Source organism: Ensifer sp. YR511, assembly GCF_900103045.1.
GTDB lineage: Bacteria > Pseudomonadota > Alphaproteobacteria > Rhizobiales > Rhizobiaceae > Ensifer > Ensifer adhaerens.
The window spans coordinates 1-112,602 of the sequence record NZ_FNGR01000008.1; the positions used below are offsets into that span (position 1 = coordinate 1).

Annotated in this window: 102 protein-coding genes, 1 pseudogene and 1 riboswitch; of the genes and pseudogenes, 47 read left to right on the top strand and 56 right to left on the bottom strand. The window is 63.8% G+C overall.

Annotated elements, in window-relative coordinates; all coding sequences use genetic code 11:
- The first annotated feature begins 322 nt into the window (after positions 1 to 322).
- Positions 323 to 757: a GFA family protein gene (locus tag BLU15_RS15990; RefSeq protein WP_034798487.1), complete on the top strand. Its 435-nt coding sequence runs from the start codon at positions 323 to 325 to the stop codon at positions 755 to 757.
- Positions 758 to 815: 58 nt separating this feature from the next.
- Here BLU15_RS15990 and BLU15_RS15995 read toward each other — a convergent pair whose 3' ends face one another.
- Entirely contained in the window at positions 816 to 2,486 is a 1,671-nt protein-coding gene (locus tag BLU15_RS15995) for a SulP family inorganic anion transporter (RefSeq protein ID WP_090296447.1), read from the bottom strand.
- 307 nt (positions 2,487 to 2,793) lie between these two features.
- Here BLU15_RS15995 and BLU15_RS16000 point away from each other — a divergent pair, with 307 nt between their 5' ends.
- Positions 2,794 to 3,111, top strand: coding sequence for a potassium channel family protein (locus tag BLU15_RS16000; RefSeq protein ID WP_090296449.1), 318 nt, complete (start codon positions 2,794 to 2,796; stop codon positions 3,109 to 3,111).
- Between the two features lie 43 nt (positions 3,112 to 3,154).
- Here BLU15_RS16000 and BLU15_RS16005 read toward each other — a convergent pair whose 3' ends face one another.
- From BLU15_RS16005 to BLU15_RS16015, 3 genes are all read right to left on the bottom strand, one after another.
- Complete coding sequence (locus tag BLU15_RS16005) at positions 3,155 to 3,757, bottom strand: nitroreductase family protein (RefSeq protein ID WP_060521914.1); 603 nt, start codon at positions 3,755 to 3,757, stop codon at positions 3,155 to 3,157.
- Between the two features lie 61 nt (positions 3,758 to 3,818).
- Positions 3,819 to 4,031: a hypothetical protein gene (locus BLU15_RS16010; protein ID WP_370689606.1), complete on the bottom strand. Its 213-nt coding sequence runs from the start codon at positions 4,029 to 4,031 to the stop codon at positions 3,819 to 3,821.
- 216 nt (positions 4,032 to 4,247) lie between these two features.
- Positions 4,248 to 4,442, bottom strand: a complete 195-nt coding sequence (locus BLU15_RS16015) for a hypothetical protein (protein WP_034798505.1) — start codon at positions 4,440 to 4,442, stop codon at positions 4,248 to 4,250.
- Positions 4,443 to 4,548: 106 nt separating this feature from the next.
- On the opposite strand from BLU15_RS16015, the gene BLU15_RS16020 reads away from it, so the two are divergent.
- The 4 genes from BLU15_RS16020 (at position 4,549) to BLU15_RS16035 (ending at position 9,337) form a co-directional block, all read left to right on the top strand.
- Entirely contained in the window at positions 4,549 to 5,448 is a 900-nt protein-coding gene (locus BLU15_RS16020; protein ID WP_060521913.1) for a LysR substrate-binding domain-containing protein, read from the top strand.
- Positions 5,449 to 5,577: 129 nt separating this feature from the next.
- Positions 5,578 to 6,402, top strand: a complete 825-nt coding sequence (locus BLU15_RS16025; RefSeq protein WP_090296452.1) for an N-formylglutamate amidohydrolase — start codon at positions 5,578 to 5,580, stop codon at positions 6,400 to 6,402.
- Positions 6,399 to 8,282, top strand: coding sequence for a flavohemoglobin expression-modulating QEGLA motif protein (locus BLU15_RS16030; RefSeq protein ID WP_090296454.1), 1,884 nt, complete (start codon positions 6,399 to 6,401; stop codon positions 8,280 to 8,282). Before BLU15_RS16025 ends, BLU15_RS16030 begins: the two co-directional genes overlap by 4 nt.
- Positions 8,283 to 8,290: 8 nt before the next feature.
- On the top strand, positions 8,291 to 9,337 hold the full coding sequence (locus BLU15_RS16035; RefSeq protein WP_090296457.1) for a glutathione synthetase: 1,047 nt from the start codon (positions 8,291 to 8,293) through the stop codon (positions 9,335 to 9,337).
- Between the two features lie 18 nt (positions 9,338 to 9,355).
- Here the strand turns inward: BLU15_RS16035 and BLU15_RS16040 are convergent, their stop codons facing one another.
- The 4 genes from BLU15_RS16040 to BLU15_RS16055 form a co-directional block, all read right to left on the bottom strand.
- Entirely contained in the window at positions 9,356 to 9,832 is a 477-nt protein-coding gene (locus BLU15_RS16040; RefSeq protein WP_090296459.1) for an RbsD/FucU family protein, read from the bottom strand.
- 145 nt (positions 9,833 to 9,977) lie between these two features.
- The gene (locus tag BLU15_RS16045; protein WP_060601798.1) at positions 9,978 to 10,991 is read right to left on the bottom strand and encodes an ABC transporter permease; all 1,014 of its coding nucleotides are present in this window, start codon (positions 10,989 to 10,991) and stop codon (positions 9,978 to 9,980) included.
- Between the two features lies 1 nt (position 10,992).
- Complete coding sequence (locus BLU15_RS16050; RefSeq protein WP_090296650.1) at positions 10,993 to 12,555, bottom strand: sugar ABC transporter ATP-binding protein; 1,563 nt, start codon at positions 12,553 to 12,555, stop codon at positions 10,993 to 10,995.
- A 117-nt stretch (positions 12,556 to 12,672) separates the two neighbouring features.
- Positions 12,673 to 13,605, bottom strand: coding sequence for a sugar ABC transporter substrate-binding protein (locus BLU15_RS16055; protein WP_034798471.1), 933 nt, complete (start codon positions 13,603 to 13,605; stop codon positions 12,673 to 12,675).
- 297 nt (positions 13,606 to 13,902) lie between these two features.
- Between BLU15_RS16055 and BLU15_RS16060 the strand changes: the two genes are divergently transcribed.
- Positions 13,903 to 14,904 (top strand): LacI family DNA-binding transcriptional regulator, encoded by a 1,002-nt coding sequence (locus tag BLU15_RS16060; RefSeq protein ID WP_060521906.1) that lies wholly within the window; start codon positions 13,903 to 13,905, stop codon positions 14,902 to 14,904.
- Positions 14,905 to 14,955: 51 nt separating this feature from the next.
- Here BLU15_RS16060 and BLU15_RS16065 read toward each other — a convergent pair whose 3' ends face one another.
- The 5 genes from BLU15_RS16065 to bioB are packed head-to-tail and all read right to left on the bottom strand — an operon-like array spanning position 14,956 to position 20,000.
- Positions 14,956 to 15,945 carry a beta-ketoacyl-ACP synthase III gene (locus BLU15_RS16065; protein WP_090296462.1) on the bottom strand — a complete coding sequence of 330 codons (990 nt, stop codon included), beginning with the start codon at positions 15,943 to 15,945 and terminating at the stop codon, positions 14,956 to 14,958.
- The gene (locus BLU15_RS16070; protein ID WP_090296465.1) at positions 15,942 to 17,210 is read right to left on the bottom strand and encodes an adenosylmethionine--8-amino-7-oxononanoate transaminase; all 1,269 of its coding nucleotides are present in this window, start codon (positions 17,208 to 17,210) and stop codon (positions 15,942 to 15,944) included. Before BLU15_RS16070 ends, BLU15_RS16065 begins: the two co-directional genes overlap by 4 nt.
- Entirely contained in the window at positions 17,207 to 17,845 is a 639-nt protein-coding gene (gene bioD, locus BLU15_RS16075) for a dethiobiotin synthase (protein WP_090296469.1), read from the bottom strand. Before bioD ends, BLU15_RS16070 begins: the two co-directional genes overlap by 4 nt.
- Entirely contained in the window at positions 17,842 to 18,987 is a 1,146-nt protein-coding gene (locus BLU15_RS16080; RefSeq protein WP_090296472.1) for an 8-amino-7-oxononanoate synthase, read from the bottom strand. The genes bioD and BLU15_RS16080 overlap by 4 nt, the downstream gene beginning before the upstream one ends.
- Positions 18,984 to 20,000, bottom strand: coding sequence for a biotin synthase BioB (gene bioB, locus BLU15_RS16085; RefSeq protein WP_090296474.1), 1,017 nt, complete (start codon positions 19,998 to 20,000; stop codon positions 18,984 to 18,986). The genes BLU15_RS16080 and bioB overlap by 4 nt, the downstream gene beginning before the upstream one ends.
- A gap of 425 nt (positions 20,001 to 20,425) precedes the next feature.
- Positions 20,426 to 20,546, top strand: a riboswitch (TPP riboswitch).
- Between the two features lie 161 nt (positions 20,547 to 20,707).
- On the opposite strand from bioB, the gene thiO reads away from it, so the two are divergent.
- The 4 genes from thiO to BLU15_RS16105 are packed head-to-tail and all read left to right on the top strand — an operon-like array spanning position 20,708 to position 23,252.
- A complete protein-coding gene (gene thiO / locus BLU15_RS16090) occupies positions 20,708 to 21,679 on the top strand; it encodes a glycine oxidase ThiO (protein ID WP_060521900.1) in 972 nt (323 codons plus the stop codon).
- Positions 21,676 to 21,873, top strand: a complete 198-nt coding sequence (thiS, locus tag BLU15_RS16095) for a sulfur carrier protein ThiS (RefSeq protein ID WP_034798454.1) — start codon at positions 21,676 to 21,678, stop codon at positions 21,871 to 21,873. Before thiO ends, thiS begins: the two co-directional genes overlap by 4 nt.
- 3 nt (positions 21,874 to 21,876) lie before the next feature.
- Entirely contained in the window at positions 21,877 to 22,650 is a 774-nt protein-coding gene (locus BLU15_RS16100; protein ID WP_060521899.1) for a thiazole synthase, read from the top strand.
- Positions 22,647 to 23,252, top strand: coding sequence for a thiamine phosphate synthase (locus BLU15_RS16105; protein WP_090296477.1), 606 nt, complete (start codon positions 22,647 to 22,649; stop codon positions 23,250 to 23,252). The genes BLU15_RS16100 and BLU15_RS16105 overlap by 4 nt, the downstream gene beginning before the upstream one ends.
- Positions 23,253 to 23,286: 34 nt before the next feature.
- Here the strand turns inward: BLU15_RS16105 and BLU15_RS16110 are convergent, their stop codons facing one another.
- Positions 23,287 to 24,972 carry an amidohydrolase family protein gene (locus tag BLU15_RS16110; protein ID WP_162765871.1) on the bottom strand — a complete coding sequence of 562 codons (1,686 nt, stop codon included), beginning with the start codon at positions 24,970 to 24,972 and terminating at the stop codon, positions 23,287 to 23,289.
- Between the two features lie 171 nt (positions 24,973 to 25,143).
- Here BLU15_RS16110 and BLU15_RS16115 point away from each other — a divergent pair, with 171 nt between their 5' ends.
- The 3 genes from BLU15_RS16115 (at position 25,144) to BLU15_RS16125 (ending at position 32,046) form a co-directional block, all read left to right on the top strand.
- Entirely contained in the window at positions 25,144 to 29,259 is a 4,116-nt protein-coding gene (locus BLU15_RS16115) for an AAA family ATPase (protein ID WP_176960297.1), read from the top strand.
- Entirely contained in the window at positions 29,256 to 30,815 is a 1,560-nt protein-coding gene (locus BLU15_RS16120; protein ID WP_090296481.1) for a B12-binding domain-containing radical SAM protein, read from the top strand. The genes BLU15_RS16115 and BLU15_RS16120 overlap by 4 nt, the downstream gene beginning before the upstream one ends.
- 169 nt (positions 30,816 to 30,984) lie before the next feature.
- Complete coding sequence (locus BLU15_RS16125) at positions 30,985 to 32,046, top strand: glycoside hydrolase family 25 protein (RefSeq protein WP_034798446.1); 1,062 nt, start codon at positions 30,985 to 30,987, stop codon at positions 32,044 to 32,046.
- Positions 32,047 to 32,089: 43 nt separating this feature from the next.
- Here BLU15_RS16125 and BLU15_RS16130 read toward each other — a convergent pair whose 3' ends face one another.
- Entirely contained in the window at positions 32,090 to 33,568 is a 1,479-nt protein-coding gene (locus BLU15_RS16130) for a patatin-like phospholipase family protein (RefSeq protein ID WP_090296483.1), read from the bottom strand.
- Positions 33,569 to 33,793: 225 nt separating this feature from the next.
- On the opposite strand from BLU15_RS16130, the gene BLU15_RS16135 reads away from it, so the two are divergent.
- Together BLU15_RS16135 and BLU15_RS16140 are read left to right on the top strand one after the other, a co-directional pair.
- Entirely contained in the window at positions 33,794 to 34,468 is a 675-nt protein-coding gene (locus BLU15_RS16135) for a response regulator transcription factor (RefSeq protein WP_090296486.1), read from the top strand.
- Complete coding sequence (locus BLU15_RS16140; protein WP_090296488.1) at positions 34,465 to 35,835, top strand: sensor histidine kinase; 1,371 nt, start codon at positions 34,465 to 34,467, stop codon at positions 35,833 to 35,835. Before BLU15_RS16135 ends, BLU15_RS16140 begins: the two co-directional genes overlap by 4 nt.
- 114 nt (positions 35,836 to 35,949) lie before the next feature.
- Here BLU15_RS16140 and BLU15_RS16145 read toward each other — a convergent pair whose 3' ends face one another.
- From BLU15_RS16145 to BLU15_RS16170, 6 genes are all read right to left on the bottom strand, one after another.
- Positions 35,950 to 37,323 carry an alpha-glucosidase/alpha-galactosidase gene (locus tag BLU15_RS16145; protein ID WP_090296491.1) on the bottom strand — a complete coding sequence of 458 codons (1,374 nt, stop codon included), beginning with the start codon at positions 37,321 to 37,323 and terminating at the stop codon, positions 35,950 to 35,952.
- Positions 37,324 to 37,346: 23 nt separating this feature from the next.
- A complete protein-coding gene (locus BLU15_RS16150; protein WP_034798441.1) occupies positions 37,347 to 39,020 on the bottom strand; it encodes an ABC transporter ATP-binding protein in 1,674 nt (557 codons plus the stop codon).
- Between the two features lie 12 nt (positions 39,021 to 39,032).
- Positions 39,033 to 40,160, bottom strand: coding sequence for an ABC transporter permease (locus BLU15_RS16155; RefSeq protein ID WP_034798439.1), 1,128 nt, complete (start codon positions 40,158 to 40,160; stop codon positions 39,033 to 39,035).
- Positions 40,157 to 41,167 carry an ABC transporter permease gene (locus BLU15_RS16160; RefSeq protein ID WP_034798437.1) on the bottom strand — a complete coding sequence of 337 codons (1,011 nt, stop codon included), beginning with the start codon at positions 41,165 to 41,167 and terminating at the stop codon, positions 40,157 to 40,159. The genes BLU15_RS16155 and BLU15_RS16160 overlap by 4 nt, the downstream gene beginning before the upstream one ends.
- A gap of 69 nt (positions 41,168 to 41,236) precedes the next feature.
- Positions 41,237 to 43,321, bottom strand: a complete 2,085-nt coding sequence (locus BLU15_RS16165; protein ID WP_034798435.1) for an ABC transporter substrate-binding protein — start codon at positions 43,319 to 43,321, stop codon at positions 41,237 to 41,239.
- Positions 43,322 to 43,431: 110 nt separating this feature from the next.
- Positions 43,432 to 44,895: an alpha-glucosidase/alpha-galactosidase gene (locus BLU15_RS16170; RefSeq protein WP_034798433.1), complete on the bottom strand. Its 1,464-nt coding sequence runs from the start codon at positions 44,893 to 44,895 to the stop codon at positions 43,432 to 43,434.
- Between the two features lie 188 nt (positions 44,896 to 45,083).
- Between BLU15_RS16170 and BLU15_RS16175 the strand changes: the two genes are divergently transcribed.
- Positions 45,084 to 46,025, top strand: a complete 942-nt coding sequence (locus BLU15_RS16175; protein WP_034798432.1) for an AraC family transcriptional regulator — start codon at positions 45,084 to 45,086, stop codon at positions 46,023 to 46,025.
- 12 nt (positions 46,026 to 46,037) lie between these two features.
- On the opposite strand, the gene BLU15_RS16180 is transcribed toward BLU15_RS16175, so the two are convergent.
- The 3 genes from BLU15_RS16180 to BLU15_RS16190 all read right to left on the bottom strand — a co-directional run bounded on the left by BLU15_RS16180 (position 46,038) and on the right by BLU15_RS16190 (position 47,716).
- The gene (locus tag BLU15_RS16180; RefSeq protein WP_176960298.1) at positions 46,038 to 46,535 is read right to left on the bottom strand and encodes an EVE domain-containing protein; all 498 of its coding nucleotides are present in this window, start codon (positions 46,533 to 46,535) and stop codon (positions 46,038 to 46,040) included.
- 126 nt (positions 46,536 to 46,661) lie between these two features.
- Positions 46,662 to 47,381, bottom strand: coding sequence for a GNAT family N-acetyltransferase (locus BLU15_RS16185; protein WP_089042884.1), 720 nt, complete (start codon positions 47,379 to 47,381; stop codon positions 46,662 to 46,664).
- 188 nt (positions 47,382 to 47,569) lie between these two features.
- Positions 47,570 to 47,716, bottom strand: a complete 147-nt coding sequence (locus BLU15_RS16190; protein WP_064817045.1) for a DUF1127 domain-containing protein — start codon at positions 47,714 to 47,716, stop codon at positions 47,570 to 47,572.
- 260 nt (positions 47,717 to 47,976) lie between these two features.
- On the opposite strand from BLU15_RS16190, the gene BLU15_RS16195 reads away from it, so the two are divergent.
- Together BLU15_RS16195 and BLU15_RS16200 are read left to right on the top strand one after the other, a co-directional pair.
- On the top strand, positions 47,977 to 48,687 hold the full coding sequence (locus BLU15_RS16195; protein ID WP_034798498.1) for a GntR family transcriptional regulator: 711 nt from the start codon (positions 47,977 to 47,979) through the stop codon (positions 48,685 to 48,687).
- 113 nt (positions 48,688 to 48,800) lie between these two features.
- The gene (locus BLU15_RS16200) at positions 48,801 to 49,763 is read left to right on the top strand and encodes a dihydrodipicolinate synthase family protein (protein ID WP_034798428.1); all 963 of its coding nucleotides are present in this window, start codon (positions 48,801 to 48,803) and stop codon (positions 49,761 to 49,763) included.
- Between the two features lie 102 nt (positions 49,764 to 49,865).
- Here the strand turns inward: BLU15_RS16200 and BLU15_RS16205 are convergent, their stop codons facing one another.
- Positions 49,866 to 50,903 carry an Ldh family oxidoreductase gene (locus BLU15_RS16205; protein ID WP_089042885.1) on the bottom strand — a complete coding sequence of 346 codons (1,038 nt, stop codon included), beginning with the start codon at positions 50,901 to 50,903 and terminating at the stop codon, positions 49,866 to 49,868.
- Between the two features lie 156 nt (positions 50,904 to 51,059).
- Here BLU15_RS16205 and BLU15_RS16210 point away from each other — a divergent pair, with 156 nt between their 5' ends.
- The 12 genes from BLU15_RS16210 (at position 51,060) to BLU15_RS16260 (ending at position 65,092) form a co-directional block, all read left to right on the top strand.
- Entirely contained in the window at positions 51,060 to 52,577 is a 1,518-nt protein-coding gene (locus BLU15_RS16210; protein ID WP_089042886.1) for an aldehyde dehydrogenase (NADP(+)), read from the top strand.
- A 223-nt stretch (positions 52,578 to 52,800) separates the two neighbouring features.
- Positions 52,801 to 53,607, top strand: coding sequence for an ABC transporter substrate-binding protein (locus BLU15_RS16215; RefSeq protein WP_034798420.1), 807 nt, complete (start codon positions 52,801 to 52,803; stop codon positions 53,605 to 53,607).
- A gap of 71 nt (positions 53,608 to 53,678) precedes the next feature.
- A complete protein-coding gene (locus BLU15_RS16220) occupies positions 53,679 to 54,344 on the top strand; it encodes an amino acid ABC transporter permease (protein WP_034798417.1) in 666 nt (221 codons plus the stop codon).
- Between the two features lie 13 nt (positions 54,345 to 54,357).
- Positions 54,358 to 55,008, top strand: a complete 651-nt coding sequence (locus BLU15_RS16225; protein WP_034798414.1) for an amino acid ABC transporter permease — start codon at positions 54,358 to 54,360, stop codon at positions 55,006 to 55,008.
- Positions 55,001 to 55,723, top strand: a complete 723-nt coding sequence (locus tag BLU15_RS16230) for an amino acid ABC transporter ATP-binding protein (protein WP_034798411.1) — start codon at positions 55,001 to 55,003, stop codon at positions 55,721 to 55,723. The genes BLU15_RS16225 and BLU15_RS16230 overlap by 8 nt, the downstream gene beginning before the upstream one ends.
- 7 nt (positions 55,724 to 55,730) lie before the next feature.
- The gene (locus tag BLU15_RS16235; RefSeq protein ID WP_034798409.1) at positions 55,731 to 56,978 is read left to right on the top strand and encodes an NAD(P)/FAD-dependent oxidoreductase; all 1,248 of its coding nucleotides are present in this window, start codon (positions 55,731 to 55,733) and stop codon (positions 56,976 to 56,978) included.
- A 13-nt stretch (positions 56,979 to 56,991) separates the two neighbouring features.
- Entirely contained in the window at positions 56,992 to 57,993 is a 1,002-nt protein-coding gene (locus BLU15_RS16240; RefSeq protein ID WP_034798407.1) for a 4-hydroxyproline epimerase, read from the top strand.
- Positions 57,990 to 59,681 carry a cis-3-hydroxy-L-proline dehydratase gene (locus BLU15_RS16245; RefSeq protein WP_034798405.1) on the top strand — a complete coding sequence of 564 codons (1,692 nt, stop codon included), beginning with the start codon at positions 57,990 to 57,992 and terminating at the stop codon, positions 59,679 to 59,681. Before BLU15_RS16240 ends, BLU15_RS16245 begins: the two co-directional genes overlap by 4 nt.
- Positions 59,682 to 59,764: 83 nt before the next feature.
- Positions 59,765 to 59,968 carry a hypothetical protein gene (locus BLU15_RS38955; protein ID WP_034798404.1) on the top strand — a complete coding sequence of 68 codons (204 nt, stop codon included), beginning with the start codon at positions 59,765 to 59,767 and terminating at the stop codon, positions 59,966 to 59,968.
- Positions 59,969 to 60,237: 269 nt separating this feature from the next.
- Positions 60,238 to 62,187 (top strand): PrkA family serine protein kinase, encoded by a 1,950-nt coding sequence (locus BLU15_RS16250; protein ID WP_034798403.1) that lies wholly within the window; start codon positions 60,238 to 60,240, stop codon positions 62,185 to 62,187.
- Positions 62,188 to 62,212: 25 nt separating this feature from the next.
- Positions 62,213 to 63,532, top strand: coding sequence for a YeaH/YhbH family protein (locus tag BLU15_RS16255; RefSeq protein ID WP_060521878.1), 1,320 nt, complete (start codon positions 62,213 to 62,215; stop codon positions 63,530 to 63,532).
- A 12-nt stretch (positions 63,533 to 63,544) separates the two neighbouring features.
- Positions 63,545 to 65,092: a SpoVR family protein gene (locus tag BLU15_RS16260; RefSeq protein ID WP_034798401.1), complete on the top strand. Its 1,548-nt coding sequence runs from the start codon at positions 63,545 to 63,547 to the stop codon at positions 65,090 to 65,092.
- Positions 65,093 to 65,224: 132 nt separating this feature from the next.
- Here BLU15_RS16260 and BLU15_RS16265 read toward each other — a convergent pair whose 3' ends face one another.
- Positions 65,225 to 66,142 carry a LysR family transcriptional regulator gene (locus tag BLU15_RS16265; RefSeq protein WP_051659435.1) on the bottom strand — a complete coding sequence of 306 codons (918 nt, stop codon included), beginning with the start codon at positions 66,140 to 66,142 and terminating at the stop codon, positions 65,225 to 65,227.
- A 322-nt stretch (positions 66,143 to 66,464) separates the two neighbouring features.
- Between BLU15_RS16265 and BLU15_RS16270 the strand changes: the two genes are divergently transcribed.
- A complete protein-coding gene (locus BLU15_RS16270; RefSeq protein ID WP_060608053.1) occupies positions 66,465 to 68,921 on the top strand; it encodes a penicillin-binding protein 1A in 2,457 nt (818 codons plus the stop codon).
- A gap of 1 nt (position 68,922) precedes the next feature.
- Positions 68,923 to 70,659, top strand: a complete 1,737-nt coding sequence (locus BLU15_RS16275; protein WP_089042887.1) for a peptidoglycan D,D-transpeptidase FtsI family protein — start codon at positions 68,923 to 68,925, stop codon at positions 70,657 to 70,659.
- A 52-nt stretch (positions 70,660 to 70,711) separates the two neighbouring features.
- Here the strand turns inward: BLU15_RS16275 and BLU15_RS16280 are convergent, their stop codons facing one another.
- A complete protein-coding gene (locus tag BLU15_RS16280; protein ID WP_060608056.1) occupies positions 70,712 to 71,398 on the bottom strand; it encodes a TetR/AcrR family transcriptional regulator in 687 nt (228 codons plus the stop codon).
- A 143-nt stretch (positions 71,399 to 71,541) separates the two neighbouring features.
- Between BLU15_RS16280 and BLU15_RS16285 the strand changes: the two genes are divergently transcribed.
- The 3 genes from BLU15_RS16285 to BLU15_RS16295 are packed head-to-tail and all read left to right on the top strand — an operon-like array spanning position 71,542 to position 74,520.
- Positions 71,542 to 72,552, top strand: coding sequence for an efflux RND transporter periplasmic adaptor subunit (locus tag BLU15_RS16285; RefSeq protein ID WP_089043031.1), 1,011 nt, complete (start codon positions 71,542 to 71,544; stop codon positions 72,550 to 72,552).
- A 7-nt stretch (positions 72,553 to 72,559) separates the two neighbouring features.
- Entirely contained in the window at positions 72,560 to 73,801 is a 1,242-nt protein-coding gene (locus BLU15_RS16290; protein WP_090296496.1) for an ABC transporter permease, read from the top strand.
- Positions 73,798 to 74,520 carry an ABC transporter ATP-binding protein gene (locus BLU15_RS16295; protein WP_060608059.1) on the top strand — a complete coding sequence of 241 codons (723 nt, stop codon included), beginning with the start codon at positions 73,798 to 73,800 and terminating at the stop codon, positions 74,518 to 74,520. The genes BLU15_RS16290 and BLU15_RS16295 overlap by 4 nt, the downstream gene beginning before the upstream one ends.
- Before the next feature lie 11 nt (positions 74,521 to 74,531).
- Here BLU15_RS16295 and BLU15_RS16300 read toward each other — a convergent pair whose 3' ends face one another.
- The 4 genes from BLU15_RS16300 to BLU15_RS16320 all read right to left on the bottom strand — a co-directional run bounded on the left by BLU15_RS16300 (position 74,532) and on the right by BLU15_RS16320 (position 78,680).
- The gene (locus BLU15_RS16300; protein ID WP_060584807.1) at positions 74,532 to 76,580 is read right to left on the bottom strand and encodes a calcium-binding protein; all 2,049 of its coding nucleotides are present in this window, start codon (positions 76,578 to 76,580) and stop codon (positions 74,532 to 74,534) included.
- A gap of 318 nt (positions 76,581 to 76,898) precedes the next feature.
- Positions 76,899 to 77,294: a cupin domain-containing protein gene (locus BLU15_RS16305; protein ID WP_244546757.1), complete on the bottom strand. Its 396-nt coding sequence runs from the start codon at positions 77,292 to 77,294 to the stop codon at positions 76,899 to 76,901.
- A 187-nt stretch (positions 77,295 to 77,481) separates the two neighbouring features.
- A complete protein-coding gene (locus tag BLU15_RS16310) occupies positions 77,482 to 77,886 on the bottom strand; it encodes a DUF1236 domain-containing protein (RefSeq protein ID WP_060521874.1) in 405 nt (134 codons plus the stop codon).
- 608 nt (positions 77,887 to 78,494) lie between these two features.
- A complete protein-coding gene (locus BLU15_RS16320; RefSeq protein ID WP_090296662.1) occupies positions 78,495 to 78,680 on the bottom strand; it encodes a hypothetical protein in 186 nt (61 codons plus the stop codon).
- A 328-nt stretch (positions 78,681 to 79,008) separates the two neighbouring features.
- Between BLU15_RS16320 and minC the strand changes: the two genes are divergently transcribed.
- The 3 genes from minC to minE all read left to right on the top strand — a co-directional run bounded on the left by minC (position 79,009) and on the right by minE (position 80,949).
- Complete coding sequence (minC, locus tag BLU15_RS16325) at positions 79,009 to 79,761, top strand: septum site-determining protein MinC (RefSeq protein ID WP_060521873.1); 753 nt, start codon at positions 79,009 to 79,011, stop codon at positions 79,759 to 79,761.
- Between the two features lie 115 nt (positions 79,762 to 79,876).
- Positions 79,877 to 80,692 (top strand): septum site-determining protein MinD, encoded by an 816-nt coding sequence (gene minD, locus BLU15_RS16330; protein WP_034798389.1) that lies wholly within the window; start codon positions 79,877 to 79,879, stop codon positions 80,690 to 80,692.
- Positions 80,689 to 80,949, top strand: a complete 261-nt coding sequence (minE, locus tag BLU15_RS16335; protein ID WP_034798387.1) for a cell division topological specificity factor MinE — start codon at positions 80,689 to 80,691, stop codon at positions 80,947 to 80,949. The genes minD and minE overlap by 4 nt, the downstream gene beginning before the upstream one ends.
- 100 nt (positions 80,950 to 81,049) lie before the next feature.
- Here minE and BLU15_RS16340 read toward each other — a convergent pair whose 3' ends face one another.
- The 10 genes from BLU15_RS16340 to BLU15_RS16385 form a co-directional block, all read right to left on the bottom strand.
- Positions 81,050 to 81,901: a cupin domain-containing protein gene (locus BLU15_RS16340; RefSeq protein WP_090296498.1), complete on the bottom strand. Its 852-nt coding sequence runs from the start codon at positions 81,899 to 81,901 to the stop codon at positions 81,050 to 81,052.
- A 69-nt stretch (positions 81,902 to 81,970) separates the two neighbouring features.
- Entirely contained in the window at positions 81,971 to 82,537 is a 567-nt protein-coding gene (locus BLU15_RS16345) for a TetR/AcrR family transcriptional regulator (protein WP_043618747.1), read from the bottom strand.
- 34 nt (positions 82,538 to 82,571) lie between these two features.
- A complete protein-coding gene (locus tag BLU15_RS16350; protein ID WP_060521871.1) occupies positions 82,572 to 83,657 on the bottom strand; it encodes a Gfo/Idh/MocA family protein in 1,086 nt (361 codons plus the stop codon).
- Positions 83,658 to 83,691: 34 nt separating this feature from the next.
- On the bottom strand, positions 83,692 to 84,531 hold the full coding sequence (locus tag BLU15_RS16355) for a carbohydrate ABC transporter permease (protein ID WP_060521870.1): 840 nt from the start codon (positions 84,529 to 84,531) through the stop codon (positions 83,692 to 83,694).
- Between the two features lies 1 nt (position 84,532).
- On the bottom strand, positions 84,533 to 85,438 hold the full coding sequence (locus BLU15_RS16360) for a carbohydrate ABC transporter permease (RefSeq protein ID WP_090296665.1): 906 nt from the start codon (positions 85,436 to 85,438) through the stop codon (positions 84,533 to 84,535).
- A 7-nt stretch (positions 85,439 to 85,445) separates the two neighbouring features.
- Positions 85,446 to 86,519 carry an ABC transporter ATP-binding protein gene (locus tag BLU15_RS16365; protein WP_060521868.1) on the bottom strand — a complete coding sequence of 358 codons (1,074 nt, stop codon included), beginning with the start codon at positions 86,517 to 86,519 and terminating at the stop codon, positions 85,446 to 85,448.
- On the bottom strand, positions 86,516 to 87,442 hold the full coding sequence (locus BLU15_RS16370; protein WP_060521867.1) for an ROK family protein: 927 nt from the start codon (positions 87,440 to 87,442) through the stop codon (positions 86,516 to 86,518). The genes BLU15_RS16365 and BLU15_RS16370 overlap by 4 nt, the downstream gene beginning before the upstream one ends.
- Complete coding sequence (locus BLU15_RS16375) at positions 87,442 to 88,239, bottom strand: 6-phosphogluconolactonase (RefSeq protein ID WP_060521866.1); 798 nt, start codon at positions 88,237 to 88,239, stop codon at positions 87,442 to 87,444. The genes BLU15_RS16370 and BLU15_RS16375 overlap by 1 nt, the downstream gene beginning before the upstream one ends.
- On the bottom strand, positions 88,236 to 89,111 hold the full coding sequence (locus BLU15_RS16380; protein ID WP_162741116.1) for a sugar phosphate isomerase/epimerase family protein: 876 nt from the start codon (positions 89,109 to 89,111) through the stop codon (positions 88,236 to 88,238). Before BLU15_RS16380 ends, BLU15_RS16375 begins: the two co-directional genes overlap by 4 nt.
- 66 nt (positions 89,112 to 89,177) lie before the next feature.
- Positions 89,178 to 90,437: an ABC transporter substrate-binding protein gene (locus BLU15_RS16385; protein ID WP_371589958.1), complete on the bottom strand. Its 1,260-nt coding sequence runs from the start codon at positions 90,435 to 90,437 to the stop codon at positions 89,178 to 89,180.
- Positions 90,438 to 90,631: 194 nt separating this feature from the next.
- Between BLU15_RS16385 and BLU15_RS16390 the strand changes: the two genes are divergently transcribed.
- On the top strand, positions 90,632 to 90,967 hold the full coding sequence (locus tag BLU15_RS16390) for a MurR/RpiR family transcriptional regulator (protein ID WP_226020779.1): 336 nt from the start codon (positions 90,632 to 90,634) through the stop codon (positions 90,965 to 90,967).
- A 5-nt stretch (positions 90,968 to 90,972) separates the two neighbouring features.
- On the opposite strand, the gene BLU15_RS16395 is transcribed toward BLU15_RS16390, so the two are convergent.
- Positions 90,973 to 92,064, bottom strand: a complete 1,092-nt coding sequence (locus BLU15_RS16395) for a citrate synthase/methylcitrate synthase (RefSeq protein ID WP_060522061.1) — start codon at positions 92,062 to 92,064, stop codon at positions 90,973 to 90,975.
- A gap of 75 nt (positions 92,065 to 92,139) precedes the next feature.
- Here BLU15_RS16395 and BLU15_RS16400 point away from each other — a divergent pair, with 75 nt between their 5' ends.
- From BLU15_RS16400 to BLU15_RS16410, 3 genes and pseudogenes are all read left to right on the top strand, one after another.
- Entirely contained in the window at positions 92,140 to 93,270 is a 1,131-nt protein-coding gene (locus BLU15_RS16400) for a citrate synthase (RefSeq protein WP_176960299.1), read from the top strand.
- Positions 93,271 to 93,597: 327 nt separating this feature from the next.
- A complete protein-coding gene (locus BLU15_RS16405) occupies positions 93,598 to 94,044 on the top strand; it encodes a hypothetical protein (RefSeq protein ID WP_060521864.1) in 447 nt (148 codons plus the stop codon).
- Positions 94,045 to 94,239: 195 nt separating this feature from the next.
- Positions 94,240 to 95,418, top strand: a pseudogene (locus BLU15_RS16410) (Do family serine endopeptidase); the annotation flags it as partial.
- Between the two features lie 81 nt (positions 95,419 to 95,499).
- Here the strand turns inward: BLU15_RS16410 and BLU15_RS16415 are convergent.
- A complete protein-coding gene (locus tag BLU15_RS16415; RefSeq protein WP_090296667.1) occupies positions 95,500 to 96,531 on the bottom strand; it encodes a helix-turn-helix domain-containing protein in 1,032 nt (343 codons plus the stop codon).
- Between the two features lie 182 nt (positions 96,532 to 96,713).
- Between BLU15_RS16415 and BLU15_RS16420 the strand changes: the two genes are divergently transcribed.
- Positions 96,714 to 97,775, top strand: coding sequence for an alpha/beta hydrolase family protein (locus tag BLU15_RS16420; protein ID WP_089042894.1), 1,062 nt, complete (start codon positions 96,714 to 96,716; stop codon positions 97,773 to 97,775).
- Positions 97,776 to 97,901: 126 nt separating this feature from the next.
- Here BLU15_RS16420 and BLU15_RS16425 read toward each other — a convergent pair whose 3' ends face one another.
- Positions 97,902 to 98,543 (bottom strand): dihydrofolate reductase family protein, encoded by a 642-nt coding sequence (locus tag BLU15_RS16425; protein ID WP_090296502.1) that lies wholly within the window; start codon positions 98,541 to 98,543, stop codon positions 97,902 to 97,904.
- Positions 98,544 to 98,650: 107 nt separating this feature from the next.
- Here BLU15_RS16425 and BLU15_RS16430 point away from each other — a divergent pair, with 107 nt between their 5' ends.
- Together BLU15_RS16430 and BLU15_RS16435 are read left to right on the top strand one after the other, a co-directional pair.
- On the top strand, positions 98,651 to 98,974 hold the full coding sequence (locus BLU15_RS16430; RefSeq protein WP_060521861.1) for an ArsR/SmtB family transcription factor: 324 nt from the start codon (positions 98,651 to 98,653) through the stop codon (positions 98,972 to 98,974).
- 9 nt (positions 98,975 to 98,983) lie between these two features.
- Positions 98,984 to 99,463: an SRPBCC family protein gene (locus BLU15_RS16435; protein WP_034801716.1), complete on the top strand. Its 480-nt coding sequence runs from the start codon at positions 98,984 to 98,986 to the stop codon at positions 99,461 to 99,463.
- Between the two features lie 141 nt (positions 99,464 to 99,604).
- Here BLU15_RS16435 and pcaD read toward each other — a convergent pair whose 3' ends face one another.
- The 9 genes from pcaD to BLU15_RS16480 form a co-directional block, all read right to left on the bottom strand.
- The gene (gene pcaD / locus BLU15_RS16440) at positions 99,605 to 100,390 is read right to left on the bottom strand and encodes a 3-oxoadipate enol-lactonase (RefSeq protein WP_060584584.1); all 786 of its coding nucleotides are present in this window, start codon (positions 100,388 to 100,390) and stop codon (positions 99,605 to 99,607) included.
- Between the two features lie 165 nt (positions 100,391 to 100,555).
- Positions 100,556 to 101,890, bottom strand: a complete 1,335-nt coding sequence (locus BLU15_RS16445; protein WP_090296505.1) for an MFS transporter — start codon at positions 101,888 to 101,890, stop codon at positions 100,556 to 100,558.
- Positions 101,891 to 101,926: 36 nt separating this feature from the next.
- Positions 101,927 to 102,715 (bottom strand): benzoate diol dehydrogenase BenD, encoded by a 789-nt coding sequence (benD, locus tag BLU15_RS16450; protein WP_034801719.1) that lies wholly within the window; start codon positions 102,713 to 102,715, stop codon positions 101,927 to 101,929.
- Complete coding sequence (gene benC / locus BLU15_RS16455; protein WP_034801720.1) at positions 102,712 to 103,740, bottom strand: benzoate 1,2-dioxygenase electron transfer component BenC; 1,029 nt, start codon at positions 103,738 to 103,740, stop codon at positions 102,712 to 102,714. Before benC ends, benD begins: the two co-directional genes overlap by 4 nt.
- 34 nt (positions 103,741 to 103,774) lie before the next feature.
- The gene (benB, locus tag BLU15_RS16460) at positions 103,775 to 104,263 is read right to left on the bottom strand and encodes a benzoate 1,2-dioxygenase small subunit (RefSeq protein ID WP_034801721.1); all 489 of its coding nucleotides are present in this window, start codon (positions 104,261 to 104,263) and stop codon (positions 103,775 to 103,777) included.
- Positions 104,260 to 105,618: a Rieske 2Fe-2S domain-containing protein gene (locus BLU15_RS16465; RefSeq protein ID WP_060529334.1), complete on the bottom strand. Its 1,359-nt coding sequence runs from the start codon at positions 105,616 to 105,618 to the stop codon at positions 104,260 to 104,262. The genes benB and BLU15_RS16465 overlap by 4 nt, the downstream gene beginning before the upstream one ends.
- A 100-nt stretch (positions 105,619 to 105,718) precedes the next feature.
- Entirely contained in the window at positions 105,719 to 106,657 is a 939-nt protein-coding gene (gene catA, locus BLU15_RS16470; protein ID WP_034801723.1) for a catechol 1,2-dioxygenase, read from the bottom strand.
- A 75-nt stretch (positions 106,658 to 106,732) separates the two neighbouring features.
- Positions 106,733 to 107,023: a muconolactone Delta-isomerase gene (catC, locus tag BLU15_RS16475; RefSeq protein ID WP_034801725.1), complete on the bottom strand. Its 291-nt coding sequence runs from the start codon at positions 107,021 to 107,023 to the stop codon at positions 106,733 to 106,735.
- 10 nt (positions 107,024 to 107,033) lie between these two features.
- A complete protein-coding gene (locus BLU15_RS16480; RefSeq protein ID WP_060584588.1) occupies positions 107,034 to 108,215 on the bottom strand; it encodes a muconate/chloromuconate family cycloisomerase in 1,182 nt (393 codons plus the stop codon).
- Between the two features lie 152 nt (positions 108,216 to 108,367).
- On the opposite strand from BLU15_RS16480, the gene BLU15_RS16485 reads away from it, so the two are divergent.
- The gene (locus BLU15_RS16485) at positions 108,368 to 109,309 is read left to right on the top strand and encodes a LysR family transcriptional regulator (RefSeq protein ID WP_034801727.1); all 942 of its coding nucleotides are present in this window, start codon (positions 108,368 to 108,370) and stop codon (positions 109,307 to 109,309) included.
- Here the strand turns inward: BLU15_RS16485 and BLU15_RS16490 are convergent.
- The 3 genes from BLU15_RS16490 to BLU15_RS16500 all read right to left on the bottom strand — a co-directional run bounded on the left by BLU15_RS16490 (position 109,302) and on the right by BLU15_RS16500 (position 112,555).
- The gene (locus tag BLU15_RS16490) at positions 109,302 to 110,183 is read right to left on the bottom strand and encodes a xylose isomerase (RefSeq protein WP_089042900.1); all 882 of its coding nucleotides are present in this window, start codon (positions 110,181 to 110,183) and stop codon (positions 109,302 to 109,304) included. The genes BLU15_RS16485 and BLU15_RS16490 overlap by 8 nt on opposite strands.
- Positions 110,183 to 111,388 (bottom strand): NAD(P)/FAD-dependent oxidoreductase, encoded by a 1,206-nt coding sequence (locus BLU15_RS16495; protein ID WP_060529332.1) that lies wholly within the window; start codon positions 111,386 to 111,388, stop codon positions 110,183 to 110,185. The genes BLU15_RS16490 and BLU15_RS16495 overlap by 1 nt, the downstream gene beginning before the upstream one ends.
- Before the next feature lie 222 nt (positions 111,389 to 111,610).
- Positions 111,611 to 112,555: a substrate-binding domain-containing protein gene (locus tag BLU15_RS16500; RefSeq protein ID WP_060529331.1), complete on the bottom strand. Its 945-nt coding sequence runs from the start codon at positions 112,553 to 112,555 to the stop codon at positions 111,611 to 111,613.
- Positions 112,556 to 112,602 lie beyond the last annotated feature (47 nt).

The window sequence follows — 112,602 nt, forward strand, 5'->3', positions numbered from 1 at the left end:
GCCGCGCGGCGAAAGCATCATCACGGAAGGCGCGTCAATGAAATCCCGACTGTCCTGATGACTTTCTAGCGAGCCTAGCAGTGCCGGGCTGCGCTCCTCAAGGAGAATGGGAAGCCGGGAGCCGAACGCCACTCTGTGACCGAAGCCAAGGCATCAGGTCACGCATTGGAGAATGGTTCAGAACCGAAGGACGGCCCTGTCCAGCGGAACGAAGACCATTGAGCCGATCGGCAAAAAAAGGCCGGTCAGAACAAAACCGAACCCAAGGAAAGCCGCCAACTCAAGGCGTTCTGCCCCTTGCGTTCTTTCATTGGAGAAAGTCATGGCAGCGAACGGCAGCCTCAACGGAAAGTGCTTCTGCGGCGCAGTCGAGATCGAAGTGAGCGGCGATCCGGCCGCCATGGGTTATTGCCATTGCAGTTCCTGCCGAAGCTGGTCGGCAGGCCCGGTCAACGCCTTTACGCTCTGGCCACCGGAGAAGGTCAAGATCGTCAAGGGTGCGGACAATCTGGTTGGCTACCAGAAGACGGCAACGAGCGTGCGCAAATGGTGCAAGGCCTGCGGCGGGCATCTCATGACCGAACATCCGCTCTGGGGTGTCACCGACGTCTTTGCAGCGGCAATCCCGTCGCTTGCCTTCAAGCCGATGCTTCATGTCAACTATCAGGAGACGGTGCTGCCGATGAAGGACGGCCTGCCGAAGTATCGGGACTTCCCGCCGGCCTTCGGCGGAACGGGCGAGATGATGGCGGAATAGCTCATTTTCTGAGCACAATTCCGGACGGAAAACCGCTGTGCCCTTTCCTGGAATTGCTTTACGCCTGCGCGGCGCCAGCCAGATAGTGCTGGAGCGCCGTGCGGGTATTGACGAACAGGCGGTCAGGGCCGAGCTGATCGGCAAAGCCGGATGCGCGCACATAGGCAAGCACGTCCGGGTTCAGCTCGGCCAGCCAGACGGTGACGCCGTGTTCGCTGATGCGGCGCTCGCCCTCCATCATCATCTGCAGCGCCGAATATTCGATGTCGAAAACCCGGCTCATGTCGAGCACGACAACTCTGGGCTTCTGCTTTGCGACCAGCATCTGCGCCTGGTCGGCCACCTGCTGGGCATTGCCAAAAAAGAGCCGACCCTCCGGGCGTAGGATCAAAAGCCCCTCGAAGGTCTCGTCATCGGGGTGTGCGGACGAGAGCGGCCGCAGCCGATCGGTGCCGCGCTTGCGGCCGACGACATAGACCTTCGCCGAGGCCGCCTGGCGCGCGAGCCCGATGAACGACAGCACGATTGCAACGATGATGCCCTGCAGCGTGCCGAAAAACAGCACGCCGAGAAAGGCGGCCAACGCCCAGTGAAACTCCATCAGCCGGACCTTGCGGACGGAGAGGAAATCCGCGGGCTTGATGAGCCCGACCGAGTAGACGATGACGATCGCCGCAAGCACGGCCTGCGGCAGGAGACCGAGCAGCGGCGCGAGGACCAGCATGGTCGCTGCCGCTGCGGCCGCCGTGACCAGCGACGCCACTTGGCTGTGACCGCCGACCGCTCGCACCACGGCGGTTTGCGACGTGCCGCCGCCGGCACTCATGGCACCGAAAAAGGCGCCTCCGAAATTCGCGGCACCCGTCGCCAGCAACTCGCGGTTCGCCCGGATCGGCGGGTCGGACGGAGCGGCAAAGGCCCGGCCGGCGGCAATGGTCTCGGTGAAGCTCATCAACGCGATGCCGAGCGCGCCCGGCAAGAGTTCCTGAACAAGACCCAGGCTCGGAAGTGTCAGCGAAGGCAGCGATTGCGGGATGAAGCCGACGGTGGAAACGCCGAGCGCGGCGAGACCCGCGAACCAGGAAAGCGCGATGCCCGCGGCCACCGCCAGAAGCGGCGCCGGCGAATGCGGCCAGAGGCGCTCCATCGCAAGCAAAGCCACCAGAGCCGCGGCCGCAATCGCGAGCGTGAGCATCGAGGTCTCGGACAGGTGCCCGGCGATGCTGAGGATATCGCGGAAGAAGCCTTCCTTGGTGATGTGAATGCCGAGCAGCTTCGGCACCTGGTCGAGCACGATGACAAGGCCGATGCCGGCCTTGAAGCCGATCAGCACCGGCGACGATATGAAATTGGCGACAAAGCCGAAACGCAGCAGCGATGCCAGGAACAGTAGCGCGCCGGTGAGCGCCGTCAGCGTCGCGGTCGCCGTCAGCAGCTTGGCCGGATCGCCATCCGGGACGGCAAGGCCGAGCTGCGTGCCGGCGAGGATCGCAAGCGTGGTGGTCGACGAGACGCTGAGAACGCGCGACGTGCCGAGAAGCGCGTAGATGATCATCGGCACGAAGGCGGTGTAGAGGCCGACACTGACGGGCAGGCCGGCGACCGTGGCATAGGCCATCGCCTTGGGCAGGACCACGGCGGCGGCCGTAAGACCTGCGATCACGTCGAGCCGCAGGCCCGCGGAGAGAGAGCGGCCGTCGCCGGCAAGTGAATGCTCATGCGATGCCATCCGGGTTGTCCTTTGGCAGGAGCTTTCATGAGATTATTCTAAAGCGATAGCACTCGGCCAAAGCGGTTGCAAGAAATGCAACTGACGGCATCGCATCCCGTTTGCCGGCCGGAAAACAGGCGCTGGAAGCCGACCCGACTCAGGGCTATCTTCAGAGCGGCGGCGGTGCGTTTGCGAAGGGATTTCGACGGCGGCAAGCGAGCCTTGGGCCGATCGTCTTGGGGGCGCGGCTGGTTCGCCTTCCAGGCCTATCCGCGAGAGGGAGGATTGCGTGGCGGAATCTCAACGCCGGCGGCAGACGAAGAGAATGCGACGCCGGTTCTTCTCCAATCTCTACCAGCAGCTTCAGCTGCTCTGGCCGATCTTCTCAGCGATCCTGATCGTAATGGCAGGAACCGGCGTCGTCATCGGCCGCATCGAAGACTGGCGGCTCGACGAAGCGTTCTATTTCACCTTCGTCACGGGCCTGACCATCGGCTACGGCGACATCACGCCGAAGCATCTGAGCGCTCGGTTGCTGGCGCTGGTGATCGGTTTTTCCGGCATCGTACTGACCGGCCTCGTCGCTGCGGTCACCGTGCAGGCGCTGAATGAGACTAGCCGGGATGAGACCGACGACCACTGAGGGGGCAAGCCGGCAAGCCTTGCCCGCCCCCTCGTTTGACGGGTCAGCCGGCCACGAACCGGCCTTCGGATACGATCTCCGACAGCGCCTTGCGCGGGCTTGGCTGCTCGCGCTGCTGCAGCGCGTGCGGAAGCAGCGCCTTGTCGCCGAGACGCCCGATCGCGACGGCCGCTTCGATCCGATAGTTCTCGGGCACGCCGAGCTCCGTTCGCGCGCGCTCATAGTCGAGACCGGCCATACCATGCGCCTGCCAGCCGGAATGCGCTGCCTGCAGCGCAAGCGCACCCCAGGCGGCACCGGCATCGAAGGAATGGGTGTAGGACGCCACCTCTTCGCTACCGCCGGGCGGCAACAGTGAAGTCTTCGACAACACGAAGATCAGCGCCGATGCCTCCGCCGCCCAACTCCGGTTGAACTCGTTCAGGAGGCCGAGCAGCCTCTCCCAGCCTTCACTGCCGCGGCGCGCATAGACGAAATGCCAAGGCTGGGCATTGTAGGCGGACGGCGCCCAGCGAGCAGCCTCAAGAATCTCGAACAGCTCGGGCTCGGAAATCTCGGCACCCGAATAGGCGCGCGGAGACCAGCGCTCGAGAAAAAGCGGGTTGATCGCATAATCTGCGACGCGGGAATTTACATGCAATGTCATGGGGATTTCCATTCATCGACGGCGTGCCGTCGTCACTTCAGGTAATTGTTGGCGGATTTGGTCACTGACGGCCGAAGCTTTGATAGCGTCCGCAGCGGCTTTTCAAGGTCGAGATCTCATCGGAGAGTTCGGCAATGCGATCCTTAAGCTCATGGACCGTGCCATCCTCGATATCGTCGAAACCAAAACAATCGCGTGCCTCGTGCAGTTCCAGCCGGCCCTGCAGGACCTCGCGGATTGCACTCAAACGCTCGTATTGCCGCAACATGCTCATCAGGGACCTCATCTCAGGCGGCCGCCGCAAACTCGCGCCGGCCGACACCACCGAGATTATCCACTTAAACAGTAGATTAAAGGAATTCTGACCCAAAGAGCGGGCGGGACGTGGAAAACTGCTCCGCCCGGGCGACGACGCTGCGTCGCGGGCAAGAAAAGACCCGGGCGGTGGGAGGTCCGCCCGGGTCTGTCGAAATCAAGCGGTCGGACGAAATCATGCGGTCGGGAGGTCGTGCCCGTCGGGGCGGTTGCCGTCGAGAAAGCCCATATCCCGCTTCAGGTGATCCGACAGATCCCTGACGTCGACGACATCGGTCGTCCGGCTCTTCCTCGCGAACAGGAGCGCCAGCCAGGAACCGACGGAAAAATCGTTTGTCGACGAAAAACTACGTACTTGAATGGTTGTCATAGCCGTCATCCTCTTCATCAATCCGTCTAATGGACGGACCTTGAAAATGGTTGTGGACGGCATCAACTTCCAATCGAATATCGGTCACCATGCATAAGGCCATTTGATGCATAAGACACTTCCGCTTCCCCCATTGACGGCGATACGGGTCTTCGAGGCGGTCGCGCGCCATGGAAGTTTCACCAATGCCGCAAGCGAACTCGGCATGACGCAAGCTGCGGTGAGCTATCAGATCAAGGTGCTGGAAGATCGGATCGGCGCACCCCTGTTCCTCCGCCGCCCACGCCAGATCGCGCTCACCGAGGTCGGCCAGCGGCTTGCACCCGTGGTGACGCAGGTCTTCGAGCAGCTCAGCGAAGCCTATGTGAGCGCGCGCGGCGGCGCCCAGGGAACACTGGTCATCAGTACGATCGCAACCTTTGCCTCCAACTGGCTGGCGCGGCGCCTCGGCTCGTTTCAGATCACTCACCCCTCGCTTGCCGTGCGACTTCAAACCGAGCCGCATCTCGTCGACTTCAGTCGCGAGGAGGTCGATATCGGCATTCGCTCAGGCCGCGGCGAGTGGCCGGGACTTGCCGCCCACCGTCTGATCAACGCCGATTTTTCGCCGATGTTGAGCCCAGGCCTTGCGGCCAGCATCGGTGGCGTGAAGGAACCGGCCGACCTCCTGCGCCTGCCGCTTCTCGACCCCGGTGATCCCTGGTGGGCGCAGTGGTTTGCCGCCGCCAACGTGCCGGTGGAAGGGCTTGCGAGCCGGCCCGGCTCCAGCATGGGCGCCCAAGTCTATGAGGGAAATGCGGCCGCGGCCGGACAGGGCGTGGCGATCCTGACGCCGGCCTTCTTTGCCGCGGAACTCGCAGACGGGCGTCTGATCCAGCCCTTCGATCTGCTCTGCGACGAGAGCCAGGCCTTTTGGATGGTCTATCCGGAAAGCCGGCGAAACGCCCCGAAAATCAGCGCCTTCCGCCAGTGGATTCTCGGCGAGATCGGCCAGCAAAAACGTTGAGGGCGGCTGTCGGAGCGGGGTGGCCTTGCGTCCCGACCGCCCCGGAAATTTCTCCCGTTCTGGAACCCTTCGGGCCACCGGGGAGTTGCACCCCCGTAGCGACCAGAGCGAGGGAGTGCGGGAGCGAAGATGCAAAGCGAGCCGACGGAACAGTTCCGCTCAGCCAGCGAAACCACCTGGTGGACCGCACACCGCGGCGATGGGCCGATCGTCGGCACGGCGATCCACAACGGGCACGCGATGCGCAGCGACGCCCGCGCGCTCACCGCCCTGACGGACGAGGAACGGCTGCGCGAGGAGGATCCGTTCACCGAGTTCGTCATCCGCGATCTTGCCAACCGCATCGTCGTCCATAGGTCCCGCTTCGAGGTCGACCTCAACCGTGCCCGCACGGGCGCGGTCTATCTTCAGCCGGCGCAAGCCTGGGGCCTTTCCGTCTGGCGGGAACATCCGCCCGTCGAGATGATCGAGGCGTCCCTCGCCGTCCATGACGAGTACTATGCCATGCTGCATTCGATGCTGACGGCGATCGAGCGCCGCCACGGTCGCTTCATCGTGCTCGACATGCACAGCTACAACCACCGGCGACAGGGACCGGACGCCGCGCCTGCGGCTCCCGACGAAGCCCCGGAAATCAACATCGGGACCTCCTCGATGGATCGGCTCAGATGGGCCGGCGTCATCGATACGCTGATGTCGGCGCTCGGCACCGCCTCTATCGACGGCCGGCCGGTGGATGTGCGCGAGAACGTCGCCTTCCAGGGACGCGGAGAGCAGACGCGCTTCATCCACGAGCATTTTCCCGAGACCGGCTGCGCGATCGCGATCGAGTTCAAGAAGACCTTCATGGACGAATGGACCGGCAAGCCGGATATCCGGGCGCTTCGTTCTCTGCGGGCACTGGTCTCTTCCCTCGTCCCGATCCTGACCGAAACGTTGGCGAGGCAGCGATGACGGAGGAGAAAGCGACGCCCGTAAGTCGGGCCCCGGCCTGGCTCGACGAAGCGATCGGCCGGCTGACGGATGGCCGCGCCGTGCGGCGCGATTTCGGCGAGGGCGGACGGCTGCACATCGACCGCCTCGTTCCCTTCCTCTGTGTGCACATCGCCGCCGAGCACCAACAGCCGGTGGCGCGCGACATCGCCCAGGCGAACGCCGCCTATCTGCTGGCGCCCGATATTGATACCGCCGCCGCAATCATCGAACGTGTCGGGCGCGTAATCGAACAACGTCTCGGCCTTTTCATCGTGCTCGAATTCGGCGAGCTCGAAAGCGATGAACCGCCGGCCAAGGACGCGCCCTTCCTGCCGCCCTTTTTGATCGAGGTGGTCGCCGGCGCGCGTGCCGCCGAGCAGGTCGCCGCCAAGGCCCTGATCGAGACGGCGGCAACGATCGAAGGAAAATTCCGCACGCCGCATGTGACGCTCGTCGAGCGCCCAGCGGCGACAGCGACAGGCCGAAAGGCCCTTGCGCTCGACACCCCGCACCTGACGGTGCGCTTCGCGCCGATCTACTGCGAGCCGGGAACGCGCCGCATCTATCCGCAACTGCGCGAGCGGCTGGTCGCGAGCATCTTCGACGCGGGGCTAAGAGCCGTTGCTGCTTTCGCCCGCGCAAAATCGGACAGTTTTCGGCTGCCGACGCACCGCGCCTTCGGCCGAAAGGCCTTCGTCGATGCCGTCGTGCGCGCCGACCGCGGCATCGACGAGATTGCCTCCAGCTTCGACTTCCTTCTGGCCGTGACGCCGATCAACGCCGAAGCCGCTTGGGCGGAATTCGCTTCGGGCGGCTTCTCCAAGAGTCCGCGCCTCTACTACCGTCCGCTGACGCTGCAGATCGAGACGGCCAAGCGGAAGCTCTTTTCCCTCAACTTCGAACATCTCGAAGATCCGCTGCTCTACGCCCTCTACCGGGAAAAGCAGCAGGAGGTCGATCTGCAGCTGTCGATGATCTCGGCGCGGGAGACGCGCACCTTCGTCGAGTTCGGCCGCGCCCTCTATGGCCCGGTGGAAGCCACGCTTCATGACGCCGCCTCCGAAATCCTGGCGCGCACTGCACCCGACCGCGATGCACGGTCTTCGGCCGCAGACAGGCGCGATTGCGAGTACATAAGGGAGCGCGCCCAGGCGATGATATTGGCCTATCGGCGCCAGTCGGCCGATTTTTCCGCCTCCGTCGACATTCGCGACGACCTGCCGGCTGGCTTGCTCGTTTCGCGCGGCCAGCTTTTGATCGCCAGGAGTTCCGCGCTCGACGCCGATCGCGTCGAGGCGCTGCTCAACCACGAGATCGGCGTGCATCTGCTGACCTATTTCAACGGTTCGGCCCAGGGGTTGCGTATCCTTCGCTCCGGACTGGCCGGTTACGAAGGCATGCAGGAGGGGCTCGCGGTCTTTGCCGAATATCTGAGCGCCGGCATGACGATAGACCGGCTGCGCGTGCTGGCGGCACGGGTCGTCGGCTGCGCCGCCATGCTCGACGGCGCACCCTTTCCGCAGACCTACCGGCTGCTCGTCGACGGTCACGGCTTTGCGGCCACCGAGGCCTTCAACATCACGCTGCGCATCTATCGCGGCGGCGGGCTGGTCAAGGACGCGATCTACCTGCGCGGCCTCTTGCAGCTTCTCGATCACCTCGCCGGCGGCGGCACTCTCGAACCGTTCTGGATGGGCAAGATCGCCGCCTCGCATTTCGGCGCGATCCAGGAACTCAGCCTGCGCGGCCTCCTTGGTACCGCGGCGCTCCGCCCTATCTTTCTCGATGAGGTCAAAGCGCGCGACCGACTTCAGCGAGCCCAAAGGGGACTGTCCCCGCTCGACTTGATCTCAGAGTAGGAAACCGAATGCGCATTGCCTTTCTCGTCAACTCCATCGAGGGCGAAGAGACGTTCTATGCGACGACGTCGCTGGCACTCGCCGCCCTCGCCCGCGGCCATGAGATCGTCTACCTCACGCCAGGCGATTTCGTTCTAACACCCGACGGCCGCCTGATCGTCCATGCGCTTTCTCTCGGAACCGCAAAGCCGCGCAAGGCTGAAACCTTCATTGCGGCACTGCGGGGTGATGCGACGCGGCGCGAGGTCCTGGACATTACGGATATCCAGATCCTCTTTCTGCGCAACGACCCCTCGGAGGATGCCGCAACGCGTCCCTGGGCGACCCAGGCCGGCATCATCTTCGGGCGGCTCGCCGCCGAGCGCGGCGCGATCGTCGTCAACGACCCGGACGGATTGGCGGCAGCACAGAACAAGCTCTATCTGCAGGGTTTTCCCGAGGTCGTCCGTCCAACCACGCTGATCACGAAACACATGGAGGAGGTCCGGTCCTTCCTCGACGCCCATCCCGAAGGCGTTATCCTGAAGCCCCTGCAGGGCTCCGGCGGCAAGAACGTCTTCAAGGTCGGCTCCAGCCATGAGACGAACCTCAACCAGATCTTCGAGGCCGTCAGCGAGATGGGCTATGTGATCGCGCAGGAGTACCTGCCGGCGGCGACGGAGGGCGATGTCCGCCTGTTCCTGATGAACGGCCGACCGCTCAAGCGTGGCGACACCTATGCCGCCGTGCGGCGCGTTCCGGCGGAAGGCGAGTTGCGCTCCAACATGCATGTCAACGGCCGGCCCGCCGCGGCCGTCGTCACCCCAGCGATGCTTGCCGTCGCCGAAGAGATGCGCCCCAAACTGATGCGCGACGGCATGTTCCTGGTCGGCCTCGACGTCGTCGGCGACAAGCTGGTGGAGGTCAATGTCTTCACGCCCGGCGCCCTGCCCGAAATCGCCGAGCTGACCTCGATCGATTTCAGCGAAGACATCGTCGCCGAGCTCGAACGGAAGGTCGAGATAAGGCGGGCCAATGATGGCGTGCTTTCCAATCGAGAGCTTGCGACCCTTTGATGGCGGCCAAGGTGGCTCTCACCCGGCGACGGCCTCGTGCCAGTGGCTGGCCGGCGGCACCACGCCCTTGGTGAAGAGGAAGCTGCCGAAGCGGCGCGCCTCGCCCGTCAAGATGACACAATAGGCGCGCTTTGCTTCCTCGTGGAAGGCGAAACGCTCGATCGCATACATCTTCGAAAGAATACCATCCGCACGCACGAGCTCGGCCTGCACCTCGCGCTGGACCTCCGGCAGTTCGCCCGCCTCCCCGTCCGGCGTCAGCCGCGCCGCCGAAGGCTGCAGCGGCGTGTCGAGCGGCATGACGGAAAGAATGGCGCGCACGGCACGCGCGGCCGAGACATTCGCAATGTGCAACGGTAGGCCGAGCCGGGTGTGGCGGGCGATCGTGTCGGCGGGAAAATTCGCGTCAACGATCGCAATCCGGTCTCCATGTCCCATTGAGCGTAGTGCATGCAGCACGTCGGCGTTTAGCGCCGGATCGATGTTCTTGAGCATCGGCCTAACCTTCCCCATTTGCTTCTGCGTGAAAACCAGGCCGCAGAGATCCCCGCGGGCGGGTCTATCGACCCGACCACCTTGTCCTTCACCGCGTTTCGTCGGTTGCGGCGGGCTGCGATCCGTCCGCACGTGGCTCCCGGTCTTAGATGCCGGTCAGCCGCTCGCGATACTTGTCGATGATCACCGCGAGGATGATGACGACACCGGTGATCATCTGCCGCATGAAATCGCTGAGTCCGAACAGGATGAGGCCATTGGCAAGCACCCCGGTGATGCAGGCACCGAGCAGGGTGCCGATCACCGTGCCGCGGCCGCCGTTGAGGCTGGTGCCACCGATGATGACGGCGGCGATCGCGTTCAGCTCGAAGCCGATGCCGATGATCGGGCTCGCGATGTTAAGGCGGGCCATGTAGACCATGGCGGCGATGCCGACGAGCGCACCGGCAATCGTGAAGGCCGCCACTTTGTAGAACATCAGCGAATGGCCGGCGAGACGCACGGCCTCCTCGTTGTTGCCGATGCCATAGAGCAGCCGGCCGAACACCGTCTTTGACAGCACGAACCAGGCGATCGCGACGAGCAGCAGCGCGATCAGGAAGACGACGGGGATGCCGAAGATCATCTGCGAGCCGAAGGCGTTGAAGCTCGGCGGAAACGAATAGATCGTGCGTGCGTCCGTCACCTGCAGCGCGGCACCGCGGGCGATGTTCAGCATGCCAAGCGTGACGATGAAGGAGGGCAGCCCCCAGAAGGCGCTGATCCAGCCATTCAGGAAGCCGCAGACGACGCCGGTGCCGACAGCGGCGAGCGTTGCCAGCGCCACGGCCTGGAACACCGAGAGATCGGGGATCGTCAGCACCGTGCCGCCGACGACGGCGCAGAAGGCCAGCATCGAGCCGACGGAAAGATCAATGCCGCCGATCAGGATGACGAAGGTCATGCCGACGGCGAGGATCAGGTTGATGGTGATCTGCGTCAGGATGTTGGAGATGTTGTTGGCCGTCAGGAAGTGCTCGGTCGAGACCGAGAAGAAGAGGATCAAAAGCAGGAGCGCCAGGCCGATGCCGGCGTCGCGCAGGAGCACCTTTGGCGACCAGCCCGGCAGCTGGCGAGCATGGACGGTTTCGCCGGTTTGTGTCTTTTCGAGTGCTTGCATCTTACTGCCTCGCCTGTTGCTGCTCGCCCTGGTAGGCAAATTGCAGAATACGTTCTTCGGAGAATTCCGGCCGCGACAGCTCGCCGACGACACGGTGCTGCGACATCACGAGGATGCGGTCCGACAGGGTCATCAGTTCCGGCAGCTCCGACGAGACGATCAACAGCGCCAAGCCACGTTCAGCGAACTGGCGGATCAGGGCATAAATCTCGGCCTTGGCGCCGACGTCGACGCCGCGTGTCGGCTCGTCGAGCAGCAGTACCTTCGGATTGCGCGCCAGCCATTTGGCGAGCACCACCTTCTGCTGGTTGCCGCCCGAGAGCGTCGCGGCATTCTTGCCGGGTCCGCCATATTTCAGCTTGAGCTCGGCGCCGAGCCGTTCCGTCACCTCGATTTCCGCCTTCCTGTCAAGGATGCCGGCACGCGAGACGTCCGAGAGGGACGCGAGCGTGACATTGGCCGAAATCGGCATGTTGAGGATCAGGCCTTCCTCCTTCCGGTCCTCGGTCACGAAGCCGATACCGGCATTGATCGCCTCGCGCGGCGAGCGGAAGGAGGCGCGCTTCCCCTCAAGGAAGAGCTCACCGGAGAGCGGCCGTTGAGCGGCCGCGATCGCCCGCAGAAGCTCGGTGCGGCCGGAGCCGACAAGCCCGGCGATCCCCAGGATTTCACCCTTGTGCAGGTGCAGTGAAATGCCCTCGGCATGCGGCGATTGCGGTGGGCGAAACCGGGCAAGCGACAACGCCTGTGCCGGCCGAGCAAACGAGACCACTTCGCTCGCCATCTGCTGCTGCAGCTTGCGGCCCACCATGGCGCGCACAAGTTCGTCCTGATTGGTCTCGACGATCGGCCGCGAGAACACCGTCTCGCCGTTGCGCAGCACCGTCACCCGATCGCAGATGCGGAAGACCTCGTCGAGATGATGCGACACGAAAACGATCGAGACACCGCGACCGCGAAGGTCGCTGACGATCTTGAACAGCCGCTCGGTTTCGCGCGACGTCAGCGTCGCCGTCGGCTCGTCGAGGATGAGAATACGGCTTTCCGTCATCAGCGCGCGCGCCACCTCGACCAACTGTCGGTGGGCGATGCCGAGGCGCGCGACCGGCCAGCGCACGTCGATGTCGCTGAGGCCGATGGCGTCGAGTGCGGCCCGTGCGCCGGCATGCATCTCCTGCCGTCTGACGACGCCGAACGCATTGCGCGGCAGATGCTCGATGAAGATGTTCTCCGCCACCGACAGATGGGGCAGAAGGTTGAATTCCTGGTGCACCACCTGGAGACCGTTGGCCTTGGCCTCCCGGGGCGTGGCCGGCGCATAGGCCCGGCCTGCAAGATTGATTGCGCCCTCGTCCGGACGAACGATACCGCAGAGAACCTTGATCAAAGTCGATTTGCCGGCACCGTTCTCGCCGATGAGGCCGTGCACTTCGCCCGGCTGAATGGAGAGGCTGACGCCGTTCAGTGCCTTGGTACCCCCGAAGGCTTTCTTAACATCGTGCAGTTCCAGAACCGGCGGCATCGAAACGCCAGCCGCTTCCGCCTGCACGGTTTGCGTGTTCATCATGACCTGGCCCTTTTGAAATGCAGCAATTGCGCACGCAAACCATTGGCCTGCGGCGGATGCTGTCCTTGCCGAAGCGCACCGGGCAGCGCCCGGTGCGCACGCGCGGTCTCAGAGCTATTTCACGTTGTCCTTGGTCACGAGCTCGATGTCGGTCTTCACCCAACCTTCGAGCTTGGGCCCGCCGGCCACGACTTCGAGCGCCTTGTCGATTGCGTTCGCCGCCATCTGCGAACCGAACTGGTCGACCGTCGCCAAAAGCTTGCCGTCCTTCAGCATGGGGGCGACCGCCGGCACATTGTCGAAGCCAACGACCTTGATGTCGTTTCGGCCAGCCGCGTCGAGCGCCTTGACGACACCAATCGCCATGGAATCATTGGCGGCGAGCACACCCTGGATATCGGGATGCGCCGTCAGCATGGTCGAGAAGACGGAATTGGCCTCTTCCGTTTCCCAATGCGCCGTCCGAGAATCGAGAAGATCGAGCTTGCCCGCCGCGATCGCATCCTCGAAACCGAGCTTGCGCTGCGCCGCATTGTCGGCGCCCGGATTGCCCTCGAGGATCACGACCTTACCGCCGGCGCCGAGATCCTTGGCGAGCGCATCACCGACCATCTTGGCGCCGCCTCGATTGTCAGGGCCGACGAAGGCCAGATCGACGCCGGCATCCTTCTTTGCCTGCTCGTCGAGCGAAACGTCGAAATTGATGACGACAATGCCCGCATCCATCGCCTTCTTCAGCGGCGCGACCATGGCGCGGGAGTCGGCCGGCGCAATCACGATCGCATCGACGCCCTGGGTAATGAAGTTCTCGACGCCATTCAGCTGGCTCTCGAAATCGGTCTCGTTCTGCATGCCGATGGCTTTAAGCTCGTAGTCGCCACGCTTCTGCGCATGTGCTTCGGCGCCTTCCAGCATGTTCTTGAAGAAGTCGTTTGCAAGCGACTTCATGACGAGGCCGACGACGGGTTTATCGGCAGCCATGGCAAGTGTCGGCAATGCGGTGGCAACGGTAAGTGCGACGATAGACGCATACAGGGAAAATTTCATGGGTTCTCCTCCGGTGAAAAGATGGTCCTCCAACCATCAATGAAACGTTTCATCACATGAACATGCGTGGCTCGCTTCGACCTTTAGAAGATAGAAAGGCGGTATCGCTGTCAATATGAAACGTTTCATCGCTGAGAAATTTGTGCTGGAAGCCGCTACCGGTTCGCGGCATTCTCTGATCTAAGAGGAAGGCCAGCTGCCGTCGGGCGGACCCGCGGTCGCTGGCGTAAGACTTTGATCCGTTGCATGATTTTTCCCTCCTGATCGATGCAGCGAACGTGATAGGGAGCCGACCGTTTGAACCCGACGATCAAGGATGTTGCCCAGCGCGCCGGGGTGTCCGTCGGCACGGTTTCGCGTGTGCTTGCCAAGAACAAGACGGTGAGCGAGGACATCAGGGCAAAGGTCGAAGCAACGATCGACGCGATCGGCTACCGACCGAACATTCTCGGTCGCAGCCTCCGGCTCGCCAAGACCGACATTATCGGCCTGGTCGTGCCTGACATCACCAACCCCTTCTTTGCCGAGCTTGCCAAACAGGTGGAGATGTTGGCTTCCGCCGAGGGCTACTCGGTGCTGCTTGCCAACACCCATGACGACCCGGACGCCGAGAAGCAGCAGATTGAAACCCTGCTCGGACGGTTGCCGGCCGGGCTGATCCTCGTTCCCGTCAGCAACAGCCTCGCCGATGGATTGGCGTCGCGCACGCGCACGGTGACCGTCGACCGGCCCTTGAGCGGCCATGCGCTCGTCTCCGTCGACAACCGTCAGGGCGGTTATCTCGCCGCGGACCACCTGCTTTCGCTCGGCCATCGTCGGCTTGGCTATATCAGCGGTCCGGGCACGACCGAAGTCTCCGGCGAGCGCCGCGGCGGTTTCGTTCAACGGCTCGAGGAATTCCGAAAAAGCCACCCAGGCGACTACGTTCCGCCGCAGATCGTCGAGGGGCACTTCGACTACCGCTCAGGTGAAGAACTTGGTAAGCAGCTGCTGACGCAACCCGTAGCAAGTCGCCCGACGGCGATCGCCACCGCCAGCGACCAGCAGGCAATCGGCTTGCTGCGCGCCGCCGACGACATGGGGCTTCGGGTCCCGAACGACCTTTCGATCGTCGGCTTCGACGACATTCCTCTGGCTTCGCTGGTGCTGCCGCGGCTCACCACCATTCGCCAGCCGATCGACGAGATCGCCCGGCTGGCACTCGAAGGCGTGCTCGGCAGCCATGCGCTGCAGGAGGAATACAAGCTGCAGCCAATGCTGATGAAACGCGGCTCTTGCGCCGCGCCCTCAACACCCTGACATCACGGCGCGCGCGCCAGGTTACGCGGCGTGGCTGCCGTCGACGCGTCATCAGATCGCGAGCACTGCCGCCCCTCCCGCAAGCCCCGCGCCGGCCGCCGTCAGCAACAGCTTTTCGCCGGAGACGAAGGGTTTTTCTCGGTGCGCCAGCGATAGCGACAGCGGGATGGTCGCGGCCGACGAATTGCCGTAGTCCGAGATCGTGCGCACCGTTTTCGACGGCGCGATGCCGAGACGATCGCAGACGGCGTCGAAAATGCGGGCATTGGCCTGATGCGGCACGAAGCGGCTGATGTCCGGGGCCACGCAGCCGGCGGCGTCCATGGCGTTCACGGCACAGGCCGTCATCATCTCCACCGCCTGCGCGAACATCTCGCGCCCGTCGCGCATTGTCATCAACAGGTCCTCGGACCTGGTATCGGGAGAAAACGGCCTGTTGCTGCCGCCGGCGGCAATCGAGATCAGATCGTAGCGACTGCCGTCGGCGGCGAGGTCGGTGCCGACGAGGCCGGTTTGCGGGTCATCGGACGGCGCGACGACGACGGCGCCGGCCGCATCGGCAAAGAGCACGGCGCTCGCCCGCTCGGCCGGATTGATCCTGCGGCTCAAGATGTTGGCCGCCACCACCAGCACCGGCTTTCCCTGAGCCCGCGCGAAACCGTCGGCAAGCGTCAGGGCGTAGAGGAAGCCCGAGCAGGCGCCGGCAAGGTCGATCGCACCAGCGTTGGAAAGGCCGAGACGATGAGCGAGCAGGGGTGCTGAAGGCGGCAGCAGGTGATCGGGCGTCGAGGTCGCAAGCAGGACCAGCGCGATATTGCCGGGCGGGGTGCAGGCATCTTCGAGCGCCATTGCGCCCGCCTTTGCCGCAAGCCCCGACAGCGTGTCTTCAGGCGCGGCCCAGCGCCGCTCGCGAATGCCGGTGCGGCGCTCGATCCAGCCGGGCTCAAGCCCGAGCGTCGTCTCGATTTCGCCGTTGGCGACACGCCGCTCCGGCACCGCATGACCGAAACCGACGATCCGGGATGAGCGAACGAGCCTCATAGCTGCCCTGTCCCGAAGAGCGACGCCGCCTCGTCGATCGCGTCATAGGCCCGCCCGAGATCGGCATCGGTGACGCAATAGGGCGGCATCAGGTAGATGACGTTGCCGAGCGGACGGATCAGCAAACCACGCTTGCGGAAAAACGCCCTGAGCTGCGGGCCGACCTCGGCGAGATAGCCGCCGGACGGCACCGTGAGGTCGAGGGCTGTAATGGTGCCGATTTGGCGAACGTCGCCGAAGCGAGGATCATCGGCGAAGCGCGCCAGATGTCGACGCTGGCGCGCGACCAAGGTTTCGATACGCGCGCCCACCGGCTCCTGTCTCCAGACGGCGAGATTGGCAAGTGCCGCGGCACAGGCGATCGGGTTGGCCGTGTAGGAACTCGAATGGAAGAAGGTCTTGCGTCGGTCGACCGAAAGATGCGCCTCGAAGATCTCCGAGGTGCAAAGCGTCGCGGCCAGAGGAAGCGCGCCTCCAGTCAGCCCCTTCGAGGAGCAGAGAATATCGGGCGCGATCCCGGCCTGCTCGCAGGCAAACAGGCTGCCCGTCCGCCCCCAACCGGTCATCACCTCGTCGGCGATCAGCAGGCTGCCATGCCGTTCGGCAATGCGTTTCAGCTCGGACAGCACGGAAGCCGGATAGGTCTTCATGCCACCGGCGCCAAGCAGCAGGGGCTCGATCAACAGGGCGGCAACCTCGCCGGAAGCGCAAGCCTGTTCGAAGGCGTCGAGCGTTGCCTGCTCCCGGCCCGGCTCCGGAAAGGGCAGGCGATCGACGGCGAAGAGCAGCGGCGCGTATGCGGCATTGAAGACGCCTCTTTCGCCGGCCGACATCGTGCCGATCGTGTCGCCGTGATAGCCATGCTCCAGCACACAGATCCGGCTCCGCGGCTGGCCGCTGTTGTGGAAGAACCCGAGCGCCATCTTCAGCGCGACCTCGACCGCAGTCGAACCGCTATCGGAATAAAACACATGGGCGAGCCCGGGCGGTGCGATCTCGATCAGCCCGCGCGCCAGGTCTTCCGCCGGTGCGTGAGTATATTGGGCGAAGATGATCTGGTCGTAGGTCTCCGTAGCCCTGCGGATCGCCTCCATGATCGTGGGGTGACGGTGGCCGTGGGTGATAACCCACCAGGACGAAATCGCATCGAGGATCGACGTGCCATCTTCGTCGACGAGATAGGCACCCTCGGTGCCGACGATGCGGCGCATCGCCGGTTCGAGGGCATGCTGGGTGAAGGGATACCAGACGGTGGAGCTTTTCATGCCGGCATCCCTCGAAAATCGGCGATGTTGAAATTCTCGGCGAAGGCGTGGCGCAGGCTGTCGGGCGTCAGCGGGTCGAGCCGCGGCAGTCGGCCGAGCCGGCGCACCCCGCCAAGGCGCGCGATGATCGCTTCGCTGTCCTCCTGCGCGTCGCCAATGAAGGCGACGCCGAGAACGGGAATTGCGCGGCGGCGCAGCGCTTCGAGCGACAAGAGGGTGTGGTTGATCGTGCCGAGCCCGGTGCGAGCGCAGACAACCACCGGGATCAGCCAGCGCGCAAAGACATCCGCAAAGACCGTGTGCTCCGTCAGCGGCACCAGAAGCCCGCCTGCGCCTTCGATCACCAGCGGTCGTTCCACCGCCTGCGGGGAAAGATGCTCCGGCTCGATGGTGACGCCGTCGATCCGTGCTGACAGATGCGGCGATGCCGGTGTTGCGAGCCTGTAGGCTTCGGGCAGGACGCGGTCACACGACAACCGGCCGAGCCGGGCGACGGTCTCGCTGTCGGTTTCTTCGTCGAGCCCTGACTGCACAGGCTTCCAGTAGCAACCGTCGAGCGCATCGGTAAGCGCCGCGGAGAAGATGGTCTTGCCGATGCCGGTATCGGTACCGGTGACCACAATACGGGTTTTCATGGCCGCTCCTTCGCGATCGCGATCTTCAACTGCTGCAGCATCTGCACGATTGCGGCCCGGTCGGCGTTGAGGGTGATGGCGATCCGAAGACGCGCGGTGCCTTCCGGCACCGTCGGCGGGCGGATTGCCCTGACATCGTAACCCTCGGCCCGCATGCGGGCGGCGATGCAGACCGCTCGACCGTTATCACCGATCGGGATGGGCAGGATCTGCGAGCCGCTGCCTTCGATGCCGAGCACCTCGGTGAGCGCCCGGTTGGCGAAGGACCTGAGGCCGTCGAATGCGGCGCGGCGTTCCGGCTCGTCGACGAGGGTGGCGAGCGCTTCACGCACCGCGGCCGCGATGAGTGGCGAGGGCGCGGTCGAATAGATGAAATTGCGGGCGCGGTTGACGATATAATCGCAAAGCACGGCGCTTGCTCCGACCAGTGCGCCGGAAACACCGAGCGCCTTGCCGCAAGTATGCAGCATGACGACGTTCTCCCGGTCCTCCAGCTCAGCGGCGAGACCGCGACCTTCCGGCCCGAAGACGCCGGTCGCGTGCGCCTCGTCGATGACGAGAAAGCCGTCATGCTGCGCGGCAAGCGCTAAGAGGTCAGCGAGCGGCGCCCGATCGCCATCCATCGAATAGAGGCTTTCGACGGCAATCCACGGGCGCCCTGTGCCGCCGGCGCGGCGCCATTGGCCGATCGCATCGGCAAAGGCGTCGATATCGTTGTGCGCTGCCGCAACCGAATCGGCCTTGCTCGCAGCGATGCCTTCATGGGCGCTCGCATGGATCAGGGCATCGTGGACGATGAGGTCGTCGCGCTGCGGCAGCGTCGAAAACAGGGCAGCATTGGCGGCATAGCCGCTGCCGAAGAAGAGCATTCGTTCCGCGCCGAAGAAGGTGGCCGCTTCCGCCTCAAGCGCCTCGTGTTCTTCGTGATTGCCGCGCAACAGCCGTGAGCCGCCGGAGCCGACCGGCACGCCGCGCGCGATGGCACCCGTTATCGCCGCCTTCAGCCGCGTCGAAGCGGCGAGCGCCAGGTAGTCGTTCGAGGTAAAATCCAGGCCGCCAGCGGGGGCAAGTGCGCGCCGGCGGCCCTTGCGATCAAGGCCCTCCAGCGTCTTCTCATAGCGCGCAAACAGACCCAGGGTCATTCGGCCGCATCCTGCCTTGCCGCCGGAGCCATCGGCTTCAACCCCAGGCGTCGGAAGAGCGCCGCATCATGGTCCTCGCCGGGATTGTCGGCGGTCAGCAGGGTTTCGCCGACAAAGATCGAATTGGCGCCGGCGATGAAACAGAGCGCCTGCGTCTCGTCGCTCATGTCGGTCCGGCCGGCCGAAAGCCGGACATGCGATAGCGGCATCAGGATGCGGGCAAGTGCGATGGTGCGGACGAAATCGATCGGATCGACGGGCGCTGCATCGGCCAGCTTCGAGCCCGGGATCGGGATCAGCATGTTGATCGGCACGCTTTCGGGCGGCACCGGCAGATTGGCGAGCGTCACCAGCATGGAGATCCGATCGTCGGCGGTTTCGCCCATGCCGAGAATGCCACCGGCGCAGACCTTGATGCCGGCGTCGCGGACATTCGCGAGCGTCTCCAGCCGGTCGGCAAAGCTGCGGGTGGTGATAATCTCTCCGTAGAAGCGTTCGGAGGTATCGACATTGTGGTTGTAGTAGTCGAGCCCGGCCTCGGCGAGCCGTGCGGACTGGTCCGGCGTCAGCATCCCGAGCGTCATGCAGGTTTCCATGCCAAGCGCCCGCACACCGCCGATCATGGCGACGATCGCCTCCATGTCGCGATCCTTCGGGCTGCGCCAGGCGGCCCCCATGCAATAGCGCGTCGCACCGCCGTCGCGCGCCTTTCGCGCCTCGGCAAGCACACGCTCGACCTCCATCAGCTTCGATGCCTTGAGCCCGGTCGGATAGTGGGCGGACTGGCTGCAATAGCCGCAATCCTCGGCGCAGCCTCCGGTCTTGATCGAGAGCAGCCGGCTCATCTGGATGGCGTTGGGATCGAACTGCGCACGATGGACCGTGTGTGCGCGGTAGAGCAAATCGTTGAACGGCATATTATAGATTTTTTCAGCTTCCGCTTGGGTCCAGCGGGATTCGCCCGCGTCGCCCGGGGTAAAATTAGCGCCAGTTGATAGGGTTCCGTCCAGCATTTCGGCTCGTCCTCCAGGTCATTGCAAATGCGAAATAGATAGAATCTGATATTATCTATAATTTTATCGACCAGCAAAGTTCGCAAGCACCCAAATGGAGAGTTTCTGTTATCGCATACCCTTATGGTTGCATTTTTGACCGTGAACGAATCTGGAAACCGCCGAGACGGGGCACCAATTACCAATCAATCGGTCGCAGCTCCCATTTCCGAAATCGGGCGTAACGCACCCGAGAAACGAGGACGAGCCCGGGCTTCTCCGGTATTTTTCGACCCGCTCTGCCCGCCTGACACTCCTCCCTTCAGCACGCCGCCAACGCTTCCGCTTTCTCGTCGCAAAATTATAGATAATTTTTTCGGCAGATGAGATCACATCGCACACGAATGCTGGCTCTTGACAAAAACCGCCCCGAACGGTCAGCTTGGAGCATTCACCAGGGGTGTCCCGCTAAGGGGCTGAGATTCTGCTATGCGATTTGCGCGGCGCAGTGACCCGTTGAACCTGATCCAGTTCATACTGGCGTAGGGACGGTGCAGACATCGCTGCCGCAAACGTCGCCTTCACGCGACCATTCTACGGCAAGGCGTCCTTCCCCTTCCTTCGCTCGTGAACTGGGTCTCCACAATCGGAGCCTCGGCATGCACACCGCCAACACCATCCCGCTTCCCTCACGACGGCCCGCCCACGCCTCGCGGGAACACTGAGCCATGCGGATCCTCGTCAAAGGTGCCGGCGTCGCAGGGCTCTGTCTGGCGCATGAACTTAGCGCCCGCGGTGTCGCGGTGACGGTTGTCGAGCAAAAGCCAGGCTTTGCCGGCGCGGCCTCCTGGTTTGCCGGCGGCATGCTGGCACCCTGGTGCGAACGCGAAAGCGCCGAAGAGGTGGTGCTGACGAAGGGCATCGGCGCCATTGACTGGTGGGACGACGCCCTGCCAGGCGAGGTTTCCCGAAACGGCACGCTTGTCGTCGCCCCGCCACGGGATGCGGGCGAACTCAAGCGCTTTGCCTCACGCACCTCCGGCTTCGAATGGCTCGACGCCGCCGCGATCGAACGGCTGGAACCGGCGCTTGCCGGACGTTTCCGCGAGGCGCTGTTTTTTCCCGGTGAGGCGCATCTCGACCCGCGCCGGGCGCTGAGCCGGTTGCGGCAGAAGCTTGTCGATCACGGCGTCACCTTCCTCGATGAGACGAGCGACGATGGCCACCACGATCTCGTCGCCGACTGCGCCGGCGCGGCACGCATCGGCGAAACGCGGGGCCTGCGGGGCGTGCGCGGTGAAATGCTCTACCTGCAGACAAGCGACGTGGAACTGTCGCGGCCGGTCAGGCTCATTCATCCCCGCATCCCGCTCTACATCGTGCCGCGCGGCGGCGGCCTCTTCATGTGCGGGGCGACGATGATCGAGACGGATGACGGCGGACCGATCACCGCCCGCTCCCTCATGGAACTGCTGAACGCCGCCTATGCGCTGCATCCGGCCTTCGGCGAAGCGCGCCTCGTCGAAACCGGCGCCGGCGTCCGCCCCGCCTTCGCCAACAACCTGCCGCGCGCCCTGCGCACCGGGCAGACCATCACGATCAACGGACTTTACCGCCATGGCTTCCTGCTTTCGCCGGCCCTGGCGGCGGAAGCAGCCGACCTCGCGCTTGCGCAGGACCTGAAGGGAGATGCCGCATGAGACTGACCGTCAATGGCGAGGATCACGACCTCGCCGTCACCACCCTCACCGAGCTTCTGGCCGCCCTTGATTTCGAAGGCGACTGGCTCGCCACCGCCGTCAACGGCGAACTGGTGCACCGGGCCGACCGTTCGGGTCATGCGCTCAGCGACCGGGACCGGATCGAAATTCTCTCGCCGATGAAAGGAGGCTGAGACATGCTGACGCTTTATGGACAGGACCTGCGCTCACGGTTGCTGCTCGGCACCGCCCGCTACCCCTCCCCCGCCGTTCTGGAAGATGCGGTGCGATCGTCAGGCACTGAGATCGTCACGGTCTCGCTCCGGCGCGAAACCGCCGGAGGCCGCCAGGGCGGCGCCTTCTTCGAACTGATCCGGGCGCTCGGCGTGCACGTGCTGCCGAACACCGCCGGCTGCCACTCGGTGTCAGAGGCGGTGCTGACGGCCAAGATGGCGCGCGAGGTCTTCGGCACCAACTGGCTGAAACTCGAAGTGATCGGCCACCACGATACGCTGCAGCCCGATGTCTTCGGCCTGGTCGAGGCGGCGCGCATCCTCTCGGCCGAAGGGTTCGAAGTCTTTCCCTACACCACGGATGATCTCGTGGTTGCCGAACGGCTCGTGGAAGCCGGCTGCAAGGTGCTGATGCCCTGGTGCGCGCCGATCGGCAGCGCCATGGGGCCGCAGAACATCCAGGCGCTCAGGGCAGTGCGGGCCAACTTTCCCGATGTGCCGCTGATCGTCGATGCCGGCATCGGCCGGCCCTCGCACGCAACGACGGTGATGGAGTTCGGCTACGACGCCGTCCTGCTCAACACCGCCGTCGCCGGCGCCGCCAAGCCCGCACTGATGGCCGCTGCCTTCGCGGGCGCGATCGATGCCGGCCGGCAGGCCTTCGAGGCGGGCATGCTCGAACCGCGCGATTTTGCCGTCCCTTCCACCCCCGTCATCGGAAAGGCGGTGTTTGCGTGAAACTTGACCCCTTCTATCTCATCGTCGACAGCGCGGATTGGATCGAGCGGCTGGTGCCGCTCGGCGTCAAGCTGGTGCAGCTACGCGTCAAGGATCGTACGGAAGCAGAGATCCGCCGCGAGATCCGCGCGGCCAAGGCCGTTTGCGACGAGCAGGGCTGCCAGCTCATCGTCAACGACTACTGGCAACTGGCGATCGCGGAAGGCTGCGACTTCGTCCATCTCGGCCAGGAGGACCTGGCGGAGGCCGACCTTGCTGCAATCCGCGCCGCCGGCCTGAAGCTCGGACTCAGCACCCATGACGAGACGGAACTGGAGACAGCACTTGCTGCCAAGCCCGACTATGTCGCGCTCGGACCGGTTTATCCGACCATTCTCAAGGCTATGAAGTGGGCGCCGCAGGGACTGCCGCGCCTTGCCGCCTGGCGGAACCGTGTCGGGTTGCTGCCGCTGGTCGCCATCGGCGGCCTCAACGTCGAGCGGATCGCCGGCGTCTTCGAGCACGGCGCCGACATCGCCGCCGTCGTTACCGACATCACCCGCAATGCCGACCCGGAAGGCCGGACGCGCGAATGGATCGCCAGAACCGCACCGTGGCGATAGGCACGTGCCGGGCCGCGGGTAGCAGTCTCCGCGGTCAGGCGATCTCCAGCTGCGAGAGCCAGGAGGCGTCCAGGCCACGCTTGCGACAATAGGTGGCGAGCCGCTGGCGGGTCGGCCCCGGCCGGTCGAGGCCGAGGTAACGGGAGGCGTTCTTCCAGAAGATGTTCTGCTGGTCCTCCTCGCTGACATTGGCCTCCTTCAGTTGCTGGGCAATCCGCGGGACGTAGGCGTTGTAGTCCTTCTCCAGCGCCATCATCGACCAGTCGGTGCCGAACATCAGATGGCGCGCATCGGGATCGTAGTCCCGCAGCCACTTGTCGAGCAGCGCGCGGATTTTTTCGTGCAGCCCGGGCGTGTTGTCGGTGACGAGCTCGCTCAGGTAGCTCAGGTCGGCAAACAGGTTCGGCCGGCGCCCGTGGCCGATCGTCTTGCCAATGATGTCCTCCCAGGTCGGCGGACCGGAGAATTTGTCCTGGGCGCAGGACACCATGACCCCCGTCGGTGCGCCTGGGCGAATGACTTCATCGAAAGCGCCGAAATGCGCCAGATTGATCCGCAAGTCATTGTAACGGTTGGTGTCGAGCAGCTTCTTCCAGTAGGCGGGGCTCGCCATATTGCCATAGCCGCAGCCGGCGCCGATGCTGTTTTCCGCATGCGCCATGATCGGCACGCTGTTGTCGCGGCACCAGTCGTAGAGCCGCTTCAGCGCCGCATCGATCGCCGGATCCGCATTGCCCCATGCCTTGAAGCCCATCGGCGGGTAGATCTTCACGCCGATGAAGCCCTTTTCCATGATCGCGTAGCGGACGTTTTCCAGCGACGAGCCACGCTTCTGCGCCTCCCGGTGCGGATCGAAGCCGACGAAGCTGTGCATGTGGATGCCGTGCCGCTTGATCACCAGCTGCTGGATCTCGTCCATCACGTCGATCTGGTCGTGCTGCGGCGATGCCCTGCCGCCGATCGACTTCTCGAAATCGAGGATGCTCGGCGTGATCATGGAAAACCGGCATTTCGACGCGAAGATCCGGGCATAGGTTTCCGCCAGGTTTTCGCGGTAGTCCTGCATGAGGCGCACGAAGGAAAGGTAGTTGCCGATCTGTTCGTGGGCCTTGGCGGCCGACGCCAGGGCATCGACATCCGTCTCCTCCACGCTGCCGGAGCGCCGCTGCAAGCCCTGCGGCAGGCCGGGGGTGCCGCCGATCTGTTCCAGCAGGCCTTGATAATCCGGCGTTTCGGCGCCGCTTCGTGCGGTCAACGATGCGCGCTGCTCGCCGGCTAGCGCGACCAGTTGCTTGACGGCGATGCGCAACTGCTCGTCCTTCTGCCGCTCGAACTCGGCGTCGGAGGGGCGCGGCACCCGCTTCTTGAGAATAGCGTCCTCAGCCTTGGCCTTGGGCGCGACGTCGCCAAGGGCCGTCACGAGGAAAACCACCAGGGCGTTTTCCAGACGCTTCGACTGCAGCGGATCGGCGGAGAGTTTTGCTTCCGGCAGTTTCTCCCGCAGCGCCACATAGCGCACCAGCCCTTCCACGGGCACATCGGCCGCGTTGAAGAAATGGCAGTGAACGTCGACGATCGGGTAGGGAAGCTCGCAGGCCGCGGCCGGTGGCCAGTCGTGTCGACACCCGGAAAGCACATTTGCCATCACGCCTGCCGAGAACAACCGCAAGACATTGCGGCGTGTCACGGCGGCGACCGGACCAGCCCAGTCGACCCCCATCATCCCCTCCTGTTGCGAGACCCCCTCGAACAATCGGGCAAACATTACTCCGTTCGCAAGCGGCGTGGAACAGATATTTACTTGCCGTTACTGGAAACCCATAGGTCAACACGGGCGGCCTTTAAGTGCGAAAGGAGGCATGTTACTCTAAAATCTTGGGGAGAATTTTGCGTGGTAGGTGGCGCCGGCAAGAATGAATTCCAACGTTACCTGTCGGGAGCCCTGGTTCGATGGTCTGCCCCGGCGGCGACGGATTCGGCTGGCCCGACGCGCGAGGACTTTCCCGGCGCCTTGCTGTTCGCCGACATCTCCGGTTTTACCCGCCTGACCGCCAAATGGTCCGAAAGCGACCGCGCCGCCGGCGCCGAACGGGTGAGCCGGCTGCTCAACGGCTACATGGGGCCGCTCGTCCGGCATATCGAGGAACATGGTGGCACCGTGTTGAGCTTTGCCGGCGACAGCCTGCTTGCCGGCTGGCAGGCTGCCTCCGACAGCGAGCTGGAGCAGGCCGCCTGGCGCAGCTGCTATTGTGCCGGCCGCATCCGTGAAGAGATCGGCGGCCCGGGCGGGCCGGAGGACGCGCTGCAGCTGCGCATCGCCGTCGGCGTCGGCACCATCACCCTGCTGCACCTCGTTCCCCGCATCGACCAGCGCTGGCTGATCGTCGGCGGCGACTGCCTGGCGCAGGCGGACCATTGCGGCCTTTTGAGCGATGCCGGCGAAATTCTCGTCTCCGACGCCGTGTGGCAGCTGATCGGCAAGCGGGCAACCGGCCGGCCCGGCCGGGAGGGCACCGCCCGCCTCGAACGCATCGATCCCTATTCGACCGCAACCGGGCAGCCCCACCCCCTTTCGGGCTTCGCCAGCAAGCGGCTTGAAGCCTACCTGCCGCTTTCGCTGCGCGGTCGGCTTCTATCGCCGCTTTCGGAGTGGCTGGCGGACCTGAGAACCATTACGGCCCTGTTCGTGCATATCGTTGGCCCGGACCTCGAGAAAGATCTCGATCGGCTGAACCAGCTCGTTGCGCGGTCGATCGCCGTTGTCGGGCGCACCGGCGGGGAAATCCTCCACACAGCCCTTCACGCGAACAGTCTCGAGATCTTCGCGGTCTTCGGTCTGCCCGGCCCCAAACATGCCGACAATGCGCGCCGCGCGATCGTTGCGGCGTTGCGTCTTTCAGGCGAGCTCGACGATCCCGATATCGGCCTTTCGGCCGGCATCTCCACCGGCGAAAGCTTTTGCGGCGCGCTCGGCGCCAGCCACCGCGCGGACTACACGGTGGTCGGCGCCGCCGTGAACATGGCCGCGCGCCTGGCAAGCGTTGCCGCCGGGCGCATCCTTGTCGACCAGGCGACGGCAAAGGAGACGGCCAGCCAGATCGCCTTCTCCGGACCGTGGTCGCTGGCCATACCGGGCGTGCGCGGCGGCGTGTCTGCCTTCGCGCCGATTGCCGAGACGGTCGCAACGATCGACACCAAGTCACCGGCACTCCTCAACCGTGCGGCCGAAATGACGGCCCTTTCCGCCTATCTCGAAAGCGCGCCCAGGGGGCAGTCCGGCATCATGATCGTCAAGGGCGATTCCGGCGTCGGGAAGTCGGCCCTTCTGCGCGCCTTCGTCGAGCGCTGTCGCGACCGCGGCAACCGCGTGCTCGTCGGCAATGCCGACGACATCGAAAGCGACGTCCCCTATTTCGCCTGGCGTGGGGTTATCCGCGACCTGCTCGGTATCGGCGATCTGCGCGGCGCCGAGGCCACGGACCAGGTGGCGCTCTTCTTTGCGGAGAGACCGGAGCTTGCTTCCCTCGCGCCGCTGCTCAACGATGCCATCAACCTCACTTTGCCGGACACGCCGGAGACCCGGGCCATGTCCGGCGACGGGCGCTCCCATCGGCTGCGCGAGCTGCTGAGCGAGCTCATGGCCGACAGTCTCGCCGGGGGACAGGGCTTCGTCGTGCTCGAAGATGTGCACTGGCTCGACGAGGCGTCCGGCCAGCTGCTCGGGCGGCTGGTTTCAGGGGCGGCACCCGTGCCGGTGGTCGTATCGACCCGGACGACCCGCACACAGGAAGACCTGACCCGGTGGACCGGCCTGCACCACAACGGCGCCCAGACGCTCGATCTTTTGCCGCTCGACTTCGAGGGCACGATCGCGCTCGTTCGCGCATCGATCGGCAGCAACTCCCCCGCCGACGGCTTCGGCGAGGCGGTCTATGCGCAGTCGGCCGGAAACCCGCTGCTGATTTGCGAAATCTGCCGGATGATCGGCGAGCGCCGGCTGCCCAAGGCGGCCGAGCCTGCCGCAGCCGTCTCGCTGCTCTCCGAGCCCCGCTCGAACGATGCGACCCTGCTCAACACCGCCAAGGTTACCGTGATTGCCCGCACCGACCAGCTTCCGGCAGAGCTGCAGGTTCTCCTGAAGATCGCAAGCGCCATGGGCGCGACCTTCTCGCTTGCCGAGCTTGGCGCTCTGCCGCCGATCAGGAAGACGGCACTGGACATCGAGGCGAGCATCGAGCGGCTGCAGGCGGCGCATCTGATCAAGCCCGCCGACGACCGCCCGGGCCGGTTCATGTTCAGCCATGCCGTCATCCGCCAGGCGATCTACGAAAGCCTGCTGTCGGAACAGCGCCATGAAGCGCATCGCGCGATCGCCAAGGCGATGGAGGAAGGCGGGCAGCCGGACAATGCGGAAAACCTGCCGCGCGTGCTCAGCCACTGGGAGCGCGCAGGCGACGCCGCGCAGGCCTTCAACTATCTGGACCGCGTTGCCGAACTGCGGCTGCGCCAGTTCGACAACGCCGCCGTCGTCGATCTGATCGAGCGCTTCTTCAAGACAGCGCGCGACCTTTCGATCACCATTCTACCGGCAAGACGGGCGGCCGCCTGCTTCCTGCTCGGCGAAGCCAGCCTCAATCTTGGCCGCGCCGAAGCGGCCCGCCATGCCTATGAGGAAGGCCTGCGGCTTTCCGGCCTGCCGCTGCCGCGCACCTCTGCCGGCCTCGCGCTGCATCTCGTACTCGATCTCGCCGAACAGGTGTGGCGGCGCACCCTCCACCGCGACGCGGACTGGATCCTGAAGCGCGAAATCTCGCGATCGCCGTCCGATCCCTTCCTGCTTGCGGCGAAGGCGCATGAGGACCTGACGCGGATCTATTACTTCACCAGCGAGAAGCTGCGGCTGATCCATGCGACGCTGAGGGCGACGAACCTTGCCGAAAGAAACAAATACGTCTCCCCGACGACCGCCGCCAATTATGCCAGCCTCGGCGCCATATGCGGCGTGATCCCGCTGCACAGCCAGGCCGAACACTACAGTCGGCTGGCGGCAGCACTTTCCGAACGCGTCGACCAGTTGGGAACGCGCGTGCGGGTCGACTTACTGTCGGGCATGTACCAGATCGGCATCGGTCATTGGCACGCGGGCAAGCGGGCGTTCGAGGCCGGCCTGAACAATGCGGCGACGGTCGGCGACCTGAGGCGCTGGTGCGAAGTGGCGGTCGGGCTGGAGACGATTTCCGGCCCTTGGCTTTTGACCTCCGCCTTCGAGGGCATCGCGCCCTGGGAGATCCTCGTGCAGCGGATCTGCGAGGAAGGGCGCCGGCGCGGGGACATACAGGTGCTCGGCTGCGGCCTGCTCGGCCGTCTCAGGGGCCACGCAGCACTTGGCCGCTGGAACGCGATCGACACCGACCTCGACGAACTCGAACAAATCCTTCGCGAAAAGGGTGACGGGCTGGAACTCGTCCATTCGATCGAAGGCGCATCGCTTCTGAGCGAGGCCGCCCGGCGACGGGGCAACAGCACGGAGGCCGCAAGCTGGCTCGAGCGCGCGCTTTCCTGGTGCGAGACGCTCAACCCGGCGATGAAGACGCGAACGCTACCGGCGCTCGCTCGTCTCTTCGATGTCGCCAGCGACCCTGACGGAGGCGACCTGCTGGCCGCACAGCTCGTTCTTAGAAAACTCGAGCGCTTTGCGCGGGTTTACCCGATCGGCCGACCGGTGGCAGCGCTCGGCGAAGCGACCCTACATCTGCGCCGCGGCCAACAACGCCGCGCCGAGCGCGTCACCCAGTATGCCCTCGCGGAGGCGATCCGGCTGGAGATGCCGGCCGTCGCGCTTGCCGCCCTGCAGCATGCCGCCGGACCGAGAGACGCCGAAGCGCGCCAGGCGTTCGAGACGATGTTTTCGCTGCGCCGGGCCACGTGGTGCGAGGTTCTTCCGCTTGGCCAAACCGACCAGGCGCCGCATGTCCAGTTTGCCAGATCTCAGGGGAGCCGCGCATGAACCGTCCCAGTCCTCCCCGCATCCTGATCGTGCTAGCCCATTTCGACGAAACCCGGAACCCCAGGGGCCGCCCCGACTTCATCCCCCAGGGAACCGGCCACCTGTTCCTGGCGGGCGCCTTTGCCCGCGACCGCGTGGACCTTCGCGCCTACAGCGAATTCCATGACGGACCGCTCGTCGACGAGGCAGCCTTTGCCGACCTCGACATGCTGGTGTTGACGGGCGTGACCGCAGCCTTCGACCGCATGCAGCACCTGACGGCCTATGCCCGCACCAAGTCGCCCGGTTGCGTCGTCGTCGCCGGCGGGCCGGTCGTGCGCAATCTGCCGGTTTCGAGCGCCGAAACCTTCGACTACGCCTGCGACGGTGACGTCGAGGAGATGCAGGCGGTCATCAGGGAGGTGTTTGGCGAATGGGCCGTCTCCGAGACGATCCTGCCGCGCTTCGACCTTGCCAATTGGCGCGGTCCGGTCAGCTACATCGAGACGAGCCGCTACTGCAATTTCAAGTGTAGCTTCTGTGCGCTAACCGCCGAAGGCAGACGCTATCACAGCTACGACCCCGCCTATATCGAGGCGCAGCTGCGCAACGCCCCGCCGAAGAAATACGTGCTGTTCATCGACAACAACTTCTACGGCAACAGCAAGGACGTCTTCTATGACAAGCTCGAAGTGATCCGATCGCTGTGGCGGGAGGGGCTGTTTCAGGGCTGGATTGCGCTCGTCACCGGCGACTTCTTCCGCGATCCCGCCAATCTGGAAGCCGTGCGGGCGGCCGGCTGTCTCGGCCTTTTCAGCGGCGTCGAAACGCTGAACGAAGCGCAACTGAAACGCTACCAGAAAAAGCAGAACCTGGTGGTGCCGCAACTGGAGGCGATCCAGACCTGCCTCAACGCCGGCGTCGCCTTCCAGTATGGCTTGATGTTCGATCCGTCGTCGCAGACGATCGAGGCTATGCAGGAGGAGCTCGCCTTCATCACCGGCGAAACCACGATGCCTCTGCCGGCGTTCCTGAGCCTGACGATCCCGCTGCTCGGCACGCCGCTCTTCGACGAGTGCGTCGCCGACGAACGCTTCCTGCCCTCGGCCAAGCTGCGCGACATGGATGGCTTCACCCTGATGACCCGTCCGCTCGATGGTCTTGAGGACGTGGCCCTCTTTGCCCGCAAGCTGTCGCGCCTCGACGGCAACCGCGCCCGTATCCTGCGCCATTGCCTGGGGTTCTACCGCAACTACCGCCACTCGCTTTCAGGGCGGCAGATGATCCACCTGCTGGCCAACAGCCTGCGCCTCGCGCTTCCTTCGGTCCTGCATCGCCACGGCCTGCCAACGCGCTCGGGAAGCGACGAAAATCTCACCTATGTGACGACGACACAGCCGCTCGGCCCGCTCTACACACCAGCCTTCCGGGTCGGCGAGGGTTTCCGTTCGCATTTTGCGCCGACGATGATCACCGACGCGTCCGGCGCGCTCGACGACACCATCGCCCGCAACCTCGAATTCCGCACCAGCCGCCGGCAACGGACAGGCACCGGCATCGAACATTCGTCCAGCTGACAGCGCCACCACGCCTGCGTCAAAGTGCCCGGCCCGATGCAACCTCCAGTGCGTGAAATTGGGTTCGCTTGGTAAGATTGGATTCAAACTTTTTGGGTAAGCTTCCGTTAGCTATTTCACACCTGTCGGCCGGCGATCGCCGTCGACCTTGTTTTGCGTACGGGTGCCCATGCGTCTTTCAGCTGCGACCGCAATCCTTTTTGCCGGCCTCATTTCGGGCTGCTCCTCCAGTTCGAGCCTGGACACCATCGCGCCGCCCTCGCGCGAAACCACGAGTTCGGTCGCGATGTCGGCCGCACCGGTGCCCGCCGCCAATGTCGGCGCGCGGGTCGCGCAGATGACGCCGCCGCAGAACGTTCAATCAGCACCGCCCCAAGAAATGCTCGCCTGGGCCGGACCGGTCCCGGAGCCGGAAGCCTTTGCACCCGCGGCAAACACCACGACGACGCTCGCCGCGCCTGTTCCGGACGCGCGGCCGGTCGCTTTCGTCGCGCCGGAAAATCCGGTGACCCAGGCGATGCCACAGGGCCGCTCGCGGATCTACGGTCATCGTTTCCGTGACGCCAAGCCGATCAACTTCGGCCGCGCCAAAAATCCGCGCAAGATGGCCGTGCATGGCGTCGACGTCTCGCGCTGGCAGGCTGACATCGACTGGGCTCGGCTGCGTACACAAGGGGCGAACTTCGCCTTCATCAAGGCGACCGATGGCGGCGACCACCTCGACCCGATGTTCAAGAAGAACTGGCGCGCTGCCAAGGCGGCCGGCATCCGCCGCGGCGCCTATCACTTCTTCTACTGGTGCCGCACGGCCGGCGAACAGGCCGACTGGTTCATCCGCAACGTTCCGCGTGAACCGGGCGCGCTGCCGCCTGTCATCGACGTCGAATATAACGGCGAATCGAGCTGCAAGCGTCGCCTGTCGCCCGAGCGCGTGCGCGAAAAGATGCAGGTGTTCATGGACAAGCTCGAGGCCCATTACGGCCAGCGTCCTATCATCTACACGGCGCCGGACTTCTACGCCGACAACCTGCAGGGCGCTTTCAAGAACTATCCGTTCTGGCTGCGTGCCGTCGCCCAGCACCCGTCGATCGTCTACCCGAACCGCAAGTGGCTGTTCTGGCAGTATTCCGGTTCTGGCCTTTCTCAAGGCGTCGATGGCAAGATCGACCTCAACGTCTTCCACGGCAGCGAGGACCAGTGGCACGACTGGCTGGAGGCACGGGCGAACTGAGCCGGCAGGCTCTCGCTAACCTGCCTTCTCAGTCTGCAATCTCTCAACCCGCGCGGGCCAGGTTCGGCCCGCCATGGTTGACGCGGTCGAGGAACCGCCGATAGCCGGCATGGTCGCGCAACAGGCGCTGGCCGAGATCCGCAAGAAAATCGACGTCCTTTTCGTTGAGGCTCAGCCGATTGTGCAGCCCGAGGATCCGCCGCGCCAGCACCGGGTCGGATACATCCGACAGCGCCAGCCGGATGATATCGACATCGAGATCGCCGCAGCCACGCTTGGCACCGCTGCTGCCGCACCGCCAAGTCACGAAGCTTTCCCGCCAGGCCGGCAGATGATCGCGCAGCGCATCGAAGCTCTGAAGATTGGGAATATTGATCATCGCGTCGATGGCGGCGACGATCGCATCGGGAGCCTTGGGGCCGTCGACTGTCTTCGAGATGTCCCCGCCGATCCGCGTGGAGGCATCGACGACGATGACAACCAAATGCCTGAGACGGAAGGCGCGCTCCGCTGGGATGGGTTCCGGTGCACCCCGGCCCATCACGTGCAGCAGGCTTTGCGTTCCGACGCCATCGACCAGGCCGCCATCGTAGAGCTTCAGATAGTTGAGATCCCTTGCCGTTTCATAGCGCCTGAGGGAGCCAGCGTATTCGCGCGCAACGAGCGAGCCCGGCGCGCGAACCCCTGTCTTCTGTGTTTTCGCTTCCGGCAACGCCTCGCAACCGCTTCGGAAGTTCTGCAAGGTCAGCGGCGCGAAAACGACCGGGACGGCGGCCGAGGCCGCAACCGCATAGGCGAGCGGATAGTCGTCGTAGCTGCTGCAGATGGCGGTGAACGAGGCACGGTCGAAGATGAACGGTGCGCGGTTATAGAGATCGGTCGCGTGGATCACCAGGCGCGGATGGCCGGAGCGCGAGATGTTGCCGAGCGTTGCGCCGTTAAACAGGTTGGCGTCGAGCCAGGCCGGAAAACCGGAGAGATCGTTCACCCCGCCGCGATAGCCGCGCAGGATATTGGGCGGTGAAAACGACGTCCTGAGCGAGGCCTCGACATCGCGTCCGAGAAACCGCTTGCGGAAATCCTCAAGGCCCGCGCGGCCGTTCAAGGCAAAATAGGAGGCGAGCACAGCACCTCCGGAGACGCCGGCAACAACCGCGACATCGTCGGCAAGCCGGCGCCCTCGCCCGCCCGGGGACGGCGCCTTGGCCAACGCCGACAGGACGCCGTAGCCGAAGGCAGCGGAGCGGGCGCCGCCACCGGAAAAGGCAAGGATGATGCCGGTGTCGCTCACATCAAACGTCGACTGCGCAAGCGGCACGGCACCCGTCGTCAGTTCAAGTCGTCTGTTGGTGGGCATCACGTCCGGGCCGGCGCAGCCGGCGGTGGCAAAAGCGAGCGCCAAGGTACCGTGACGCAGGAAACGACCTGCGCGCGCAAGTGCAACCGGATGCGCTGCACGCCAGCCAGCCGGCCTTTCCCTGCGTTGTCTGAGTGTAGGCGACGTCCGTTTGCTGAATGTCATGCGCCGTGATCCGGGTTGGCTTTGCCCGCGAACCCCGGTCTTGAGGTTTCACTGCTGCACAGCCTAAGGATCAAGATTGAGACAGCATGTCATGCAGGGCGCCCGCAACGAATGATTGTGCGGCGACAAAGATCGGGATTACCTTGCGGCGGGATGACAGGTTCCCTCAATGAAGCGGCACTAGGATCGCGCGCGTAGGCACGTTGCACGGGGTAAAGCGCATTCATGCGGGTCTTGCTGGTCGAAGATGAGAAGGAGTTCGCGGGGGCGCTCAAGGCCGCGTTGAGCCATCACCGGATGATCGCCGATCATGCGCGCGATCTCGCTGAGGCCGCGCTGATCCTCAACGACGCCGTCTATGACGTGGTCGTGCTCGATCGCAAGCTGCCCGATGGCGACGGGCTCTCGCTCATCCCAGTGATACGGGCGCGCGGCAACACCGTGCCGGTGCTGATGCTGACGGCGCTCGACGACCTCGCCGACCGGGTGGCGGGGCTCGATGGCGGCGCCGACGACTATATCGGCAAGCCCTTCGCCTTCGAGGAACTGCTGGCGCGGCTGCGCGCGCTTGCTCGTCGCCCGGTTCCGGTGCAATCCGATGTCGTCACCGTCGGTCGGCTCTCCTTCGATCTCGCCCATTGCGAGGCGAGTGTGGCCGGCACGCCGCTGAAGATGCCGCGGCGCGAGCTTCTGGTGCTTGAAACGCTGACCCGTCGCATGGGACGCATGGTGCTGCGTGCCGCCCTTATGGAAGCCGTGTTCGGGCTCGACGACGAGATCCAGTCCAATGCGCTCGACACCCATATCTCGCGCGTGCGCCGCAAGCTGGCGGACGCAGACGCGGGCGTGACCATCAACGGCATCCGCGGCGTCGGCTATCTTCTCAGAGAAGACCAATGAGCGGCCGCGCTTCCCATTCCTTCAAATGGCGGCTCGTCGGCTGGCTCGTGCTGTTCGAAACGGTAGCGACCCTTGTCGTCATCGCCATTGCGGTCGGCCTGCTCTGGGTGACCGGCTATCTCATCGACGGCTACGAGAACGGCAATGTTGACGTCTTGAAGGACGCGATCACCCGCAAAGCCGATGGCGGGCTCGAACTTCAGGAAACGCCAGAGCTGCAGCGGCTGCGCCAACAGGCGGGAAAGATCTGGTTCATCGTTCGCGACAGACAAGGGCACAGCCTCTCGGAGGGCACGGTGCCGGAAGAATTCGCCTTTGCGGTCGCCGGGCTCGAGCGCATGAACGACGCCCGCTTCCGGCTTTCGCCCGACAAGAACGCCCGTCCGGAAGCGGTCGTCAAATGGCTCGAGTCGCCGGCCGGCATGGTCCAGATCTTCAGCGGCACGGAGGGACAATTGACGCTCGGCCGCCTGCTGCTCAGCACCACCGGCGCCTTCCTCAGCATCTTCGTGCCGATGCTGCTACTGCTCGCCTTTGCGACCGTGGCCGTCACCCCGATCGTCGTTCGAAGGATGCTCTCGGGCCTGTCGCACGCGGCCTCGCATGCCGCCCACATCGAATATGACCAGCGCGGCATCCAGATGCCGGTGACGGGTGTTCCCAATGAGTTTCTGCCGCTGGTGACGGCCGTCAACGATGCGCTGACAAGGCTCGATGACGGCTATACGAGACACAAGCGCTTCCTGGCCCAGGCGGCGCATGAGTTGCGCACGCCGGTTGCCATTCTCGGCGCTCGCATCGCCTCGCTGCCGCCGGGACCGGACAAGACCCGCCTCAACGAGGACGTGACGCGCCTTTCCATTCTGGCGGGCCAGCTTCTCGATCTCGAACGTCTCGACGCCGAGAACGATGAGTTCAGGCCCATCGATCTCGCAGCGCTTGCCGAGCGGGTGATCGTCGCGCTCGCGCCACTTGGCTTCGGGGCAGGTTACGAGATGACATTCGAGGCCGATCAACGCCCTGTCATGGTGGCGGGAGACGAGGCGTCGCTGGAGCGAGCGCTCACCAATCTCGTGCAGAACGCCATCGACCACGGCGGAAGGCGCGGCACAATCACGGTCAAGGTCGATCCTCAGGGCGTGATCGATGTCTGCGACGACGGCGACGGCATTCCGCGCAGCGAAACCGACCGGATCTTCGAGCCGTTTCAGCGGCTGCGCAAGGACGGCAAGGGCGCGGGCCTCGGCCTCAACCTCGTGCAGAAGATCGTGCACCTGCATGGCGGCTACGTCGACGTCTCCCGCTCGGCGTCCGGCGGCGCCTGCATGCGGATCGTGCTGCCGCTGGCGGCAGCCGTGACAGCTTGAGAAGAACAAGCCCCGGAACCGGCGCTGTCGGTCTTGCCCCGTAAATCGGCTAGGACATGGGGGAAAGACGACATGCGGTTCCGGGGCTCGACGCGGCCTGACCGGGAGAAAAAGTCAGGCTGCCTGGACCTTTTTCGACACGCGCGCCCATTCCGGGATCCAGTCGCGATGCGCGACGAGCAGGTCGTCGACGAGCGACCAGATCTGGTCGAGATCGAGTTCGGCCGCCGTGTGCGGATCCATCATTGCGGCGTGGTAGAGATGCTCGCGGTTCTCGGTCATGAGCGCCTGAACCGTCAGCTCCTGCACGTTGATGTTGGTGCGGATCAGCGCCGTCAGCTGCGGCGGCAGATCGCCGATGAAGGTCGGCTGGATACCCGAGGCATCGACCAGGCAGGGAACTTCAGCGGCGCAGTTTTCCGGCAGCGAGGTGATGCAGCCGTTGTTCCTGAGGTTGCCGTAGATGACGGAGGGTTCGCCGGTCCAGACCGAGTTCATGATCGAAGACGCGTATTCGTGGCTCTCGGCCACTTCGATCGTCTCGGCTTCCTTGAAGGCCGCCGCCTGCCCCTTCCAGCGTTCGATCTGCTCGACGCAGCGCTTCGGGTACTCGTCGAGCGGGATGCCGAACTTCTCGATCAGGTCGGGACGGCCGTCCTTGATGAAATAGGGCGTGTACTCGGCGAAGTGCTCGGAGCTTTCGGTGACGAAATAGCCGAGCCGCGTCAGCATCTCGTAGCGCACCTTGTTGGGGCAGCGCGGGTTCCAGTGGCTGGGCTTGGGGGAGCGGCCTTCGCGGTAGCCGCGCACCAGATCCGGATAGAGATCGCGGAAGCTGCCGTCGGCCTGTTTGTGTTCGAACTTGAGGAAGAAGGCCATGTGGTTGATGCCGGCGGCGCGGTAGCGGATCTCCGAAACCGGGATGTCGAGATCGCGTGAAAGCTCGTAGGCCGTGCCCTGGACAGAATGGCAAAGGCCGACCTGACGGATCGTCGGAAACTTCTCGGAGATCGCCCAGGTGTTGATCGCCATCGGGTTGACGTATTGCAGCAGGATCGCGTTCGGGCAGACCTGCAGCATGTCCTCGCAGATCTTCCAGAGATGCGGTACGGTGCGAAGGCCGCGCATGATGCCACCGACGCCGAGCGTATCGGCAATGGTCTGGCGCAGGCCGTACTTCTTCGGCACCTCGAAATCGGTGACCGTGCAGGGTTCAAAGCCGCCGATCTGGAAGGCGACGACGACGAAGTCCGCACCCTCCAGCGCCTTTTTCTGGTTGGAATGGGTCTCGATATTAGCCTTGACGCCGAGCGTGCGCACCAGCTTGCCGGCGACGATCTCGCTTTCGCCGAGGCGCTCGGGGTTCACGTCCATCAGCGCGATCGTCGCGGCCGACAGCGCCGGACGCTGCAGTACGTCGCCGATGATGTTCTTCATGAAGACGGTGGAGCCGGCGCCGATGAAGGTGATCTTGGGTTGTCTGGTCATGGATTGCCTCTGCTTTCTAGCGGTCATGCTGCCACATCGAAGGCGGCTCTCACGAGCCTTTCGGTGTAGGCGGTCTTGGGATTGGACAGAATTTCGCTCACCGGCCCCTCCTCGACGATTCTGCCATGCTGCATCACCACCACCCGGTGGCAGAGGGCGCGCACGACCTTGAGGTCATGGGAGATGAAGAGGTAGCTCAGGCCCCGCTCGTCCTGCAGCTTGCGCAGCAGCTCGATGATCTGGGCCTGGACCGAAAGATCGAGCGCCGAGGTCGGCTCGTCGAGCAGGATGAATTCAGGCTCAAGCGCGATGGCCCGGGCGATCGCAATGCGCTGGCGCTGGCCGCCGGAGAACTCATGCGGAAAGCGCGACAGGATGTTGCCCGGCATGCCGGCGGCGTTAAGCGCATCCACCACCCGGTCGAGCCGGTCCTTGCGGTTCTCACCGATGCCGTTGACGACCAGCCCCTCCTCGATGATCTGGCCGATCGACATGCGCGGGTTGAGCGAGGCGAAGGGGTCCTGAAAGACGATCTGGATGCGCGAGCGCAGAGGCCGCATCTGGGTCCGGTCCTTGTCGTGGATCGGAATGCCGTCGAAGTAGATCTCGCCGCCATCGGGGTTGAGCAGGCGGATCAGCGCCTGGCCGAAGGTCGTCTTGCCCGATCCGGATTCGCCGACCAGCCCCAGCGTTTCGTGCTTGCGCAGATTAAGGCTGAGCTTGTCGACCGCGACCAACTCAGAAAACTGCGAGCGGAAAAGACCGCCCTTCTTCAGCATGAAGGAGACCTTCACGTCCCGCCCGTCGAGCATGATCGGGGCGTTGTCCGGTAGCGGTTTAGCCGCACCCGACGGCTCCGACGAGAGCAGCCGTTTGGTATAGGCATGCAACGGGTTGGCGAAGAGCGCGGCCGTGGTGTTGTGCTCCTTCACCTCGCCGTACTGCATGACGTAGACGTAGTCCGAGAACTGCCGAACCACCGTCAGGTCGTGGGTGATCAGGATCACCGCCATGCCGAGCTCGCGCTGCAGGTCTCGGATGAGGTTGAGGATCTGCGCCTGGACGGTGACGTCGAGCGCCGTCGTCGGCTCGTCGGCGATCAGCACATCCGGATCGTTGGCGAGTGCCATCGCGATCATCACCCGCTGGCGCTGGCCGCCGGAGAGCTGGTGTGGATACTGATTGATCCGGAGCTCCGGGTCCGGGATCCGTACGTGGCGCAGGAGCTCCAGCGCCCGCTCGGTCGCGGCGCGTCGGCTCATCCTGCGATGCGCCCGGATCGCCTCGATGATCTGCGTGCCGACCGTGTAGACCGGATTGAGCGAACTCATCGGCTCCTGGAAGATCATCGCAAGGCGATTGCCACGCAACCCACGCCGCTCACGCGGCGAGAATTTCAGCACGTCCTTGCCGTCATAGTCGATGCGCGATTGCGGGGCGATCGTGGCACGCTTGGAGAGCAGCCCCATGACGCAGCGCGCGGTAACCGATTTGCCCGAGCCGGACTCGCCGACGATGGCGATGGTCTCGCCGCGGTAGAGCTGGAAGGAAACATCCTTCACCGCCTCCACCGTGCCATGTTCGACCTTGAATCGAACCGCGACATTGCGGGCGTCGATGACCGGCCGGCCATCGCGTTCGGCAAGGTCCCTGCGCTCAAAGGGCGCGGCAGTGAGGACGTCGATTGTCTCTGTCATGATGCGTCCTCCTCAATAGGGATCGATGGCGTCGCGCAGGCCGTCGCCAAGCGCATTGAAGGCGAAGACTGTGACAAGCACGAAGGCCACGGGCGACAGGATCCAGGGATAGGACCCGATGACGGAATAGGTGGAGGTATCCTGCAGCATCAGCCCCCAGGAAATGAGCGGCGGCTTGACCGCAAAGCCGAGGAACCCGAGGAAGGATTCAAGCAGCACCACCTGCGGGATCGACAGCGTGACGGCGACGATCACATGGCTCATCACGTTCGGCAGGATGTGCTGGAAGATGATGCGCCGGTCGCTGGCGCCGACGGCGATCGCCGCCCGCACATAGTCGATGCGGGCAAGCGCCAGCGTCTTACCGCGCACCTCGCGCGACATCTGCGCCCAGCCGAGCGCCGACATGACGATAATGACGAAGGCGAGGAAGACATTGGTCGGCGCCGTCACCGGGATCAGCGACGTCAGCGCCAGGTAGAGCGGCAATTGCGGGAAGGCGAGTACCAGTTCGACGAAGCGCTGAGTCCAGACGTCGAAGCGGCCGCCGAAATAGCCCGACGCCATGCCGACGGTCGTGCCGACGATGGTGACGATCGAGACGACGATGAGGGCGATCATCAACGAGATGCGCGAGCCGACGAGAATGCGTGACAGCACGTCGCGGCCAAACTTGTCGGTACCGAGCAGATGCACCGGCGAGCCATCGACCGCGCCAAAGAAATGGCGCTCGGCCGGGACCAGGCCGAAGAGACTGTAGGGGGCGCCCTTGACGAAGAAGCCAAGGATCTGCGGATTGTCGTAGTCGGGACCGATGATCGGCTGAAAGGTGATCGGGTCGAGTTCCGTACCTTCGCTGAGCGGATAGCTGCGCGGCGAGAAAACGAGGTTGCCGTCCTTGTCGGTAAAGCTGATCGCCTGCGGCGGCGCAAAGGCGACGCCCGTGGCCTTCGGATCGACCGGCGACAGGAAGTCGGCAAAGACCGCCATGAAGAGCAACAGGCCAACGAGCACGAGGCCGAGCATGCCGGTCCAGGAGCGCTTCAGCCGGCGCCAGACGAGCGCAGGATAGCTTTCGTTGTGCTGCTCGTTCTTGGGTTCGACGACGAGCGGAAGGGTTGTTTGCATCTCGACGGTCATGCTGGGGCTCCTCCGAGACGCACGCGCGGATCGAGTGCGGCCAACAGCATGTCGGCGATGATGTTGCCGAGGATAAGGGTCGCCGACAGAACCAGCATGAAGGTGGCGGTGACATAGACGTCGCCCACCCACATGGAGCCGACGATGGCCGGTCCGACGGTCGGCAGCGCGAAGATGATCGCCGTCTCGATCTCGCCGGTCAGCATGTAGGGCAGCACAACGCCCTGGTACATGATCAGCGGATGCAGGGCATTCGGCACCGCATGGCGCATGACCACCGCGCCTTCGCTCAGGCCCTTCGCCCGGGCGGTTTCGACATATTGCGCGTTCAGCGTGTCGAGCAGATTGCCGCGCATCACCCGCATATTGTAGGCGAGGCCGCCGAAAGTGGCGATCGCCACGACCGGCCAGACATGTTTGACGAGGTCGACGAATTTGTCCCAGGACCAGGGCGCACCGCCATAACGGGCCGAGTGGAAGCTGTTGATTTCGCTCACACTGAAATGGAAGACGAGGATGTAGACGATGATCAGCGCCATCAGGAAGCGCGGCACCGTCATGCCGAGGAAGGCCACCGTCGAAAGCAGGCTGTCGATCCACGAATACTGCCGTGTCGCGGCGATGATACCGAAGGATATGCCGATGATGGACGCCAGGATGTGGCAGACGAGCGCCAATGCCAGCGTGCGCGGCAGGCGTTCGCCGACGACATCGGCAACAGGCTTGTTGTAGTAGAGGCTGTGGCCGAAATCGCCGCGCGTCAGGATGCCGGTCATCCAGTTGACGTATTGAACCGGCAGCGGCTTATCGAGGCCATGCTCCTTGCGATAGGCCTGCGCCTGGGCTTCGGCTTCCTCATAGGATGCGCCACCCTGGTTGATCAGCTGCGAGCGGATGTAATCGCTGTAGTCTCCGGGCGGCGCCTGGATGATGGCGAAGGTCGCCACGCTCAAGACAAGCAGCACCGGAATGGCAGAGGCGATGCGGACAAGCAGAAACCTGAACATGCCGTTTCCTTCTGTCGGTTAAGATGAGGCGCCGCCCCTCCGGCTTGAGGCCGGAGGGGCGGCCTTCGATCAGTTGCTCAGGCTCTTCTCGCCGGGCTTGCCCGGGAGCTGCTCGGCGAAGAGCTCGAAGTCACCCTGCTTGTCGGCGGGGACAAAGAGACGCTCGCGCATGATCGTGTCCTCGGCCCAGTTGAACATGAAGATCGGCGCTCCTGTCGGCACGTTGGCGAAGCGCTTGTTGATGATCAACGCGCCCGGATATTCGGTAAGGCCGACTGTATCGAGGTTCGTCGTCGCGACCTTCTGGTACTGCTTCATCAAGTTCGCGCGCTCGGCATTGTCGTTGGTGGCGATGAACTTGTTGATGATGTCGACGAGTTCCTGTTCGAAGGGCATCAGGTCAAGCTGACCGCCTTCCGGTGCACGGTGGTGCCAGCTGGTGCGCGGACCGGCGGCCGCCAGCTGCGGCGTGTTCTGCACGACGGAGGCATATTCGGCGGCGTTGCGGTGAACCATCCAGTCGAACTTGCCGGCGTAATTGGTCGCGTCCCGCTGCTTGCCGTCCAGCGAGTTCAGAACCACCCGGAGGCCGAGCTTTTCCATCTGGCCGATAAGGCCCTCGGCCAGGTTGCGGTCGGTCGCATAGCTGTTGTCGATCAGAAGCACGATCTCCACGTCCTTGCCGCCGGCCTTGCCGTCCGCGAAGTTGACGAAGCCGTTGCCGTCCGTGTCCTTCAGCCCCGCCTTTTCGAGCAGAGCCTTGGCGCCATCGAGGTCGAAGGGATAGTAGACGGTCGATTCCCGATCGTAGAAGCTGGTGCCGGAGGAAAGCCCGCCGGGATAGATCGCGGTGAAGGGCCCCTTTACGAGCGCCTCGCCGAGCTTCTTGCGGTCGACCGCCATGGTCACCGCCTTGCGGAAATCCTCGTTGCGGTTGAGTTCACGCACGGCCTGGGCGCGTTCGTCCGGCTCACCCCAGCCATTGGCCGAGAAGTTCATGTGCAGATTGTAGCCGATGAGGCGGGGGCCGAAGGCAAGCCGGGCGGGGGCCGTATCCTGGGCCGCGCGCTTCAGCGACTCCACGAAGTTTTCCGGCTGCTCGAGGTTCGAGAGATCGGCGGAACCGGCAATCGCCTGTACGTCGCGGTCGGCCCAGGTCGAGAGCTTGTAGTGCAGCTCGTTGATGTAGGGCAGCTGGTTGCCGGCCTCATCGACCTTCCAATAGTACGGGTTCCGGCGCAGCACGATGATATCGTCGGGGCGATAGGCGACAGGGACCCAGGCACCCATGACCGGGATGTTCATGTACTCGGGCGGGAAGGCGTTCTTGTACTGGTCGTAGGTGGTACCGGCGTATTTCGGATGCTTGGCCTTGAGAATATGCGACGGGCCGGGGCAGAAGGTGCCATAGGCCATGGCATAGAGGTGCTGGCGCGGGAAGGCCTCCTTGAAGGTCCACTCGACCGTATACTGGTCGATCTTCTTCAGCGTCGTGCCAGCGCCGAAGGTCTCCGGCGTCGCGCCGTTCAGCGGCGTCACGCTCGGGTCGAGCACGTTGTCTTCCCAGTAGAACATTACGTCGTCGGCATCGAAGAGGTCGCCATCCGACCACTTGGCGCCCTCGACCAGATGCATCGTCAGCTTGTGGCCGTCAGAAGACCAGTCCCAGCTCTTGGCAAGGTTCGGCAGAGGCTCGACGTCCTTCGCTTCCACCTGGAAGAGCGGCGCCGTACGCGTCAGGCATTCGGACATGCCGATATCGATGCCCCCCCACCCCTGGCTCTGGCCGGCTGAATAGTTCCAGCCCTCGGGACGACCGCCGATGACGTGGCGCAGCGTGTCGCCATAGACACCGACGCCATCAGGCATGTTGCCGGTCTTGAAGACCATCGGCTCCTTCGGCAGCCGTTCGGCGACCGGCGGCAGCTTGCCGGTCTTGACGTATTTCTCGGTAACCCAGGCCGGTTCCTTGTATTCCGGCAGCGCCTTGAACTCGGCGATCGAGTCGCGCGGCACATAGGTGATCTTGCCCTCGGCCGGAAAGGCCGGCTGCTGGGGCACGACGGTCGGCTCGGAAGCGGTCGCCTCCAAGGCAAGGGTCGAGATGCCGACAAGCAGCAGGCTCGCCATTTTCATCAGTCTGTGGCTGGTCATTGGCTTAGATTCTCCCTCTTTGCCGCGCCGGGACGCGGCCTCCTCCTTGAAAAGTCTGCACTTCAGGCAGCGCTGCCCACGTCTCCTCACGGAAGCAGCGCTGCAATCGATCAGCCGGCGGCGCGGACCTGACGCTCGGCGCGCAACTCGTCGAGCGAACGCACTTCACGCCGCGCAGCACCCTTCCATTCGCGCGTCTTGACGGTTGCGCGGCCAAGTCGCTCCTTCGCGCCGTCGATGGCATGGGCGTATTGCGGCAGCCACTGGCTTTGAGCGACCACCATCTCGTCGACCATCTGCCAAACCTCCTCCGGTGTGCAGATGGCGCCGACCAGCGGATCATGCAGCATCGCCAGCTTTAGAAGATCGAGATCGCCGGTCACGGCCGCATGGACCGACATGCGCTGGACGTTGATCGAGGAAAGGCAGGTGGCGGCACAGGCCTCGGGAAGGGTGAGGCCCGAGACCATGTTGATGCCGAAGCGATCGACGAAGCCGGGGGATTCGATGATGGCGTCGGCAGGCAGGTTGGTGATCACGCCATCGTTCTTGACGTTGAAATGGCCGCGATAGACCCGGCCCGTTTCCAGGGCCTCGAGAATATGGCTCGCATGTTCGTTCGAGCGCTTCTGATGGTCGAGCGGCCGGCCGGCTGCTTCGAGGAACTGCGGAAACTCGGTTTCGAACCAGTTGCGCGTCTCGGTCGAATGCCTGAGATAGCCGCCGGTCTCGCCGTGGATCCAGTCGGACATATCGATCCAGCGGGTAATTTCCTCCGGGCGCTTGCGATACCAGGGAAGATATTCGGAGAGATGGCCGTTGCTCTCGGTCGAATAGACGCCGAACCGCTTCAGCACGTCGATGCGGAGCTTCTCCTGCTTGGAGAACACCGGGTGCGCCTCGAAGGCCGCAACCAACTCGTCCTTGCCGATCCTGCGGCCCTTCAGCCTCACGTCGACGAACCAGGTCTGATGGTTGATACCCGAGCAGATGTAGTCGAGTTCGCCCTCGCCGGCTCCCAAGATTTCGGCGATCTGCTCGCCGCCGTGCTGAACACCGTGGCAGAGCCCGACCGTATCGACCTTGCCGTATTCGATCGCCGCCCAGGTGTTCATCGCCATCGGGTTGGCATAGTTCAGGAACTTGGCACCCGGTTCGGCGACCGCGCGGATATCCCGGCAGAAGTCGAGGATGACGGGGATGTTGCGCTGGCCGTAGAGGATGCCACCGGCGCAGATCGTATCGCCGACGCATTGGTCGACGCCATATTTAAGGGGGATGCGGATGTCGTCGGCATAGGCTTCGAGCCCGCCGACACGGACGCAGCTGATGATGTAGCGGGCGCCTTCGAGCGCTTTCAGCCGGTCGGTGGTTGCCGTGACCTTCGTCGGCAGGCGGTTGACTTCGACAATCCGGTCGAGGATCGCCTTGATCATCTCCAGATTGCGGGCGCTGAGATCTGTCAGCGCAACCTCGATGTCGCGCAATTCCGGCACGGCGAGAATGTCGGTGAAGAGCTTCTTGGTGAAGCCTATGCTGCCGGCGCCGATGATGGCGATCTTGAATGTTGCCATGCCCTCACTCCTCATGAACTGCATGCATCTCTGACAAAGGGTAAAATCAATTCACGGTTTTTCACCGTCTCTGCGCGCAACTTCGATGCATCCCCTCATTTCTTACGGGCCAAAAGCACCGCCTGTTGCGCTGTTGGTGGTCATTATGTGTATAATCGCCGACCCCGCCAGAGCGGTATTGTGCTTTCATGGGTAATTTTATGCTGCAAGAATTGATCGACAACGGCCCGGTTATGCGCACCGTTTCGCTGCCGCGGGGACGCCAGAGCCTGCACGCGATGCCGACCAGCACCGGCTATGAAATCCGCAACAATGCGACCTATGACTGGGACGGCAGAAAGCGCGGAAACACGCCCTTTACCGTGCTCCAGCATACGATCGCGGGTGCCGGAAACCTGCGATACGAAAACCGCAGCTATCGGGTGCGCGAGGGCGAGACGCTGCTCCTGCTCGTGCCGCACAATCATCGCTACTGGCTGGAAGACGGCGGGCGCTGGGAGTTCTTCTGGATCTCGATGAACGGCGACGAGGCGCTGCGCATCCACCGCGCCCTGCTCGCCGTCACCGGTCCGGTATTGAAGCTGCAACCGGAAACGATCGAGCATCTGGCCGACTGCAGTCTGCGGCTGATCCGCGGCGGCGAGACGCCAGGCAGAGCCTCGGCGATTGCCTACGAGGCGGCGATGGCACTCTACGACGACGTCTTCGGCTCGCACCCGGTGTTCAGCCATGAACACAGGACGATGCACCGCGTCGTCGACCACATCATGAACAACCTGCAGAACCCGCTTCCAGTGGAGGAACTGGCGCGCGTGTCGGGATTGAGCCGGGCGCATTTCTCGCGCGTCTTCGCCGCCAGCGAAGGCATGGCGCCGGCCGAATATGTGCTGCAGAAGCGCTTGCAGCGTGCGGTAAAACTGCTGACGAAAACCGCAAGCCTTCCGGTCAAGGAAGTGGCCATTCTCTCGGGCTTCGAAGACCCCAACTATTTCGCCAAGGTGTTCCGCCGCTCCTTCGGTCTGAGCCCGACGGAATTCAGAACCACCGGCATGTATGCCAGCATCGCCGCCGGCTCGGTGGAGCAAGCGGTCGACACGGCGGAGGACGCAACGGTGCTGCTCCCAGGTTGAGGACGCGAACGATCAGCCGGCAAGCTGCTGGCGAAATGCCGGCACCCTCGGGAAAACCATGCCGAGGTCTGCATGCATGGCCCGCGCGATCACGCGGAAGTCACGCTCGCTGATGGCAAGATGACCAAGACGAAGCTTCTGGTCCCAGTTACGGTTGCCTTCGGCAAATTCCAGGCTGTCGAGCCACGGCCGAACCGGCGCCTCCATGCTGTCGGCCCAGTCGATGTCGCCGCGATGCGGGGCGACGCCGCCCATGGCAAAGAAGTAGGGCGGGCGCTCCTTGACGACACCGATGGCGGCAAAACAGGCAAGCCCCGCCCTGCCGTTAAAGGCGGCGTTGGGCGCATAACCGATGAAGCCATCACCCGCCTTCATGCGCGTCATCGCCTGGACATTGCGGTAGCCGTAGCCAAAGCGAGAGAAGCCGTCTTCGGCGGCATGCTGCAGGTCATCGCCGGAAACCGCGCCGATCCAGAAATTGCGCTCGCCCAACCTGTTTGCTGCACCCATCTGAAACATATCCTGCGCCGACATCTGCAATCCCTCGGTCTCTTATCCTGGGGCCACTTTACGCGCGACCCCTGCCAGATTCTGTCAGCATCGTTTTGACGGCCCGGCATACCGTCAAGCCGCGTCTCAGCCGTCTTCGAAGGGCGCTTCCCATTGGCCAAAAAGCGTCACGCCCACGGCTCCCGCAAGCGCCACCGACGCGTGGTTGTCGAGTTGGCAGCGATATTGCGGTTGGTATCCCTTTTCGAGGGCGGCCCTGCTGATTGCGCGCACGACCTTGCGGGCGTGGCCCTTACCCCTATCGGACATAAGCGTCAGCACACCGAGATCAGCGATCTGCCGCTCCTGCCAGGGATACATGCTCGCGGCACAGACCAGCCTGTCACCATCGAAGGCACCGTAGACCAACCAGTGATCCAGTTCGACATAGGCTGCATCGAGCTCCTCTTCCGAGGCGGAGCCCTGGAACAGGGCGAACGCGGCCGCATCCTTCGCCGTGAGCGCGCGCACATGGTCGCTCGAATTCTCCCGCAACAGCACAGCCTTATCCGCTTCGGTGAAGTAGAAGAGGTTGTCAGCACCGTTCAGGACGATGCCGGCATCGCACAGCCCTTGGCGAAGGGGTGCTTCGGTGAGCACCTGCCCCGCCGCCGACGACAGCGCGGCGCCGAGCGCCGGGGACAGGGCCACGATCACGCCGTTTTCAGCAGTGTGCAGCACCATGGCCGGGCTCTCCTCGTCGAGGTCGGGATTGACCACGACGGTAAACCGATCCGCGCTTGCGAGAACATCGCCCGCAAAGGACGCGTTCCAGAAATCGGTAATCTCAGGGGAAAACGGCGGCATGGCACTCAGTCTCTTGAACGAACACCGCGCCTGTCGGCGGCAAGCGGCGCGATTAATGGAGTAGTCGATTAATCAAATCGCAGTGCCAGCGATGTGTGGGACGACAATGGCGCAATGAAGGCGCCAAAAAGCAAAAGCGCCCGCAGGAGATGCAGGCGCTTGGCAATTCTTCAGTCTTTAAGATCGCCTTAGCGGGCGAAGGCCGTACGTGCGACGCGGTCGATGTCGGCGCGTTCGATGCCGAGGTCGCGAAGTTCGCGGTTCGACATGCGGCCCAGCTCGGTGACCGTCTGACGATACTTGCGCCAGTTGTTGATGGAGCGTGCGATGTTCATTTGATCCCCCTTTCAATGGGCTTTCGAAGCCTGGCTGCCAGTCCGTGGCGCCTCGTTTCGCTTCGATGAACACCTTATATCTCAGGCTTTCCGTAAGTTGCAGCGCTCAAAACTCAGCGCTCCCATGTGGGAAACGCATGGGTCGCCACAACAACCTGTGCACGCAGATGCGGATAACAGCTTCGCGCAATGACGGCAGCGGAAACTGTTGATCCCGGCGACAGAGACAAGTATTTCTTTTGTCGACAAAGGAATCTGACATGACCGATATCGACACCGACAACAGCCCCATCCCCGAGCGTAAGCGCGGCTCCGGCGTAAAGATGGTCTATGACCTCTTGCGCGACGAGATCCTCGACCTGGTGCTGCCGCCGGGCAGCCCGATCGACGAAGTGCAGCTTGCCGAGCGGCTGAAGATGTCGCGCACGCCGATCCGCGAGGCGCTGGTGCGTCTTGCCGGCGAAGGGCTGATCGACACGCTGCCGAACCGCTCGACGATGGTGGCGAACATCGACTTCCTCAATCTCAATCCGTTCTTCGACGCGCTAGTGCTGATGTACCGCGTCACCACGCGGCTTGCGGCGCAGAACCACCGCCCGGAAGACCTGGCGATCATTCGCGGCTTCCACGAAGACTATGCGGCAGCCGTGCAGACGCGCGACCCGCTCACGATGATCGCCACCAACGCCGCCTTCCATGCGGCAATCGCGGAAAGCGGACGCAACCCCTATTTCACCAGCCTGTTCCGCCGGCTGCTGGACGAAGGGCGGCGCATTCTCCGTCTCTATTATCAGTCCTATGATGAGCAGTTCCCCCAGCGCTTCGTCGACGAGCATGCGGCCATGATCGCCGCGATCGCCGCGCGCGACGTCGAGGCTGCGGATCGGCTGGGCAAGGCGCATGCTGAGCAGATCGTCGAGCAGGTGCAGAAGCTTTTTGCCCGCAACAACAAGCTCGATATCGCTTTGTAGCGACCTTTGTATTTTTCTTGTCGACAAATAAAATACAAACAGCTATTGTCTGGATCAAAGGCAAGGGCGCAGGTGCGCCGCTGCCCTGAAGACAAAGCCGAGAGGAGTTTCAGATGAAGGCTCAGATTTTCACCGGCGTCATCCCGGCGCTGATGACCCCCTGCAAGGAAGACCGCACCCCCGATTTCGACGCGCTGGTGCGCAAGGGCAAGGAGCTGATCGCTCAAGGCATGTCCGCCGTCGTCTACTGCGGCTCGATGGGTGACTGGCCGCTCCTGACCGACGAACAGCGCATGGAAGGCGTCGAGCGCCTCGTCAAGGCCGGCATTCCGGTTATCGTCGGCACCGGCGCCGTCAACACTGCTTCGGCCGTCGCTCACGCGGCACATGCCGAGAAGGTCGGCGCCCAGGGCCTGATGGTCATCCCGCGCGTGCTTTCGCGCGGCTCGGTTGTCGCTGCCCAGAAGAACCACTTCAAGGCCATTCTCTCGGCCGCCCCGAGCCTGCCGGCTGTCATCTACAACAGCCCGTACTACGGCTTCGCCACCCGCGCCGACCTGTTCTTCGCGCTGCGCGCCGAACATCCGAACCTCGTCGGCTTCAAGGAATTCGGCGGCGCTGCCGACATGCGCTATGCGGCCGAGAACATCACCAGCCGTGACGATGGCGTCTCGCTGATGATCGGTGTCGACACGGCCGTTTTCCACGGCTTCGTCAACTGCGGCGCAACCGGTGCCATCACCGGCATCGGCTGCGTTCTGCCTAAGGAAGTCATCCACATGTGCAACCTGTCGCGTGCCGCCGCCGAAGGCGACGTCGACGCACGTCTGCGCGCACTGGAACTGGAACAGGCGCTCGCCGTTCTCTCGTCCTTCGACGAAGGTCCGGACCTCGTTCTCTACTTCAAGCATATGATGGTGCTGAAGGGCGACAAGGAATACACGCTGCACTTCAACGAGAGCGACGTTCTCTCCGACAGCCAGCGCGGCTACGTCGAAGCCCAGTTCAAGCTGTTCAACAGCTGGTACGCCGAGTGGAGCAAGCTCCCGGGCGCGGTGCAGAAGTACAAGGCCTGATCGCTCGATCGGCACTCAAATAGAAAAGGCCCTCCGGTTGGAGGGCCTTTTTCGTTTGGCAGTCTCGACGGGTCGATGATCGACGAAAAGGTTAGCCGTCGCTTACACGACGGCGTCCAATCCAAGAGCAAGCAGCCGCTCGAGCTGCTCGATTTCAGCCGTGTTGAGAACGACACCTTCGGCTTCCGACTTGGCGCGTGCCACGAAGCGACGCTGCGACGGCAGGCGGGCGCCCTGGCCGACGATCGCCTCAAACAGCACTTCCGCACGGGCGAAGGGATTGCCCGGGCGTCCGGCTGCAAATTTCTCCGGCGAGAAGGCGACGATCAGTTCGCCGTGGAACGGTGCAAGCGTCGTGGTGCCTAGATAGTCGAGCACTTCCGGGCTCGTCAGGTCGCCGATCATGATGCCGGCAAGAAGCTCGACCATGGTGCCGATCGCCGAACCCTTGTGGCCGCCGAAGGGCAGCATGGCGCCGGCAAGCGCTGCTTCCGGATCGGTCGTCGGATTGCCTTCGGCATCGATCGCCCAGCCCTCCGGCAAGGGCTTGCCGGCACGGCGGTGCAGTTCGATCTCACCGCGGGCGGCAACCGAGGTGGCGAAGTCGAAGACGTAAGGCGGCTTGTTTTCGCGCGGCCAGCCGAAGGCGAAGGGGTTGGTGCCGAGCAGCGGCTTGTTGCCGCCGGTCGGCGCAACGGTCGCATAGCTCGGGCACATCACGAGGCCGGCAAGTCCCTCGCCGGTCAGGCCTTCGACCTCAGGCCAGAGCGCCGAAAAATGGGTGCAATCGTTGATGACGAGCGCGGCGATGCCCAGCGAGCGAGCGCGTTCGGCGAGAACCGGCAGGCCGAGCTCGAAGGCGGGATTGGCAAAACCGCCCTTGGCGTTGACCTTGACGATAGCGGAACCTTCGCCCGCTTCGAGCTCCGGTGTTGCATCCGGCTTCACCTTGCCCGCCTTGACGGTGCGAAGCGCTCCTTCGATGCGGTAGATGCCATGCGACTTGCAGGCATCCCGCTCGCCGGCGACGATCACGCGGGCCAGTGCACCGGCCTGAATGGCGTTGAGCCCCGCCTTCAGGAAGATCGCCTCGACGCGCTCGAAAAGTGCTGCGATCGTCAGGGTGTTGGTTTCGCTCATCTCTCTCCCTCTCAAATGCTGCGCCTGATCCGGAAGGGCCAGTCAGGCGATTGATGTTCTGCATACATATAGTATACAAAGATCCGACAAGTGCAATTCAGCCATGATCCCCTCTGCCAGAAAAGGCAATCCGGGATCGAACGAAAGGATCGGCAGATGGCCTTCACCCCCAAAGGAAAACACCTTGTCGCCGGCGAATGGCTCGACGGCGCGGGCACCTTCGCATCGGCACCCGCCCACGGTCCGGTCCATCAGTTCGCCACCGGCACCGTAGAGCTGGTCAACCGCGCGGCTGAAGCCGCCGAAGAAGCCTTCCTGAGCTATGGCTATTCGACCCGGGCCGAGCGCGCCGCGTTCCTGCGCGCCACCGCGGATGAGATCGAGGCACGCGCGGAGGCCATCACCGAGATCGGCACCCAGGAAACCGGCCTGCCGGAAGCGCGCCTGCAGGGCGAACGCGGCCGCACCACCGGCCAGCTCCGTCTCTTTGCCGACCACATCGAAAAGGGTGAATATCTCGACCGCCGTTTCGATGCGGCCCTGCCCGAGCGTCAGCCGGCGCCGCGCCCGGAAATCCGCCTTATCCAGCGCCCGATCGGCCCGGTCGCCGTCTTCGGCGCCTCGAACTTCCCGCTGGCCTTCTCGACCGCCGGCGGCGACACGGCTGCCGCCCTTGCTGCCGGCTGCCCCGTGGTCGTCAAGGGCCACTCGGCCCATCCGGGCACCGGTGAGATCGTTGCGCAGGCCGTCGAGGCCGCGATCCGCAAGACCGGCGTTCACCCGGGCGTCTTCTCGCTGATCCAGGGCGGCAACCGCCAGGTCGGCGAAGCGCTTGTCCAGCATCCGCTGATCAAGGCCGTCGGCTTCACCGGTTCGCTCGCCGGTGGCCGCGCGCTCTTCAATCTCTGCGCCGCACGTCCGGAGCCGATCCCGTTCTTCGGCGAGCTCGGCTCGGTCAACCCGATGTTCCTGCTGCCGGAAGCACTGAAGGCACGCGCCGAGACACTCGGCCAGGGCTGGGCCGGTTCGCTGACCATGGGTGCCGGCCAGTTCTGCACCAACCCCGGCATCGCCGTTGTTGTCGAAGGTGCTGACGCCGATCGCTTCACCACGGCCGCCGTCGAAGCGCTCGGCAAGGTCGCGCCGCAGACGATGCTGACGGACGGCATTTCCAAGGCCTATCACGACGGCCAGGCGCGCTTTGAAAGCCGCAACACGGTGAAGCCGCTGCTGACGACCGAATCGTCCGGCCGCTCGGTCTCGCCGAACCTGTTCGAAACGACCGGCGACCAGTTCCTGGCCGACCATGCGCTCGGCGAAGAGGTGTTCGGTCCGCTCGGCCTCGTCGTTCGCGTCGGTTCGACCTCTGAAATGGAACAGCTTGCCCGCGGCTTCGAGGGGCAGCTGACCACCACCATCCACATGGATGCGACCGATCTCGAGACCGCCCGTCGTCTGCGCCCGATCCTTGAGCGCAAGGCCGGCCGCGTCCTCGTCAACGGCTTCCCGACCGGCGTCGAGGTGGTGGATTCGATGGTGCATGGCGGACCCTATCCGGCCTCGACCAACTTCGGCGCAACCAGCGTCGGTACCCTGTCGATCCGCCGTTTCCTGCGCCCGGTCGCCTACCAGAACATGCCGGAAGGCCTGCTGCCCGAGGACTTCCAGGGCTAAGGCACTCACCGACAGCTGCGGGTGCCTGCCGCCCGCAGCCGCAAGACACGACAGATCGCTGCGCAGGCATCCCATTTGACGAAACAAATGGGATGCCTGCGCGCGTTCTGCGTTATGAACTTATACTTTTTGTATACTAATTGTATTTTTCTATTGATTTGTGCTGTCTAAAACGGAATAGTGCCTCAGCCGTCAGACGGCACTCATTTCAGGGAGAGAGAAAATGAAGACTTCGGTGCTCGCGCTCGGCCTCGTTGCGGCCGCTGCTCTGACCAGCCAGGCCCATGCCGACAAGCTGGATGACGTCATCGGCTCGGGTACGCTGCGTTGCGCAGTCGTGCTCGACTTCCCGCCGATGGGTTCTCGCGACGAGAACAACAACCCGATCGGTTTTGACGTCGACTACTGCAACGACCTCGCAAAGGCACTCGGCGTCACCGCCGAAATCGTCGAGACCCCGTTCCCGGAGCGCATTCCCGCTCTGATGTCGGGCCGCGTTGACGTCGGCGTTGCCTCGACCTCCGACACGCTTGAGCGCGCCAAGACCGTCGGCATGACGATCCCCTACTTCGCCTTCGAAATGGCCGTCACTGCCAACGAGAAGTCGGGCGTCAAGTCCTTCGAAGACATGAAGGGCAAGGTTGTCGGCGCGACCGCCGGCACGTTCGAAGCGATCGCTCTCGAAAAGCAGGTCAAGGAATGGGGCGCCGGTGAGTTCCGTCCGTACCAGACCCAGGCAGACGTCTTCCTCGCGCTCAGCCAGGGCCAGATCGACGCTACGGTTTCGACCTCGACCGTCGCCCAGGCCAACGTGAAGGGCGGCAAGTTCGCCGGCATCTCCGTCGTTGGCAAGGCTCCGTTCGACACCGACTACGTCGCGCTCTTCACCAACCGCGAAGAATACGGCTTCATCAACTTCCTCAACCTCTTCATCAACCAGCAGGTCCGCACCGGCCGCTACGCTGAACTTTACGAAAAGTGGGTCGGCGGCGAACTTCCGGACCTTACGGCTAAGGGCGTTTACCGCTAATATGCCGTTTATCTGGCGGCGCGAAGTTTAGCTTCGCGCCGCTATTCGTTTCCGAAGAGGTGAGACGAAACATGTTCAGCTATACCTTTCATTGGAACCAGGCGCTGAAAGCCCTGCCACAGATGCTCGACGGAGCGCTGGTCACCCTGCAGGTGGCTCTGCTCTCGATGGTCATCGGCCTGGCACTGGCGCTCGCGCTGACGGCTTGCCGCCTGTCGGGCAATCGCATCCTCGGTGGTTTTGCCACCGCCTGGGTCGAAATCGCCCGCAACACGCCGGCGCTGTTCCAGATCTACATGGCCCATTTCGGCCTCGGCAATTTCGGTATCCACCTGAGCCCCTATACGGCGCTGCTCGCGGGGATCGCCTTCAACAATGCCGGTTATCTCGCGGAAAACTTCCGCGGCGCCCTCAAGGCCATTCCCGATACCCAGGCGCGGGCCGGCCGCTCGCTCGGCATGACCCCGGTGCAGGCCTTCCGCTACATCGTGCTGCCGCAGATGCTGCGCATCGCCTTCCTGCCCGTCACCAACCAGATGGTCTGGGCGATCCTGATGACCTCGCTTGGCGTTACCGTCGGCATGAACACCGACCTTGCCGGCATCACCCAGGAACTGAACGCCCGTTCGTTCCGCACCTTCGAATTCTTCGCGATCGCGGCGATCATCTACTACCTGATCGCCAAGGCCGTGACGCTGGGCGCGCGCCTGCTCGCCGCGCGCATGTTCCGCTACTAAGGAGAGGTGAGAGATGTTCAATACCGCCCTCACCCTCGCTGATCTCGGCTTCCTGCTGCAGGGCGCCTTGATGACGCTCGCGGTCACCGCCGTCTCGGTTACCGCCGGCACCGTGCTCGGCATCATCTTCGGCGTCGTGCGCAACCAGGTCGGCCCCTATTGGGCCGCTCCGCTCACCTTCGTGCTCGACATCTTCCGTTCGGTGCCGCTGCTGATCCAGCTGGTTCTTGCCAATGCCTTCCAGGCGATCGCCAAGCTCGGCTGGGCACCGTTCACGACCTCCTGCGTGGTGCTGTCGCTCTATACGGCCGCCTATTGCACCGAGATCGTTCGTGGCGGCATCTCTTCCGTGCCACCGACGACGCGCCGCGCCGCCCGCTCGCTCGGCATGACCTGGTGGCAGGACATGCGCTACATCGTGGCGCCGCTTGCGACCCGCGTTTCGCTGCCGTCCTGGATCGGCCTGACGCTCGGCGTCATGAAGGACTCCGCACTCGTCCTCTGGCTCGGCCTGATCGAACTCTTGCGCGCCTCGCAGGTGCTCGTCACCCGCCTGCAGGAACCGCTGCTGATCCTTCTGATCTGCGGCGCCATCTACTTCCTCATCAGCTTCCCGATCGCCCGGCTCGGCGGTTACCTTGAAAAACGGTGGTCCAATGATTGAGATCCAGAACGTTCGCAAATCCTTCGGCTCGCTGGAGGTTCTCAAAGGCATCGACCTCACCGTCAACAAGGGCGAGGTGCTGACCATCATTGGCGGCTCCGGTTCCGGCAAGTCGACGCTGCTGACCTGCATCAACGGTCTCGAGCCGATCGATGCCGGCCGCATCCTCGTCGACGGCACCGAGGTCCACGCGAAATCAACAAACCTCAACAAGCTGCGCAGCAAGCTCGGCATCGTCTTCCAGCAGTTCAATGCTTTCCCGCACCTGACCGTGCTTGAAAACGTCATGCTGGCGCCGCGCAAGGTGCTCGGCCTCTCCAAGGAAAAGGCCGAGGAGAACGCCGTCAAGCAGCTCACGCACGTCGGCCTCGGCGAGAAGCTCGGCGTCTATCCAACCCGCATGTCGGGCGGCCAGCAGCAGCGCATGGCGATCGCCCGCGCACTCGCAATGTCGCCGGAATACATGCTGTTTGACGAAGTGACTTCGGCGCTCGATCCGCAGCTCGTCGGCGAAGTGCTCGACACGCTGCGCATGCTGGCCTCCGAGGGCATGACGATGATCTGCGTCACCCATGAAATGAAGTTTGCCCGCGAAGTTTCCGACCGCGTCGCCTTCTTCCACAAGGGCGTGATGGCGGAAATCGCCGCACCGGAAGCGCTCTTCGGCGCGCCGAAGGATCCGGAACTCCAAAAGTTCCTCGCAGCGACGCACTGAGCCGATCATGAAGGATGCAGTTCAGCCTGACGTCATCGTCATCGGCGCCGGCGTTGTCGGCCTTTCTGCGGCGATCGCCGCCCAGGCACGGGGACTTTCCGTCACCGTGCTCGACCGGGAAGGCCCGGCAGCAGGTGCCTCGGCGGGCAACGCCGGGGCCTTCGCCTTCACCGACATCCTGCCGCTCGCGTCACCCGGCATCTTGAAGAAGGCGCCGAAGTGGCTGCTCGACCCGCTTGGGCCCTTGAGCGTGCCACCGGCCTATGCGGCACAGATCGCGCCGTGGATGTTCCGCTTCTGGCGCGCCTGCTCGGCAAGCCGCGTGGCCCATTCGACGACCGCCCAGACGGCGATGATGGACCTCTCCAAGGCCGAGCTCGAACCTTTCCTCGCCGAGACCGGCACCCTGCCGATGCTGCGCAAGGAAGGCAATCTGCAGGTCTATGAAAGCGAAGCCGAGCTGAAGGCCTCTCTTCCCGGCTGGACCGCGCGAGCCGAACACGGCATCGAGTTCCGACACATGGGCGCGGCCGAGATGGCCGAGATCCAGCCTGGTCTCGCATCGCGCTTCACCCATGGCACCTTTACCCCCGGCTGGTATTCCATCGCCGATCCCAAGCTCTACACGCTGGCGCTGGCAGACCATTTCCGCGCCAAGGGAGGTGTGATCGAGCGTGCCGAAGTTACGGCACTGAAGCCGATCGAAGGTGGCGTCGAACTGACGGCCGACGGCAAGACGCGGCGGGCAGAACAGGTCGTGCTTTCAGCCGGCGCGTTCTCGCACCAGGTCGCCCGTACGCTCGGCGAGCGTATCCCGCTCGAAACCGAGCGCGGCTACAACACCACGCTGCCGCAGGATGCCTTCGATCTGCGCACCCAGGTAACCTTCGGCGGACACGGCTTCGTCGTCACCAGGCTTTCGACCGGTATCCGCGTCGGCGGCGCCGTCGAACTCGGCGGGCTGAAGCTGCCGCCGAACTTCCGCCGCTCGGAAGCCATGCTGAAGAAGGCGCAAGCCTTCCTGCCGGGCTTCAAGAGCGAGGGCGGCGTGCAATGGATGGGCTTCCGCCCGTCGCTGCCCGACAGCCTTCCGGCGATCGGCCGCGCCCGCGCCACCGGCCGCGTCGTCTACGCCTTCGGCCACGGCCATCTCGGTCTCACGCAATCGGCCGGCACCGCACGGCTCGTTGCCGACCTGCTCACCGGCCGGCGGCCGGCGATCGATATCAGTTCCTTCTCGCCCCAACGTTTCTGACAGAGTTTAGACCATGGCCAACCACACCTTCTCCTGCATCGACGGCCACACCTGCGGCAATCCGGTCCGCCTCGTTTCCGGCGGCGGGCCACGACTCGAAGGCGCTAACATGCTGGAGAAGCGGGCCCATTTCCTGCGCGAGTTCGACTGGATCCGCACTGGCCTGATGTTCGAGCCGCGCGGCCACGACATGATGTCGGGCTCTATCCTCTATCCGCCGACCCGGCCCGACTGCGATGTCGCCGTGCTCTTCATCGAAACGTCGGGCTGCCTGCCGATGTGCGGCCACGGCACGATTGGCACCATCACCATGGCGATCGAAAACGGCCTGATCACGCCGCGCGAACCGGGCAAGCTTTCAATCGACGCGCCGGCCGGCAAGGTCGACATCACCTATCGCCAGGAAGGCCGCTTCGTCGAAGAAGTGCGCCTCACCAACGTTCCGGGCTTCCTCTACGCCGAGGGGCTGACGGCTGAAGTCGAGGGTCTTGGCGAGATCGTCGTCGACGTCGCCTATGGCGGCAACTTCTACGCCATCGTCGAACCGCAGAAGAATTTTCGCGACATGGCCGACCATACGGCCGGCGAACTCGTCGGCTGGAGCCCGAAGCTCCGCGCGGCGCTCAACGCCAAATACGAGTTCGTGCATCCGGAGCACCCGGAAATCAAGGGCCTCAGCCACATCCAGTGGACCGGCAAGCCAACACAGGCAGAAGCGCATGCGCGCAACGCCGTCTTTTACGGCGAAAAGGCGATCGACCGCTCGCCCTGCGGCACCGGCACGTCGGCGCGCATGGCCCAGCTTGCCGCCAAGGGCAAGCTCAAGGTCGGTGACGAGTTCGTGCATGAATCGATCATCGGTTCGCTGTTCAAGGGCCGTGTCGAGGCGGCGACCAAGGTCGCGGACCGCGACGCCATCATCCCGTCGATTGCCGGCTGGGCCCGCATGACCGGCATCAACACGATCTTCATCGATGACCGCGACCCCTTTGCTCATGGATTTGTCGTAAAATGACCCAATCGATCTCCGCCCGCAGCATTCTTTCCGGCTCCGCCGATGGCCCCATCATCGCCACGGAGGAGGCGCTGAGCTTCTGGGGCGGGGTCGATCCGGCAACGGGTCGGGTGATCGACGTGCACCATCCGCTGCACGGCCTCTGTCTGACCGACGGCATCCTGATGATGCCGTCGAGCCGCGGCTCCTGCACCGGTTCGGGCGTGCTGCTCGACATGGCGCTGACCGGCCGTGCGCCGGCGGCCCTGGTCTTCTCGGAAGCGGAAGACGTGCTGACGCTCGGCGCGCTGATCGCGGCCGAAATGTTCGGAAAATCCCTGCCGGTGCTTCGGCTTTCGCGCGACGCCTTCAAGGCGCTGGCGCAAGCAAAGACCGCGCGCATCAGCGATACGGCAATCGAAGCCGATGGCCTGACAATTCCGGTCGCTCCGCCGGCAATGACGGCGCTTGATCTCACCGACGACGATCGCGCCATGCTCGACGGTCGTGACGGCATCGCCGTGCAACAGGCGATGCGCATCATCGCGGCGATGGCGGCGCAGCAGGGTGCGGAAAAGCTCATCGACGTGGTCCAGGGCCATATCGACGGCTGCATCTATGCGAGCCCGGCAAACCTCACCTTCGCCGAGAAGATGGCGGACATGGGGGCCAAGGTTCGCGTGCCGACGACCATGAACGCGATCTCGGTCGACCGCGCCAACTGGCGGGCGCAGGGCGTGCCGGAGAGCTTCGGCGATCCGGCAGCAAGGCTTGCCGACGCCTATGTGCGCATGGGCTGCCGCCCGACCTTCACCTGCTCGCCCTATCTGCTCGACAGCGCGCCGAAATCCGGCGAAGCCATCGCCTGGGCGGAATCGAACGCCGTCATATTCGCCAACACGGTGCTCGGCGCGCGCACGGCCAAACACCCGGACTTTCTCGATCTCTGCATTGCGCTCACCGGTCGTGCACCGCTCTCGGGCGTCTATCTCGACGCGCCGCGCAAGGCGACGCGCGTCATCGACGTGGAACTGCCGGAGGATATCGACGATGCCTTCTGGCCGCTGATCGGTTATCTCGCCGGCAAGGCAGCACCCGACCGCATCCCGCTTTTGCGCGGTCTTGCATCGGCAAAGCCCTCGCGCGACGACCTCAAGGCGCTTTGCGCCGCCTTCGGCACCACGTCCGCATCCCCGATGCTACATGTGGAGGGCGTGACCCCGGAAGCGGAAGGTGCCGCCGCCAAGGATGCCGACCACACGACGATCACGCGCGCCGACATGGCCGCGGCCTGGTCGCTCCTGAACGACGGTCCGGCGGAGGTCGAGCTTGTCGCCATCGGCAGCCCGCATGCGTCGCTCGAGGAGTGCCGCGCGCTGGCCACAGCCTTCGACGGCCGCAAGCGCGATAGCAACGTCGCCGTGATCGTCACCGCCGGGCGAGACGCGATAGCCGCAGCACGGGACGAAGGTCTGCTTGCCCGCCTTGAAGAGAGCGGCATCCAGGTCCTGCCGGATATTTGCTGGTGCTCGATCTCCGAACCGGTCTTTCCGACCAAGACCCGGGCGCTGATGACCAATTCCGGTAAATACGCCCATTACGGTCCCGGTCTTTCCGGCCGCGCCGTGCGCTTCAGCAACCTCGCCGACTGCGTCGAGGCGGCGCTCACCGGCCGCGTTTCGGTGCGCCTGCCAGCCTGGCTCGCCTAAAGGCGTTCCTTCTCTCCGGCGTCGCCGCGTGGCGGCGCTGTCGAGGCGCCGAGCTCGTCGCCTCCCGACCCCAACTGATCTGCGTGGGGCTCGATGATTCCCTGACGCCGCCTCAAGCGGTGGAGCGCACCTGTGACGAGACGCAGGCTGCCTATCGGGCGGCCGCCGTCGAAGACGACTTATCTTTGGTTGCAGCGCCGGGCATCGGCCATGTCGAGACAGCGACCATGCGAGACGCGGTTCTGGCCCTTCTTTTCCACCACCTCGGCGGACCCGGCGGCGGCTGACGCAACCGAACATGGCGCTCGCACAGAAAACGCCTGGGCGCATGCGGCGCCAATCGCGCACGCCCTGCGTTCAACGCCTTATGACCACCGCTTCGATCAGGTTTTCGTGATGCCACAGTCACGATTTTTCATTCATTGAAACAACCCCTTCGAGAATCACGAGAAAGCGAGTACTCTGAAGGAACATTGCGCATGGGACGCCGTTTATTCGAATGAGCGAGCCGATAAGCAGCGATCCCCGTCTCAGCCAGCGGCCGCGGGAGAGCATGATGCAAAAGAGCGAATGCGACGTCTTTGATCTCTTCTCGGAGATCTATACAAGTGCAGCGCAAGAAGAAATCAGTCTTCAGGAATACCTTCTGGCATGTCGCGACGACAAAAGCATGTATGCCACCGCACAGGAGCGGATGGTTACAGCCATAGGTAATCCAACCCTCATCGATACCAGCGCGGACGAACGTCTCGGCCGCATCTTCTCAAACCGGACCGTCAAGATCTATCCATCCTTCGCCGACTTCTACGGCATGGAAGATACGATCGAGCGCATCGTCGGCTACTTCCGCTATGCCGCGCAGGGGCTGGAGGAGCGCAAGCAGATCCTCTACCTGCTCGGCCCGGTCGGCGGCGGCAAGTCGTCGCTCGCCGAGCGCCTGAAAAAATTGATGGAACTTCAGCCGATCTACACGCTGGCGGTCGGCGGCAAGGTCAGTCCCGTCTTTGAATCACCGCTTGGCCTCTTCCATCCCGACCGCATGGCCGACCTGCTCGAAGACAAATACGGCATCGGCCGACGCCGGCTGACCGGCTTGATCTCACCCTGGGCGACGAAGCGCCTCGACGAAGTCGATGGTGACATCTCCAAATTCAGCGTCGTCAAGCTGATGCCGTCGCGCCTGCGCCAGGTGGCGATCGCCAAGACCGAGCCCGGGGACGAGAACAATCAGGACGTTTCCTCGCTGGTCGGCAAGGTCGACATCCGCCAGCTCGAAAACTACAGCCAGGCCGATCCCGACGCCTATTCCTATAGCGGCGGCCTCAACCGCACGACGCAAGGCTTGCTCGAATTCGTCGAGATGTTCAAGGCGCCGATCAAGGTGCTGCATCCGCTTTTGACCGCAACCCAGGAAGGCAACTACAACGGCACCGAAAGCTTCGGAGGTTTCCCCTATCAGGGCATCGTTGTTGCGCACTCGAACGAGTCCGAATGGCTGCAGTTCAAGAACAACAAGAACAACGAGGCCTTCCTCGACCGCATCCTCGTGGTGAAGGTGCCTTACTGCCTGCGCGTCACCGAAGAGCGGCAGATCTACGAGAAGCTGCTGCGCGAAAGCGAACTGACCAAGAGCCCCTGCGCGCCGGAAGTGCTGGAAAGCCTCAGCCGCTTCACCGTCTCCACCCGCCTTGCCCGTCACGAGAACTCGCCGCTCTACACCAAGATGCGGGTCTATGACGGCGAGAACCTGAAGGACACCGATCCCAAGGCGAAGTCCGTTCAGGAATATCGCGACGCCGCCGGCGTCGACGAGGGTATGACCGGCATCAGCACCCGCTTTGCCTTCAAGGTTCTGTCGGAAACCTTCAACTACGACACCAAGGAGGTCGCGGCCGATCCCGTGCACCTCATGTACATTCTGGAACAGGCGATCCGCCGCGAACAGTTCCCGAAGGAGACGGAAGCGAGCTACCTCGACTTCATCAAGTCCGAGCTGGCATCGCGCTATGCCGAATTCATCGGCCACGAAATCCAGAAGGCCTATCTCGAATCCTACAGCGAATACGGCCAGAACCTGTTCGACCGTTACATCGCCTATGCCGACGCCTGGCTCGAAGATCAGGACTTCAAGGACCCGGATACCGGACAAATCCTCAACCGGGAGATCCTCGACAGCGAACTGTCGCAGATCGAAAAGCCGGCCGGCATCGCCAATCCCAAAGACTTCCGCAACGAGGTCGTCAAGTTCACCCTGCGCGCCCGTGCCAAGAACCATGGGCGCAACCCCTCCTGGACGAGCTACGAAAAACTTCGCGACGTGATCGAGAAGCGCATGTTCGGCCAGGTCGAAGACCTGCTTCCGGTCATCAGCTTCGGCTCGAAGAAGGACAGCGCATCCGAGAAGCAACACGCCGAGTTCGTCCAACGCATGACGGAACGCGGCTATACGGAGCGTCAGGTCCGGCGGCTGGTCGATTGGTATATGCGGGTCAACAAGGCGGGCTGACGATGCCGAAGCAGGGGATTGGTTTATGCCGAATTTCATCGACCGGCGGCTCAATCCGAAGGATAAGAGCCTCGGCAATCGACAACGCTTTCTGAAGCGGGCCCGCGAAGAGCTCAAGCGGGTCATCAAGGATCAGGTCAAGTCGGACAGGATCATCGACGTCGACGCCGCGCATGGCGTGCCGATGCCGACTGATGGTGCCAGCGAGCCCACGTTCCAGCCGTCCCGCGGCTCCGGCGAACGCAACTACGTGCTTCCCGGCAACAAGGAGTTTTCGGCAGGCGACCGCCTGCCGAAACCGGAAGCGGGCGGCGGTGGCGGCGGCAAGGGCAAGCCCGGAACCGGCGAAAGCGACGATGATTTCCAGTTCATCCTGTCGCGCGAGGAAGTACTGGATCTGTTTTTCGAGGATCTGGAGCTCCCCGACATGGTCAAGCTCAGCCTCAAGGAAACGGTCACCTTCAAGCCCCGCCGCGCCGGCTTCGCCACGGCGGGAACGCCGACGAACATCAATGTCGGGCGCACGATGCGCAACAGTTTTGGCCGGCGCCTGGCGCTGCACCGGCCGAAGGAGAAGGAACTGACCGCGGTCACCGACGAGATCGCGCAACTGGAAGTGGAGCCGGAGCCGACGGCGAAGAGCCGACAGAGGCTCAAGGAACTGCGGGTCGAGCTGGAAAGGATCGAGAAGAAGCGGCGGCGCATCCCTTACGTCGATCCGGTGGACATCCGCTTCAACCGCTTTGAGCAGCAGCCACTGCCGAACGCCAACGCCGTGATGTTCTGCCTGATGGACGTCTCGGCCTCCATGGGCGAGCGCGAGAAGGACCTCGCCAAACGCTTCTTCGTGCTTCTGCACCTGTTTTTGAAACGGCGCTACGAACGCATCGACATCGTCTTCATCCGCCATACGGACGAGGCGCGTGAGGTTGACGAGGAGACCTTCTTCTACAGCACCCAGAGCGGCGGCACGATCGTATCGACCGCGCTCGAAGAGATGATCAGGATCGTCGAGGACCGCTACCCCTCGCAGATCTGGAACATCTATGCGGCCCAGGCCTCCGACGGCGACAACATCATCGGCGACAGCGAACATTGTGCGGCACTGCTGCGGGAAAAACTCACGAAGCTCTGCCAGTACTATGCCTATGTCGAGATCATCGACGAGCGCGAGACGGAAATCTTCGGCTCGACGGACAACGGCACCGCGCTCTGGCGCGCCTATCGCACGGTGGACGGCGAGAAGTCGAATTTCCAGATGACCCGGATCGCCAAGCCCGCCGACATCTACCCGGTCTTCCGCAGGCTTTTTGCCCGGCAGCCGGCCGCACGCACCCGGAAGTGAGGGGGAGACCGGATGGCACGACGCACGACCTCAGGTCTCCTGTTCCAGGGGTCCGACTGGAATTTTGCGACGCTGTCGCGTGCTTACGACGCGATCGAGCAAGTCGCGCTCGAAGAAATGGGCCTCAGCGTCTACCCGAACCAGCTGGAGATCATCACCTCCGAACAGATGCTCGACGCCTATTCCTCGGTCGGCATGCCGCTCATGTACCAGCACTGGTCTTTCGGCAAGCGCTTTGCCTATGAGGAGCATCACTACCGTAAGGGCCACCGCGGTCTTGCCTATGAGCTGGTGATCAATTCCAATCCCTGCATCACCTATCTCATGGAAGAAAACACCATGGCGATGCAGGCGCTGGTGACCGCGCATGCCGCTTTCGGCCATAACCACTTCTTCAAGAACAACTATCTCTTTCGCCAGTGGACAGATGCCGGCGCGATCCTGAGCTATATGGATTTCGCCAAGAAATACGTGACCAAATGCGAGGAGCGGCACGGCACTGCCGCCGTCGAAGCCATTCTCGATTCCGCCCATGCGCTGATGGACCAGGGCGTCTTCCGCTACCGCCGCCCGCCACGCCTCTCCTCTGAAAAGGTGCGCGAAAGGGCGCGCGAGCGGCTGGAATATGAGGAGCAGACCTATAGCGACCTCTGGCGGACCCTGCCGCAGGTCGCCGAGAGCCGTGATCCGGCCGAGGCCGAGCGCGACGCTTCGGAGCGCAAGAAGGTGCTCAACCTGCCGGAGGAAAACCTGCTCTATTTCCTCGAAAAGCACAGCCTGATCCTGGAGCCCTGGCAGCGCGAGCTGCTCAGGATCGTGCGTGTCATCGCACAATATTTTTCGCCGCAGCGCCAGACGAAGGTCATGAACGAGGGCTGCGCCACCTTCGTGCACTACACCATCATCAACCGCCTCTACGACCAGGGCAGGATTGGCGAAGGTCACATGCTGGAACTGTTGCAGAGCCATTCCAACGTCGTATTCCAGCCGGATTTCAACGACCGGCGCTACCCGGGCATCAACCCCTACGCGCTCGGCTTTGCGATGATGCAGGATATCCAGCGGATTGCCACCGAACCGACGGAGGAAGACCGCGACTGGTTCCCGTCTTTCGCCGGCAACGGCGACTGGATGGAAACGCTGCGTGACGCCTGGGCGAACCATCGCGACGAGTCCTTCATCCTGCAGTATCTGAGCCCGGCGGTGATGCGCAAGTTCCGGCTGTTCCAGCTCTCCGATCGCTCGTCGGATCGTTTCGTCGAGGTTGCCTCGATCCACAACGAGCGCGGCTATTCCGCGGTCCGTTCGGCGCTCGCCAACAGCTACGACGTTGCTGCCAACCAGCCGGACATCCAGGTGATGGACGTCGATCTGCTCGGTGACCGGCAATTGCGGCTGCAGCACAATGTCAAGCACGGTATCCTGCTCGACGAGGGCAGCCGCGACGCGACGATGCGCCATATCCGCCATCTCTGGGGCTATGAGGTGAGCCTCGCCGGCGTCGATGCCCAAAGCGGGCGCACGGTGTACGAGTGCTCGACGGCAAAATCGTCCGAGTGAACGGATAAAAGCCGTGGGTCGTGGCCATCATTAGAATTGGTGGCAGGCATTAGAATTATTTGGTCATCAAGACGCGCCGCCGCGGGACCCGGTTGAGGCCCAGCTTGCGCTGCACGGCCCTGTGGCGGACGTTCAGCCTGCGATAACGTCGGGCGTGGCCGGCAAGGCCGCTGCCTCCTGCTCGGCCGCCGCAGCGAGCCAATCGTGGAAGGCGGTCATCGCCGGCGTGACGGGACGCGATTTCAGCCGCGTCAGCCAGTAGCTTCCCATCGAGGTGTGAACGTCGAAGGGCTGGCGCATCGTGCCGTTCGACAGCAGCCGCGAGAACATCAGTGGTGGCGCCAGCGCCACGCCGATCCCCTGGGCCGCTGCCTCCATCATCGCCAGCGAACTATCGAAGACGATGCCCTTGAGCAGGGGCGCCGGATAGGCGATGCCGGCTGCATCGAACCAGGTCACCCACTCGTCGGCCCGATAGGACCGGAGCAGCGTTTCGTCGAGCAGATCGGCCGGCGTCTTCAGCCGCTCGGCGATCTCAGGGATGCAAAGCACGGATAGCGGCGCCTCGAAGAGCCGCGTCGCCTCGATATTGTGCCACGAGCCGCCGCCGAAGCGGATAGCGAAATCCAGCCCCTCGGCCGCCATGTCGACGCGGTTGTTGTTGGTGGAGAGGCGAACGTCGACAAAGGGATACTTCGCCTGGAAATCCGCGAGCCGCGGCAGCAGCCAACCGACCGCAAACGTGCCGACGGCGCCGATCATCAGCACTTCGCGAATATGCCCCGCCTCGAAGCGGTCGAGCATGTCCGCCATCCGGTCGAAGCTATCGCGCAGAACCGGCAGCAACGCCTCGCCCTCCGCCGTGATCATCAGTCCGCGCGGCAGCCGCTTGAACAGGGTCACGTTCAGGCGGTTTTCGAGAAGCTTGACCTGATGGCTGACCGCGGCTTGCGTAACGCAGAGCTCGATTGCCGCGCGCGTAAAGCTCAGATGCCGCGCCGAGGCTTCGAAAGCGCGCAGCGCATTGAGCGGAAGATATGGCCTGACCATGAATGCCCTAACTCACCTAATGGGTCTCGCAAATAAACGTGGTTTGTTGCGTAAGCACAATCCCTTTACGGTGAACTTTATCGGCGGTGCGTGCCGTTGCCCGGAAGTCGCCAACTCAGGAAAGGCGCGGTCAGCCGCACCGCTTTCGGAGACCCGATCCATGCGCCGTTTCATCTGGCCCTAGCGGCCGCAGGCACCGTCACCGAGCCAACGTCCGCGGACGTAGGCGCACCCCAATACTCCGCTCCGCATGCGCTGCCCGCCGCACGAACACCTGTGTCGGCGACGCTGCCTGCTGCCATGAAGGTCCGCTCTGCCCGTTATGAAGCTCCTCGTAAATCTGCTCGGCACATGCCTCAATCTTACTGTCGTCGTCGCGCTGGCCGCCGCCTCGCTCGTCGCAGCCCTGACGCGACACCTGCCCGATCACCGCACGCTCGCCAACTGGGAGCCGGCGGTGACCAGCCGCCTCTATGCCGCCGACGGCACGATGGTCGCGGAACTCGCGCGGGAACGCCGGCTGTTCCTACCCATCGCCACCATCCCCGCACGCGTGCGCCAGGCGTTCCTCTCCGCCGAGGACAAGAACTTCTACACCCATCCCGGCATCGACGTTGCGAGCATCGGCACGGCGCTCTTTGCCAATCTCGCCAACTACGGCTCCGGTCGCCGCATGATCGGCGGCTCGACGATCACGCAGCAGATCGCCAAGAATTTCCTGCTGACGTCGGACCGAACTGTGGAGCGCAAGCTGCGTGAGGCGATCCTTTCGCTGCGGATCGACCAGACCTATTCCAAGGACCGCATCCTCGAACTCTATCTCAACGACATCTATCTCGGGCGCGGTGCCTATGGCGTGGCGCAGGCAGCGCTCACCTATTTCGACAAGCCGGTCAGCGAGCTCTCGGTCGCGGAGGCAGCCTTCCTCGCAGCCCTGCCGAAGGCGCCCAACAATTACGACCCGGACCGCCAGGCGGAGCGGGCAACCGGCCGCCGCAACTGGGTGATCGACCAGATGCGGCAGAACGGCGTCATAGACACCGCCGCCGCCGCCAAGGCATCCTCTTCCTCACTCGGCGTCAGGCAACGCCAACAATCGCCCGCGGTCGCCAGTTCCGACTATTTCACCGAGGACGTCCGCCGCCAGCTCAGCGCCCGATACGGCGATGCTGCCCTTTATACGGCCGGCTTCTCCGTGCGCACGACGCTCGATCCGCGATTGCAGGCCGCCGCCATGACGGCGTTGCGCAAAGGCCTCGTCGCCTATGACCAGGCAAAGGGCTACCGCGGCCCCGTCACCAGGCTCCCTTCCAGCGGAAACTGGGCGCCGGCGCTTGCCAGGCTCCAGCCGCTCGCCGACGTGCCGGAATGGCGGCTCGGCGTGGTGCTGGCGACCGACAAGGATGGAGCAGAGATCGGGCTAAGGCCGACGGCCGCGGCACGAAGCGGTGCTCTCGGCATCAACGAGACGATCCGCCTTGGCCGGCCGGGCATGGCCTGGGCGCTCTGCCGCTCGGCCAAGGCAAAGCGGGGCTGCGCCGCGGGACCCGACGGGGCTCTGGCGCCCGGCGACGTCGTCTATGTGGAAAAGGCGGGCGACGGCTACTTGCTCCGGCAGCCGCCGCTCGTGCAGGGCGCGCTCGTTTCCATGGACCCGAACACCGGCCGGGTGCTGGCGGTCGCCGGTGGTTTTTCCTATGCCCAGTCGGAATTCAACCGCGCAACCCAGGCCTATCGCCAGCCGGGCTCGTCGTTCAAGCCCTTCGTCTATGCCGCCGCCCTCGACAACGGCTATGCGCCGACGACGCTGGTGATGGATGCGCCGATCGCCCTTGCCGATGGCGCCGGGCGAGTGTGGAAACCGAAGAACTACGACGGTCGCTTCAGCGGTCCATCGACGCTGCGCGTCGGGCTCGAAAACAGCCGCAACCTGATGACCGTGCGCCTTGCCCGCCATCTCGGCATGGATCTGGTCGCCGACTACGGCAAGCGTTTCGGCATCTATGACGAGCTGAAGCCTTACCTGCCGATGTCGCTCGGCGCCGGCGAAACGACGCTGCTCAGGCTGGTCTCGGCCTATGCGGTCATCGCCAATGGCGGCAGGGCCGTCACGCCTTCGATGGTCGATCGCGTCCAGGATCGTTACGGCCGCACGATCTTTCGCCACGACCAGCGCAAGTGCGATGCTTGCAACGCCTCCGACTGGACCGGCCAGGAAGAGCCCATGCCCGTGGACGACCGCGACTACGTGCTCGATCCGATGACAGCCTATCAGGTCACTTCGATGCTGCGCGGCGTTGTCGAACGTGGCACTGCTCGAAATGTCGGCTCGCTCGGCGTGCCGATCGCCGGCAAGACCGGCACCACCAATGACGAGAAGGACGTCTGGTTCGTCGGCTACACGCCCGATATCGTCACCGGTGTCTTCCTCGGCTACGACACGCCGAAGCCGATGGGCTACGGCGAAACCGGCGGCGGCCTCGCCGCACCCATTTTCATCGACTTCATGAAGGTGGCTCTTGCGGGGCGGGCCGCGGCCGATTTCCACGCGCCAACAGGCATGATGGTCGAGGCGACCGACCGGAAGAGCGGCCAGCCGGTGCCGGCGGGCACGCCGGGTGCCATTCTCGAATCCTTCAAGCCGGGCACTGCCCCCTGCGCCGGCGGCTGCCCGGTCATCGACGGCTTCGAGACGGCGAGCACATCGGCCACGGCCGATGCGGACCTTACGCCCGAACAGCGGGCGAAGCTTCTCACCAACAGCAACGGACTTTATTGAGATGGCACGCAAGGCTCAGCTCCGGCCGGATCCCCGCGGCCGCCTTCTCCTCGTCATCGGCGCCTTCGCGCTCGTCTTCGGCCTCATGCTCGCGCGTCTCGTCCAGCTCGGCGCCGCCGACTACGAGCGCACCGGCTACATACCGCCGCCGCCGTCGCTCGGCCGTCCCTCGATCCTTGACCGCAACGGCAATCTGCTGGCGATCGACGTGCCGAGTTCCGGGCTTTACGCCGAGCCTCGACTGATCGTCGATGTGGACGAGGCAGTCGAGAAGCTGACCGAGATCTTCCCTGATCTCGACGGGCGCGACCTCTATCGTCGGCTGAAGAGCGGTGCGGCGTTTGCCTGGATCAAGCGGCAAGTGACGCCGGCCGAAGAGCAGGCCGTCTGGAACGCCGGCCTTCCAGCGATCGGCTTCCAGCGCGAGAAACAGCGCTTCTATCCCAACGGCACGCTTGCCGCCCACGTGCTCGGCGCGGTCGATATCGACAATATTGGCATCGCCGGCATCGAGCGCTGGATCGAAGGCCAGGGGCTGGAGGTGCTGCGTCAGAGCGGCATGGATCTCTCCCATCGCAACCTCGAGCCGGTGAGCACGACGCTCGATATCCGCATCCAGCATGCGCTCGAGGTCGAGTTGCGCAAGGCGATCGCCAAGTTCAGCGCCAAGGCCGGCGCCGGCCTGGTGCTCGACGTCACCAATGGCGAGATCCTGGCGCTCGTTTCTTACCCGGATTTCGACCCGAACCTGCCGGTGGACGCACTGAAGCCCGACCGTATCAACCGCATCGCCGCCGCCACCTTCGAGATGGGCTCGACCTTCAAGGCACTGACGACGGCCATGGCGCTCGATTCCGGCCAGTTCACGCTCCGCTCCGTCATCGACGCCAGCAAGCCGCTCGCCTTCGGCCGCTTCCGCATCAACGACTACCGCGGCCAGCATCGACCGCTGACGGTGCCGGAGGCCTTCATCTATTCGTCAAACATCTCGATGGCGAAAATGGCGATCGCGGTGGGCCCGGAGAACCTGCGGGCATTCCTGACGCGCTTCGGGCAGATGTCGCGGCTGACGACGGAACTGCCCGAAAGCGCCCACCCACAATTGCCGCGACGCTGGGGCGAGATCGACACGGCGACCGCCTCCTACGGCCACGGCATCGCCGTGACGCCGCTGCAGGCGAGCATCGCGGTGGCGGCGCTCGTCAACGGTGGGCGCCTTATAAGGCCAACTCTGATCAAGGGTGCGGCGCTCGACGAACGCATCATCGCGCGCAATCTGATCAAGCCGGAGACCGGCGAGGCGCTGCGCTATCTGCTGCGGCTCAACGCCAAGACCGGCTCGGCAAAGAAGGCGGAGGTCAAAGGGTATTTCATCGGCGGCAAGACCGGCACCGCCGAAAAGGTGGTCAGCGGGCGCTACTCGAAGGAGCTGAACATCACATCCTTCATGGGCGTCGTTCCCGTCGACAATCCGCGGTATCTGCTTCTTACTTTGCTCGACGAGCCCAAGGGTCTGAAGGAGACCTATGGCTTCCGCACCTCCGGCTGGAATGCAGCACCGCTGGGCGGCGCGGTTTTCGAACGGATCTTGCCGATGCTTGCGCTCATGCCCGATTTCGAAATCGCAGACGTCAGCTTCCCCGAGATCAGCAGCCAGGGCGCCTTTGGCTCCCAGCTCTTTCCGTCTCCGACGAACACAGGCGAGCGCAACAGCGGCGCGATCGACGGAGCGCTTTGATCCCTGCCGCCGCGGCAGGCAATGACGCGCGAGCCGGCAACCGAACCGTCGGCTATGCCTCAAGGAAAGCGCGGGAGAAACCCGGTTCGGTCACTTCGATCGTTCCATCCGGGAGCTTCAGAAAGCGCTCGATGGCGGTGCCGTAGGTTCGCATCCAGCCGTCGAGCATCGCAGCCGCGCCGTCGAGGTCGCCGGCCTCCTGTCGCTGCAAGGCCTTGTGCATCACTTTGGCGACACTCAGCCGCAGTTGCAGCAACATCAGGGCGGAAGCTTCCGGATCGGGCGCATCGAGCGTTCCGTCCGCGTGCCCACGCCGCAGCATTTCGGCGACCAGCGGCAGGCTGACGGCCATCAGCGCCTCGTCGATACGGTGATAGAGCGCGACATTTTCGGGCTTGAAGAGGGCGTTGAAGCTGTTCTTCAGCTGCGGCGCCATGTCGAGCTTCAGCCGCCGCGAGCCGGCAAAAAGCGCATTCAGCCGGCCGACTGCATCGAGCGACGAATCTTCGAAAAGCGGCTGCAATTCCTTCAGGTTCCGCTCAGCCAGGCGGGTCGCGACCGCCTCCAGCAAGGCCTCCTTCGAGACGAAATAGTGGTAGAAGGCACCCTTGGATAGATTGGCCTCGCGGATGACGTCGTTGACCGTTGTATTCTCGTAGCCGTGCAGAAAGAACAAGCGCTCGGCGCAATCGATCAACTCGTTCGATCGGACTTCCGGCGATTTCTTCGTTCTGACCATGAGCGCTCCCAGAACGCGGCTTAGCACGGGTTTTCGGCGCGGTCCACGACGCTCCTGAAGGTCGAGGAAATCGGCAGCCTTGAAACAAACCGACCGTCGGTCTATTTATACAGAACGGATTGGAAGCGTTCAAGGAGCGTCTCGTGCGGCTCACTCGTTATGCAATTGGAGCGACCGTTGTCGTTGCCGTCGGTGCGGCAAGCGCCTGGTATTTTCTTCGCCCGGTTCCCGTCTCCGTCATTTCGCCGAAACGCGGCGATGCAGCGGAGATCATCTATGCGGATGGCGTGGTGGAGCCGCGCACCTGGGCGAAAGTCACCCCGACGGTCGCCGAGCGCATCGTTGAGCAGTGCAATTGCGAGGGACAGCGTGTCGCCAAGGGTGACGTGCTCGCCCGCCTCGACGACACCGAGGCACGGGCGGCGCTTGGCGAACTACAGGCGCGGCTGACGCTGGCGCAGGAGGAATATCGGCGCAAGCTGGCGCTCGCCGAACGCAGCACGATCAGTGAACAGGAAGTCGACCGGGCGCGCAGCGAACTCGGCCAGCTCGAAGCGCTCGTCGCCGGCCGCCAGGCGCGGCTCGCGACCTATGTGCTGCGCGCACCGAGCGCCGGCCAGGTACTCAGGCAGGACGGCGAGATCGGCGAGGTCGCGGATCTCGGCACGGTGCTCTTCTGGGTCGGAGAGCCGAAACCGCTGATCGTCACCGCCGACGTCAACGAAGAGGATATCCCGCGCGTCGACGTCGGCCAGAAGGCGCTGCTCCGATCGGATGCCTTCCCCGACCGCAAGCTGGAAGCGACCGTCGACAGCATCACGCCCAAGGGTGATCCGGTAACGAAGACCTATCGCGTGCGCTTTCGGCTGCCCGACGACACGCCGCTTCGGATCGGCATGTCGACCGATGTCAACATCATCGTGCGGGTCGCCAGCGGCGCCTTGATCATCCCGACCGTGGCGCTGGAAGGAACGAAGGCCGCCGTGATCGACGGCAATCGCGCACGGATCCGAGAACTGAAAACGGGCATCCGCGGCGCCGACGGCGTCGAAGTCCTCTCCGGCCTCAAAGACGACGCGCGCGTCGTCTCGCCCTTCCCGACCGGTCTTGCCGATGGCACGCGGGTGAAGGCCACCCCTTCGCCGGAGAAATGAGCCCGCCATGCGCCTCATCCTCGACATCGCACTGACGCACATCACCGGCCGAGGCCGACAGACGATCGTCGCGATGCTGGGCGTGGCGGTCGGCGTCGGCTTCTCCATCGCCATGGCAGCGCTGATGCAGGGCGGCCAGGACGACTTCGTTCGCCAGCTCGTCGACACGATGCCCCATGTGCAGGTGACCGACGAGCAACGCACGGCGCGCCGCCAGCCGGCGGAAGACCTGTTTAGTGCCGCAGCCATTTCCGGCCTCAGGCCACGCGACGACCGCCGCGGCATCATCAACCCAACGGCAGCGCTCTCCTGGCTCGACGGCTGGATCCCCGGCCGCTTTGCCGCCACCCTCAGGGCGCAGGGCGTCCTTCGCTATTCCGGTCAGGAGGTCGGCGCCGCCGTCATCGGCATCGATCCGCAGGCGGAGCCGCGGGTCTCGCCGATCATCGGAGATTTCAAGGCGGGCAGCTTCGCGGCCCTTGCCGCCGGCGGCAACAATGTGGTGATCGGCGATACCATGGCCTCCCGGCTCGGCGCCAAGATCGGCGACACGATCACCGCTGTCTCTTCGGAAGGGCTCAGCCGCCGCTTCAAGATCGTCGGCCTCTTCCACACCGGCACGACGGCGCGCGATGAGGGCGAGGCCTATGTGCTGCAGAAAAACGCCCAGATCCTCTCAGCCCGGCCCAACGCGATCAACGTGATCAACATCAAGCTCGACGATCCGAACGCCGCCCCGACCGTCGCCCGGCGTATGGAGGCGGAACTCGGCTACAAGGCGATCGCCTGGCAGGAGGCCAACGAGTCGATCCTCGAGGCGCTCGTCGTGCGCAACGTCATCATGTACACGGTCGTCGCCGCGATCATGCTGGTCGCCGGCTTCGGTATCTTCAACATCATCTCGACGATCACGCACGAGAAGGCGCGCGACATCGCCATCATGAAATCGCTCGGCTTCACCGAGACCGACATGCGCATCCTCTTCGTGCTCGAAGGCGTGGCGATCGCGACAGTCGGCACGCTTCTCGGCTGGGCGTTCGGCTTGGCAATGATCTATGGCCTTTCGCTCGTCCGCTTCGAGCTCGCCGCCACCGGCCAGGAGATGACCCGGCTACCGATCGCCTGGAGCATGTTGCACTATCTGATCGCCGCCGCTTTCGCGCTCGGATCGGCAGCGGTTGCCGGCTACCTGCCGGCGCGGCGCGCGGCCCGGGCAAATCCCGTCGATATCATCCGGGGCGCGACATGAGCACGCTGATCGAAACCAAGGATTTGACGCGGATCCTCAGGGAGACCGTACCTGTCACGCTGGTGAAGGACATATCGCTCACCATCGGCGAGCGGGAATTCGTCGCTGTCACCGGCCCCTCCGGTTCCGGCAAGTCGTCGCTTCTCTATCTGCTCGGCCTGCTCGACCGGCCGACGGGTGGCACGCTTATGATCCGCGGTCGCGACACGGAGCGAATGGACGAGAACGAACGGGCAGCCACGCGGCTCGCCAATATCGGATTCGTCTTCCAGTTCCACTTCCTGTTGCCCGAATTTACCGCCCGCGAGAACGTCGAAATTCCCATGCGTAAGCTCGGCCGCCTCGGCCGGAGCGAGATGCGTGAGAAGGCAAGCGAGCTGCTTGCGGCACTCGGGCTTGCCGATCACCTCGACAAGCGGCCCGATCAGCTCTCGGGCGGCCAGCGCCAGCGCGTGGCGGTCGCCCGTGCGCTCGCCAACGACCCGCCGCTGATCCTCGCCGACGAACCAACCGGCAGTCTCGACAGCAAGAGCTCCGAGCAGGTCTTCAGGATCCTGGAAACGCTGGTGCGCGAAGAGGGCAAGACCGTGGTCGCGGTCACTCATGACCTGGATATGGCCGCGCGCATGGACCGGCGCCTTCATCTCATCGATGGGCACCTGACCACGGAGACGATCAATGCCGCGCGCCAAGACGAAGGCGCAGCTCCGGAGGCCTGACGAACGAGGCCTCAGCCGAAGACGAGATCGCTTTCGGAGAGAACCGAGAGCGAGCTATCCTCGATCAGAATGCCTTCGGTTTCCGAGCCATTGAAGGAGACGAACACGCCATCGGCCGTGTCGCGCGCTGCGGCAAGGAAATCCGCATAGCTGTGAATACCCGTTGTGTCCTGGGCCTCGTCGGAAAAGGCGATGCGGTCACCCTGCCGGCCATCGAAATCGAGAATGCGATCGAGGCCCACCTCGCCGGAGGTTTCCGACGACCAGTAAAAGGTGTCCGCGCCGCGGCCACCCGTCAGCACATCACTGCCGTTACCGCCGCTCAATAGGTCGTTCTCGGACCCTCCATCGAGGAAATCCGCCCCGTCGCCGCCGAAGAGCTGGTCGTTTTCCGACGCGCCCGTCAGCTTGTCATCCCCGCCGCGCCCCTCGAGGATATCGTTGCCGCTCGAGGCGTAAAAAGTGTCGTTGTCGTCGCCGCCGCGCAGTACGTCGTCGTAGCCCCCGCTCGAAACGTTGAAATATTCGATACCGGTGAACGTCAGGCCGGTATGGGTGACACCCCGTGCCGCGTCGAAGTCCATCGCCTCCGGCAGGCCGCCATAGTTGAGGTTCAGGAGGTCCCGGCCTTCACCGCCATCGACCTCGCCGACGTAGCGGGCATTGATCGTGTCGTTGCCCGCGCCGCCGCGCAGGATCGACGCAACACCGAGGCTGCCACCGCCGGGGAAGGTGTCCTGCAGCCAGTCGTCTCCGGCGCCGCCATCCAGCACGTCGCTGCCGCCGGTATTGGCTAGCGTGTCCATTCCATCGCCGCCATAGGACACATCGTCACCGGCGCCCGTGACGATCGAGTCGTTTCCGGCACCCCCGTGAATGTAATCATTGCCGTCTTCGCCATAGAGCGCATCCCCTCCGGCGCCGCCCTCGAGGTGATCGTTTCCAGCGCCGGCCTCGACCACGAGATAGGTCAGATCGCCGGCGATCACCCGATCGTTGCCGCTGCCGAGCATGAGGCTCGCCTCCTCGATGCCGCTAATGACGGTGCCGGTCGAGGCCCGTCCGGCGGAGAAGTCGACCGTCAGGTCGCTCGTGCGCTGCGTTTCCTTGATCCATAACCAGTCCTGGCCCGCCCCACCGTCGATTTCTGCCGAATACAGCGTCGAGGTGATCTGATCGCGGCCGTCACCGCCAAACAGGCGATTGGCGCCGAGCCCGTCGATGATCGTATCGTCGCCGGCACCCGCGTCGATGAAGTCGTTGCCGCCGCCGGTCTGGATGACATCGGAAAGCGTACTCCCCAGGATCCGGTCGTTGCCGCTTCCCGTCGTCACTTCGATCTTTTCGATGCCGTCATAGGTGACGAAGATATGGCGCTCGCCTGATGTCTGATGACCGATGATGCCGTGGCCGTTTTGCAGGTTGAAGACGACGGGGGCTTTGGCGGCGACGAGATCGATAGCCAGCGTATCGGTGCCGCTGCCGCCGGAGACGGTGCTTCCGGTACCGATGAGAACGAAGCGGTCGTTGCCGGCGCCGCCATTGAGACGATCGTGACCGCCGCTGTTGGTGATGAGATCGTTTCCGCCACCGGCGTAGACGACATCGTTGCCGGCGCCCGTCGAGATGTTGTCGCCTGAGGCGGTGCCGGCGATCCGGTCGTCGCCGCTGCCGGCAAGCACCCGCAACCACTCGATATCGTGGAAGAAGACGTGGCGCCCGGCGAGCGCAGGATCTCCGACATAACCGTGGCCGGACCCGCCGTTGAACACCATGCGCTCGGAGGTTTGTGAGAAATCGACCACGAGACCATCATAGCCGGCCCCTCCGGTGACCGCACCGCCGGTCCCGTTCAGCACGATCTGGTCGTCGTCGGCACCGCCGTCGAGCCGATCGTAGCCGCTCGAGCTTATCAGGGTATCGCGCCCGCCGCCGCCGCTGACGAAATCATCGCCAGCGCCGCCGTCGATCGTGTCGGCGCCGAAAAGCCCCCAGATGCGGTCGCTTTCCGCGGTACCCTTCAAAACGTCGTTCCCATAGGAACCTACGATCCTCGCCATGCGATCACTCCCCTTCAAACAATTTTCAAGAATACTTTGCCACGGAAATATCGACACTTCTACGCGGACTGTATTTATATAAACGCGCAAAGCAATACCGAATAAATACTCGAAATACTGGCAATATAATTCGAGATTTATATTAGTTGTTTCGCGCGTATATTTTCATCGTCGGCGCCGTACGTCCCTCGGCACGAGAAACACGCGTGCGGGCTTTTCGGGAAGGCGGAGCCCAAGCCACGAGCCTCGATAGCCGGTCGCTGCCGGACACGACGGCTTTGCCCGAAGTTCGGGTGGTGGCTTATGGGAGGTGCCGGCCTATCCCTGCACCGGCGCGGCTGCCCAGCGCCTGGTCGCCTCCGCTGCACCGTCAAAGCTTGCCTCGAAGGCTGCGGAAGCAAGCACAGCGCGAATGTGGAGCGTTTCGCCGCCGACATTTGCAAACCCGTGCCAACGCAATTTCGGCACGATCAGCGATTGATTGCTGGTGAGGATGAAACGTTCGTCGTCGATCCACATTTCCGCCTGCCCCGCCACCACCGTCAGCACCTCTTCGACGGGATGGCTATGGGTGGGCGCGCCGGCGCCGGGCGCGATCCATTGTTCGAACAGGCACAATCCGGAAGCGCCATTGAGCGCGGAGATGAGCATGCGGGTCTCAACCCCCAGGCGCCACATCTCGATCGGCCAGTCTTCATGCGCGACAGCTCCCATGACGTGCTCCCCGCCGATGAAATCCGGCCAGCAGTTTATCAGGTTGAACCAATCGACACGACCGATCCCGCTGTATGAAGCGCTCAAGGGCACTTGATGCCTCGCCTTACGATAGCTGGGCAAAAGCAAGGGGCGGCGCGGAACGCCACCCCTCCCTGAGAGACTACGGTATGAAGACCGCCTACGGTCAGTTGATGACCTGGACCACCGTTCTCGACTGCGGCTCGACGATCACGCGGTGCTCGTTTACGACCGCATAGGCGTAGCGCGGATTATCGGGTACGGGCGTCAGGACGACGGCTTGCGGGATGGGTTTACCGATCACCACCTGCTCCTGCACGACGACCGAAGGCGGTGCGGGTTGCTGTTCGACATAGGTGATGACTTCCGGCGGCGGCGGCGTCAGCGCTCCACCGAGCGCGCCACCGACCACGGCACCCACACCGGCACCGATCGGCCCGCCGACGACGGCACCCGCCGTCGCGCCGCCAACGATACCTGCGGCCGTGCCGGCTTTCTGGTTGGCATCCTCAGCAAATGCGGATCCTGCCATCAAAGAAACAACAGCCGCGGCGATTATAAGCTTCTTCATGATCTAGTCCTTTCGTTTGATCACCACATCAACGAAAGGAATAATAATTTGTTCCGAATCCACGCTAATTTCAGCGCATCACGCTTGATAAATTTCATTAACAATCAATATATGATCGACATCAACGCCATGCAAATCCACGACGTATCGACCAATACCGATTCTATACTACAAAGAACGGAGATTAGCCCTCTATGTGACTAAGAGCGCACTTCGTGCACTCACGGCAAACCCATCTGCCCCCGCCACGCTTTCTGCCCGCACCACCCATTAGTCCCGGGGCAACCGGCCAAGAAGCAGTTTGTTCCCTTCCCTGTTGCCGCAGCGTACGCATTTCAGCGCCGGGCCGATGGAATTGAGAGAGACGCCCCATCCGCGCCTGTTTGCAACAAGCCGGCGATCAATCCGCCCCTGGTGGCGGCATTTCCCGCATTTCGCCACGAGCACGTACCATTCCGGCAAGAGTTCCAGGGTCGCCCCGTCATCGTCGGCGTCTTCGCGCGGCATCAGGTCGATGCTTCGACGATGCCTCATGTTCATTCCTCTCGAAGCTTCGACTCGCTTCTCCCGTCATCCAGCTGCCGGGCCTGAAGCGGCCCGCTCCTTCGTCAGCGCGCGGAACCGTCGAGCCGAAGCGCAAGCTGGACACCGCCACGCTTCAGCCGCGGCAACGGCGGCGCCATGTCGATGCGGCCGAAGGTGCGCTTGCGCCATTCGGCCTCGCGTTCCCGCTTCTTTCGGGCGGCCGCAACCGCGGCCATGGCGCGTTCGATCACTTCTTCCGTGTGGGTCATGGTCTCCATCCGACTCATGGGAACCTCCGCTTTGTTCTTGTTATGTTCTTATTTTAGCGTTCCAATGTCAACTCCCCTCATGAGCCCGGACGAATCGCTCTTGCCGTATCGAGGCTTTCTGCGTCTCTCGGCGCCGGGCGCAGGGTCTGATCGGCCGAAGCCAAGGCGACGATGGGCAAAAGAGCGGCTTTTTCCGCCGCCCGATTTTCCTTGTTTTCCAGCGGCCGGCGACCGGTCCTCAGCGCCGCCTCATTAACCTTCGCATTGCCGAATTAACCATTTGTTAACCATTTGATCGATACACCGAAGCAACGGAAAATTTACCAAGATGAACGATGTGTTAACCGAATCCCGGCCGATCCGCCTCAAGGGGCGATCCTTCCTTGCGCTAGCGCTGACCCCCGAGCTTCCGCTCGAGGATTGGCTCACCCGCCTCGACCATCTCGCCTCCCGCTCCGCCGGTTTCTTCCTGCGGCGCCCGGTCGTGCTTGATGTCGACGGCCTCGATATCGACCGGTCGCAACTGCGCGAACTCGTCGACCAGCTCGGCAAGCGCAATGTGCGCATCATGGGCATCGAAGGCGCGCGCCAGTCTCTGCTCGGCGCCGACCTTCCTCCCGCGATGACCGACGGTCGCCCGGCAGCGGACTACGAAGCCAAGATGGCGGAACAGGCCGAAAAGAGCGAGACGCCGGAAGCGGAAGCAGCCGCGGAAACCGTGATCACGGCAGAACCGCTTGCCACCAAGGCGACGCCGTCGATCGTCGTCACCCAGCCGGTGCGCTCCGGCCAGTCGCTGTTCTTCCCCGAAGGGGACGTGACGATCATCGGCTCGGTCGCCTCGGGCGCCGAAGTCGTCGCCGGCGGCTCGATCCACATTTACGGCGCGCTGCGCGGCCGGGCGATGGCCGGCACCACCGGCAATGCTTCGGCGCGGATCTTCTGCCGCAAGCTCGAAGCGGAACTGATTGCGATCGACGGCTTCTACAAGACGGCCGACGACATGGAGCAGAACCTGCGTGGCAAGGCCGTGCAGATCTGGCTCGACGGCGAAGAGCTGAAGGCGGGAACGCTCGGTTAGGCCGAGGCAAGGAAAGGTGCGGATGCTTGCCATCCGCATCTGGTGATTCAGGTCGATCCGGCCGGGGTCACGAGGACGTAGGCGAAGGCGAATTCTTAGATACTTGGAGAGACGAATGGGCAAGGTAGTCGTAGTTACATCGGGCAAGGGCGGCGTCGGCAAGACGACGTCCAGCGCCGCACTGGGCGCCGCACTCGCTCAGAACGGCGAGAAAGTCGTCGTCGTGGACTTTGACGTCGGTCTGCGCAATCTCGACCTCGTCATGGGCGCGGAACGCCGCGTCGTCTATGACCTGGTCAACGTGATCCAGGGCGAGGCCAAGCTGTCGCAGGCGCTGATCCGCGACAAGCGCTTGGAAACGCTCTATCTGCTGCCGGCCTCCCAGACCCGCGACAAGGACAACTTGACGCCGGAAGGTGTCGAGAAGGTCATCGCCGCCCTTCAGAGCGCCTTCGACTGGGTCATCTGCGATAGCCCCGCCGGCATCGAGCGCGGCGCGACGCTGGCCATGCGCCATGCCGACATCGCGATTGTCGTGACCAATCCGGAAGTCTCGTCGGTGCGCGATTCCGATCGCATCATCGGCCTGCTCGATTCCAAGACGCTCAAGGCGGAAAACGGCGAGCGCATGGAAAAGCACCTGCTGCTCACCCGCTACGACCCGGTACGCGCCGAGCGCGGCGACATGCTGAAGGTCGACGACGTGCTCGAAATCCTGTCGATCCCGCTGATGGGCATCATCCCGGAAAGCGCCGACGTGCTGCGCGCGTCCAACGTCGGCTCGCCGGTCACGCTGGCCGACACCCGCTCGGCCCCGGCGCTCGCCTATTTCGAGGCGGCTCGCCGACTGAAGGGCGAGGCCCTGCCGATCAACATCCCCGGCGAGAAGCGCAGCTTCCTCGGCAAGATCTTCGGAAGGAAAGCGGCATGAACCTTTTCCGTTTCTTCTCCCGCACACAGTCAGCGCCGGCGGCCCGCGAACGGCTGCAGGTACTGCTCGCCCATGAGCGCGCATCCGCCGGCGATAGCGATCTCGTCACCAAACTGCGCGACGAAATCCTCCAGGCGATCTCCAAGCACATGCAGATCGACGACGACAAGGTCCGCGTAACGATGGAGCGCGGTCCCCAGGTCTCGACGCTCGCCGTCGATATCGAGATCCCCTTCGACGCAAAGAAGGCGGCCTAAGGGCCGCCAACTTGTTTGGGAAGCAACGTTCCTCTCGGCCGACTTCCTGTTTTCAGATACGGCAGCATCCAGCGGGTACTGCCGTATTTTTTGTCTGAGATCAGTACTCCGGGGCGACACCGAAGACGAACTCCACCTTGTCGCCCGTCATGTTGAAATACTGGTGATCGAACCCCGCCGGAATATAGAAGCCATCGCGCGGGTTGAGCTCGAACCAGACCTGGCCTTCGGCATCGGGCACATGGATGTTCAAGATACCCGACACCACGTAGAGGCATTCGTCACCCTTGTGGCGCTCCATGCCGGTGCGTTTTCCCGAAAGCAGCGTCGTCTTGCCGACGGTGAGCTGATCGGTCGCGCAATAGAGGCCAGTATAGGCGCCCTGCGTTTGCCGATCGAGGCTTAAGAGCAGATCGGCATCGCGCATCGGATGGATTGTCCTGGCCTTCCGCTGGGCGTCGGCGTCCATCGGCCAGCGACCGATGAACTCGCTCTGGCCATAGCGCGATTGCTCGATCTCGATATAGGGCTTGGTGCGCGCATAGGGGCCTGACGTGCCCTTGGCCGGCGGCGGCGCGAAGAATTCCAGCACGCGGACCTGCTCGTTGCCAAGGTTGAAACCGTGGTGCCAGGTGTCCTTGCGGAAGAACAGCGCCTCGCCTTCCTTCGCGACGCAGAATTCACCCGTCTCGGGGTTGGCAAGGCCGAGTGTACCACTCAGCACGTAGAGAACCTCGTCCGCCCCGAAGATCGTGCGGAAGGCCTCCGTATGCTTGAAGCAGCCGCCGGGCTGCATGCCGAAGACAATCTGGTGAATGCTTTCCGTCGAGGCGTAGATCCAGTCGTCGACGAGACCGGCATTTTCCTCGCCCCAGAGATGCCGCGTGACGCCGGCATAGGGGATGTGGCTAGGACGATCGAAGATAGGACGGGGAGACGGCTTGTATCCCATCGGAAAACTCCTTGGTTCTGGGCGCGAAGCGGCGCGCCGATGTGGGGGGATGTCAGCGCGCGATGCGCGCTATTTCGGCGGCGCTTGCGCGTGCGTCCGCTCCAAAAGCCGGGCGGTGACGGCGCGCTTCATCTCGGGGTCGAGGTGCATGACGTTGAAGACTTCCGCAAGCCACATGCCCTCGACCGCCAGTCGCGTGATCGTCGCCTCGACAGGGTCGAGGCCGTCATTTTCGACGGATGCCTGGCAGCGGATGTTCTGCTGGCGCACGATCTCCAGAAGGTCGGGGAAGTTCGACAGCGCCGCGGTGATGCTGGCACCGAGGCGGTCGTACTGATCGCCGGTGCTTGTGGCCTCGCCGAGCGTGGCGCGCACATAGGCGCGTGTATAGCGGCCATGCGGGTCCTCGTCCTCGGTTTCGAGGCCGGAGAGACCGGTCTCGAAACGGTAGACGAAACGTTCGACCATCGCCCGCACCAGCGCGTCTTTGCTGGCGAAATGGTAGAGGATGCCGCCCTTGCTGAGGCCGGTCTGCTCCGCCACTTCGTCGAAGGTGAGGGACGACACGCCCTTGCCGACGACGATCGCTTCGGCGGCGGTGAGGATACGGTCACGTGCGGTTTCGCGTTTTGCCATGTCGATACAACTCAAGTGTGTGAAACGTGTCCTGCTATAGCCCCGAACTCTCGCGCAGGCGACCGACGATCTCGGCCATCAGCGCCAGATCCTGACGCGAATCCGAGAGTGTCGTCTTCGGCTTGGTGCCGTTGACGAGATGATCGTGGAAGGCGCGCAGCTCCAGGGCGAAGGGGTCGGTGTAATCAGGGCCGAAGGTGCGCGTTTCGGTCTCGGTGTCGGTGCTGTCGATCACTTCGAGCGCAGTCGGCAGGTTGCGGATATAGGGCGTGTCGTAGCTGACGCGCAGCTGCCGGCGATCGGAAAGCACCTCTATTCGGGCATCGAAACGGGCGACGTTGTCGATCATGGCTTCGTAGATCGCGGTGAAGTGGCCGTAGTCGAACAGAGCGACAATGGATTCGCCGTTGCATTTGTGATGCGCAGCAATGACCCGCTTCGGCAGGCCGATCAGTTCGCGCATCGCCGAAAGGCTGTGCGACGAAAGCCCTGTCAGCACCTGATAGGCACGCATCAGATCGGCGGGCGCATCCTCGCCAACCACCTGCTTCAAAAGCGCCGTCGTCTGGGCGCGCGATTCCGCCAGGAACGCCTGGTCGAGATCCGTGGGGTAGAAGATATTGCGGGTCTGGCGGATGAAGAAGGGACCTTCGCAGATGATGTCGCGGACGCGGACGTAACGCACATCGCTCTCAGCCGGCATCATCGCCTTGGCGCGCAGGAAGCTTGGCGAATAGCGGCGCATATAGGCGACGAAGAGGAGCCGGTCCGTGGCGTCGGCCAGCGGCGCGACCGCGTCGATTTCGCCGAGCGTCAGGCAGGCGGGCTTTTCCAGGAAGACGTGTTTCTTCGCCTTCAGCGCCATAGCCAGATAGAAGCTGTGCGTCTGGTCCGGCGTCAGGATGAAGACGGCATCGATATCAGGCGCGGAGACGAGCGCTTCCGCGGTTTCATACGTCTTCGCCCCCGGATAACGGGCCGAACAATAGGCCGTCAGGCTCGGCGACACGTCATAGACGCCGGCGATTTCGAACAGATGGCGATGATCGGCCAGGATCGGCAGATGCATGAGCTGGCTGACTTCGCCAAGCCCGATCAAACCAACACGAACGACACGCATGTGAGTACCCTTTCCGCCTCGAATGGAGGCCATTTCAACCCTTGACCGCACCGGCCGTCAGGCCGGAGACGATATGTTTCTGGAATATCAGCGCGAGAATGATCAGCGGCACCGTGACGATGGTCGAGGCGGCCATGATCGCCCCATAGGGGAATTCGTAGCGGCTCGACCCGGAGATCAGCGCGATCGCCACCGGCACGGTGCGGTTCTCGTCGGTGAGGATGAAGGTCAGCGCGAACATGAACTCGTTCCACGAAGCGATGAAGGCAAGCAGCCCGGTCGAGATCAGCGCCGGCCCCATCATCGGCAGGAAGATGCAGCGCACGATCCGCAGCGGCGAGCAACCGTCCATGATCGCCGCCTCCTCGATCTGTTTCGGCAGGTCGCGCATGAAGGTCGTCAGCACCCAGATGTTGAAGGGCAGCGTGAAGATCATATAGGCGAAAATCAGAGAGCCGATCGTGTTGTAGAGCCCGAGCCAGCGGATCATCTCGAAGAGGCCGGAGAGCAACGCGATCTGCGGAAACATCGAAACGGCCAGCACGAGCAGCATGATCGGCGAGCGGCCACGGAAATCGATGCGGCCGAGCGCGTAGGCCGCACCGACCGCCAGCATCAGCGACAGCGCCACGACCGAGAAGGCGACGATCAGCGAATTGAGCAGCGAGCGCAGGAAGACGCCGTCCGAAAGGATCGCCGCGTAATTGTTGAACTTCAGGTCGGGCAAGAAGGTCACGTCGAAGATCGCTTGGCCCGACTTCATCGACGAGGCGATCATCCAGTAGAACGGGAACAGCGTATAGAGCGCGACGATGCCGAAGAGGGAGTAGATCGCTATTCTGTGCAGGCGTTTGCCGGTGTTGCTCCTGACCATGTCAAACTCCCATGAGGCGGCGATTGAGACGGAAGACAGTGACGTAGATGGCGGTCACCAGCGCGATCATCAGGAAGACGGCGGTGCTGGCGGCCGAGCCGACGCCCATGTCCTGGAAGTTGACGAGCACTTCGCGGGCGTAGATCGAGACCGTCTTGGTGTCGTCGCTGTTGGAGGAGAGCACATAGCTCAGGTCGAACATGCGCAGCGCGTCGAGCAGGCGGAAGAGCACAGCGACCGCGATGCTGGGGGCAAGCAGCGGCAGGGTCAGTGAGGTGAACTGCTTCCATGCCGGCACGCCATCGATCGACGCTGCCTCGTAGATGCCGCGCGGCAGCATCGACAGCCCCGCGAGAATGAGGAGCACCATGAAGGGCGTGGTGATCCAGACGTCGACGGCGATGATCACGGGCATCACCAGCGCCGAATTGGCAGTCCACGCAACCCCACTTTCAATCACGCCGGCAAGCTTCAAAACGTGGTTCACGATGCCGAACTGGTCGTGCAGCATCCATTGCCACATGCGCGCGCTGACGACGACCGGGATCGACCAGGGGATCAGGATAATCGCTCGCATCATGCCGCGCCCGGCAATATGGGAATTGAGGAGCAGCGCGATCGTCAGGCCAAGTACCGTCTCGATCGAAACGGAAATGACGGTGAAATAGAGCGTGTTGCGCACCGACTGCCACCAGAGCGGATCCTCGAACAGCGCATAGTAGTTGTCGAAGCCGACATAGCTATAGAAGTCCGGCTCGGTGAGCAGGGCGTCGGTGAAGGAAAAGAGGAAGGTGCGGCCGAGCGGCCAGAGCGCCACACCGGTCAGGACGAGCAGGCTTGGCGCGAGAAAGAGCCAGGCGGTGCGAACCCGCGCCTGCCGCAGTCCTGTTGATCGTGAACCCGCCATCATGGCCTCACGCTCCCTTGGCCGAGAGCGCCATGTCGTCGGCACCGAAAATATGCGCCTTCGACGTCAGCCAACCGACGGTGACGTCGGCATTCGGCTTCAGATCGGGTTTGCCCTGCGCCTTGACGACCAGCGACTGGCCGTTGCCGAGACGCGCGTGAACCAGCGCCTCGCCGCCCAGCGGCTCGACAAGCTGCACGGTCGCCGGCAGGCGGACATCGCCGCCGCCGAGGATCAAGTCTTCGGGCCGGATGCCGACGCTGACTTCGCCTTCATAGCCAAGGTGCCCAAGCCCATGGCGGGCGTCGAGCACGTCGAGGCGGCTTCCCCCGGCGTCATTGGCAAGCGTCCCGGCAAGAAAATTCATGCGCGGCGCGCCAATGAAGCTGGCAACGAACTTGTTGGCCGGCCGCTCGTAAAGTTCCATTGGCGTGCCGACCTGCGAGATGCGACCGTCCTTCAGGACGACGATGCGGTCCGCCAGCGTCATCGCTTCGAGCTGGTCGTGGGTGACGTAGACGGTGGTGGCTTTGAGCTCGCGATGGATGCGAGCGATCTCCACCCGCATCTCCATGCGCAGATCGGCATCGAGATTGGACAGCGGCTCATCGAACAGGAACAGCTTTTGCGAGCGGACGAGCGCGCGGCCGATGGCGACGCGCTGCTGCTGGCCGCCCGAAAGTTGCGCCGGACGACGCGCGAGCAGATGTTCGATCTTGAGGAACCGGGCAACCTTCGCTACCCGCTCCTTGATTTCGCCGCCGGCAAGCCGCGCCGTTTCCAACGCGAAGCCGAGATTGCGCTCGACGCTCATATGCGGATAGAGCGCGTAGGACTGGAACACCATGGCGATGCCGCGACGTGCCGGCGCCGTCTCGTTCATGCGCGCGCCGCCGATCTGCAACTCGCCGTCGGTAATTTCCTCGAGCCCAGCGATCATGCGCAAAAGCGTCGACTTCCCGCATCCGGAGGGACCGACGAAGACGACGAACTCGCCTTCTGCGACCGAAAGGTTGACCTTGTCGATCACGGTCAGCGCACCAAAACGCTTGACGACATTGGTAAGGGCAATTCCACTCATTGGCGCACCGTCTGGTTGGCAGTCCTGTTTGCAAGCGCAGCCACGCCGATGGCGCAGGCCGCATCACCGAGGAGGCTTGGAACGATCGGCATGTCGCGCGCGCCATCGGCCCAGATGAATGGCCGCGTCAGCGTGGCGAGCCGCGCATTGACCGACGGGTCGCCGCCGATGCCGCCGCCGAGAATGAGCACGGCCGGATCGAGCGTGTTGACGAGCTGGCCAAGATAGGAGGCGAGCGACAGGAGGCCGTCGGCCACCATCTGTGCGGCCCGCGGGTCCTGAGCTTCGGCTTCGAAGAGCTGCAGCGCGCTTGCGTCCGGTCGGCCAATCATACGGCCATAACGCTCGCCCAAGGCCTTGCCGCTCGCAAAAAGCTCGAGGTTGTGGCGAACCGCCTGGTCCTGCCCTTCGCCCGAGAAGGCGACGAGATCGCTGCCCGAGAAATGGATGGCGAAGCCACGGGCTCCTGCATAGGGCGCGCCGCCGATCACCAGCGAATGGGAAAGCCCGGTGGAGATGGTCACGTAGACGAACGGATCGATACCGCGGCCTGCGCCAATCCAGCCTTCGGCGAAGGCGGCGGCGCGCACGTCGCTGTCGATATGCAGCCGCCCGAAACCGCTGAGACGACCGTGATAGTCGAGGCCGCGCCAGTCGAAGTTCCAGGCGGAGGCCGGCTCGCCGGCGCCGGTCACCAGTTCCGGCAAGCAGACGCCGAGACCGGTCGTCTCGACGCCAAGCGCTTCGCCTTCGTGGCGAATGGTCTCGGCGAGCGCGGCCACCAGTTCCAGCACGGCAGCACCGCCCTCCTGGCAGCGGGTCGGCTCGGTGCGCTCGGCGATCACGGCGCCGTCGGCGAGACGAACAAGGCAGGCCTTGGTCTTCGTTCCCCCGACATCGATGCCGATGGCATGCTGGCCCATCACCGCGCTCCCCACTCACCGGCAGCGTCGGCATCGGCGTAGAGTTCGGCGCTCCGGCATTCGACGGCGATGGTGGCCGGCCAGCTTGGATCGTAGGCACGCGCACTGGTCAGGCGATAGAAGGCGTGGCGCTTTCCCTGACCCCAGACGATCATCGCGACGGCATTCGACTGTTCGGCGATCGAGCCGATGCCGATCGTCACGCCATGGGAGGGCACGTCGTCGATGCCTGAAAAATCCGGGAAGGTCGCGAGATTGTCGCGCCGCGTCTGTTCGGCAAGGGCAACGATGCGGGTGCCGCTGTCGCGGGCAGAGCCCGGCGGGTTGAAGGCGATATGACCATCACCGGCGCCGGAGGCGAGCAGGAAAAGATCGATACCGCCGGCGGCAGCGATGCGCTGATCGTAGCCGCCAGGTGCCGCGATATCCGGCATCCAGAAGTTTTCGGATGGAATGCGGAAGTGGTCCGGCAAGGACGCATTGATGCGGCCGACGATCTCGCGTTCGCCGAAGCCACGGCAGGAGTAATGCGCCTCCGACGGCGGCGGAGCGAAACTGCCACCCTCTGCGGGGCGGAGATATTCGTCCATCATGACGATGATCAGCCGCGAGCAATCGACGGGCTCGCCGGCAAGACGGCGTCCGAGCGCCTCATAGATCGGCAGCGGACTGCGCCCACCCGGGCAGCCGAGAACGTAGCTTCGTCCCGCAACACTCGCTTGCCGGATACCGGCAATGATCCGCTCCGCAAGGCGATCGCCGATGGCAGCGGGCGTATCGTGGATTTCGACCTTCATGCGCCGGCCCCGTTCACAAGGAGCTTCGAGACGAAGTCATGGTTGCGCCGGGCGATCGTTTCCGGCGTATCGGGATGGTTCAGTGCCAGATCCTGCTCGACCACCAGCGGGCCGTCGTATCCGGTCTCGCGCAACACCGACAGGAAGGCGGCGATATCGACGACGCCGCGATCGAGATCGGTCATGATGCCCTCTTCGAAGGCGCGGTCCGAGTGGATGCCTTCGGAAAGCACGCGCTCGCGGAAGGCACCGTCGACATTCTTCAGATGCACCGAATTGATGCGGTCGCGGTGGCGTCGATAGAAGGCGATCGGGTCGGCCTTCCAATAGGCGTGATGGCCGGTATCGAGGCAGAGCCCGACGAGATCGGGATCAGTATCGGCAAGCAGCCGCTCGATCTGCTCCTCTAGCTCGACACAGGTGCCGACATGCGGGTGGAAGCTGAACTGCAGCCCGTGGCTGCGGGCGATCTCGGCCGCCCGGTTCGTCTGGTCGATCATCGCGCGCCAGCCGGCCCCGTCGACGACCCCCATGCGGGCCTTCGGATAGAACTCCGATTCGTCCATCAGGATGAAATGCGTGCCGCCGTTTTCGGCGAGCAACTTGCAGATCGCCTGCGCCTTTTCCTCAAGCACCGGCCAGGTGGATGCATCGGCAAGCGTATGCACATGCGCGGCCGCGACGACCTTGAGGTCGCGGCGCGCCAGCTCGGACGAAAGCACCTTGGCATCCGTGGAGAAGTAGCCGTAAGGGCCGAGTTCGGTGTGCCGGTAGCCGGCCGCATGGATGCGGTCGAGATAATCGGTCCAGCCGAGATCATTCCCCTGGGGCCAGTAGATGCCCCAGCAGCACGGTGCGATCGCAATATTCACGTTAGTTTCCTCAGATCCTGTGGTGGCGGGGTCCGTCACGCCGGACCCCGTATCGTCGAGGCGGGCTTACCAGCCCCGCGCCTTCAGCCGCTCCAGATCGCTGCTGACCTTGACGAGTGCATCCGCAGCACTTTCCTTGCCGCTCAGCACATTGTGCACGCCATTGAAGATCCGCTGCGAAACGCGGTTGTAGGAAGCGCCGGTCACCTGTGACGGCCGGGAGGCGCTTTCGGCATAGGCCTTTTCGGCAAACGCGAGCGACGGATTGGCGGCGAGGATGTCCTTGTCCTCGTAAAGCGCCTTCAAGGTCGGGCTATAGGCCTGAAGCGCGCGGCGCTTCTGTTCTTTCGCGCCAGTCAGGTAACGCACCAGGCTGACAGCCGCATCGACATCGTCGGCATATTTGGAAACGCCAAGCAGGCCGGCACCGTAGCAGCCACTCGACTTCTGGCCTTCCGCCCCGACCGGCAGCGCCATGACGCCGATCTTGCCGCGCAGCGAGGAGTCCTCAGCCTGGGTCGTGCCCCAGACATAGCTCCAGTTACGGTGGAAGACGGAATTGCCAGCCTCAAAGACGCCGCGCGAGCCTTCCTCGTCATAGTTCAGCACGCCCTCAGGGCTGATGTTGCCGATCCAGGAACGGGCGAGATCAAGCGCCTTGACGGCCTCGGGATTGTTCGCGGTGATGGTGCCGTCCGGCGAGATGAAGTTGCCGCCGCCGAAGGAAGCGACCCATTCGAGCGCGTCGCAGATCAACCCCTCATAGGCGCGGCCCTGCCAGACATAGCCCCACATATCGGGGCTACCGCCGGCGCGTTCCTTGTCCTGGATGAACTTCGCCGTCTCGGTCAATTCCTGCCAGGTCTTCGGTTCGCCCTTGCCGTACTTTTCAAGCAGATCCTTGCGGTAGAACATCAGGCCGGCATCGACGAACCAGGGCATTGCCAGAAGCTTGCCGCCAATGGTGGCGTCGGCGAGCGAGGATTCGAAATGGGCGGAGACTTCGTCGGCCGGAACCTTTTCGCGCAGGTCGACCAGATGCGGCGCCAGCGTTCCGACCCAGATGTTGTCGAGCGTGAGAACGTCGACGTCGCCGGACTTGCCGGCGAGCAGCTGCTGGTAGAGCGGCAGCGCCTCGCCCCAGTTGGCTGGCATCTTGTTGATCTTGACGGTGTTGCCGGTTTCCTTGGCCCAGGCCTCGGAGGCCGACTGGCAAAGCTCGAGCTCGGCGCCGGCCGAGCTGCAGAAAATCGAGACTTCGGCCGCAGCCGCCGGCATGGCGGCAAAAGCGACACCGGCCATGGCGGCCGCCTTGAAGCACTTCATCCAACGCATTCTCGTCTCCTCCCCAGAAAACGTGTTGTTGCGATCAGCGATGATTGATTTACTATACCGTCCGGACGGTACAGTAAAGCGAAAAAACATGGAGGCGAGCAGGAGGGTGGGGAAACAGCCCGCATCCGGCCGTTTTCGAGAGGATGCACCCACCCTGCCTGCGAGGCGAGTTGAGGAGGAATGTGATGGAGAGCACCACCGTGTCGACAAGCCATGGAAATGCGGTTGCCGAAACGAACGCGGCGCAAAGGCGCCCCGGCGACATGGGGGAGCTAAAGAGGATGTTTGCGTCCAGGGCGCTCAGACTTCCGCGGCAGCTCGAACAGATCGCCCTGGTCGCGCTGGCAAAGCCGGACCTCGTCGCCTTTGGCAGCGCCCGCTCGATCGCGCTTGCCTGCGCCGTCTCGCCGACGACGGTCGCCCGTTTTGCGACCGTCCTTGGTTTCGATGACTTCCGCGACCTGAAGGCGTTCTTTCAACAACACCTGCGAAATGCGCGGATGGTCTCCGCCTCAGCATAGAACACTCACGCGGCCTGTTGCGGCAGCGGCCCGACATAGAGCGAACGCGGCCGGATAAGGCGGCCTTCCAGCGCCTGCTCGCGGGCATGGGCGATCCAGCCGACGGTGCGACCGATCGCGAACACGCCGGTGAAGGCGTCGCGCGGGAAGCTCAGCGCATCGAGCAGCAGCGCCGTGTAGAACTCGACGTTGACGTCGAGCGGGCGGTCGGGCTTGCGCACCTTCAGGACGGCGAGCGCCGATTGTTCGACCTCTTCTGCCAGTTGAATGCGATCGCGGTTGGCCGGATGCGCAGCGATCAGTCGTTTCAGCGCGCCCTTCAGCGCATCGGCGCGGGGGTCGCGGACACGATAGACACGGTGGCCAAAGCCCATCAGCCGTTCGCCGTGGTCGAGCGCGTCGGAAAGCCAGGCCGCCGCATTCTCAGGCGTTCCGATCGCGTCCAGCATGTCGAGCACCGGACCAGGCGCACCGCCATGGAGCGGCCCCTTGAGCGCCCCGATGGCGGCAAGCACCGAAGAGGTGAGACCGGCCTTGGTGGAGGCGACCACGCGCGAGGCGAAGGTCGAGGCGTTGAGGCCGTGGTCCGAGATCGTCACCAGATAGGCGTCGAGCGTCGCCACTTCTTGTCTGCTCGGCACCTTGGCACAGAGCATCGCCAGGATATCGCCGGCGTGCGACAGCGCCGGCGTCGGCGCGACCGGAGCTTCACCGCTCTTCATGCGCAGCGCCGCCGGCAGGAAGACGGCCGGCGCGGCGAGCAGACGTAGGGCCGTATCGAGGTCCTCCCCATCCGGGAGCCGGGCGATGAGCGCGCGCATGATGTCGACCGGCGGCAGTTCCAGCAACGCATCGTCGATGGCGCCAATATGGGCGAACACTTCCGCTCGCTTCTCACCCAGACGCTTCGCGAGTTCAACCCGGTCCGGCATCGGCCCCAGCAGCCCCTCGAACAACAGCGCCACGACATCCTCATAGCTTGCGTGGCCGGCCAGGTGATCGAGCGAGACGCCGCGGATGATCAACTGACCCGCCTCGCCGTCAACATGGGAGAGCTGCGTTTCGGCGGCGACGACGTCTTCAAGTCCGTTCTTCATCATCAAGTTTCTCCTTTACGCCGAGGATGATCCGACCTAGACCTATTGACGTCAATCTTGATGCAATTGATCAACATGAATACACTCTGGATCACCGCCGAAGAGGCGCTCGCCAAGCTCGGCAGCAAACGGCAGACGCTCTATGCCAATGTCAGCCGCGGCCGCATTCGCGCCAAGCCCGACCCTGCCGACCCGCGCCGCAGCCTCTACCAGGCCGACGACGTGCACCGGCTGGCCGAGCGCCACGCCGGCAGGCGGCAGGCGGCGGTCGTGGCGGCCGAGACGATCCGCTGGGGCGAGCCGGTACTGCCAACGACGATCTCCAGCATCGCCGGAGGGCAGCTCTCCTACCGCGGCAGCAACGCGATCGAACTTGCCACCACAGCAACCCTGGAGGAGGTCGCCGCCCTGCTCTGGCTGACACCGGCGGCGGTTGTTGTTCCAGCGCACGATCCCGGCAGCAGCCAATCGCGGCTAGCAACGACCTTTACGCTTCTCGCCGGGCGCATCGAAGCCGACCTGCCGGCGCTCGGACGCAGGCCCGCCATCCTGAAGGCCGAGGCCGCCGAGGTGCTGGCGACCGTTGCCGCCGGGCTTGCGCCGTCGCGGGAAACCGTGCCGCTGCACGAGCGCCTGGCGCTGGGCTGGGAGCGGCCGGAGGTGGCGGAGCCGATCCGTCGATGCCTGGTGCTGACGGCGGAACACGAGCTCAACGTTTCCGCCTTTGCAGCACGGGTCACCGCGTCGTCCGGCGCCGCACTTTCCGCCGCCACACTTTCGGGTCTTGCCACCCTCACCGGCCCCAGGCACGGCGGCGCCTGGCTGAGCGTCACGCGGCTTGCCGAACAGGCGGCCGTGGGCGGGGTGCGCGAGGCGATCCGTACCATGCTGTCTTCGGACGGCGTGGTCCGGGCTTTCGGCCACAGGCTCTATCCGGACGGCGACCCGCGCGCGAAGGCCATCATGTCGAGCTTCGACGTGCCGCCGCTCTATGCCGCGCTGGCCGAGGCCGGCGAGGAACTGCTCGGAGAACCGGCCAATCTCGACTTCTCTCTGGCGGCGCTCGCTGCCGCCTATGATCTACCCGATGACGCGCCGATGGTGATATTCGCCCTTGCACGCACCGTCGGCTGGCTCGCGCACGCGATGGAACAGGTCGTCAGCGGCGATCTGATCCGGCCGCGCGCCCACTATGCTGGATCGTAGCTCCCTCCTCCGCGCCCTCAGCCCTAGGCTCGATTGACTAGAAAAGGCGCGGGCGGGCGGCCGCAAAAGGGCCACAATACGCGCTTGGGGAAAGAATATCCGTCAATCGGGAGCGAATTGGCCTTTATTAAATAATGTTAATGAAGCGGATTTCCGGAGATGTTTGCCGAAATATTACGCGTTATTAACATGACGGCGGCGCATGGAAGTAATACCTTCATTTTCGAGGCTGAATATTGCCGGCGACCGCTTCGGCCGTGACGCGACAATAGGAGACAGCCTCGAACGGAAGCGCGCGGCGCTTCCTTCAATTCAGGAGATGCAGTCATGCGCTCGCCTTTCAAGACCACCACCATCGCAACCGTCGCCCTCGTTCTCTTAAGCGGTGCCGCCTTTGCTGCCGATCACCACGATTTCGGCCGCGACAACGACAAGGGTGCCTATACCGGCGATTACTACCAGGGCATTTTCGCCCAGGACGACATGGCAACCCCGGCCATGCCGGTCTACCGGACACCGACCCACATGGCATCGACGCGGCTCGATCACGTCCTGCATGAACTCCGGGTCGACAACCACCGCATCAACGCCGACCGCGAACAGGGCAAGCTGACGGCAGCAAACTACAGGAAGCTTGAACGCGAAGACGGTGCTGTGCGCGCCGACGCCGTCAAGACCGCCGCCGCCCATCACGGCATGCTGCCGGCCCAGTCCTACGCCCGGCTCCAGGGTGACGTTCGCCATCTCGACCGCGACATCGCCCGAATGGCTTGACCGACACGTTGAGGCTCACCCGGTTTCGGGTGAGCCGTAACCGATGGGGCCGGGCCCGCTCAAGGGCCTGGTCCTTCGGCAACCAGACCGCCCACTTAATCCAATGCCGGCCGACGGTGCGCCGCAGACCCGACCTGGCTCGGGCTGCGTCCGGCCAAGTTCGTCCGGCAAACAGGCAGCGAAAGGAACAGGATCATGTCAAACATTCTCACGAGGTATCGAGCTGCCGCCCTCCTTGGCGCAGCCGTCATCATTGCGCCCTTGTCCGTAGCAGCCTTCACAGGCCATGACGTGGTCGCTGCGGCCGCCAGTCCGGCCGTTGCAGTCCCGGCCACATCCGGCGGATCCTTCGCGCCGGTCGTGTCGGCAGACAAGCCGGCGGTCGTCACCGTGACGACCGTGATCAAGGCCGACAACGTGGGCACGAGCGAACCGACGCAACCGGGCGGAAACTCGCCCTTCGACGAACAATTCCGCCAATTCTTCCACGATCAGGGCATCCCCTTGCCGGACCAGGCGCCTGAGCAGCGTCAGCCTCAACGGGCCGAAGCGCTCGGCTCAGGTTTCATCGTGACCGCGGACGGCTACGTCGTCACCAACAACCACGTCATCGACAAGGCATCGAGCATCATGGTGACGCTCGACGACGGCACGCAAGTGCCGGCCAAGCTTGTCGGCGCCGACCCGAAGAACGACCTCGCGGTCCTGAAGATCACGGCGCCGAAGCCGCTCGCAACAGTTGCCTGGGGTGATTCCGACACCTTGCGGGTTGGCGACCAGGTGCTGGCGATCGGCAACCCGTTCGGCATCGGCACGACGGTCACCTCGGGGATCGTCTCGGCGCGCGGCCGCGACCTGCACAGCGGTCCCTATGACGATTTCATCCAGATTGACGCCCCGATCAACCACGGCAATTCCGGCGGACCGCTGGTCGATGCAAAGGGCCAGGTGGTCGGCATCAACACGGCGATCTATTCGCCGAACGGCGGTAGCGTCGGCGTCGGCTTCGCCATCCCCTCGGACCAGGCGCAGAAGGTCGTCACTGAATTGATGAAGGATGGTTCGATCCAGCACGGCTTCATCGGCGTGCAGATACAGCCGGTCACGGCTGATATCGCCGACGCCATCGGCCTTGCCCAGCCGGAGGGCGCGCTCGTTGCCGGCGTCAATGGCGGAACGCCCGCCGCCAAGGCCGGCATCAAGGCCGGCGACATCATCATCGCGCTTGGCGGCAACCCGGTGAAGTCGCCGCGTGACCTGTCGCGCATGGTCGCCGACCTCTCGCCCGGCACCTCGAAGAACCTGAGCCTATGGCGGACCGGCAAGACGAAGGATGTTGCGATCACGATCGGCGACAATGCCGCAGACCAGCAGTAACCGTCGCAAGTACGTCACCGCACACCTTGCCTCCAACCAGCCCGGCCGCACCGCGGCCGGGCATCGCCATGGCATCAGTCAGGCGGCAAGCGCTCCGGTCCGGTTCTGCTCGCGCCAGGCGACGGGGCTCAAGTCGGTGACGCGGCGAAACTCGCGATTAAAATTCGATTTCGTCTGAAAGCCGGATTCCAGCATGGCCGCGGTCACCGACATGTCGGTTTCGCGCAACAGCCGGCAGGCCTCGGCAATCCGGATATCGTTGATGTATTGCGAGACGTTCTTGCCCGCCAGCCGATTGACGGCGGTCGATATCTGCCGGGCGGGCAGGCCCGCGCGCCGCGCCAGACGTGACAAGGTGAGGTTTTCGTCGCGGGCCAGTTTCTGACTGACGAGCAGTTGATCGATCCTGTCGAGGATTTCGCGGTCCTGCGGCTTTGCAACAGGATCCTCGTCGGTGACCGCGCCGGCGGCCGGAAGCGCACGCGCACGGTCCGCGACCATGGCTGTCAGCCCGATGAAGAGCAGGCCCAGCAAGTTCGCGTTACTGACGATGAGGCCGATATTCGCGCCCCTCGTCCATTCGAAATCCAGAAGGATCGCAAGATCGAAGAGCGCCGAAAGGCAGAGCGAGAACGCGGCAATGAGCAAGGCGCGGTGCGCCGCGGCCGCACCTTCGAAGCGCGCTTCCTCCAGCGCATCCGTACCGACGCGCGCCAGGTTCAGGAGCGCCAGCGCGTATCCGACATATTCGACGATCAAGGCGAAATCGATGTAGCGCGGCGCGAACAGCACGAGCGCGAACATACCGATCGTCGGCGCCGCATGGACCCACCCCGCCGCAGCAGCACTGCGCTCGTCTCTGCGGATCAGGCTGTGGAAACTCGCAAGCACCAGCGGCGGCACACCGCTCGCAAGCACCGGCAGCGCAAACTTCAACGCAGTGACGTCATAGCCCCAACGCAGCCCGACGATCACCGACTGGAGCGCACAGAGCGCCACCAGAGCGAGGAACGGCCGGTTGCGCCGCCCTGGCTCGTCGCCATGCAGCATGAACGCAAGCAGGATAAGAAGCAGCAAGTCGACGACGAACGGGAGCGGCAGAAAGATCAAGGCATGTCCTTCAGACAAAGGCGAGCAGACAAACGGCAGGCAGGCGAGCGGCAAGCAGGCATTTCGATGGGCGGATCATTGCCCAGATCGCGATTCGGGACGACCTCAATCGCGATCGAGGACGCGGACAAGCGGGGCGTCGGTGACGATCGGCCGTCTTTTCCAACACAGCGAGATGCCCAATGCCCCTCCTCCAGTTCATTCCCGCCGCTGCCTTCCTTCTGAGCCTGGCCGCCTCGGCGCAAGCCGATGACGTAGGCGTCCGCGAGATCGACGTTGCCGCACCGAAGCGGGAACGCCAACTCGCCGTCACCGTCTGGTATCCCGCCAAAGCCGGCGGTGAGCCGGTGCTTGTCGGCGACAATCGCATCTTCGAGGGATCGCCCGCAGCGAAGAACGCCCCCTTGCGCGAGGGCCGGTATCCGCTGGTGGTTCTGTCCCATGGTTCGGGCGGCCGCGTCGAGGCGATGAGCTGGCTTGCGGCCGAGCTCGCGGCGGCCGGCTTCATCGTCGCCGGCCCCAACCATCCCGGCACCACCAGCGGCGACTCGACGCCTGCCAACACGCCGAAGCTTTGGGAAAGGACGGCCGACCTCTCGGCATTGATCGACACGTTCACCCGGGATCCGCAATGGAGCGCTGCAATCGACCCCGGGCGGATCGCCGTCCTCGGATTCTCTCTCGGCGGCTCGACCGCCATGGAGATTTCAGGGGCAAGAGCGAGCCTCGAGGCCTATGCCGGCTACTGCGACAGCTACGGCAAGTGGGATTGCGCCTGGTTCGTCGGCGGCAGGGGCTATGTCGACGACACGCCGGTCGACGTCGACAAGCTCGATCTTCGCACCGTCGACAAGGCGCGTTTCGAGCAGTCGAACCGGGATCCTCGGATCAAAGGCGCCGTACTCGTCGACCCCGGCCTCGCCCAGGCCTATGTGGAAGACAGCCTCAAGGCGATCGCGATCCCGATGCATTTCATCAATCTCGGCAGCAAGGAGACGATCCCGCTTGCGGTCGCTTCCGAGCCGCTGGCGGCGCTGACGCCGAAGGGCTCCTATGCCACGGTCGCCGGAGCCGACCACTTCAGCTTCCTGCCGATATGCAAGGACGGCGCTGCCGAACTGCTTAAATCCTTCGGCGAGGTCGATCCGATCTGCGAACCGACGGAACGGCCTCGCGTGGAGATCCATGCGGATATCGCCAAGCTTGCCCGTGAGGCCCTGCAGAAAACACTGGCGGATCGATAGCATCGTCATACTGACCACAGGGCGATGACACGCGTCGCCCTGCGCTCGGTCTGTTCGATTTCGGTCTTGCCCGGAGAGATGGTATCGTCCGAGGAGACGAGAAGCTGCCATCGCTCTGGTCCGCTGCTAGCGCTGAAACGTGAGGTGGACGGTCCCACTCTCGGCCGTTTCTGCCTTGACGGTGTAGCCGGCCTCCAACCCGCGCAGATCGTCCCAAAGACGGATGCCCCGCCCGAGCAGGATGGGTGTGATTGCCACATGCAAGCTATCGACAAGGCCTGCCTTGAGATAGGCGCGCACGACCGTGGGTCCGCCGCCAATACGGACATCCTTACCGTCCGCGGCGCTCGTCGCCTGCTGAAGTGCATCGGCAAGGGACGTGTTCAGAAAATGAAATGTGGTGCCTCCGGCCATCTCGATCGGAGGCCGCGGCTTGTGCGTGAGCACGAAGACCGGGACGCGAAACGGAGGTTCTTCCCCCCACCAGCCGCGCCAGTCGGGATCGTTTGGGTGAGCGTGAAATCCAAACATGGCGGCGCCCATAATCTCAGCACCGATGTTTGAGAAGTATGACTGCGCATATTGCTCATCGACGCCCGTGGTGCCCGCTCGGGACGTGTCCTTGAACACGCGCTCCCGCATCGTTCGGGTCGCAGCATAGGCGGCAACCAGACGCGGCCAATCAGCGCCAAACGGATTGTCCGGGGTCTGATCTGTGGTTGTCGCGAAACCGTCCAGGGAAATGTTGAGATCGACACGAACTGACATTGGCCTCTCCTAATGGTAAGGTAGATGCCTTATTAATTTCACCCGAATACAAAGGCAAGTACCTTATTATCATTGACGCGCGTGCGCGGTCCGCTTTAGTGTGGCGCATGCCCTATCATTCGACCCCGCTTGACCTTGCCTTCCATGCACTCAGCGACCCGACGCGCCGCGCCGTTGTTTCACGGCTTGCGGACGGGGAGATGCCCGTGAGTGTCCTTGCCGAGCCCTTCGACATGGCACTGCCCTCCTTCGCCCAGCACCTCAAGGTGCTTGAAGATTGCGGACTTATCGCAAGCGAGAAACGTGGCCGCAGCCGCTGGTGTCGACTGGAGCGGGGGCGCTTCGAAGAGGCGGCAACCTGGATGGAAGCGGAGCGACGACGTTGGGCCGAACGGCTCGACCGATTGGAAGCCTATCTGGACAAGACGTAGGGAACGGCAATGGAACCGATTTTTGAGACCTGGTCGCCCGACCGCGAAATCGTTTTGGTCAAGGTGCTGAAGCACCCGCGACAAAAGGTTTTCGCCGCCTGGATGGACCCGCAAGCGCTGGCACAATGGTATGGCCCGGCTGGCTTCAGCATCGAGAACCATGAGGCTGACATCCGTGAGGGCGGGGTATGGCGCTTCGACATGGTGGGCGAGTTTGATGGTCGGCAGCAGCGCTTCCCCAGTCTGATGCGCTTCCTGAAGATCGTGCCCAACGAATTGATCGTAGTGGACTATGGCACTGCTGAGCCCGACGACCCCGATCGCTTCTATATGACGATTACTTTCGATGAACAGGCCGACGGCAAGACCGTGCTGACCCTGCGCCAGCTTCACCCAAGTCGCGAGCGCCGCCAAGCGGTCATCGACTTCGGCGCGGTGGAGTACGGGCTGCAGACGCTTGACAGTCTGGCCGCCTGGCTCGATGGCTGACGCGGCCCGCCTGGACGTTGGTCGCCGCCTTCATGATTGACCGCTTTCAGGATTGTTCGGAGCCACGTCTGAGCTTGCGACTGGCACCGTCGGCGAAGCCGTCGCCGCTCGTTCCGATCAAGTGACGGATCTGCGCGGCACCTATGGCCGAAGGAAGTCGAGAAGCTCCGAATTGAAGGCCTTTGCCGACTCGATATTGACGATATGCCGACCAGGCAGCGACAGGTGCCGGCCTCGCTGCACCCGGGCGGCGATATATTCGAGGTCCGCCGGCGGGCATACCGGATCGCCGTTGCCGGAGATGGCGAGCACGGGGTTGGCAATCGCTACGATCTCCTCCCTCAGGTCCGCGCCGGCGAGCGCGGTGCAGCCGCCGATGTAGCCGTCCGTCGAGGTGGCGGTGAAGGCGCCCAGAATGCGATCGACGGCTTCTGCATGGCTGGCTGCAAACTGCGGGCTGAACCAGCGTTCGGCCGTGGCCGCGGCGAGCCCTGCGAGACCGTCCGCCCGGACGCTATCGATGCGGGTGCCCCAGCTCTCGGGCGTCCCGATCCGCGCCGCCGTGGCACAGAGCACGATCTTGTCGAGACGTTTGCCGGCATGGATACCTAGCCATTGTCCGGTCAGGCCCCCGATCGACAGGCCGCAGAAATGTGTCCGCTCGATCCCCAGGCCATCCATGAGCGCGAGCACATCCTGGCCGAGGTCGGACAGCGCATAGGGCGGCGGCGGCGCCGAGGACTGGCCATGACCGCGGCGATCGTAGCGCAGCACGCGGAAATGGGGCGACAGATCGGCGATCTGCGCGTCCCACATGGAGAGGTCGGTGCCGAGCGAATTGCAGAAGAGCAGCCAGGGCGCGTTGCCGTTCTGGTCGCCTTCGATGCGGTAGTGAAGGCGATGGCTGGACAAGTCGAGATAGGCCATGAAACAGGAACTCCAATCGGGAAAGCCGCCAGCAATGGCGGCTTTGTCGTTCTTGGCGCAACATCGCGCCTCGGGTGGTACGCGCGCTGCAATAGGTAGATATCGACAGCGCGCGCTCAAGGGGCGGCAACCGATCCCTTCGCGGCCCGGCCGCCTCGCCTCGATCTATGCCGCCGCCAGTCGCGCGATCTCCACGCGGCGGGCGTTGCTGACCGCGAAGACCAGCATGGCGACAGCCGAGATCGCCGCCGGTACGGCGAAGATCGCGAAGTTCTGCTGCAGCGGAAGCTCCTGCGCCAGGAGCACGCCGCCGAGCGTCGGGCCGACGATCGCGCCGATGCGACCGACACCGGAGGCCCAGCCCAAACCGGTGGAGCGAACCGACAGGTTGTAGAGCTGCGCCACGCTGGCATAGAGCAGGATCTGCGTGCCGATCGTGGTGGCGCCGGCAACAAAGACCATCAGAAACAGGACACCCGTCGGCGGATTGAAGCCGATCAGCGCGATCGAGAAGGCGGCGGCAACGAAGAAACCGACCACCACCTTGGGCAGGCCGAAGCGATCACCGAGCCAACCGCCGGCAATGGCGCCGACCATGCCGCCGAAATTCAGCGAGAACAGGCTGAGCAGGCTCGCCTTCTCGGCATAGCCAGCTTCCTGCAGCACCTTCGGCAGCCAGGACGACAAGAGATAGACGAGCAGTAGGCAGCAGAAGAATGCGACCCAGAGCATCACGGTGCGCAGGGTCCGCTGATGGCGGAAGAGTTCCAGCACCGATGCCGAGGCCCCCTTCCTCTCGGAGAAGACCAGCCTGTCGGTGGTACCGAGACGCGCGTTCGGATCGATCTTGGCATAGATGCGTTTGGCCTCTTCCTGCTTGCCCTGGCGGATAAGGAAGCCGAGCGATTCCGGCAGCTTCCAGAGGATCACTGGCAAGAGGAGCAGCGGCACGGCGGCGATGAAGAACATCGGCTTCCAGCCATAGGACGGGATGAGGCCGATACCGAGGCCGGCAGCGACCATGCCGCCGACGGAATAGCCGGAGAACATCAGCGCCACCAGCGTGCCGCGCAGACGCTTCGGCGCATATTCGTTCATCAGCGCCACCGCATTCGGCATCAAGCCGCCGCAGCCGAGACCGGCGAAGAACCGGAAGATCTTGAATTGCTCCGGCGAATTGGCAAAGCCGGTCAAAAGGGTTGAGAGCGTAACCAGCAGGAAGCTGATGGCGACCCCCTTCTTGCGGCCGATCCGGTCGGCGAGCGGGCCGAAGATCAGCGCCCCGAACATCATGCCGAACAGCGCCCAGGCCTGCAGCGCGCCGGCCTGCGGCTTGCTCAGGCCCCATTCGGCAATCAGCGTCGGCAGCACCGTGCCGGCGACGAAGACGTCGTAACCGTCGACGATCAACAGCAGCGCCGAGAGCACTACCACCATCCACTGGAAGCTCCCAAGCGGGCTCCCGTCAATTGCTTCATTCACATCGATCGTGCGCATCATCTCCTCCCCAGGTGTTAGCGCGTTGAAAAAGGTCCGTCAGCCGAGATCGCCGCCGGCGACCGGCAGAACACTGCCGGTGATGTAGGAGGCCTCGTCGGAGGCCAGGAACAGGATCGGCGCCGCTTGCTCTTCGATGCTGCCGTAGCGTTTCATGAAGCTCGACTGCTTCACCTGGGCGACGACGTCGCCCATCCAGGCCTTCTCGGCCTCATTGTCGCCTTCGGCATTGCGCGGGATGCGGCGCGGCGGCGCCTCGGTTCCGCCCGGTGCTGTGGCAACGACGCGGATGTTGCGGTCGGCAAGCTCCATCGCCAGCGACTGGGTGATGGCATTGACGCCGCCCTTGGCCGCCGAATAGGGCACGCGGTGAATGCCGCGTGTGGCATTGGACGACACGTTGACGATGGTGCCGCCACCGCGGGCAAAGAGATGCGGCAGCACCGCATGGCAACAGTAGAGGGTCGGCATCAGCGAGCGGCGGATCTCTGCATCGATCTGCACCGGTTCGAATTCGGCAAAGGGACGCATGCGGATGGCGCCGCCGACATTGTTGATCAGGATGTCGATGCCGCCGAATTTTTCCGCGGCAAAGTGCATTGCTGCGGCTGCCCCCTCGTGCGTTTCAAGATCGGCTACGAAGGCAGCCGCCCATTCACTGCCGGCCTCCGCCGCCACCTCGGACACGAAATCGGCACGGTCGACAAAGAGAACCTTGCCGCCTTCAGCCACGGCACGCAGCGCCACGGCGCGGCCGATCCCTTGCGCGGCACCGGTGACGACGATTGCCTTGCCGGCAAACCGTCCTTCGAAACGAGCGGAGGTCATGCTGCCTCCTTCGCCACCGCATTGGGCGTGAACTTCTCATAGTGGAAACTGTTGGGCCTTACGCCGGTGTCGTCGAGATGCTTGCGCACTGCGTCCACCATAGGCGGCGGGCCGCAGAGATAAACGTCGACATCGCCGCCGTTCAGCACGTCCTCGGGCATGTGCTGGGTCACCCAGCCCTTGCGCGGATGGCTGGAGGCGACATCCGCCACCACCGTGTCAAAGGTGAAGTTGGCAAGCCGCTTGGTATAGGCTTCGATCTCGTCGACAAGCACCAGATCGAGGTCGCGGGTGACGCCGTAGATCAGATGCACTTTCTGCTCCGGGTTGGTGCGGGCCAGAACCTCAAGCATCGACAGGAACGGCGCAAGACCGGTGCCACCGGCGAGGAAGAGCAGGGGGCGCTGAACCTCGCGCAGATAGAAACTGCCGAGCGGCCCGGTCAATTCCAGTTTCGTGCCGACTTCGGCGTGTTCCAGCCACGTGCTCATCAGCCCGCCCGGGATCTTCTTGATCAGGAAGCCGACGCGCGTCTCGCCCGATGCCGAGGAGAAGGAATAGGAACGGCTCTGGCCGCTGCCGGGCACGTCGATGTTGACGTACTGCCCCGGCAGAAAGGCCGGCGCTGCAGCGCCCTCGATATCCAGTTCGAGCACGATCGCCGCATCGTTGTGCGGGACGACGCTTGCCACACTCGCCGTAAACTTCTGCTGTCCGGTCTTGCATGCCGCTGCTGTCGTCGGCACCGCGATGACGCAGTCGCTCGACGGCTTCATCTGGCAGGTCAGCACCAGTCCGCTTGCCGCCTCGTCCGCTGTCAGCGCATCGTCGATGAAGTCGTCGCCGAGGTCGTAGGCGCCGCTTTCGGCGCGGCACTTGCAGGTGCCGCAGACCCCGTCCGAACAGTCCATCGGCAGGTTGATCTTGTTGCGGAAGGCGGCGTCGAGCACCTTCTCATCGTCCCTGCATTCGACGAAGCGGGTGACGCCGTCCTCGAAATTCAAAGCGATCCTGTAGCTGGCCATGGTTGTTCCTCCCATTCCTGTCAGGCGACGGCCGTCAGATGTGGTAGACGTCGATGACCTGGCGGATGTAGTCGTTCTTCAACACGATCTTCTTCCGTGAGATCAGCAGTTCACTGCCGCTCTTGCGGAGCGTGACGAACATGGTCCCGAAGAAGTGGTCGGTGACCTTGTAGCGGTGGTTGAGCGTGTGGAAGTTGTAGCGGAAGTCCGCCTCCTCGCCGCGATCGGCCACAAGCTCGACATTGGTGACGTTGTGGCTTGTGCGCGGCTCCGGCGTGGACGCTCCAGAGCGTTCGGTCTTGATGCGAAAGACGCGATCTTCCAGGCCATCGCGGCTCGGGTAATAGATCAGCGAGATCTGCGACTGCGGATCTTCGGTCAACTGATCGTCGTCGTCCCAGGCCGGCATCCAGTAGCTGACGTCCGGCGCATAGCAGGTCAGCCATTCGTCCCATTGCCGGTCGTCGAGCAGGCGCGCTTCGCGATAGAGGAAGGCGCAGGCGGTGTCATAGGAGATCGTCATGCGACCGCTCCCTGCTTTTCGGAGGCAAGTGCTGTGCGCATCACCTTCGCCCAATATTCGTGCTGGCGGACAAAGAGGCCTTCGTCTTCGCTGCGCTCGCCCGAGAGCAGCGGTGCGATGCCCATGCGCCTGGCGTTCTCATCCGGACCGTCGATCCAGAGCGGCGCACCGCGAGAGAGATCGTTCCAGAGCGCGGTGATGCCGGCGTAACCCTGCTGGCAGGCGCGGAACTCCTCGAGATCGTCGGCCGTGCCCATGCCGGAGACATTGAAGAAATCTTCGTATTGGCGGATGCGCAGCGTGCGATCGGCCGCATTTTCACCCTTCGGCGCGAAGCAGAAGATGCTGATCTCGGTCTTGTCGACGCTGATCGGACGGGTGACGCGGATCTGCGTGCTGAACTGGTCCATCAGGAAGACGTTCGGATAGAGGCAGAGATTGCGGGTCTGGTTGACGATGAAATCCGCCTGCACCTCGCCGACGCGCGCCTTGATCTCCTCGCGGTGGCTGTAGATCGGCCGGACCTCCGGGTTCATGGTGTTGGTCCAGAGCAGGATGTGGCCGTTGTCGAAACCGTAGACGCCGGCTATCGAGCGGCTCCAGCTCGAGGCATCGACCGCCTTTGTGCCCTCCTCGTTGCGCCGGCCCATAGTGGCGGCATAGTTCCAGTGAACGGAGCTGACGTGATAGCCGTCGCAGCCGTTCTCCATCTGCAGCTTCCAGTTTCCGTCGTAGATATAGGAGGAATTGCCGCGCAGTACCTCGAGACCGTCAGGCGCCTGGTCGACGATCTGGTCGATGATGACTTTCGTTTCGCCGAGATAGTCCTCGAGCGAGGTGACATCAGGATTGAGGCTGCCGAACAGGAAGCCGCGATAGCTCTCGAAACGGGCAACGCGCTTCAGGTCGTGCGAACCGTCTTTGGCAAACTGCGGCGGATACTGCGTCGTCTTCTCGTCCTTCACCTTCAGGAGCTTGCCGGTGTTGGAGAAGGTCCAGCCGTGGAAGGGACAGGTGAAGCTGCCCTTGTTGCCGTGCTTGCGCCGGCAGAGCATGGCGCCGCGATGGGCACAAGCATTGATGACGGCGTGCAGTTCGCCCGTCTTGTCACGGGTGACGACAACCGGCTGCCGGCCGATATAGGTGGTGTAATAGTCGTTGTTCTCGGGGATCTGGCTCTCGTGGGCGAGATAGACCCAGTTGCTCTCGAAGATGTGCTTCATCTCCAGCTCGAAGAGGTCTTCGTTGGTGAAGATGTCGCGGCGGCAGCGGAACGTGCCGGCCTCATGATCGTCCTCGACCGCGGTGGCGAGCAGGTCGTCGAGGGCTTGGGCTTTGTCGATAACGGCGGACATGGTTCTTCTCCCGCAAACGGCTGATCCGTGCTCGGCTCTAGCGATTGCAACAATGTCTGATGTCAGGGGGCGGCGGCTCAGTCGGCCGCCGCAGAGGTGATCAGGCGGCGGCGCGCTTACGCTGCTCGTTGATCTGGTTGTCGACGCCGTTCACCAGTGAGGTGAGATGGATGTCGAATTCGATCTCGGCGAAGGGGCCGGAGAGGTTGTTCGCCTTGATGCTCGCCTCGTCGGTCCGCTCGGTGACGTCAGGCACCAAGCCATCCCTCGTCGCATAGGCGAAGTCGTCGTTGACCAGCGGGTCGCCGGCGATGTTGATCTGGGTCGTCAGCTTGCGGTGCCCATCGGCGCTGATGAAGAAATGGATGTGGGCCGGGCGCTGGCCGTGACGGCCAAGGGCGGAAAGCAGCTGCTCTGTCGGGCTTCCCGGAGGCACGCCGTAGCCGTGCGGCACGATGCTTTGAAACTTGTAACAGCCCTTGGCGTCGGTGACGATCGTGCGGCGCATGTTGAACGGCGCCTGCAGGCCGGTCGGGTCGAAGTGCGAATAGAAACCGCGGGTGTCACAGTGCCAGACTTCGACCGTCGCGCCCTTCAGCGGCTGGCCGTCGGCATCATAGACGGTGCCGTGCATGATCAGCGTCTGGCCATTGGTGTCGCGGCCATCGTCGAGACGGGCGAAGCCTTCCGAGGCCGGTGCGCCGGCGACATAGAGCGGACCTTCGATGGTGCGCGGCGTCTGATTCTCGATGCCGAGCGCTTCGTCGATCGCGTCGAGACGTTCATCGAGGAAGTGATCGAGGCCGAGGCCGGGCGAGATCAGGCCGGCCTGGCCGGCAGCGCCGATCTCGTTCAGCCAGGCAATACCGGTCCAGTATTCGTCCGGGGTGATGTCGAGATCGTCGATCGCCTTGAACAGGTCAGACATCAGCCGGTGCACGATCTCTTTGACACGCGGGTTGCCGCCGTCCTTGTCGAGGCCGCTCAGAACCTTCAGGAAAGCTTGAGTCTCCGGCTTGTCGAAAATCTTCACGTTCATATCAATTCCTCCACTTGGATTGTCTTGAAGCTCAAGCCGCTTGCCAAACCTCCCGGCCGCGGCACGCACAAATTCTCAGCTATCGTCCTCGCGGATCGAGGATGGGTGCCGAAGCAGCGGCGTGACCTCGATCTGCATGAACTTGAACAGCGGCAGCCCCGAGAGGATCTCGTGCAGCTCGGCATTGTCCTTCACGTCGAAGACGCTGTAGTTCGCGTACTGCCCGGCGATCCGCCAGATATGCCGCCACTTGCCGCTCTGCTGCAGCTGTTGCGAATAGGCCTTTTCCCGGGCGAGGATCTCCGCCGCCTGCTCGGCAGGCAGATCGTGGGGAATGCGAACATCCATTCTGACGTGAAACAGCATGGCTCAGTCCTTACTTCGCAACGCTGATCGTCTTGCGCAGCCCGTCGCGCGCGAAGAATTTCAGCCGATCTTCATCGAGTTCGATCCCGAGCCCTGGAGCATCCGGCACCGTCAGCTCGAAGTCGCTGTAGTCGAGCGGCGTCGCCAGAATTTCCTCGGTCAAAAGCAGCGGACCGAAGAGCTCCGTGCCCCATTGCAGCTTGGCGAAGGTGGAAAACACGTGGGCTGACGCCACTGTGCCGACACCACCTTCCAGCATCGTGCCGCCATAGAGTTCAATGCCCGCGGCATCGGCGATGACCGCCACGCGCTGCGCATTGAACAGACCTCCGCTCTGTTCGATCTTGACCGCGAAGACGTCGGCCCCCTTGGTCTTGGCGATCTCGAAGGCGCTCTCGGGTCCGGTGAGGGACTCGTCGGCCATCAGCGCCAGCGGGAAACGGCGGACGAGGCGACCGAGCGCTGCGGTCGAAGCCACCGGCTGCTCGACCAGCTCACATCCGGCATCGGCGAGCGCTGCCATGCCGTAGGCGGCCTCAAATTCGCTCCAGGCCATGTTGACGTCGACGCGCACCGCGCCGCGCTCGCCGAGCGCCTTCTTGATCGCCGCCACATGGGCGATATCGTCCTTCAGCGGCCTGGCACCGATCTTCAGCTTGAAGATCCGATGACGGCGTAGCTCGAGCATCTTCTCGGCCTCGGCGATATCCTTGGCCGTGTCACCCGACGCCAGCGTCCAGGCGACCGCCAGGCGCTTGCGCAGTGCCCCGCCGAGCAGTTCGCTGATCGGCAGACCCAGGCGCTTTCCATGGGCGTCGAGCAGCGCCGTTTCCACCGCGCTCTTGGCGAAACGGTTTTCCTTGATCGCCTTGCCGATGCGCGCCATCAGCGCCTTCACGTGGGTCGCGTCCTCACCGACCATGACAGGCGCAAAATAGGTATCGATCGCAAGCTTCATGCTTTCCGGGCTCTCGCCGCCATAGGCAAGCCCGCCGATCGTCGTACCCTCGCCAATGCCGACCGTTCCGTCGCTGCAATGGACCTTCACCAGCATCAGCGTCTGGCCGGTCATGGTCGCGACCGACAGCTTGTGCGGCCGGATGGTCGGCAGGTCGACCAGCATGGTCTCGACCCGTTCGATCACGGGGAAGAGGGCTGCTGTCGGGGCGATGGGTGCAAGGGTCGTGTTCATGACCTGAATGTGCGCCCACGCAGCGGGTGACGTCCAACACCAAATAGGTTACCTATGATACCTTGACGGTATAGTATGGCAAAGATTACGCGCATTCATGCGCTTGCCGCACTGCAACATACCGCAACGGTAGGAAAATGGGGGCTGTAACATTGGATCTGCGCCAGCTTCGCTACTTCGTCGCCGTCGCCCGCGAGCGCAACTTCACCCGCGCTGCCGAGCAGCTGCACATCGCCCAGCCGCCCTTGAGCCGGCAGATCCAGCTTCTTGAGGAAGAACTGGGCGTGCCGCTGATCATCCGCAAGAGCCGGCCGGTGCGGCTGACGGAAGCGGGGCGATTGTTTTACGAACAATCGCTGCAAGTGCTCGGCCGGGTGGAACAGATGGTAGAGGCGACCCGCCGCGTCGGTCTCAACCAGAACCGCGTGCTGTCGATCGGCTTCGTCGCGTCCACGCTCTATGGCGGGCTGCCGACGCTGGTGCGCAAGCTCAGGCAGAACGCGCCGGAACTCGATATCCGGCTGTTGGAGATGGTGTCGGTGCAGCAGATCGCGGCGCTGAAGGAAGGCCGGATCGATGTCGGCTTCGGGCGGCTGCATCACAACGATCCCAATGTCGCCGGCATCCTCATGCGGGAAGAGCGCCTCGCCTTGGCGATACCGCAGGGCACGCCGTTTGCCGATGACACATCTCCGCTTCCGTTGAGTGCGGTTGCCGGGCAAAAACTGATCGTCTACCCGAAGGAACCGCGCCCGAGCTATGCCGATCACGTGTTGAGCCTGCTCCACGCGCAGGATGTGCGCCCGGCCGAGGTGCATGAGGTGCGTGAGATCCAGAGTGCGCTTGGCCTCGTCGCCTCGGATGCCGGACTTTGTATCGTCCCGTCCTCTGCGCGTCAGGTCCGCTCCGATCTGCACTATCGCATGATCGAGGGCGAGCGGGCGACCTCACCCGTCATCCTCAACCATCGGGTCGGCGACAATTCCCGTTACATCGAGCTGATCAAGGCGCTGATCGTGGAAATGTATGCGGAAAACCCGCCCTGGCTCGGCCTCGAGCACAATCTGCCGTTCCGGCCGTCCTTCGTTAAATGACGAGTTCAGGCGTCCTCAGATCCCGTGCTTCACCCGTCGGGGAATTGGCACTTTCCGCCCAGATCTCGCAGGCCATCTCGCGAAGCAAAAGCGCCTCGGCCCAGCGATCAGTCGTATCGTTACCGTCCCTGTCGGTGATGGCATAGGGCCTTGGGCCGAGTTCGCACGTCATGACCAGCTCGGCATCGTTGGCAGCGTGGGAGCGCCAGTGCCGGAAGCCGTAGTCCCACCACTCGCGGAAGAGAGCGACCCAGGGCAGATGGTGGGGAAAGGAAAGCTCGATCTGGATCTGCTGGCAGGAGCCGATACGGCCGTGGAAGGCGCCGGCGTTGCGCAGAATGCGTTGGATCTGGGCGTGGCTTTCGTCTTCCACCGGAAAGGCGAATTCCCGGCCAACGAGATAGTGCGAGAGGTCGGCCAAGAGCGGCAGATCGGGCCGCCGGTCGAGCAGGTCGAGCGTGAAGAGGAGGTCGTTGGTGATCCGGTGACGGTGGGTTTCGATATAGACGGGAACATCCATTTCCTCAGCAAGCCTGGCCCAGCCGTCAAGCAGCGGCAGGCAATCCTCGACCCGGCGCGGGCGAACATCGGCCTGCAGATCGATGTGGCTCACCGGAAACTCCGAGGCCAGTTCCAGCGTCAGGCGCAAATCCTCGACGCTTCGAGGAAAACAGACGCCCTCGATCTTCAAGCCCGTTCCGCGGATCACGGCATTGAGGTGCTCGACATCGCGCCGATTGGTATAATGCGCGCTGATGCCGTCGAACCCGGCCTCGACGATCATTGCGATGTTCTCTTCGAGACTGCGCTCAAAGCCGTCCGCATGCCGGCGCTCCATCGCCCAGAGCGATTGAAAGACAAGCAGCTTCTGCATCAGGCGGCCCTGGCACTTTTGAGCAGCGCCTTGAGGTTCACGCTGGCGTCGGCGAGCGCTCCCGGATCGGGACTGACGCCGGCAGCAATCAGCATTTCCGAGAGCTTGATATCCTTGGCGAGACCATTGCCGAAACCGAGGCCAGCGGCGGCGACGAGACGCCCGCCATCGAGGTAGAATTCGAGTTCGCCACCATCGAGTTGGCGTGTCACGCTTTGATGGTCCGGATGGGGCAGGCCCGCCACCTGCAGGCCGAGATCGTATTGATCGGTCCAGAACCAGGGGATGGCAGAAAAAGCCTCCTTGCCGCCGGCCATGTTGAGGGCCGCGACCTCGGCCTGGGTGCGTGCATTGCGCCAGCTTTCGAAGCGCACATACCCGCCACCCGGCTGGGCCACGGCGGCGCAATCGCCTGATGCATAGATGTTCGGATCGCTGGTGCGCAGATAGCCATCCGTCAGGATACCGTTGCCGACGGCAAGCCCCGCCGCCTCCGCGAGTGCTGTATCCGGCTGGACGCCGATGGCGGCGACGGCGATATCGGCCGGCACCGGAGTGCCGTCGGAAAGAACAACCGCATCACCGGTGATTTCGGCGATCCCCTGCCCCAGATGGAAGGTGACGCCCTCATCCTGATGCCGGGCATGAAGCTTCGCGGCAAAACGCGGCGGCACCGCGCGACCGAGCGGCTTCGGCGCCATTTCGATAACGCTAACCATGATGCCCTTGCCGCGCAGCACCGCCGCAAGCTCCATGCCGATCAGTCCACCGCCGATGATCGCAACGTGTCTGCCGGCTTCGGCACGGGCGAAGATCGCCGCCGCATTGGCGTAGGTGCGGAAATCCAGTGCGCGCTCGGTCCCTATGCAAGCGAGGCGCCTCGGACGGGCGCCGGTGGCGAGCAACAGCTTGTCATAGGTGAGCGTCCGGCCATCGCTCAAGGTGACGGAGCGGTCACCGGCATCCAGTCGGGATGCAGAAACACCTTGCCGGTAGTCGATACCGGCGGCCTCCAGCGCCTCAGCGCCGCAGATCGGCTTCATCTGTACGGCGCCATTGAGCGGCTTCGACAACGGTGGCCGCTCATAGGGCAGATGCGGTTCCGTGCCGATGAGCGTGACGCTGCCGGCAAAGCCAGTTTCACGCAGGGCAAAGGCCGCGCGCGTGCCGGATTCCCCGGCGCCGATTATGACGATGCGATCCATGGCTTGCTCCGTAGATCATGCGTTGACGTGCGGGGCGGTCGCAAAACCGCACGCAAGATTTGTCAGCCCGTTCAAAAAGGTGGCCGGCGCAGGCAGGAGAAGTGCGCCGGCCCACAGCGCCGCGCATCCGTTCAGACGCGCAAAGGTCGCTGTAAAACTCTGAATTCCTGCATGTTTCTGTGCTTCAATCGGCGACGATTAAGGAAACATGCAGGAGGAGGATCAGTTGCGCGCCGCGTAATCGGCCATGTTTTTCGGCGTAACGAGCTCGAAGGGAACCCAGACGTTCTTTTTGACGCTTTCACCGCGCACCAGCGAGACGGCCGTGTCGACGGCGCTAGCCGATTGCCCCTTGGCGTTCTGGAATACGGTTGCGTCGAGGTCGCCGGCGGCCATGGCGGCAAGCCCGTCCTGGGTCGCGTCGATGCCAACGACGATCACGTCGTCCATCGATACACCGGCGGCCTTCAGCGCCTGGATGGCGCCGATCGCCATTTCGTCATTGTTGGCAAAGACCACGTCGATCGGCTGTCCGGCGGTGATCCAGTTGGTGGTGAGATCCATCGCATTGGTGCGCGTCCAGGCGGCCGACTGCTCGTCGGCAATCGTCGCACCCTTGCAGTCGCCGGCAGCGAGCGTTTCCTTGAACGCCGAGGTGCGGTCGCGCGAGGCCTGGTGAGCAAGGTCTCCCATCAGGATATAGACCTGCGCATCACTGGCCTTGCCCTTTTCCTTCAGCAGCGAACAGGCAGCTTCCGCACCCAATCTGCCGGAGTCCGTTTCTTTCGAGCCGACATAGGCCTGCTTTTCCGGCAGCTTGCCGAGGTTATCCGGCTCTAGATTGAGATAGACGAGCGGAATACCGGCCTTCTCAGCGGCTTCGCTGATGCCGGGGGCGGCCGAGGTATCCGTCAGCGTCATGATGATCGCGTCGACGCCGCCCGCGATGAAATTGTTCACCTGGTTGAGCTGCTTGGAGATGTCGGTCTGTGCGTCTTCGATCTGAACGGTGGCGCCGTTGACTTCGGCAGCGCGGGCATTGATGCCCTCACGCAGCAGCGTCTGGAAGTTGTTGTCGAAGCTCTGCATCGAGACGCCGATCGTCTCCGCCGAGGCAGCACTTCCCATCAAGGCGGCAAGCGCAGCCGCCAGGTACATGGATTTCATGATTTCCTCCCGAGGGTGCCGGATCACCCGATCGCATTCCGGAGGCC

What these genes read in the sequence shown, in the direction of transcription:
- BLU15_RS16145 (WP_090296491.1), bottom strand. Translation starts at nt 37,323, where the DNA reads ATGACCAGACAACCCAAGATCACCTTCATCGGCGCCGGCTCCACCGTC.
- BLU15_RS16140 (WP_090296488.1), top strand. Translation starts at nt 34,465, where the DNA reads ATGAGCGGCCGCGCTTCCCATTCCTTCAAATGGCGGCTCGTCGGCTGG.
- BLU15_RS16490 (WP_089042900.1), bottom strand. Translation starts at nt 110,183, where the DNA reads ATGCAGAAGCTGCTTGTCTTTCAATCGCTCTGGGCGATGGAGCGCCGG.
- BLU15_RS16465 (WP_060529334.1), bottom strand. Translation starts at nt 105,618, where the DNA reads ATGTCCGCCGTTATCGACAAAGCCCAAGCCCTCGACGACCTGCTCGCC.
- minE (WP_034798387.1), top strand. Translation starts at nt 80,689, where the DNA reads ATGAACCTTTTCCGTTTCTTCTCCCGCACACAGTCAGCGCCGGCGGCC.
- BLU15_RS16180 (WP_176960298.1), bottom strand. Translation starts at nt 46,535, where the DNA reads ATGGGTGCAGCAAACAGGTTGGGCGAGCGCAATTTCTGGATCGGCGCG.
- BLU15_RS16185 (WP_089042884.1), bottom strand. Translation starts at nt 47,381, where the DNA reads ATGCCGCCGTTTTCCCCTGAGATTACCGATTTCTGGAACGCGTCCTTT.
- benC (WP_034801720.1), bottom strand. Translation starts at nt 103,740, where the DNA reads ATGGCCAGCTACAGGATCGCTTTGAATTTCGAGGACGGCGTCACCCGC.
- bioD (WP_090296469.1), bottom strand. Translation starts at nt 17,845, where the DNA reads ATGAAAACCCGTATTGTGGTCACCGGTACCGATACCGGCATCGGCAAG.
- BLU15_RS15990 (WP_034798487.1), top strand. Translation starts at nt 323, where the DNA reads ATGGCAGCGAACGGCAGCCTCAACGGAAAGTGCTTCTGCGGCGCAGTC.
- BLU15_RS16110 (WP_162765871.1), bottom strand. Translation starts at nt 24,972, where the DNA reads ATGGGGGTCGACTGGGCTGGTCCGGTCGCCGCCGTGACACGCCGCAAT.
- BLU15_RS16500 (WP_060529331.1), bottom strand. Translation starts at nt 112,555, where the DNA reads ATGAAATCCATGTACCTGGCGGCTGCGCTTGCCGCCTTGATGGGAAGT.
- BLU15_RS16130 (WP_090296483.1), bottom strand. Translation starts at nt 33,568, where the DNA reads ATGACATTCAGCAAACGGACGTCGCCTACACTCAGACAACGCAGGGAA.
- BLU15_RS16045 (WP_060601798.1), bottom strand. Translation starts at nt 10,991, where the DNA reads ATGCAAGCACTCGAAAAGACACAAACCGGCGAAACCGTCCATGCTCGC.
- BLU15_RS16420 (WP_089042894.1), top strand. Translation starts at nt 96,714, where the DNA reads ATGCCCCTCCTCCAGTTCATTCCCGCCGCTGCCTTCCTTCTGAGCCTG.
- BLU15_RS16260 (WP_034798401.1), top strand. Translation starts at nt 63,545, where the DNA reads ATGGCACGACGCACGACCTCAGGTCTCCTGTTCCAGGGGTCCGACTGG.
- BLU15_RS16040 (WP_090296459.1), bottom strand. Translation starts at nt 9,832, where the DNA reads ATGCTCAAGAACATCGATCCGGCGCTAAACGCCGACGTGCTGCATGCA.
- catA (WP_034801723.1), bottom strand. Translation starts at nt 106,657, where the DNA reads ATGAACGTGAAGATTTTCGACAAGCCGGAGACTCAAGCTTTCCTGAAG.
- BLU15_RS16165 (WP_034798435.1), bottom strand. Translation starts at nt 43,321, where the DNA reads ATGACCAGCCACAGACTGATGAAAATGGCGAGCCTGCTGCTTGTCGGC.
- BLU15_RS16100 (WP_060521899.1), top strand. Translation starts at nt 21,877, where the DNA reads ATGCTGACGCTTTATGGACAGGACCTGCGCTCACGGTTGCTGCTCGGC.
- BLU15_RS16205 (WP_089042885.1), bottom strand. Translation starts at nt 50,903, where the DNA reads ATGAGCGAAACCAACACCCTGACGATCGCAGCACTTTTCGAGCGCGTC.
- BLU15_RS16430 (WP_060521861.1), top strand. Translation starts at nt 98,651, where the DNA reads ATGCCCTATCATTCGACCCCGCTTGACCTTGCCTTCCATGCACTCAGC.
- BLU15_RS16495 (WP_060529332.1), bottom strand. Translation starts at nt 111,388, where the DNA reads ATGGATCGCATCGTCATAATCGGCGCCGGGGAATCCGGCACGCGCGCG.
- BLU15_RS16010 (WP_370689606.1), bottom strand. Translation starts at nt 4,031, where the DNA reads ATGAGCATGTTGCGGCAATACGAGCGTTTGAGTGCAATCCGCGAGGTC.
- minC (WP_060521873.1), top strand. Translation starts at nt 79,009, where the DNA reads ATGAACGATGTGTTAACCGAATCCCGGCCGATCCGCCTCAAGGGGCGA.
- BLU15_RS16445 (WP_090296505.1), bottom strand. Translation starts at nt 101,890, where the DNA reads ATGATGCGCACGATCGATGTGAATGAAGCAATTGACGGGAGCCCGCTT.
- BLU15_RS16015 (WP_034798505.1), bottom strand. Translation starts at nt 4,442, where the DNA reads ATGACAACCATTCAAGTACGTAGTTTTTCGTCGACAAACGATTTTTCC.
- minD (WP_034798389.1), top strand. Translation starts at nt 79,877, where the DNA reads ATGGGCAAGGTAGTCGTAGTTACATCGGGCAAGGGCGGCGTCGGCAAG.
- BLU15_RS16305 (WP_244546757.1), bottom strand. Translation starts at nt 77,294, where the DNA reads ATGGGAGCTGTCGCGCATGAAGACTGGCCGATCGAGATGTGGCGCCTG.
- BLU15_RS16005 (WP_060521914.1), bottom strand. Translation starts at nt 3,757, where the DNA reads ATGACATTGCATGTAAATTCCCGCGTCGCAGATTATGCGATCAACCCG.
- catC (WP_034801725.1), bottom strand. Translation starts at nt 107,023, where the DNA reads ATGCTGTTTCACGTCAGAATGGATGTTCGCATTCCCCACGATCTGCCT.
- BLU15_RS16480 (WP_060584588.1), bottom strand. Translation starts at nt 108,215, where the DNA reads ATGAACACGACCCTTGCACCCATCGCCCCGACAGCAGCCCTCTTCCCC.
- bioB (WP_090296474.1), bottom strand. Translation starts at nt 20,000, where the DNA reads ATGCTGGACGGAACCCTATCAACTGGCGCTAATTTTACCCCGGGCGAC.
- BLU15_RS16170 (WP_034798433.1), bottom strand. Translation starts at nt 44,895, where the DNA reads ATGGCAACATTCAAGATCGCCATCATCGGCGCCGGCAGCATAGGCTTC.
- BLU15_RS16020 (WP_060521913.1), top strand. Translation starts at nt 4,549, where the DNA reads ATGCATAAGACACTTCCGCTTCCCCCATTGACGGCGATACGGGTCTTC.
- BLU15_RS16195 (WP_034798498.1), top strand. Translation starts at nt 47,977, where the DNA reads ATGACCGATATCGACACCGACAACAGCCCCATCCCCGAGCGTAAGCGC.
- BLU15_RS16230 (WP_034798411.1), top strand. Translation starts at nt 55,001, where the DNA reads ATGATTGAGATCCAGAACGTTCGCAAATCCTTCGGCTCGCTGGAGGTT.
- benB (WP_034801721.1), bottom strand. Translation starts at nt 104,263, where the DNA reads ATGACGATCTCCTATGACACCGCCTGCGCCTTCCTCTATCGCGAAGCG.
- BLU15_RS16290 (WP_090296496.1), top strand. Translation starts at nt 72,560, where the DNA reads ATGCGCCTCATCCTCGACATCGCACTGACGCACATCACCGGCCGAGGC.
- BLU15_RS16065 (WP_090296462.1), bottom strand. Translation starts at nt 15,945, where the DNA reads ATGAGGCTCGTTCGCTCATCCCGGATCGTCGGTTTCGGTCATGCGGTG.
- BLU15_RS16235 (WP_034798409.1), top strand. Translation starts at nt 55,731, where the DNA reads ATGAAGGATGCAGTTCAGCCTGACGTCATCGTCATCGGCGCCGGCGTT.
- BLU15_RS16425 (WP_090296502.1), bottom strand. Translation starts at nt 98,543, where the DNA reads ATGTCAGTTCGTGTCGATCTCAACATTTCCCTGGACGGTTTCGCGACA.
- BLU15_RS16245 (WP_034798405.1), top strand. Translation starts at nt 57,990, where the DNA reads ATGACCCAATCGATCTCCGCCCGCAGCATTCTTTCCGGCTCCGCCGAT.
- BLU15_RS16035 (WP_090296457.1), top strand. Translation starts at nt 8,291, where the DNA reads ATGCGCATTGCCTTTCTCGTCAACTCCATCGAGGGCGAAGAGACGTTC.
- BLU15_RS16295 (WP_060608059.1), top strand. Translation starts at nt 73,798, where the DNA reads ATGAGCACGCTGATCGAAACCAAGGATTTGACGCGGATCCTCAGGGAG.
- BLU15_RS16320 (WP_090296662.1), bottom strand. Translation starts at nt 78,680, where the DNA reads ATGACCCACACGGAAGAAGTGATCGAACGCGCCATGGCCGCGGTTGCG.
- BLU15_RS16025 (WP_090296452.1), top strand. Translation starts at nt 5,578, where the DNA reads ATGCAAAGCGAGCCGACGGAACAGTTCCGCTCAGCCAGCGAAACCACC.
- BLU15_RS16175 (WP_034798432.1), top strand. Translation starts at nt 45,084, where the DNA reads ATGGGTAATTTTATGCTGCAAGAATTGATCGACAACGGCCCGGTTATG.
- BLU15_RS16400 (WP_176960299.1), top strand. Translation starts at nt 92,140, where the DNA reads ATGAATACACTCTGGATCACCGCCGAAGAGGCGCTCGCCAAGCTCGGC.
- thiS (WP_034798454.1), top strand. Translation starts at nt 21,676, where the DNA reads ATGAGACTGACCGTCAATGGCGAGGATCACGACCTCGCCGTCACCACC.
- BLU15_RS16030 (WP_090296454.1), top strand. Translation starts at nt 6,399, where the DNA reads ATGACGGAGGAGAAAGCGACGCCCGTAAGTCGGGCCCCGGCCTGGCTC.
- BLU15_RS16220 (WP_034798417.1), top strand. Translation starts at nt 53,679, where the DNA reads ATGTTCAGCTATACCTTTCATTGGAACCAGGCGCTGAAAGCCCTGCCA.
- BLU15_RS16135 (WP_090296486.1), top strand. Translation starts at nt 33,794, where the DNA reads ATGCGGGTCTTGCTGGTCGAAGATGAGAAGGAGTTCGCGGGGGCGCTC.
- BLU15_RS16200 (WP_034798428.1), top strand. Translation starts at nt 48,801, where the DNA reads ATGAAGGCTCAGATTTTCACCGGCGTCATCCCGGCGCTGATGACCCCC.
- BLU15_RS16155 (WP_034798439.1), bottom strand. Translation starts at nt 40,160, where the DNA reads ATGACCGTCGAGATGCAAACAACCCTTCCGCTCGTCGTCGAACCCAAG.
- BLU15_RS16310 (WP_060521874.1), bottom strand. Translation starts at nt 77,886, where the DNA reads ATGAAGAAGCTTATAATCGCCGCGGCTGTTGTTTCTTTGATGGCAGGA.
- BLU15_RS16240 (WP_034798407.1), top strand. Translation starts at nt 56,992, where the DNA reads ATGGCCAACCACACCTTCTCCTGCATCGACGGCCACACCTGCGGCAAT.
- BLU15_RS16070 (WP_090296465.1), bottom strand. Translation starts at nt 17,210, where the DNA reads ATGAAAAGCTCCACCGTCTGGTATCCCTTCACCCAGCATGCCCTCGAA.
- BLU15_RS16405 (WP_060521864.1), top strand. Translation starts at nt 93,598, where the DNA reads ATGCGCTCGCCTTTCAAGACCACCACCATCGCAACCGTCGCCCTCGTT.
- BLU15_RS16055 (WP_034798471.1), bottom strand. Translation starts at nt 13,605, where the DNA reads ATGAAATTTTCCCTGTATGCGTCTATCGTCGCACTTACCGTTGCCACC.
- thiO (WP_060521900.1), top strand. Translation starts at nt 20,708, where the DNA reads ATGCGGATCCTCGTCAAAGGTGCCGGCGTCGCAGGGCTCTGTCTGGCG.
- BLU15_RS16190 (WP_064817045.1), bottom strand. Translation starts at nt 47,716, where the DNA reads ATGAACATCGCACGCTCCATCAACAACTGGCGCAAGTATCGTCAGACG.
- BLU15_RS16160 (WP_034798437.1), bottom strand. Translation starts at nt 41,167, where the DNA reads ATGTTCAGGTTTCTGCTTGTCCGCATCGCCTCTGCCATTCCGGTGCTG.
- BLU15_RS16120 (WP_090296481.1), top strand. Translation starts at nt 29,256, where the DNA reads ATGAACCGTCCCAGTCCTCCCCGCATCCTGATCGTGCTAGCCCATTTC.
- BLU15_RS16435 (WP_034801716.1), top strand. Translation starts at nt 98,984, where the DNA reads ATGGAACCGATTTTTGAGACCTGGTCGCCCGACCGCGAAATCGTTTTG.
- BLU15_RS16275 (WP_089042887.1), top strand. Translation starts at nt 68,923, where the DNA reads ATGGCACGCAAGGCTCAGCTCCGGCCGGATCCCCGCGGCCGCCTTCTC.
- pcaD (WP_060584584.1), bottom strand. Translation starts at nt 100,390, where the DNA reads ATGGCCTATCTCGACTTGTCCAGCCATCGCCTTCACTACCGCATCGAA.
- BLU15_RS16385 (WP_371589958.1), bottom strand. Translation starts at nt 90,437, where the DNA reads ATGAAGTGCTTCAAGGCGGCCGCCATGGCCGGTGTCGCTTTTGCCGCC.
- BLU15_RS16080 (WP_090296472.1), bottom strand. Translation starts at nt 18,987, where the DNA reads ATGACCCTGGGTCTGTTTGCGCGCTATGAGAAGACGCTGGAGGGCCTT.
- BLU15_RS16350 (WP_060521871.1), bottom strand. Translation starts at nt 83,657, where the DNA reads ATGCGTGTCGTTCGTGTTGGTTTGATCGGGCTTGGCGAAGTCAGCCAG.
- BLU15_RS16360 (WP_090296665.1), bottom strand. Translation starts at nt 85,438, where the DNA reads ATGGCGGGTTCACGATCAACAGGACTGCGGCAGGCGCGGGTTCGCACC.
- BLU15_RS16270 (WP_060608053.1), top strand. Translation starts at nt 66,465, where the DNA reads ATGAAGCTCCTCGTAAATCTGCTCGGCACATGCCTCAATCTTACTGTC.
- BLU15_RS16370 (WP_060521867.1), bottom strand. Translation starts at nt 87,442, where the DNA reads ATGGGCCAGCATGCCATCGGCATCGATGTCGGGGGAACGAAGACCAAG.
- BLU15_RS16390 (WP_226020779.1), top strand. Translation starts at nt 90,632, where the DNA reads ATGGAGAGCACCACCGTGTCGACAAGCCATGGAAATGCGGTTGCCGAA.
- BLU15_RS16150 (WP_034798441.1), bottom strand. Translation starts at nt 39,020, where the DNA reads ATGACAGAGACAATCGACGTCCTCACTGCCGCGCCCTTTGAGCGCAGG.
- BLU15_RS16215 (WP_034798420.1), top strand. Translation starts at nt 52,801, where the DNA reads ATGAAGACTTCGGTGCTCGCGCTCGGCCTCGTTGCGGCCGCTGCTCTG.
- BLU15_RS16225 (WP_034798414.1), top strand. Translation starts at nt 54,358, where the DNA reads ATGTTCAATACCGCCCTCACCCTCGCTGATCTCGGCTTCCTGCTGCAG.
- BLU15_RS16300 (WP_060584807.1), bottom strand. Translation starts at nt 76,580, where the DNA reads ATGGCGAGGATCGTAGGTTCCTATGGGAACGACGTTTTGAAGGGTACC.
- BLU15_RS16255 (WP_060521878.1), top strand. Translation starts at nt 62,213, where the DNA reads ATGCCGAATTTCATCGACCGGCGGCTCAATCCGAAGGATAAGAGCCTC.
- BLU15_RS16365 (WP_060521868.1), bottom strand. Translation starts at nt 86,519, where the DNA reads ATGAGTGGAATTGCCCTTACCAATGTCGTCAAGCGTTTTGGTGCGCTG.
- BLU15_RS16280 (WP_060608056.1), bottom strand. Translation starts at nt 71,398, where the DNA reads ATGGTCAGAACGAAGAAATCGCCGGAAGTCCGATCGAACGAGTTGATC.
- BLU15_RS16210 (WP_089042886.1), top strand. Translation starts at nt 51,060, where the DNA reads ATGGCCTTCACCCCCAAAGGAAAACACCTTGTCGCCGGCGAATGGCTC.
- BLU15_RS16250 (WP_034798403.1), top strand. Translation starts at nt 60,238, where the DNA reads ATGCAAAAGAGCGAATGCGACGTCTTTGATCTCTTCTCGGAGATCTAT.
- BLU15_RS16355 (WP_060521870.1), bottom strand. Translation starts at nt 84,531, where the DNA reads ATGGTCAGGAGCAACACCGGCAAACGCCTGCACAGAATAGCGATCTAC.
- BLU15_RS16395 (WP_060522061.1), bottom strand. Translation starts at nt 92,064, where the DNA reads ATGAAGAACGGACTTGAAGACGTCGTCGCCGCCGAAACGCAGCTCTCC.
- BLU15_RS16345 (WP_043618747.1), bottom strand. Translation starts at nt 82,537, where the DNA reads ATGGCAAAACGCGAAACCGCACGTGACCGTATCCTCACCGCCGCCGAA.
- BLU15_RS16050 (WP_090296650.1), bottom strand. Translation starts at nt 12,555, where the DNA reads ATGAACACGCAAACCGTGCAGGCGGAAGCGGCTGGCGTTTCGATGCCG.
- BLU15_RS16375 (WP_060521866.1), bottom strand. Translation starts at nt 88,239, where the DNA reads ATGAAGGTCGAAATCCACGATACGCCCGCTGCCATCGGCGATCGCCTT.
- BLU15_RS16125 (WP_034798446.1), top strand. Translation starts at nt 30,985, where the DNA reads ATGCGTCTTTCAGCTGCGACCGCAATCCTTTTTGCCGGCCTCATTTCG.
- BLU15_RS16340 (WP_090296498.1), bottom strand. Translation starts at nt 81,901, where the DNA reads ATGGGATACAAGCCGTCTCCCCGTCCTATCTTCGATCGTCCTAGCCAC.
- BLU15_RS15995 (WP_090296447.1), bottom strand. Translation starts at nt 2,486, where the DNA reads ATGGCATCGCATGAGCATTCACTTGCCGGCGACGGCCGCTCTCTCTCC.
- BLU15_RS16000 (WP_090296449.1), top strand. Translation starts at nt 2,794, where the DNA reads ATGCGACGCCGGTTCTTCTCCAATCTCTACCAGCAGCTTCAGCTGCTC.
- BLU15_RS16265 (WP_051659435.1), bottom strand. Translation starts at nt 66,142, where the DNA reads ATGGTCAGGCCATATCTTCCGCTCAATGCGCTGCGCGCTTTCGAAGCC.
- benD (WP_034801719.1), bottom strand. Translation starts at nt 102,715, where the DNA reads ATGACCTCCGCTCGTTTCGAAGGACGGTTTGCCGGCAAGGCAATCGTC.